A 111,952-nucleotide genomic window follows, 5' to 3' on the forward strand; every position below is an offset into this window, starting at 1 on the left:
GCGCACCGTGACGTACTTCGGTGACACCCTCAGCCAGGCGATGCCAGGGGGGTCAATCGCCTCGGTACGCATATTCGCCTTCCGCTGTGGGCTTGCCGCGTTTTCCTTGCAGTCCCGGAGCAGTATCGGCGTCGCCGTCTTCCGGCGGGATCCGGCAGAACCGCTCGACGACGAGGCCCACGACGATCATTATCAGGCCTCCGCCGGCCAAAGCCAGAGCTTGCCAGGTGATGCCCTGGCTGCTCCGCAGGTTCCAGAGCCGCAACTGGTCCAGGAAGATCCCCGCGTGCCAGCCCAGCAGCACGGTGCCCGTGTAGGCGCAGGCCTGGGCAAGGACGAGGGTCCACGCCGCCAGGATGGGGTTGAGAATGTTCTTCCTCTTGCCGTTGCGCCACCGGAGCACGCGGATGCCCAGCACCAGGGTGAGGACCACGATTACGCCCATGGTCAGCAACCCGGTGAGCGGCAGCACCGGGGTCGCCACGCTGTAGCGGCCGGTCAGCACGCTGGCGAACCAGCCCGCGCCGGCCACGGCCACGCAGATGGCCAGCAGGAGCAGGGGGTTGGTCAGCTTCACGGCCGCTCCACCGCGCCGGCGGCGCCGTTGACGTGGGAGCCGTTGACGTCCTCGAAGCCGTCGAAGGGTACGAGGTCAGCGAAGTCCGCGGCCCTGGCGGCGAGGTCGCCGACGCGTTCGCCGGCGAGCTCCGCCGCGGGGTCGATCAGCGACCACGGATACAGCACGAAGGCCCGTTCCGCGGCCCGGGGATGGGGCAGCGTGAGTTCGGGGTCGGAACTGACGATGTCCCCGTAGGTGATGATGTCCACGTCCAGGGTCCGCGGCCCCCACCGGACGTCGCGCACCCGCAGGTGCTTCTGTTCCACCGCGTGGCAGTGCCGCAGCAGCTCCAGCGGCGGCAAGCTGGTTTCCACGGCGATCACCATGTTGAGGAAGTCCGGCTGGTCCGGCGGGCCGCCCACTGCCTTCGTCTGGACGATCGGCGAGATGGCCAGGAGGCGGACCTCCGGCGGGTCGACGAGGTCCGCGACGGCGGCGGACAGGGTGTCGTTGCGCTCCCCCAGGTTGCTGCCGAGCGCAATCACGGCCCGGGTATAGACGGGGCTCATGGCCGCTCCCTGTGCACGCTGACGGAGACGTCGCCGAATTCGACCTCGATCGGAGCCTTGGGCTTGTGCACGGTGATGTCCACCGCGGCCACCGGGAACTTCCGCAGGACGTCCTCGGCGATCCGTACGGCCAGGGCCTCGATCAGGTTCAGCGGATCCCCTGTGATCCAGCCCCGGATGCACTCGGCCACTTCGCCGTAGTGCGCCGTGTCCAGGACATCGTCGGTGGCTGCGGCCTTGCTGAAGTCCAGGTGCAGCACCGCATCTACAGTGAACGGCTGGCCGTTGCGGCGTTCGAACTCGAACACCCCGTGATGGCCGACGGCGGTGACGCCGCTCAGCGTGATCTGGTCCATGGCGGCGGCCGGATCAGCTGTTGCCGGAGGCGGGCGGCTTAGTTGCCGTAGGCGCGGAGGGCGCCATGCGGGCAGCGACCTTCACGGCGTCGAGGCTGGAGCCGACGTCGTGCACGCGCACCGCCCAGGCGCCGCGGAAGGCGCTGATGGCGGTCACGGCGGCGGTGGCGGCGTCGCGTTCCTGCGGCGGGGCGGATTTGCCGGCTACCGTCAGGAGGCTGCCGAGGAAGCGCTTGCGCGAGCCGGCCACGAGGACCTTGTGGCCCATCGCCTGCAGGACGTCCAGGTGCTGCAGCAGTTCCCAGTTCTGCACATCCGTCTTCGCGAAGCCCAGGCCCGGGTCCATGATGATCTGCTCCGGGGCGACGCCCGCGGCGTAGAGCTTGTCCCGGACACCGGCGAGTTCGGCGGCGACGTCTTCGGCGACGTTCCAATAGTCGGTCAGGGAGTCCATGGTGCTCGCGTCGCCGCGGCGGTGCGTGAGGATGTACGGCGTCCTGGCGCGGGCGGCCAGCTCCGCCATCTCCGGCTCCATGGTCAGGCCGGAGACGTCGTTGATGATCGCTGCCCCGGCGTCCAGGGCCGCGGCGGCGGTGGCGGCGTGGGTGGTGTCGATGCTGACGAGGGCGCCGGCCTTCACAAGTGCCGCGACCACCGGCAGTACACGCTGCTTTTCCTCTTCGACGCTGACTTCGACCGCGCCCGGGCGGGTGGATTCACCGCCGACGTCGATGATGTCGGCGCCGGCGTAGAACATCCGCAGGCCGGCCGCGATGGCGGTGTCCGATGTCGCGTGCACGCCGCCGTCGCTGAAGGAGTCCGGTGTGACGTTCAGGATTCCCATCACGAGGGTCCGGTCCGTGGGCAGGTCCTGGAACCTCGCGGCCGGGCGCGGTTTGCGCAGTATGGGCAGGGGCGAGGTTGCGGGTCCGGTCCCAGGGGCTGCAGCTAAGGAGTCCATAGTCTGTTTTCTTACCTTCCGAGTATGAGGCTCATGGCTTCGGCACGGGTGGCCGGGTCATGCAGTTGCCCGCGTACCGCACTGGTGACGGTCTTGGCGCCGGGCTTGCGGATGCCGCGCATGGACATGCAGAGGTGTTCGCATTCGATGACGACGATCGCGCCGCGCGGCTTGAGGTGGGTGACCAGGGCCTCGACGATCTGGGTGGTCAGCCGTTCCTGGACCTGGGGCCGCTTAGCGAACATGTCCACCACCCGCGCCAGCTTGCTCAGGCCGGTGACCTTGCCGTCGTGCGACGGGATGTATCCCACGTGCGCCACCCCGTGGAACGGCACCAAGTGGTGCTCGCAGGTGGAGTAGAACGGGATGTCCTTGACCAGCACCAGCTCCTCGTGGTCGAGGTCGAAGGTGGTGGCCAGGATCTCCGCTGGATCGTGGTGCAGGCCGGCAAACATCTCCGTGTAGGCCTTGGCTACCCGCTTGGGGGTGTCCAGCAGGCCGCCGCGGTCCGGGTCCTCGCCGATGGCCAGCAGGATCTCGCGCACTGCGGCCTCGATCCGTGGACGGTCCACCTTGGGGTGGTCCACCTTGGAGTGCGGGTGCTGGGCTGCCTCGTCCGCCGCCGAAGCGGCGGCGGTGGCGGTGGCGGGAACGTCGTCGTCGAAATTAGAAGTCACAGATGAAGCCTAGCCGGGATGGCCGTCAGGCCCGATTTCCGTAACACCGCCGTGGAAGGACTCCTGTCCGGGGACGCCCTGGGCGTGCGGAGGCCGGGCATCCAGCGGTTCTTCCAGTCGGGCCTCCTTGGCTTCTTCCTGCGCCTCGCGTTCGGCCTTCTCCCGGCGGGACTCCACCGGTCCAGCCGACTGGATCGGGCGGGTCTCCTTGGACAGCCAGATCTCGCGGAAATCGCGCTTGCGGATGTGGGTGAAGACCTGCGCGATTTCGGCCTGGTTGAGGGTTTCGCGTTCCAGCAGTTCAAGGGCCAGCTGGTCCAGGACGTCACGGTTCTCGGTAAGGATGGCGTAGGCCTCGTCATGCGCACCGTCGATCAGGCGTCGCACTTCCTCATCCACGATGTAGGCGATCTGGTCCGAGTAGTTGCGCTCGTGCCCGGCGTCGCGGCCCAGGAACGGCTCGCCGCCGCCCTGGCCGAGGCGGACGGAGCCGACGCGCTCACTCATGCCGAACTCGGTGACCATCTTGCGGGCGATCCCGGTGGCCTTCTCGATGTCGTTGGACGCGCCGGTGGACGGATCGTGGAAGACGAGTTCTTCCGCGACGCGGCCGCCCATGGCGTAGGCCATCTGGTCCAGCAGCTCGTTGCGGGTTATGGAGTACTTGTCGTTCTCCGGAACCACCATGGTGTAGCCGAGGGCGCGGCCGCGGGGCAGGATGGTGATCTTGGTGACCGGCGCCGAGTTCCGCAGCGCCGCAGCGACCAGGGCGTGCCCGCCCTCGTGGTAGGCGGTGACCTTGCGCTCGTGTTCCTTCATGACGCGGCTGCGCTTCTGCGGGCCGGCCATGACACGGTCAATGGCCTCGTCGAGGGCGCGGTCGTCGATCAGGTTGGCGTTGGACCGGGCGGTCAGCAGGGCGGCCTCGTTGAGCACGTTGGCCAGGTCCGCGCCCGTGTAGCCGGGGGTCTTCTTCGCCACGGCCCTGAGGTCGACGCCGGGAGCCATCGGCTTGCCCTTCGCATGGACCGTCAGGATCTGGTCGCGACCAATCAGATCGGGGGCCTCGACGGAAATCTGGCGGTCGAAGCGGCCCGGACGCAGCAGGGCCGGGTCGAGCACGTCGGGGCGGTTGGTGGCCGCGATCAGGATGACGTTGGTCTTGACGTCGAAGCCGTCCATTTCAACCAGGAGCTGGTTGAGGGTCTGCTCGCGTTCGTCGTTGCCGCCGCCGATGCCGGCGCCGCGGTGACGCCCGACGGCGTCGATCTCGTCCACGAAGATGATGGCCGGCGCGTTGGACTTGGCCTGCTCGAAGAGGTCGCGGACACGGGAGGCGCCGACACCGACGAACATTTCAACGAAGTCGGAGCCGGAGATGGAGAAGAAGGGCACGCCGGCCTCGCCGGCAACGGCGCGGGCCAGGAGGGTCTTGCCGGTGCCGGGAGGGCCGTAGAGCAGCACGCCCTTGGGGATCTTGGCGCCGACGGCCTGGAACTTTGCCGGCTCCTGGAGGAATTCCTTGATCTCTTCGAGTTCCTCGACGGCCTCGTCGGCGCCCGCGACGTCACTGAAGGTGACTTGGGGCATGTCCTTGTTCACGAGCTTCGCCTTGGACTTGCCGAACTGCATGACCTTGGAGCCGCCGCCCTGCATCCGGGAGAGCAGGAACCAGAAGAGCACGCCCAGCAGCAGCACGGGGACCAGGAGGGATACCAGACCGGAGAACCAGTTGTTTTCGAGAGGCTGGTCGGTGAAGCCGCTCGGCGGCTTGGAGTCCGTGACGGCCTTGACGACGTCCTGGGCGCGGGCGTTGACGAAGTAGAACTGGACGTTCTTGCCCTTGTCCTGCCCGTCGACCTGCAGGTTATCCTTCAGCACCAGGTCCACGCGGTTCTCGGCGTCGAAGATCTTGGCCTGTTCAACTTTGCCGCCCGAGGTCAGCAGCGCGAGGCCCTTGTCGGTGTCGACCCGGCTCGAGCCGCCCGGCGCCAGGGTGGCAAAGGCCAGCAGGAGCATGGCGACTACGACGACAATCCAGATGCCCGGGCCCTTGAAGAAACTCTTAGCTTTCATCTGTTCGGGGCTGGCCCCGTCCCTCCTGGTAGTGCTGCACGGCGACCGATCTGCGCGCGTGTGGTGCTGCATCAGGTTCTAGCTATACACCGTCGCAGTAACTCACGCACGGTGAAGTCCAAAAGTTCCCTGTAGGCGTAGCGGGCCGGACGTGCGGGGCGCAGGAAGGAGTCGTCTACTGGTGCTTCGTCTACTCGTAGACGTGCGGCGCCAGGGTGCCCACGAAGTCCAGGTTGCGGTACTTCTCGGCATAGTCCAGGCCGTAGCCCACGACGAACTCATTGGGGATGTCGTAGCCGACGTACTTGACATCGATCTTGACCTTGGCGGCCGTGGGCTTGCGGAAGGCGGTGCAGATTTCCACCGACGCCGTGCCGCGTGATTCCAGGTTTGTCTTGAGCCAGGACAGGGTGAGGCCTGAGTCGATGATGTCCTCGACGATCAGGACGTCCTTGCCCATGAGGTCGGTGTCGAGGTCCTTGAGGATGCGGACCACGCCGGAGGACTGCGTACCGGAGCCGTACGAGGAGACGGCCATCCAGTCCATGGAGACGTGGCTGTGCAGTGCGCGGGCCAGGTCTGCCATGACCATGACGGCGCCCTTGAGCACGCCGACGATCAGCAGATCGCGGCCTTCGTAGTCTTTGTCGATCTGCGCCGCGAGTTCGGTGATCCGTTCCTGGATCTGTTCCTTGGTGTAGAGAACGTGCTTGAGGTCTGCCTGGACGTCGTTTGAATCCACCGATGGCTCCTGTGTAGATGCGGGGTGCGACTATTTTCGGGGCGGTTTTTGAGGCCGGAATACAAGCTTCCCACAGCGGGCGCCTTCGGGGGGAACGCCGGAGGTGGCGGACTGCCCCCCGGCGAGCAGCTGCGCGAGCGAGAGACGGTAGACGCTGACTCCGCCGGGGAGCTCCACCGGGCCGGCCGATCCCTGCCGGCGCAGCAGTGCTTCCGCCGCGAGCAGGCGCTGGTAACTGGGCTGCTGACCGCCGACGGCGGCGGCGGCCTTGGCGATGACCCGGAACCTCACGGCCGGTGGAAGGTCCCGCAGGGCCGCCTCGGGGAGGCTGATTTCGGTCCCGGACTGCTCCCGGAGCCGGGCAAAGGTGTCGTTCGCCACGTCCGCCAGGTAGTCGGCGTCGAGCTGCAGGATCGCGGCGGTCCGGGCCAGTGATTCGGCGACGCCCGGGCCGAGCTTTTCCTCAAGCAGGGGCAGCACCTCGACGCGGGTCCGGGACCGCGCATAGGCGGGGTCGGCGTTGCTAGGGTCGTGCCAGGGATCCAGGCCCTCCACCTCGCAGATCTCCAGGGTGTCGCCCCGCCGCAGGCCGAGGAAGGGCCGCAGCAGGCGCCCGCGGGACGGCCGCATCCCGGCGAGGGACCGTGTGCCGGAGCCCCGCGCCAGCCCCAGCAGGACCTGTTCGGCCTGGTCATCGAGGGTGTGGCCCAGCAGGATCACGCCGGCGCCGGTTTCATCAGCCACGGCTTCGAGCGCGGCGTGGCGGGCGTCCCGGGCGGCCGCCTCGGGGCCCATGCCGGTGGAGGCGACGTCGACCTTCCTCACCTCGACGGGCGAGAGTCCGAGATCCCGGAGCACCCGGTCCGTGGCGGCGGCCACCCCGCCCGAGCCCGGCTGCAGCTGGTGGTCCACGACGACGGCGCCCACGGAGACGGGATGGCCGTCCACGTGCCCCCGGCGGGCGAAGTAGGCTGCGACGGCGGCGAGGGCCAGCGAGTCAGGGCCGCCGCTGCAGGCGACCAGCACCCGCTCGGGGTAGCCCGCCCCCGCCAGGGCGTCCCGGAGCATTTTCCGTGCCGTGCCGACGACGGGTACCAGGCGGCCGGGCCGGCGTCGTCCGCTGGAAACGGAAGGAGTATCGGCGGAGCGGGGATCAGCGCCGGCGGGATTGCTGCCGGGCACGGAAACTAGAGCCCCATCCGCTCGAGCCAAAGCTTCGAATCGTGGATCTCGGGTTCGGTGGGGAGCTGGCCGGCGGACTCCCAGACCTTGTTGAAGCCTTCCATGCCCGCCGCGGCCACCACTTCGCGGACGAACTTCGAGCCGTCGCTGTACTGGCGCATCTTGGCATCGAGGCCCAGCAGGCTGCGGATGAACTTCTCGATCACGCCGCGGTCGTTGCCGCGGGCGTTGAAACGCTGCCGGATGGTCTTCACCGAGGGAACGATGCCGGCGTCGACGGCGTCCATCACCACATTGGCGTGGCCTTCGAGCAGGCTCATCAGGGCCGTCAGACGGGAGAGGGCAGCCTTTTCCTCCGGGTTCTGCAGCAGGTCCAGGATGGCGCCGCGGCCGGGGCCCGCGCCGGACGCCGGCCGGTCCTTCAGCGACTTCGCGGCGGCGGCGGCCCGTTCCATGAGGGAATCGACGTTGCCCAGCAGCAGGCCACTGAGATTTTCGATCTCATCCAGCATGTGGTGCCGGAGCCAGGGCGCAGCGGCGAACTGCACCCGGTGGGTCTGTTCGTGGAGGCAGACCCAGAGCCTGAAATCCGCGGGCTCGACGTTGAGTTCGCGCTCCACGGTGATGATATTCGGCGCCACGAGCAGCAGGCGCCCGGCGGCGGGAGCCGTGGAGTTCTCGGCCAGCGCTGAGAAGGGATCGTACTGGCCGAGGACCTTGCTGGAGAGGAACGCCAGGATCGCGCCCAGCTGGCTGCCGGTGATGGCGCCGCTGACGCTGGCCGCACCTGGGCTGATGGTTCCGCGGCGGCCCTCGAGCATCTTTTCCATGGCGGGCTTGAGCATGACGGCGAAGCTCTGCGTGTTGGCCTTGGCCCAGGATGCCCGGTCCACCACGAGGACCGCGGAATCACGCAGGTCCCGGGCCGCGTCGAGGCCGGTGATGTCGTGGACGTGCGGCACGGAAATCTCCGCCATGAGGCGCAGGTTTTCCACAGCGGCGCCGATCTCGGCGGAACCCAGGGTTGGGCCGGCCGGAGTCAGTCGGGCGGCCGTGGACGCGGCAAGCTCCCAGTTGATGAGCGTGTGGGCTTGGGCTGATGTCTCGCTTGCAGAGGACTCCATAGGCTCCATCAGATCACAGGGGCCTGACGATCCGCCTTAAGTTTCGCCGACCGGGGAACCAGCCGGCCGGTCAGCGGCAGCCGCAGCGGGCCAGGACGGAGGCGGCGCGGTCCAGCGCCGCCTTGTTGGCGGCACCCGGGGTCAGGCCGTTGCCGATAAACGAAAAGACCAGCAGCCGGCCGTCGGCGTCGACGACGTAGCCGCTGAGGGCGATCACCGTGTTCAGCGTGCCCGTCTTGGCGCGCACCAGCCCCGCGCCGCCGGCCGTGGACGCGTCCGTGTACCGGTCGCCCAGTGTTCCGGTGAGTCCTGCCACCGGGAACCCGGCGAGGGCGGCGCGCAGACGCGTGTCCTTGCCGGAGGTCATGGCCCGGACTACGTCCGTGAGCTGCCGGGCGGAGACCTGGTTGGCCAGGGCCAGGCCGGAGACGTCCTCGGCGCGGAGCGTGTCCGTGGGGATGTCCATGTCTTTCAGCTGCTGCAGCACGGCGGCGATAGCGCCGTCGTTGCTGCCGGGCCGGCCGCCGGCCAGGGCAGTCATCCGGCCCATCACCTCGGCCAGATAGTTGTCCGAGGTCCGCAGCAGCAGGTCCACCTGCTGACCGACGGTGGCGGACTGGACCTCGGCCAGGACGCGCACGTCGCCCTTGCCCGGCCTTGACTTGTCCGGCCCCGACTTTTCCGGCCCCGATCCGGCCCCGGCGGGAGCCCGCACGACACCGGGCGCCACTGACAGCCCCGCGGCCGCGGCGGCCGCCGTCAGCTGGGCCGTGAACGCCTCGGCGGCCGCCATGGCGGCGTCCTGTGGGCGGGGTCCCGTGGTCTTGGCCGGGTCGAACCTGGCCGAGTTCGTTGCCAGGGGGTACAGCGGGGCCATCTCTCCGGCGGCCACATCATCAGGGCTCCAGGCCGGGTTGAGCGGGGGGCCGCTAAAGAGGGAGTCATCCAGCAGCACCGTCACGGTGCCGGAGACGCCGTCGTTCTGGAGGGCGCGGACGGTGGCCTGTGCGAGCGTGGCGAGTCCGGCATGGCCCACGACGGCGCCCGGGGCCGATTCTCCCGCGCCCAGGAGCACGTCTCCCCCGCCGGTCAGCACCACCGAGCCGGGCGCGGATCCCGCCACGACCTTCGTGCTGAAGCGGCGGTCCGGGCCCAGGACGCGCAGCGCCGCGCTGGCCGTGAAGAGTTTCATATTCGACGCCGGAACGCGCGCCTCATCCCCCGAGCGGTCGAAGAGCAACTGCCCGGTGGCCGCGTCCTGCACCGCGCCCGTGATCGTCCCGGCGCCGTCGGTCTTCAGGGAGTCGTTGAGCTGGGCCGCGAGCGGGCCGGCATCAGGAGCGGCCGCCGAAGCGCTGAGGGGTCCGATGCCGCCGGTGCCGCGGGGAGAGCTCAGGCGGGTGGGGGCCTGCTGCCAGGGTGGGGCGGGCTTTGCGGCGTCCGCGGAGCGGTCTGGACCGAGGAAGGCCGGTGCGATCGCGATGCCGGCCGGGACGGCGAGAGCCACGACGAGGAGGGTCAGGAGCAGCATCGGGATGATCCCCCGCAGCGGGGCGGGCACCGGGTCCGTGCCTGCGCGGCTCGTTCTGCGTTTCATGCTGCTGCTGGTCCTTTAGTCCTGAAATGTCCCCACTAGTTCCTGAAACCAGCGCCTCTCGCTATATCCTCAATAGTAGTCGGCGGCACCGGCAGCCTTTTTGTGTGCCGCGCACCCCTGAAATCGTCAAGGAGCATTCCATGAAGCATGACGTGACCATCGAGATCCCCAAGGGATCACGCGTCAAGTACGAAGTCGACCACGAGACCGGCCGTATCCGTCTGGACCGTGTCCTGTTCACCTCCATGCAGTACCCCACCCACTACGGTTTCTTCGAGAACACCCTGGGCGAGGACGGCGACCCGCTGGACGCGCTGGTGCTCCTGCAGGACTTCGACCTTCACCCCGGCGTGATCGTGGAGTCCCGTCCCATCGGCGTGTTCAACATGACCGACGACGGCGGCGGAGACGCCAAGGTCCTGTGCGTCCCGGCCGACGCCCGCTTTGACCACATCAACGAGATCAGCGATGTCAGCGAGTTCCTGATCAAGGAGATCGAGCACTTCTTCACCCGCTACAAGGACCTGGAGCCGGGCAAGTGGGTCAAGGCCGAGGGCTGGGGCGACCGCGCCGCCGCCGAAGCCGAGCTCGAGGCTTCCATCAAGCGCTACGTACCGGCAGCGCACTAGTTCGTTTCCTCCAACGCGGGGTCACTTGCGGCCCATCCGGGTGACCGGGATGGGCCGTGGGTGGCCCCGCGTTGCTGTGTTCCGGGGCGGGCTGCTGAACCGGGCGGGCGGGGCGCAACCCCCGGGCGGTGAGGCCCGGAGGACGCTTGCCTACGAAGGACCACCGGGTAGTGTTTGATCCAGAATGTTCACGCTGACCATCAATCAAACCGACAGCCGGCGCGACGGCGACTGTGTGCCGCAGCTCCTGAAGGACCTGCGGCATATTCCGGCGCGCCTCGACTTCGACCGTTCCGTGGAGGACGAGGTCCAGGGCATTCTGGACTGTCCGCACCAGGCCGTCGAAGCGGCCATGATTGCCCTGCGCAGCGGCAGCTGGTACGTCGGAATCGGCGTCGGCCCGGTGAATGAACCCCTGCCCAACCAGATCAAGGACGCCTCCGGCCACGGACTGATCTATGCCCGGCGCGCCGTTGACAGGCTTCGCAACGGCAAGGACCGCGTTCCGGTGGCTGTGGAGGGGCCGCTGGCGGATCTGGCGGCGGAGTCAGAGGCCGTCCTGCGGCTGCTGGGCCATATTGTGCATGACCGGAGTCAGGCGGAATGGCGGGTGCTGGATCTGCTGACCCCTGGCGTGCGCGGGCAGCAGAAAGCCGTCGCGGAGGAACTCGGGATCACCACCCAGGCGGTGAGCAAGGCCGTGGCCCGGGCACAGTGGAATGAGGAGTACGCGGCGCGGCCCGCCGCGGCCCGTCTCCTGGGCCTCATCCTCGACGTCCGTTAGCCCACCGGGCACAGCCCCTAGCTCGGGCACAGCCCCTAAAGGAGGCTGCGCAGCACGTGCGCGGCGCCGTCGTCGTAGACCGACTTCGTGACCTCGTCCGCGGCGGCGATCACTTCCACCGGCGCCTGTCCCATAGCCACGCCGCGGCGCGCCCAGGTGAGCATCTCAATGTCATTGCGGCCGTCGCCGACGGCGATCGTGCGGTGGGCCTCGATGCTCAGCCGGTCCCGGAGGTGCTCCAGCGCGCTGGCCTTCGTGACCCCGGCGGCGGCAATATCCAGCCACGCCGTCCAGCCCACCGAATAGGTCACGCCAGCGAGGCCGATGTGACGGATCGCGGCGTTGAACTCTTCGGGGGTGTTCTCGGCGCTGAAGACCACCACGCGGACGGCGGTTGCCTCCAGCATCGTCTGGAAATCGACACCGACTGCCACGACGCCGAAGCTGGCATCCTGGAATCGTTCGGTGGAGAGGAAGTTGCCGGCCTCATCCTCGAGGGCGTACTTGGCCGTGGGCAGCCGCTTGCGCAGGGCCCGGAGAACAGGTCCGGGGTCAAACGTGGCCTTGTGCAGGACTTCGTAGCCATCAGGAAGTCCGGAGTCGAGGCGCAGGGTCACTCCGCCGTTGGAGCACACGGCGTAGCCGTTGTCGATGCCGATGTGCTCGATGATGGGCAGGGTGGCGTTGAGCGAGCGCCCCGTGGCGATCATGACGTGGTGGCCGGCGGCCACCACGGCCTGGGCGGCTTCGCGGACGGGAACCGACATGTGCCCGTCGTGGTCCACGAGGGTGCCGTCGACATCAAGGGCGATCATCATTTTTTCGCCGGTGGTGTTCTGGTTCGTGTTGTTCTGGTTTGTCTTGCGCTGGTCGTCGTTGCCAGCGACTGAGGTTTCAGTCAATGTAGTCATCTCACAAGTAGAGCAGACACCCCCGACAGCCGCTAGGATCCACGCCACAGCAGGGCATGAACTTGTGGTAAACACCCGCGGGTTATCCACGTTGTGGATTTTTACCGGGCAGGGTGTTTACCGGGCAGCCGTCGGGGAGGTCAGGCGCGAATCATCGGAAGGAAGCAGCGGAGGAATCAGAGGACCGGGAAGACTGTCATGCCGCCGAGGTACTTCTGCAGTGCGGCGGGGACGTTGACGGAGCCGTCCGGGTTCTGGTGGTGCTCCAGGATGGCCACGATCCAGCGGGTGGTGGCCAAGGTGCCGTTGAGGGTGGCCACGGCCCGGGTTCCCTTGGGGGCACCGTCCTCGTTGAGCACGCGTTCGCGGATGTTCAGCCGGCGCGCCTGGAACGTGGTGCAGTTGGACGTGGAGGTCAGCTCCCGGTAGGCGCCCTGGGTGGGGACCCAGGCCTCGCAGTCGAACTTGCGCGCCGCGGAATTGCCCAGATCGCCCGCGGCGGTGTCAATCACGCGGTAAGGCAGCTCGCACTTGGCGAGCATTTCCTCTTCCCAGGCGAGCAGGCGGGCGTGTTCGCCTGCTGCCTCCTCCAGCGTGGTGTAGATGAACATCTCGACCTTGTTGAACTGGTGCACACGGATGATGCCGCGGGTGTCCTTGCCGTGCGAGCCGGCCTCGCGCCGGTAGCACGAGCTCTGCCCCGCGTAGCGGATGGGGCCCGCGGAGAGGTCCAGGATCTCGTCGGCGTGGTAGCCGGCGAGTGCCACTTCCGAGGTGCCCACGAGGTAGAGGTCGTCTTCGGCGAGACGGTAGATCTCGGCGTCGTGCTTGACGTCAAAGCCGGTGCCCTGCATGGTTTCGGGGCGGACCAGGGTGGGCGTGATCATGGGCACGAACCCGGCGTCAATGGCCTGGTCCATGGCCATCTGCAGCAGTGCCATTTCCAGCCGGGCGCCGACCCCGCGCAGGAAGTAGAACCGTGATCCGGAGACCTTGGCGCCGCGTTCCATGTCGATGGCGCCGATCAGCTCGCCGATCTCCAGATGGTCCTTGGGCTCGAAGTGGGGGAAGTCGCGGGGCGTGCCGACGGTCTTGACCACGATGTAGTCGTCCTCGCCGCCCGCGGGGACGCCGTCCTCGATGAGGTTGGGGATCGCGCGGAGCAGTTCCTCCTGTGCGGCCTGGGCGACGTCGGCCTCGGCGGAGGCGGCCTTGACCGAGGCGGCGAGGACCTTGAGCTCTGCGAGCAGGGCCTGCTTTTCCTCGCCCTTGGCCTGCGCTACCTTCTTGCCGTACACATTCTGTTCGGCCCGCAGGTTCTCGAAGCGGATCAGCGCTGTGCGCCGGGCCGAATCCGCGGCGATGATCGCGTCCACCACGGAGTCATCGGCGCCGCGGGCGCGCTGGCTGGCACGGAACTTGTCCGGATTTTCGCTGAGGTCTTTTACGTCGATCACCAGACAAGAGTATCCAATCCGGTAACCATTCCTTGGCAATCCGGGCACGGGGCACCGGCGGGATACTGTTGGAACACAATGCGCGACTGGTTGCTCTACCTCGTCATCGCTGGAGTCCTGGCCTTTGCCGTCTCCAGCTGGTGGGGAGTGCGCCGGTTGAAAGCCAAGCACACCCGCAGCGCCGTCTGGGAGGAAACCCACAGTCCCGGACTGGGACAGCAAAGGGTTGCCGTGGTCATGAACCCGGTCAAGGCCAAATCGGCCGAGGCCCGGGTCCTCATTGAGGCTGCGTGCCTGGCGGCCGGCTGGGAGCCGCCGCGCTTCTTTGACACTACCGCCGAGGACCCCGGATTCTCGCAGGCGCGGGCAGCGGTGGAGCACGGGGCCGACGTCGTCCTGGCGTGCGGCGGGGACGGCACCGTGCGCGTGGTGGCCGAGATTCTTGCCGGCACGGACACCGCCATGGGCCTGATTCCGCTCGGCACCGGCAACCTCCTGGCCCGCAACGTCCACCTGGATGTGAGCGATCTGCCCGGCAACGTGCAGACGGCTCTGTTCGGACACCAGCGTTTCATCGATACGGCGCGCATGAGGGTGGAGAACTCCCGGACCGGGGCGTCCGCGGAACATACCTTCCTCGTGATCGCGGGCATCGGCATGGACGCGGAGGTGGTCGGCGACACCAATGACGGGCTGAAGAAGGCTGTCGGCTGGCTTGCCTACACGGAGGCCGGCGTCCGGCACCTTCCCGGGCGGCGCAAGAAGGTGTCGATCGCCCTGGACGACCAGGCTGAACAGAGCCGGAAGATCCGCAGTGTGCTGTTCGCGAACTGCGGCCTGATACCCGGCGGAATCGACTTCATCCCGCAGGCCATGATCGATGACGGCATGCTGGATGTGGTGGTGATGAGCCCGCGCAGCGCGATCGGCTGGCTGGCGATGTATACAAAAATCGTGCTGAAGCACAAGAGAAATCTGCCGGTGATGACGTATTATCGCTCCGGCAAGGTCACCATCCGGTGCCCGGAACCCCTGCCCACCCAGGTCGACGGCGATCCCTCGGGCGAGGCTACGAAGGTCACGGTGCAGGTGGCTCCGGGCTCACTGCTGGTCCGGGTGAAGGACGGCACCGAAGAAGACTAGGCGCTGGCTTCCTTCTTTGCGGCTTCCTTGTTCGCGTCGGCGGACTTCTTCGCGTCAGCGGCCGCTTTGGCGGCGCGGGCTTCGGACTGCTCACGGATCATGGCCTGCTCCTCCTCGAAGCGCAGGCGGTCCGCGCGGTCGGCGTCGTCGCCGTCCCAGTCCTGGTTGTCAGCAGTCGGTTTGGGATTCACGATCATTCCCTGGCCGTCATTTTCTGTGCTGGTGCCTGACATGACCCGCTCCCTCCGGTAGAGGATTTCCCCAATCTGGATCAGGCAAGCATACGCACAGTTGCTGAGGGGCGGAAGTGCCTGATGTGGCATTTGTCTACGCTCTGGGCGAAGCCTCCGGCGTATATTCCGGGACCACTGATGCCCCTGCAAGTATGTTTTTCACCCATGCATGTGCGGACCGGAATGCCTGATCCGAGGTGTGCGGGGCCACGTCCGTCCTGTGGCCGTCCGCACGGCTGTAGGAACCGAGGAAGCGGGTGGCCGGGCTGATCCGGTGCAGGCCCGCAAGCGCGTCGGCCACCCGCGCATCGGCAACGTGGCCATCGGCGTCGATGCTGAAGAAGTAGTGGCCCAGATACTGGCCGGTGGGCCTTGATTCGATGCGGCTCAGGTTCACGCCGCGCGTGGCGAACTGGTCCAGGATCTCCATCAGGGCGCCGGGTCGGTCCTCGGGCAGCGGCACCACGACGGTGGTCTTGTCGGCACCGGTGCGCTCGGGCAGTTCTCCGGGGCGGCCCACCAGCACGAAGCGGGTGACGGCGCCGGGGTTGTCGCCGATGTTTTCGGCCAGCACGGTCAGGCCCGGCTGCTCGGTGGCCACAATCGGGGCGCAGATCGCGGCGTCGTAGTGCGCGGCGTCGTCGTCCAGGAGGCCCATGGCGGCCGCGGCCGTGGAGGAACCGGGGATATATTCTACGTCCGGAATATGCGCATCCACCCAGAGCCTGCACTGGGCCCAGGCATGGCCGTGGGTGGAGATGCGGTGGATGTCCTCGATCCGGACTCCCGGCCTGGCCACCAGCACGAAGCTGATCGGCACGAGGGCTTCGCGGAGGATCCGCAGTTCCTGGCCCGTGGCAATGGCGTCGAGGGTCGCGGTGACGCCGCCTTCCACGGAGTTTTCGATCGGCACCATGGCCGCATCCGCCGAGCCGTCCCGCACCTTGTCCAGCGCCGTGTTCACATTCGACGACGGGATCCGGATGGCGTTCGCCGCGTCCGGAACCTGCATCAGGGCCGCCTCGGTAAAGGTGCCTTCGGGGCCGAGAAATGTGTAGGTGACGGTTGATGCGGGCATCGGCTCTTCCTTCTTCGGTTACAGAATGACGGGCTTGAGTCCGTTGTCGGACACCAGCGGCATTCCGGTTTCAAGCCATTGGTCCATGCCGCCGGCCACGTTCATTGCGGAATACCCCTGGCCCACGAGCCACTGCGTGGCGCGTAAGGATCGGCCGCCGGTGCGGCAGGTGACGTAGACGTCCTCGTCCGGATCCAGTTCCTCCAGCCTGGCCGGAAGCTGGTCCATGGGAATGTGCAGGGCGCGTTCGGCGTGGCCTGCGACCCATTCGTAGTCTTCGCGGACGTCCAGGATCTTGGCCCCTTCGGGGATGCCAGACACGGTGACGGTATGGAAGTCGCTCATGTTCGTCCTTTCCGCAGAATTCAAGGTCTGTCACCAGCGTATCGCCCGCCGCTGCCGGTGCACCGAAACAGGAGGCACGTTACGCTTCTGGAGAGCGTAGAGGAGACTCATGGCAGCCCAACGGCCCACGATTCCGGCAACCTCCGGTGATGCCAAGGCTGGACACACGGAGGGCACCCAGAGGGACATGTCCAGCGGCCAGCCCGGGACATGCCCTCCCCTGGCCGCGAGGACCGGGCATGATGCCACCATGTCCACCCGCCGATCCCAGGACTGGGCATGTCCCCCTGAGGCGCCGGCCGCAGCGCTCGGGGAACGGCCGGAGCCGCGTGTCCTTGGCTGACATCCACGAACTCTCCGCCGTCCAACTGCGCGACGCCCTGCGATCCGGCGAGCTCTCCTCCCGGGAGGCGGCCGGGCATTTCCTAGACCGCATCGGGGAAGAGAACCGGCATCTCGGGGCGTTTATCACCGTCACCGCGGAGCAGGCCCTGAAGGATGCGGCCGCAGCGGACGCCTTCCACTCCCGCCATGCCGGCAAGGACGACGGCGCCCTGCCGCCCCTGCACGGCATGCCGGTCGCCTTCAAGGACCTGACGGACGTTGCCGGCGTCATCACCACCCACGGCAGCGCCGCCCTTGAGCACAAACCTGCGCTGGCCGACGGCGCCCTGGCCGCCGCGCTCAAGGGTGCCGGGGCCATTTCGCTCGGCAAGACGCAGGTCCCGGAGTTCGGGCTGACGGCGTACAGCGAGAACAGGATCGCACCGCCGTCGCGCAACCCGCATGCGCTCAGCCGCAGCTCGGGCGGTTCCTCGGGCGGCAGCGCCGCGGCGGTCGCCGCGGCGCTGGTGCCTTTCGCCCCGGGGTCCGACGGCGGCGGCTCCGTCCGCATTCCGGCCGCGGCGTGCGGACTGGTGGGCCTGAAACCCGGCCGGGGGCTGGTGCCCGCCGGGGAAAGTTCCGGCGATCCCGCCGGGCTGGTGGTTGCCGGCCCGCTGGCACGCTCCGCCGCCGACGCCGCCCTGATGCTGGACGCGCTCGTGCCCGGGGCGGACGGTCCGGTCGCGGACGGGCCCGGTGCGGACCGGCCCGGCACCGCGAGCTACCTCGAGCTGGCGTCCCAGGAGCCACCCCGGTTGCGGATCGGCGTGAGCCTGGACAGCCCGTGGCAGACGATTTTCCCTTTCACCCCGGACCGCGAGGCGCTCGACGCCCTGGCCGAAGGCATCAGGCGGCTCGAGGCGGCCGGACACGAAACCACGGAAGCCGCGATCCGCTATGACAACCGCTATCCGGGCGCGTTCACCACGGCCTGGACCGCCGCCGTCGGAAGCGCCCGCATCGCACCCCAGCGCGAGGCGCTCCTGACCCCGCTCACCCGGACGTTCCGGCGGCGCGCCCAGCAGCGCAGCCCGGCCAAACTCAATGAATCACTCGGGTTCCTGCGGCAGTTCCAGCGGGATACGATCGCCCAGTACGCCGGCTGGGACCTCATGCTGATGCCGGCACTGGCGCAGACGCCGCGCCCGGTGGGCTGGTTCACCGGGGCGGGCCACGGCGACGGCTACTGGCCGGCGGCCGAGTGGGCGGGGGACGCCGACGGCGATTACCGCAGACAGTGCGAATTTGCGCCGTGGTCATCGATGGTGAACGTGTGCGGGCTGCCCGCCATCAGCGTCCCGGTGCACTGGACCGGCGGCGCACAGGGCGCAGGGCTGCCGATGGGCATCCAGCTGATCGGGCGAATGGGTTCCGAGGCACTGCTGCTGCAGGTGGCGACGCAGCTGGGCTGCTAGCCGTCAGGTCATCATGTTCGACGTCGAAGGCGACGACACGCCCCGGGAATGACTTGCCCCGGACCCGCGCGAATGTGACAATTCCGCGTCACAGTGTCAGCATTAAGTAAATGAGCACAACTCATTTATCCAGTCCCCCCGCTACAACGCCGGGCGATACCTCGTTTTTTGGCCACCCAAAGATGCTGGCCAGCCTCTTCTCCGTAGAGATGTGGGAGCGCTTCTCCTTCTACGGAATGCAGGGCATCCTTCTCTACTACATGTACTTCTCGGCCGCCAAGGGCGGCTTGGAGATTGAGCAGGGCTTGGCCGCCGGCCTCGTCGGCGCGTACGGCGGCGGCGTCTACCTCTCCACCATCCTCGGCGCCTGGCTCGCGGACCGGCTCTTCGGTTCGGAGCGGGTGCTGTTCGGCTCCGCCATCATGATCATGGCAGGCCACATCGCCCTGGCGCTCGTGCCCGGCATCCCCGGCCTGATCGCCGGCCTGGTGCTCGTGGGCGTCGGCTCCGGCGGCCTGAAGGCCAACGCCACCGCCCTCGTGGGCAGCCTGTACGGCGAGAAGGACGAACGCCGCGACGCCGGATTCTCCATCTTCTACATGGGCATCAACGCCGGCGCGCTGATCGGCCCGCTGGTCACCGGCTGGCTGCAGGAAAGCCAGGGGTTCCACTGGGGCTTCGGTGCTGCCGCCGTCGGCATGGCCCTGGGCCTGGTCATCTACTCGCTGGGCCGCAACAAGCTGCCCGAAGAGGCCCACCGGGTCCCGAACCCGCTTCCCGCCCCCGAGCGCACCAAGTACGGCCTGATCTTCGGCGGCATCGCCGTGATCATCGCGGCCCTGCTCATCACCGGCACCGTGAACGCCGGAAACCTGGCCATGTCCATGGCCTACGCGGCCATCGGCGCATCGGTGCTGTACTTCGGCCTGATCTTCAGCAGCAAGAAGGTCAACGCCACCGAGCGCGGACGGGTTGCCGCGTTCATCCCGCTGTACATCGCCTCGGCCGCGTTCTGGGCACTGTTCCAGCAGCAGTTCACCTTCATCGCCGTCTACTCGGAGGAGAAGCTGGACCGGAACCTGTTCGGCTGGGAAATGCCGGCCGCCTGGGTCCAGTCCATCAACCCGGTGTTCATCATCGTCTTCGCCGGCGTCATGGCCGCCCTGTGGACGCGGCTCGGCCGCAAGCAGCCGGGCTCGGCGCTGAAGTTTTCGATCGGCCTCTTCGTGATGGGCCTGGCGTTCCTGGCCTTCATCCCGCTGGCCGGCGGCGGCAAGACCCCGCTGCTGGCACTGGTCGGAATCCTGCTCCTGTTCACACTCGCGGAGCTGTTCCTGTCCCCCATCGGCCTGTCCGTGACCACCAAACTGGCGCCCAAGGCCTTCCACACCCAGATGGTGGCGCTGTTCTTCCTCTCCGTCTCCCTGGGCACCACACTGGCGGGCATCCTGTCCGGCCTGTACAACCCGAAGGACGAACTGCCGTATTTCATCGGCATCGGCGGAACCGCCATGCTGTTGGCCGTGGGCCTGACGGCCGCCTCGCCTGCGATCAGGAAGCTCATGGGCGGCGTACGCTGACCCGATGAACACCAGGCACCGCACGCCGGTTGAGTCGCGCGTCTACGGCCCCGCCCTCGGCGAGGCGTCCGACGTCGCGACTCATGCCGGCGGGCGATGTCCCCGACGGCGTGGTGCGGGTGGCGGGCGGCACTATCCGCCGCCCGCACCATCCGCCGCCCAGCCGCTGCGCCGGCTGCACGCCGGGCCGATCCTTGCTCTGCGCTGCTGGCTTGAACCTGTGGACCGCCCACCACAGCCCTGACAGGTGGAGACAGGTCAGCCCGTCGTGGCCATCCGGCGATGAATCGCATCAGGATCGGCGCCCAAAGGATGGCCGGCATGGCCTTCGACGAAAACCCGGTAGCCGAGATCATGGTCGTACCCGTGAACCTCACGGGTGTCCAGCGCTGCCATGAAGGCCAGCGTATTCTCGGTGATCACCTGCCCCGGCACCAGGATCGGGAAGCCCGGAGGATAGGGTGTCACGAACCCGGCAGATACCACTTCATGGCCCGCCGCTACTCTTCTGGCCAGCTCGTCCGGCTCAAGGTATTCCGTGGCGCCGTCCTTGTATGTCTCGAAGTACGCAGCCCTGAGGTTCCCGTCTGGAGTCATTCCGTCCTGCCGGAAGCGCTCCGCGAATCGGCTGAAATCAGGGAGCGCCGGCGGGGCACTGCACAGGGCGCTGACGCGCGCATCGCGAGCACGGAGTCCGCGGGGACCAAGGGTTCTCTGCTCCGTGTCGAAGACCTCGGCCAGCTTGACCAGGACTTCCACAAGATAGGCCACAGAGCTGCGCGAGGTGCCAATGTTCGTCATGAAGAGCACACTGTTGCGGGAGGTCTTGTTGACCTGAATCCCGTATTGATCCATCAGGTAGTCGTGCTTGAAGGTGTCGCCGTCGATCCCGGTGAGGCCGATATCCAGGGTCAGCCTGCTGGGATCCACCACAAATTCGTCCACCCGCCAGGCTTCCTCCAGCGCGGAAAGCCCTTGCCCCAGGGGCATGGAACCCCCGGTTTGCCGGTAGGCGGCCGGCACGAGTTCCCGGGCGCCAAGCACCCGGAAGTATTTTCTCAGCAGTGGATTGCGCGCCACGGCTTGAGCGATGCTGACGGCCAGGTCGGCCTGCTTCTGAACGAGCGCGAAGCCTTCCAGCTCCACTTGGCGCCGGCCGATGTCCAACGAGGCGAGGATCTGGTAGTTCGGAGAAGTCGAGGTGTGCGTCATGTAGGCTTCGCGGAATGCCTCCCCATTGAGGTGCTCGAAGTCCTGGTCGAACACATGGATCATGGAGCCCTGCCGGAGCGACGTCAGCGTTTTGTGCGTTGACTGGGTGGCATAGACGCGGAGGCGCGCTTTCGAGGGGTCCGGAATCAGCCGGGTCCGCAGCCAAATCTCGTCGTCCACGGGCTCGCCCGTCTCCGGGTCCCACAGCGTCTTAGCCTGTTCAGCATGACGAGCGGCATAGCCGGGGTCCCTGAACTCAGAATCCAGTTTCCTGGCGGCTGCCATTCCGGTCCGGCGCCGGAAGACGGGATGGAAGCTGGCGAAAGCGAACCAGGCCTCGTCCCAGAGGAACACCAGATCCGGCTTGATGGCCAGGCACTCCTCCATGACCCGTTCGACGTCGTACACCATTCCGTCAAAGGTGCAGTTGGTGAGCGTGATCATCTTGACGTCGTCCAGCCGCCCGGCGCGCCTGTAGTCCAAGAGCATCTTCTTGATGCTTGCCAGCGGCACCGCCCCGTAGAAGGAGTACTGGTTCAGCGGATAGGCGTCAAGATACGCCACCTGCGCACCGGACAGCATCAGCGCATAGTGATGGGATTTGTGGCAGTTTCGGTCAACAAGAACGACGTCGCCGGGGGCCACGATGGACTGGTGAACCACCTTGTTCGCCGTGGACGTTCCGTTGGTGACGAAGTATGTTTTGTCCGCGCCGAACGCCCGGGCGGCGAGCTCTTGGGCCTTCTTGATGGAGCCGTGCGGGTCCAGCAGGGAGTCGAGGCCGCCGGAGGTGGCCGACGTCTCCGCCAACAGCAGGTTCAGTCCGTAGAAATCCCCCATGTCCTTGATCCACGGGGAGTTGACCACCGAGCCTCCACGGGAGATCGGTAGCGCATGGAAGACACTCGCCGGCCGCCGGCTGTACTCCTGGAGGGCTGTGAAGAACGGGGTTTCGTAGCGGTCCGCGATCCCGGCCAGGAGTGACAAATGCAGATCGAGGCGATCCTCGCGACGGAAGATCCTCCTGAACCGGCGGGTCAACGATCCAGCCAGGCCTTCAATGGCTACGCCCGCCACCAGGTAGACATCCACCTCCGGCCGCAGTTCTGCCATCTTCTCGGCAAGGCGCAGTATCCGGTCAATGGGGCGCAGCTCGTCGAGGTCGTCGTCCAGGTACCGGGCAAGGAACCTCTTGAGGTCGCTGCCTACCAGGCGACCTGCGCGAGTGGTGAACCCCGGCCTGAGGATGCAGGCCTGAATGTCCGGGTTGATCAGCAACGCCACCAGAGCGTCTTCGAAGGAGGACACAACGTTGACTTCATAGCTGAAGGCGTCCGCCGGGCGACGCTGGCCGAGCATGTCGTTCTTCAGAGCCTCCGCTTCCTGTTCGGTGATGTCGTCCACTACCAGGACCTCAAACTTTGGCCGGTCTGCGGATACTTCGGACGGTTCCGGGAAACCGTCATTGTCGGCAGGCTCGTTGCGGTCATGACTGATTTGGGTCTGTTCCGTCGCTGGCGTTGCACCGCACAGACGGGTCTTCACGTTTTCCACCAGATCCAGGCCCTTGCCGTACTCACCCGCCCCGACGGTTGTTCGCAGCTGGGCAACCGCCGGCAACCCAGGAAACGCCCAGTAGAGCTCAATGGCGTCAAGCAATGCGAGTGACCGCCGGATCTGTTTTAGCAGTCCGTCATGGTTCCTGAGCGACGGACTGCCCGCAGCCAGTTGCTTCAGGGCGTATCCCAGGAAGTCCCAGGCGTCCGCGCGTGCCCGCCAGGCCCGGCTGGGCGTGCCAATCTCCGGCTCGCCTCCGTTGTTCGGGGATGCGAAGGTTTCTTTCATGTTTGTTTGTGCTCCGTGCTTTCTCATCATCTCGGTTTTGCCATCCCGAAACGAAAGGGGCTAGTTGACAAGTTCCTGTCGGGAAACCATCGCTGCGGCCGCTTCTTCCCTGCGCTTGCGCGACGCGCGCCATCCCAGGGCAAGAAGCGGGATGAGTGCCAGCGACGCCGCCAATACCCACCGGCCGGTGTCTGAGAAACCCATCGTCACCAGGACGAGGGCCAGGAAGCCCAGCGTGAGGTAGGAGGTGTAGGGCGCACCGAACAGCCGGAAGGCGGGCCGTTGCGCCCTGCCCTGTTTGACCCATTTTTGGAGTTTGATGTGGCAGAGGATGATGGTTCCCCAGCCACCGATGATGCCTACCGCTGATATCTCCAGCACGATCTCGAAGACCTGCGACGGTACCAAGGCGTTCAGTCCCACTCCTACCAGGGTGACGGCTGCGGTCAGAAGTATCCCTCCATAGGGCACTCCGCTGCGGCTCATCCTGGCAGTGAAGGCGGGAGCCGAGCCGTTGACCGCCATGGACCGCAGGATTCGCCCAGTGGAGTACAGCCCGGCGTTCAGGCTGGACAACGCCGCCGTCAGCACCACAAAGTTCATGACTGACGCCGAGACTGCCGCGGTTTCCCCCGAACCCACGTGGGAGAAGAACGTAACGAACGGTGACTCCCCGGCTTTGTACGCGGTGAAAGGCAGGAGCATGGATAGCAGCAGGACCGACCCTACATAGAAGATGGCAATCCGCGCCACCACCGTATTGACGGCCTTAGGCATCACCTTCTCCGGATTTGCTGTTTCACCGGCCGCGGTGCCTACCAGTTCAATGGCTGCGTAGGCGAACACAACGCCGCTGATTGCCAAAAGCGGAGCCACTGCACCCGTGGGGAACATGCCGCCGTGGTCCAGTATCACGCCGAACCCCGGGGTCCCGACGTCGGTCCTGCCGCCGAACACGATGAAACACACCCCGACAACCAGGAACACCACCAGCGCCGTCACTTTTGTCAGCGCGAACCAGAACTCCATCTCACCGAAAACCTTGACTGACACGAGGTTGAGTCCCAGCACCACAAGCAAAGCAAGCAACGCTATCAGCCACTGCGGAATATCGCGGATCGGCTCCCAGTACGGTGACCAGAACTTGACGTAAAGCGCCACTGCTGTCACGTCGACAATCGAAGTCATGGCCCAGTTCAAGAAGTAGAGCCACCCAGCGGTGTGGGCCATTTTTTCGCCGTAGAACTCACGGGCGTAGGAAACGAAAGACCCCGACGACGGGCGGTACAGGACCAGTTCCCCCAATGCGCGCAGAATCAGGAAGGCGAAGAATCCGCAAACGGCATAGACCAGAATCAGGGCTGGCCCCGAGCCGTTGAGCCGGCCGCCCGCCCCCATGAAGAGTCCGGTGCCGATGGCGCCTCCGATAGCGATCATCTGAATCTGCCGCGGCCGAAGGGTTTTGTGGTAGCCGGCTTCTTCACTGGAAAAGTCCTGGGCGGCCATCAACCTGTCGCCGAGCAACTCCCGATCATTTTCCAAAGCGTCTGCGGGGTCCAGCTGTGGTTCCGGACTATTGGTTTTCATGAGATTCCCAACATTGGTCGAAAGAAGGGCCCTGGGCACGCCGGCGGAACTCCGCGTGCGTGGAATGCGGCTGCACGGAATTGTCCTCGGCGGCCCGAACGTAGCGGGTCCCTTGCGGTGTGGTGGTCTCCGTCGAAGCTTGGCCTCGGGAGGTGGAGACGTTCAGCTGTGGCGGAACGCTGAACGTGCGTGCGGTACTAGGTCAGCTGAACAGCGGGCATGTACGGCAGGTGTTCACTGCGTCCCTTGCGGGCGCCAGCCGCACGGCGGCAGGCAACGAATGTGGTTCTCCGGCGATGCCGGGGTCAGCGAGCTTGTCACTACTGGGGTCTCCTTTGACTCCTGTACCGCGCTCAGCGGTTGAAAAATTGTGAAAGGTTCGTGCCGCTACCGTCGCAGCGATTCTGCGGGAGGGGCGGTATCCAACTCTAGATCCCGGGCGATAAATTTAACTTGGCAAGGCCGACAAATTCACAAATACGGAATTGTGCGGCATACCAAATTTGCAGACCGGCAGGGCGAGTAATGTACATGGCTGTGGCAACAGGCCATCAAGCACATCAAGCATCGGGAAGGGTCTGAACGCCGCGGTGAGACCTGACGAACTCGACGGCGACACCACGCGCGTCGCCCTCAGCGACATTCTCGAGGACATCGGCGTGGACAACGCCCAGTTGCTGCTGGCTCCCTCTGCCCAGAATGAGAACGTCGGGGAGACGCTCATCGTCGACTCCGAAGACCTGGATTCCGTCCGGACTGGAGCTTTGGTCCTTCTCGTGGGTGCACGAGGCAGGGCCGCACTGCCGAAGGTACGCGCGTTGCTCGCCGATCACCCAGTGGCAATCGCGGTCAAGGGCACGGCCTCCGACCTCGCGGCAGTACAGGAAGTCCTGCACGGAAGCGGAGTGGGCCTCATTGCGGTATCTCCGTCAGCGCGGTGGGACCGGATCGAGGGCGTTGTCCTAGACCGGATCCGTGAATCCCTGCCATCCGGGGACACCTCCACGTTCATGCAGCGCGATCTGTTCGGTATCGCACAGACCACGGCGACTCTTACACACGGTCACGTGGTCATAGAAGACTCAGCCAATAGGGTGCTGGCGTACTCCCCCGCCTCGAATGACGTTGATGAACTCCGCCGGCTGTCGATCCTCGCCAGGAGGGGGCCGGAGCGGTACCAGAAACTCCTCAAGGAATCAGGCGTATACAAGCGACTCCAAGCCGGTGAGGCGCCGATCCACATGCCGGCCAATCCCGAAGAGGGCCTTCGCGAACGGGTAGCGATCGCCATTCACGCGGGCCGGAGGGTTTTGGGTTACATCTGGCTGCAGGAGGGAACCGAAGGCCTCGCGGCCAACACTGACCGGATCATGGTGGGCTCTGCCCGCCACGCTGCCATCGAGCTGGTGCGGCACCGCAATGAACAATCGCAGTCCATGCGCAGGGACCGCGTCTCGAGCCTTCTGAGCGGCACCGCCCAGATCCATTCGCAGGCCCAGTCCGCGGGCCTTGACCCGTCGAAGCCTGCGGCCCTGGTGCTCATTTCTTCCGGTGACCTGAATCAGGCCGCCCCGGGGCTGCAGCTTCAACGGGGAGAACTGGCCAACCTGATCTCAATCCATGCGGCGGCGTACAGGCCCGGCGCTGTGGTGGGCGCGCTGGGGCTCGAGACGGCAATCATCCTGCCGGACCTGGACCCGGTGAAGTCTCCGGCGGCCATCAGCAGGCTGGTCAACGTCATCGTCAAGGACGCCGGTAGGCACCTCAATCTCCAGGTCCAGGCTGCCATCGGGCCAGTGGTTGACCGGTTGGATGGTCTGCACGCCTCACTGGAGCACGTGCGCGATGTCCTGAAAGTCCTCAGGAACACGCCAACTATGCGGGTGGCCTCCTTCAGCGATGTGGAGACGACCGTGCTGGTCAACGAACTGCTTGATTTGATCAGGTCCAGGGACCGCCTCCGCCACAAGGGCATCACCCTCCTCTGCGAGCGCTACCCTGAGTTCGCCGCGACCCTCTTGGCGTATCTGGAGTCTTTCGGTGACGTGAACCGGTGCGCAGAGCAGCTCATGATCCACCGGAATACCGTCCACTACCGGCTCCGCCGATCCTGCGAAGTCGCTGGCTTGGATCTGCAGGATCCGGGCCAGCGACTCCTGGCCCACCTTCAGATACGGCTGTGGACGGAATCTCCAAGAAGCTGAAGTCCGCTGCTTGGGCGGCGGCACAAGGCCGTCGCCGGACATTGGCTCGGCCGCACAATTTTCGGAAGACGGACAGGCCCTAGTCTGGGAGCAGGCCGAGACTAGCCCGGCAGATCATAATTACGGGTACCAGTGGTCAGCGTTGATCGCATGGTCATTCCTTGAACCAGAAGGTTGAGACATTCCCATGGATATCCAGAACCTCCTCGATGACATCGTCGGCACGATCAAGCCCCAGCTGGGGCAAGGGGAAACGGCTCGCTACATCCCCCAGCTGGGGGATGTAGCCGCCGATCAATTCGGGATATCTGTGGCAACAGGTGACGGCGAGGTGTACGCGTCAGGGGACTCGGAGGTGCCCTTTTCCATCCAGAGCATCTCCAAGGTGTTCGCGCTCGCGCTCGTGCTGGCCGGCGACGGAGATGGGATCTGGAAGCGCGTTTTCCGTGAGCCGTCCGGCAATCCTTTCAACTCCCTGGTCCAGCTGGAACACGAAGACGGAATTCCGCGCAACCCCTTCATTAACGCTGGGGCTCTCGTGGTCACCGACCGGCTCGTCAGCATCACCCAAGATGCCGCGGGTGCCGTTCTCGACCTTCTCCGGACGGAAAGTGGCAACAACTCGGTCCAGATCGACTCCGCGGTAGCCCAATCCGAGGCCCGCCACAGCCACCGGAACGCCTCTCTGGCCCATTTCCTCGCAAGCTGCGGAAACCTGGAGAATCCGGTCCAAGATGTGCTGGACGCCTACATAAATCAGTGTTCGCTGGCCATGAGCTGCACGGATCTGGCCTTGGCCAGCAGATTCCTGGCGAGCAACGGAATATGCGTGGACGGCACGCCGCTCCTTTCTTCACCGCAAACCAAGCGAATCAATGCAGTGATGCTGACCTGCGGCACCTACGACGCAGCAGGTGAGTTCGCGTACCGGGTCGGCCTTCCAGGGAAGAGTGGAGTGGGCGGCGGAATCATCGCGGTGGTGCCCAACAACTGCACAATCTCCGTCTGGAGTCCGGGCCTCGGAAGGTCCGGGAATTCCATTGCCGGGGTGGCAGCCCTGGACGAATTCACCACCCGAACCGGCCTCTCCATCTTCTGACCAGCGAGTCGGGCCGCGACGAGTTGCCGGTCATGCGCGCGGAGTTAGCAGCGAGCGAAGAACGGAAACCCACATACGCGGCGATGCCGGCTAGACACCGTACCCGCGGTAAGGTGCGCTGCCGAGGGCCAGCAAGACAATCAGGATCACGACTGCGGTCAGCGCGATTCCCACGTATCCCATCGCCAGGCCGGCAATCGCCATGCCCCGGCCGCTCGGTTCCCGCTTGAGGGCCAGGTGCCCGAGGATGACGGCGGCGACCTGCGGCAGGAGAAAGAACCCGAGCCCCACGAAGACTGCGATGCCGCAGCACATGCTGGCGATGCTCAGGCCATTGGGCTCGGCCGGCACGCCGTAGTACGCCGGCTGGCCGTAGGCGTTGTACGGGCTGCCCGGCTGAGGGTATTGCTGTCCGGGCGCACCATACTGTTGGCCCGGCGCTCCCGGCGCGGTCCCGTACGGGGTGGTGCCGTACGGGGCGCCATAAGTGCCCGCCGGCTGGCCGAAGTCCGGTGCGCCCTGGCCATATTGCTGACCCTGGTCATGCTTCTGACCGTACTGGCTGTAGTCCGGTTCCTGGACGTGCGGCGGTGCCTGCGGCACCGGAGGAGCAGGCGCCTCTGACCCGTGCGGCGGAACGTGCGACGGCGGCAGCTCGCCCTTCGGCTCCTCGTCGTTGCCCGGTGTCGGCTGATCAGTCATGGAGTTCCCCTCTAAAGTCCGTGCCTCAAGACTAACGCCGGCAGGATCCGCCGATCAGGACATTCTTGCGTCACAGGGGCCGGATTCGCGCCGAACCGTGTTGCGGTCCGCCGTCGTCTGGCATGCTGGTGCAATGGCTAGCCGCGCGGGCACAATTGCCCAACCCCAAGACCTTGTTGACCTCACTGCGCTCCTGGATGCGTACTACGACGTTTCGCCGGACCTTGGTGACCCAGGCCAGCGGGTAGCCTTCGGCACCTCCGGGCACCGTGGCTCGAGCCTGAAGGCCTCCTTCAATGAGCCCCACATCCTGGCCATCACCCAGGCGATCGTGGAATACCGAGCGGGCCAGGGCATCACCGGCCCCCTGTATCTCGCCAAGGACACCCATGGGCTGAGCGAACCGGCCCAGAATTCGGCCCTTGAGGTACTCGCCGCCAACGGCGTGAATGTGCTGATCGACGCCCGCCACGGCTACACCCCCACCCCGGCCCTGAGCCACGCCATCCTGACGCACAACCGGAACTCCCCGGCCGGCGCGCCCCAGGCCGACGGCATCGTGGTCACTCCCAGCCACAACCCGCCCGGTGACGGCGGCTTCAAGTACAACCCGCCGCACGGCGGCCCCGCGGACACGGACGCCACCGGCTGGATCGCCAACCGCGCCAACGAGTTCCTGGAAAACGGACTCCGCGGCGTCAAGCGCATCCCCGTGGCGGATGCCCTCGCCGCCGACACCACCGGGAAGTTCGACTTCCTCAGCAGCTACGTGGACGACCTCCCCTCGGTACTGGACCTGAACGCCATCCGCGAGGCCGGAGTCCGGATCGGCGCCGACCCCATGGGCGGGGCATCCGTGGACTACTGGGGCGAGATCGGCGAACGCCACCACCTCAACCTCACCGTGGTGAACCCCACCGTTGATCCGCAGTGGGCCTTCATGACCCTCGACTGGGACGAGAAGATCCGGATGGACTGCTCCTCGCCGTCGGCGATGGCATCGCTGATCAACCGGATGTCCGCCGCCGGTACCGGCAAAACGGCGTTCGATATCGCCACCGGCAACGACGCCGACGCGGACCGCCACGGAATCGTCACAGTCGGTCCAGAGGGACGGGGCCAGCTGATGAACCCGAACCACTACCTCGCCGTCGCGATCGACTACCTCTACCGCCACCGGACCGGCTGGAACCCGCAGTCCGTGATCGGCAAGACCCTGGTCTCCTCCTCGATCATCGACCGCGTGGCCGAAAGCCTGGGCCGCAAGCTCGTTGAGGTCCCGGTCGGCTTCAAGTGGTTCGTTCCCGGGCTGCTCTCCGGCGAAGGGGCCTTCGGCGGCGAGGAATCCGCCGGCGCCTCGTTCAATAAGATGGACGGCAGCGTCTGGACCACGGACAAGGACGGCATCCTGCTCGCGTTGCTGGCCTCGGAGATCACCGCCGTCACGGGCAAGTCTCCTTCGCAGCTCTACAAGGGCCTCACGGACCAGTTCGGGGACCCCGTCTACGCCCGGATCGACGCCGCAGCCACCCGGGAGCAAAAGGCCGCCCTCGGCAAGCTGTCGCCGTCGGATGTCACCGCCACGGAACTCGCCGGGGAAACCATCACGGCCAAGCTGACCGAAGCACCGGGCAACGGCGCGTCCATCGGCGGCCTCAAGGTGGTCACCGAGAACGCCTGGTTCGCGGCACGGCCCTCGGGCACCGAGGACGTCTACAAGATCTACGCCGAGTCCTTTAGGGGCGCTGGCCACCTGAAGCAGGTCCAGGCCGAGGCGAAGGCGCTCGTCGACGGAGTTATTTCCTAGGACAAGGCTGCGGAAGCGCCCCAGCAGGGGCGGGTCCGGCCGGCAAGGGCAGATCAAGGCGGATAGGGGCCCGGTATCCGCCCTGATCTGCCCCGACCTGATCTGCCCGGACCTGATCTGCCCGGAAGAGGGCGCGCTCAGGCAGTTTTTTCCTCGAGCGGGCTCGCGGCCAGCACCGAGCGGTCCCGGCCCAGCGTTTTTGCCCGGTAGAGGGCCGCGTCGGCCGAGGCGACCAGCGCCTCAAAATCCACGCGCCCGGCAGCGGCGGATGCGATGCCGTAGCTTACGGTGGGCAGGCGAGGGATCGCGCCCGGCTCCGCGGCCTGGAGTAAGCGGCTGATGTCCGCGGCGATTTCCTTGGCCAGTTCGGGCGTGACTCCCGGCAACAGGAGCATGAATTCCTCCCCGCCGTACCGGCCCACGAGGTCCGTGGAACGTACCGTGGACACGCAGGCATTCGCGAACGCCTGCAGCGCGGTGTCCCCGGCTGAGTGTCCGAACTCGTCGTTGATCGCCTTGAAATGATCGAGGTCGGCCAGGATCAGCGATGCGGTGGTCCTGGTCCGGCTCAGGCGGCGCAGTTCGTTCTCGGCCAGGTCCTTGAACGCAGTGCGGTTGAGCAGCCCTGTCAGCCCGTCCACCGAGGCGCGGGCCCGAAGATCCTGGATCTGCTGCTCGTAGCTCAGCTCGGCCATGGTGAAGGACGCAACCACCAGGATCACCGCTGAAAGGGCAGCCGTCGTCGCCGATCCGAAGACGGAGAGGAAGACCGGCCCCTCCCGCCCCTCGAAAACAAAGGCGGCCAAGCGGCCGAAATAGAACACGGCGAGGATCCCCGAGCCCACGGCGAGCGTGCGGTGCACGCGCGAAAAGTTGCGGTCAAGCAGAAACAGCTCCCGGCAGCCCAGTCCGATCAGCGCACTCATGAAAGCCAGGTACGCCGGCCCGCCCGCCCAGATGTTCGTGGCCGGCTGGTCTAGCACTGACGCCACGGCCGTGATGCCGGGACCTGCGGCGAGCTGCCACGCTGGGGGAACTGCGGTCCTCAGCGAACGGGCGCCTGCCCAGATGCTGACCGCGCCCGACACCAGCAACACGTTTCCCGAGGGGTTGGCCCACACCTGGTGGATCGTTCCGTCCAGCAGATACGCCGCATTGCCGGCCAGGAACAACAGCAACGCCAGGCACCACCAGCCGCTGTACGCGGAACGGGTCCGGCGGTAGGTGATGAAGTAGAAGAGCAGGAGCAGGGTCAGGTCGACCAGCGCCAAATCGACACGCAGGGTTGCGGTGTCAAGCATCATGTCGTGGCCCCCGGTCCGCATGTAATTGCCCGAAGTGCGTCGTTTCGGCGTCGCAGTTGACCCAGTATGGCACCCCGCAGCCGGAAATCATGGCGCGCATTCACCATGTGACTTTCGGGGCCAGCACCTGGGGCAGTTCCAGCACTCAGGCCGGAGCGTCAGTCCAGAGCCTGAGGATCCGCCGCGTGGCGTGGCCGCCGTCGGGCGCCATGTCCACCAGCGCGATCCGGTCCAGGACGACGACGTCGCCCGGGTTGAGCCGCCTCTCCCCGTGGTGGGACACGTGCGGGCGGTAGCCTTCCAGGGTATAGCCGGGCGTGGGGATCCGGCCCGGCAGTTCCGCCACCATCCGGACCAGGGCGTCGTGCAGGCCCTGCAGCCGTTCGCTGGGTTCAATCAGGCTGACCGGGATCGACCCGGCCCGGCCGAACCCCGCCTCGCCGCGCACGGCAACGCTGCTGCCCAGGGCCGCGGCGACCGGTGCCGCCATGAGCGCGGCAATTCTGTCGGCGAGGGGGTCGTCCGGGGCGGGTTCTGCGGCTTCCGGGGCGACGACATCGAACTTCACGAGGGTGATGTGCAGCGGCCAGTCATCCCGGGGGAACTCGAGGCCCTCGGTGACAGGCTCCACGAAGGCCACCGCAATCAGGTTCCGCATGGGGCAAGTCTGCCATGGGACCGGGGATGAGACCGAAGCATGAGACTGGCACGACGACGGCGCGAATCGCACTGTGGCGGCGGCCCCAATGCGGACTAAAATGGGAAGTGGCCCCGGATGCAGGCCGTGCGCTGAACCGCATAATTGTGTCCCGCGTGCCTCCGGCCTGTCCCCCATGGTGCCGGAGGCACCTCCGCGTGAAGACCGTGCCGCTAAGCCCGCAGCCGTCAGACCGTGCGGACGACGTCCTCGTATGCGAACTTCGGCTTGGCTTCGCCCCACGCGTCCACGCCGGGCAGGCCGATGTTGACCACCAGGAAGCTCTTCTGGCTTCCGTCGGGGAAGAACGCGGCATCAATGGCGGAGAAATCCGCGCCCGTCATGGGCCCGGCGGCGAATCCGAGGGACCGGACCGCGAGGATGAAGTAGCCGGCCTGCAGGTGGGCGTTGTTGTTGCCCGTGGTGGCCGCCAGGTCCGGCGCGGCGTCGTAAATGGCCTTGGGGGCGTTGTAGCCGGGGAGGAAGCTGTCCCACTGCTCCTGCCAGGACGTGTCGTAGCTGAGGATGGCGACGAGGGGTGCGGACGCCGTCTTGGCCCGGTTGCCGGCGGAGAGGGCGTCCACGAGCGTGGTCCGGGCTTCCTCGGAGCGCACATAGGTGACGCGAAGCGGCTGCGAATTGAAAGCGGTGGGGCCAAATTTCGTCAGCTCGTAGATGGCGCGTGCCTGATCCTCCGTGACCTCGCCGGTGAAGGCGTTGGCGGTGCGGGCGTCGGCAAAAATGGCGTCGACGGCCGCTGCATCGATTACTGCTTCGTCATGGGCGATTGTCATTCGCGTCCCTTTCGCTGTGCCTGCTCACCGTCCGGCGGCGGGCTTTTCTGCTGTCCATAGTTGCAACTTCAAGCGGCGCCGGCAGCTTCCCATGCCGCGGGTGACGTTTGACACAGTGGCGTGCGGCTGGGAAGGCGGGCTACGAAACCAGCCGGCAAACCCCGCGCGGTAAAGTTGCTCCGGAAGATTCCTTCCCCGCCCCGCCACACATTCTCTGAAAGGCTCCCGGCAATGAGCATGCTCGGTACCAAATGGAAGCTCCACGGCAACGGCAAGTCCATCCGCCCCGGTGAGGTCGTCAAGCCGGACGAGCGCCTCGCCTGGCCGCTGACCATCGGCGTCGGAATGCAGCACGTTGTCGCCATGTTCGGCGCCACCTTCCTCGTCCCGATCATCACGGGCATGCCGCCGGCCACCACGCTGTTCTTCTCGGGCATCGGCACCCTGCTGTTCCTGGTCATCACCCAGGGCCGCGTGCCCAGCTACCTCGGCTCCAGCTTCGCGTTCATCGCGCCGATCATGGCGTCGCAGCAGCAGTACGGGATCGCCGGTGCGCTCGGCGGCGTGGTGCTGGCCGGCGTCGGGCTGGCCCTAATCGGCGCCGTGGTGCAGAAGTTCGGTGCGGGCTGGATCAACCGGCTGATGCCGCCGATCGTCACCGGCGCCATCGTGGGACTCATCGGACTGAACCTGGCCCCGGCCGCGAAGAACAACTTCGACAAGGCCCCGGTCACCGCCCTCATCACCCTGGTTGTCATTATCCTGGTCAGCGTGCTCTTCCGCGGCATCCTGGGCCGCCTGAGCATCCTGGTCGGCGTCGTGGCCGGCTACATCGTGGCGATGATGCGCGGCGAGGTGAACTTCGAGAAGATGGACGGCGCCGCGTGGATCGGGCTGCCGCACTTCCAGACTCCGGAATTCCACCCCGGCGTGATCGGCCTGTTCGTTCCGGTTGTGCTGGTGCTGGTCGCCGAGAACATCGGCCACGTGAAGTCCGTGTCCGCCATGACCGGCCAGAACCTCGACGGCGTCTCCGGGCGGGCGCTGATGGCCGACGGTGCGGCGACCGTGCTTGCCGGCCTGGGCGGCGGCTCCGGCACCACCACCTACGCGGAAAACATCGGCGTCATGGCCGCCACCAAGGTCTATTCGACGGCGGCCTACTGGGTGGCCGGCGTCTTTGCCGTGGTCCTGAGCTTCTCGCCGAAGTTCGGTGAACTCATCGCCACCGTCCCGGCCGGCGTGCTGGGCGGTGCGGCCACCATGCTCTACGGCATGATCGGCGTCCTGGGCGTGAAGATCTGGGTCCAGAACAAGGTGAACTTCTCCAACCCCATCAACCTGACCACGGCCGCCGTCGCACTGATTGTGGGCATCGCGGACTACACCTGGACCCTCGGCGACTTGAAGTTCACGGGGATCGCGCTGGGCTCGGCCGCCGCCCTGGTGATTTACCACGGCATGAAGGCCATCGCCAAGGCGCGCGGCACGGTGGCGGAGCCGGAGACGGAATACGCAGCCCCCGTGGCAGCGGTGAAGGCAGCCGTCAATGCGGCCGCCAAGCGCGCCCCGAAGAAGCGGCGCTAGACGCTTACGGCGTCCAGCCGAAAGGCTGGCATCCCTGCTCCTGTTCGGGCGTGAATGTCAGCTCGACGACGCTGCGGCGCTCGTACGCATCCGTGCCGAGACCGACCGCACGCCGGCAGACATCGGCAGGCAGGTTTTAGCCGGCGTCGAACGGTTCCTCATCGTCGCTGCGGTCTTTCGGCGATTTACTGTCCGGCAGATCCGTGCCTGAGCCGTCGGGCAGTCCTGACGGCTCCTGACCGGGCTCCGATGAGAAGGGGCGCCCGGCGTCGGGCTTCTCCGTGTTGGACTCATCCATCTCGGCCTCCGCGGACGGCACCTCGGCGTCGAACCCGGGCTCTGCACTGGCTTGTTCCGAACTCATTTGTTCCTCCGTTCCTCCGAAGCGTCCTGCTCCGGGTTCTCCTGCGCTGTCTTGGTCTTCACTGCCGAAATGGCTCAGGTCAGGCGCCCCGGCGGGGAAAGTCTCGCCGTCCGGGCTGTCCTGGCTCAGGCCAGCGGCCCCGAACGCCTCTTCCTCCCGGGGCTGGGCGAACTTCTTCGTGTCCCCGCCGGGCGATTCCTGCTCGGCCGTCGGCGTTCCGTAGCCGCCGGCTTCCTCGACGGGATCCTGCTGCTTGTCTGAATCACTCATAGTCCACCTACCAATGTGTCGGTTTTCTAGGGGTTCTTTCCCGGGCGCCGGCGAGAACCGGCCCTTCGAAACTATCCCAGCGGCGTAAACAGTTCCACCCTACGCGGGAAATAGTCAGCACCCTTAGTACGGCCTTGAATTTAGCAAGTCTCAAGCCTAGGTTGAGTGTGTGCCGCACTCAGCGGCGCCTTCCGCGATGCCCAAGGAGCCCGATGCCAGTTCCAGACGAGTCCAGCGGCGACGGAAGGGATGAGACCGTCGAACAGCGGCTGGACCGCAACTGGATGGAGCTGTTACAGGAACTGCGCGTCCTTCAGACCGGGGTGCAGATTCTGGCGGGTTTCCTGCTGACGTTGCCGTTCCAGGCCAGGTTCGAGACGCTGGACGGCTTCTAGAGGGGCCTCTACCTCACCAACGTTTTCCTGGCCGCGCTCACCACCGCGACGATCCTCCTGCCGGTCAGCGTGCACCGCCGGCTGTTCCGGAAACGGCTGAAGGCCACCCTGGTTTCCAGCGCCGACATCATCGCTAAAGTGTCGCTGGCCGGCGTCGCCCTACTGAGCGTCGGGACCTCCTGCCTGGTCTTCGATGTCACCGCGGGCCGCACCGCCGGCCTGACCGCGGGCGGAGTGTTGCTGGCCGTGCTGTTGGTCATGCTGGTCTATGTTCCGGTACGGCTCAACCACGTAGCGGCCAAGGGCACGGGCCGCGAGGAGACAGCACTATGACCAGATTCACCATCCACCCTAGCCACAGAGAAACAGGTGCAACCATGCGTAAATGGGTCAAGGAACACGGGCTGCTGCTCGCCAATGCCGGGCTATTTCTCACGTTCTTCGGCGGGATGATCCTCAGCGGGGCCAGCAGCTACAGTGAGGATCAGGTGGCGCACGGCCAGCCCGCCGTGACCGTCCTGGAGTACCTTTCCACCGGCGATTTTGTCGAGGCCACTTTCGAGAACTGGGAATCCGAATTCCTGCAGATGGGCATGTACGTCATCCTGACGGTGTTCCTGTTCCAGAAGGGTTCCTCTGAGTCGAAGCCGATGGACCAGGCTTCCCCTCAGGACCAGGATCCGCGGGCCGCCAAGCCCAAGCCAGCCACCCCCTGGCCGGTGCGGCGCGGCGGGTGGGTGCTGAAACTCTATGAACACTCACTCTCGATCATGTTCCTCCTGCTCTTCCTGATGTCATTTGCCCTCCACGCCGCGGGCGGCAGCACGGCGTACAACGATGAGCAGCAGAGCCATGGCCAGCCAACGGTGACAGTGCTCGGCTACCTCGCGACGAGCCGCTTCTGGTTCGAGTCGTTCCAGAACTGGCAGAGCGAATTCCTGGCCGTGGCGGTCCTGGTGGGCGCCTCGGTCTACCTCCGGGAGAAAGGCTCCCCCGAGTCCAAACCCGTCGCCGAACCGCACTACGAGACGGGCACCTGAACCGCGGCCTCGGCCGACGCCGCCGCATCCGGCCCGGGCTCAGGCCCCTTCCAGGACCTGGCTCGTGGCCCAGGCGAGGTACTTGGCGGCGTTCGCGACGGCGTCGGCCGGGCTTCCGGCCAGGTCCAGCAGCTGCGCCGCGGCCACCACGCCATGCCGGGCAAGATCCTCCGGGGTGACCAGGATCCGGCCGGCCACCACGATCACCGGGATGCCGCGTGCCTGCGCGGCATCCGCTAGCGCAATCGGCGCCTTGCCCGTCAATGACTGCGAATCCAGCGACCCTTCCCCGGTGATGACAAGATCCGCCTCGGCGAGTTTTCCGGCGAGGCCGGTGAGTCCGGCCACCAGTTCGAAGCCGCCTTCCAGGGCGGCGTTGCTGAAGGCCAGGAACGACGCCGGGAAGCCGCCCGCCGCCCCGGCGCCGGGGACGTTGACGTCGCGGCCGGTGGACTCGCGCAGCACCGAGGCCCAGTTGCGCAGGCCGGCGTCGAGCAGCTCCACGGCGTCGTCGTCGGCGCCCTTCTGCGGGGCGAAGACATGGGCTGCGCCGTCGCTGCCGAAGAGAGGGTTCTGCACGTCCACGGCGATCCTGAACTTCACGGCGGACAGCCGCGGATCGAGTCCGCTGGTGTCCACGGACGCGACCTCCGCCAGTGACCCGCCGCCGAGGGGCACCACGTTGCCGGCGGCGTCCAGCGGCTTGAGGCCCAGGGCGCGGAGGGCGCCGCTGCCGCCGTCGCTCATGGCCGAGCCGCCCAGGCCGAGCACGATCTCGGTGGCGCCGGCGTCCAGTGCCGCGGCGATCAGCTGGCCGCAGCCGTAGCTGTGCGCGCGCAACGCGTTGGCCGGCGTCGGCTCCATGTGCGCCAGACCCGAGGCCTGCGCGGTTTCGATGACGGCGGTCGCCCCGCCGAACGCGTCCTTGCGGATGCCCCACGCGGCGCCGATCGGTGCCAGGATCGGGCCGACGACGGCGTTGAGCCGCTCCTCGTAGCCCGCCGCGACGGCCGCCTCCAGGGTTCCTTCGCCGCCGTCGGCCACCGGGAACTGGATGGCCTCGGCGTCCGGGTAGACGCGCAGGGCGCCTTCGGCGATGGCGGAGGCGGCTTCGGCGGCGGTGAGGGAGCCCTTGAACTTGTCCGGGGCGATGAGGATGCGCATGGCTCTATCCTGCCAGCCCGCCGGCTCAAACGGAGTGCGGGCGCCGGCGAAGTTAGTGCCAGGCCCCGCGCTCCCGCAGGACCTGCCTGAGCAGGTCCGCGCGGTCCGTGACGAGCCCGTCGACGCCGAGGTCCAGCAGCCGGTGCATTTCCGCGGGCTCGTTGACGGTCCAGACGTGCACCTGCAGGCCATGCCGGTGCGCGCGCCGCACGAAGCCCGGCGTCACCACGGTCAGGGCGCCGTAGCGGACCGGGACCTGCAGGGCGTGGACGCCGCGGAGCGCCCGGGCGGCCACAAGGCGCATGACCGGTGCCGGCAGCACCGGGCCGAGCAGGACGAACAAGGCATTGGACACCATGCCGGCGGAGCCTGCAGCGGGCCGGCTCAGTTGCTTGAGCACCGCACGGCGCCGGCGGTCCGAGAAACTGGCAATCAGAACGCGGTCATGCAGCCCGTAGCGTTCGATCGCCGTGGCCAGGGCATCCACCGAGTTCCAGTCCTTGACGTCCAGGTTGAGCCGGACATCCGGGAAGGCCGTGACGAGCTCCTCGAACAGCGGGATGGGTTCCGAGCCGCCGATCCTCGCCCGGGCTACGGTTTCCGCGGGAAGCTCCGAGATCCTGCCGCGCCCGTCCGTGACACGGTCCAGGGTTTCGTCGTGGAAGAGCAGCAGCACGCCGTCAGCGGTGGTGTGGACGTCCGTCTCCAGGTACCTGAACCCCAGTTCGACGGCGGCGCGGAACGCGGCCATGGAGTTCTCCAGCCCCTCCGGGGAGAAGCCGCGGTGGGCCATGGCCAGGGGCGGTGCGGCAGGCGCCCCGGCGGCCTCATCGGGGCCTCCGGCGGGGCCCCCGCCCTGGTCAAAGAAGGGGTCAAAGAAGGGGTGGGAGTTCGTCACTCCTGAAGCGTACCGGAGCACTGGAATGACCGGATCAGGACTAGATCAGAACAAGATCAGGACCCGTTCTCAGGAGTCGCGCGGGAGGATTTCCACGCCGTCGCTGCAGTGCAGCAGCGTGCGGCCGCGGCCGCCGTCGAGGTCCACCCAGACAGCGGTGTGGTCCGCCGTGACGGCGTCCACGAGGCCGCCCGTTTCATAGCCGGGCGACAGCCGGACGCTCACGCGGTCACCCGGGCGCAGGCTCCTCCAGTGCGGGCCCGGGTCCACCCGGTGCAGGGGCTGCTCGTCAGTGTTTTCAGTACGGTACCTGGCCATGATTTCCCCACAATCAATCAATCGATCCGTCGCGAATCTTCAGCGTAGGGAGCGAAGATGAACGCCAGTTGACTGCCGGCTGGTAATCCGGTGACCGGATCTGCCGCGCGGGGAAGCGGCCTCAGGAAGCCGCCTTAGGAAGCGGCCCCGGGAACCGTGGAACGGATACTCCTCAGGGAAGCCGCACGCCGTGCTCGGCGAGCTTGGCCTCGAGGATCTGGGCGACGCCGTCATCGTCGAAGTGCGGGGCCTGCTGGCCGGCGGCGCGGATGGCCTCCGGGTGGCCGCTGGCCATCGCATACCCGTCCCCCGCCCAGCGGAGCATCTCGATGTCGTTGGGCATGTCCCCGAAGGCCACCACGTCCGCGGCGTCGATGCCCAGGGAGGCGGCGTATTCGGCGAGGGTGACGGCCTTGTTGACGCCGGGCAGGGACAGTTCCAGGAGCGCGATGTTCGGCGCCGAGTGGGTGGCCGCGGCCAGATGCGCGACGGCGGGCGTCACCTCGGCCAGGAACTCATCGGCGGTGCCCTCCCGGACGATGGCCAGGAACTTCACCACGGAGTCCGCCGGGGTGAGCGTCGTGTGCAGCGGCGCGGGCGTGAACTCGGAGAGCAGCTCGCTCGAGCCATTCTCGATGAACCCCGGCTCCAGGTGGAACCCGGTGAGGGTTTCGGCGGCGAAAAGTGCGGAGGGACGCAGGCGCTTGATGATGCGGCGGGTTTCGAACACGGCGTCGAGGTCAAGGGCCCGTGCCGAGAGCATGCGGTCCGCCTCGAGGTCCCAGACGACGGCGCCGTTGGAGCAGATCACGGTTCCGGCGTGGCCCAGCTGGTCCCGCAGGGGGTGGAGCCAGCGCGGCGGGCGGCCGGTCACGAAGACCAGCTCGACGCCGGCGTCGCGGCACGCGTGGAAAGCGCGGACGGTCCGGTCACTGATTTTGCCGTCGTGGCCGAGGATCGTTCCGTCAATATCACTTGCTACCAGCCGCATAGTGCCAGTCTACGTTGGCGCGGCGGGGGGAGGTTCGGGCCAACCTCCGTCCATTTCGACGGTTCCCTGCCGGCTCGATGCATCGAAGCGTCGAGTGCGCAGGGAACCGTCGAATCGGCGGGACTCGGGAAGGCCGCGCTGGCGAGTTCGACGGGCTCAATCACCGGGCCTAGTCCGCCGACGCGCCTAGTGCCGTTCGTAGATCCCCGTGAGCGTTCCCCGGCCCAGGGTATGCCGCGACAGCTTCGACTCCAGACTGGCCGGGGACGTGCGCTCGTCCAGCCCTGACTGCGGCACATCGAGCGCGTGGACCGTGACGATGTAGCGGTGCGGGCCGTGGCCCGGCGGCGGCGCTGCACCAAGGTAGCCGTGGAAGCCGGCGTCGTTCTTCAGCTGCAGGGCGCCCGGGGGAAGGACCCGGCCGCCCTCGGCGCCCGCCCCGGCCGGCAGGGAGGTGACGTCCCCGGGGATGTCCAGCACGGCCCAGTGCCAGAAGCCGCCGTGGCCCGGAGCGTCGGGGTCGAAGACGGTGACGGCGAAGCTCCTGGTGCCGGCGGGAGCACCGGACCAGCTCAGCTGCGGGGATTCGTCCTGGCCGCCGGCCCGCATCCTGCCGCTGCGCTGGGCCGGCGGGAGGGTCTGGCCGTCGGTGAACGATTCGCTGCTGACGTGGAAGGACGGAACATCGTGGCGTGTCATGGCTGCCTTTCAGTTGCTGGTGAGGCCGGCTCGCCGAGCTCCATCCGGGTCAGCTCGGCGCGGGTGGGCGGGTTGGCTCCGGCGCGGGACACGGTGACGGCGGCCGCCAAGGCGGCGTGGGCCAGGAGATCCCGGAGGCTTCCGGCGGACAGTTCACGGAGGTCCTCGCGGTTCTGCGCCCCGTCCAGGCCCAGGTCCACGACGCCGGACAGCAGCGCGGCCATGAAGGAATCCCCGGCCCCGACCGTGTCCGCCACCGTCACCCCGGGCGCGGCAAAGTGCGCTACGCCTGCGGCGTTGACACCCCAGGGCCCTTCGGCGCCGCGGGTCACCACCACCATCGCCGGACCTTCCGAGCCGCCCAGCGACAGCCAGCGGCGCGCCGAGTCCAGCGGATCCTCGCCGGGGTACAGCCATTCGAGGTCCTCATCGGAGGCCTTGACGATGTCCGCGAGGGAGACGAACTTTTCGGCCTGCCGGCGCGCATAGTCCACGTCGGTGATGATGCTGGGGCGGCAGTTCGGATCGAAGCTGATCGTGGCCGAAGGATGGGCATGCTCGACGGCGGCCAGGACCTCGGCGGCGCCGGGCGCCAGCATGGTGGCGATCGAGCCGGTGTGCAGCAGGGTGGTGCCCTGCAGCATGAACGGCAACCGCTCCCCGAGGCCGGGCAGCTCCCAGGCGAGGTCGAACGTGTAGGTTGCGGCGCCGTCGTCGTCGATCTGGGCGGTGGCCACGCTCGTGGGCAGCGCGTCCGGTCCCTGCGGGAGGAGGACGGAGCTGGACTTCAAGTGCGCGGCCACCGATTCGCCGTAGGCGTCCCGGCCGTAGCGGCCGATGAACTGCACCGGATGGTCCAGCCGGGCCAGGCCCACCGCCACGTTGAGGGGGCTGCCGCCGACGTGGGCTTCGATTCCGGAGGAGCGCTGGACCACATCAACCAGACCCTCGCCAATAACTGTCAGCATGCTCATACTCTGCCAGAGAACGAGTGCGGGCGCGCCTGTGTTGCGGGGCCTGGTTGCTCGGCCTCGGCGTGTCTCCTACAGGAACGCCCAGGCGTCCTATGTTCCGGCTTGTGGAGGGTGGATACTCGGTGTGAGGCAGCTTGAGTGCTGGATTGTTGGTGAGTGGTGTGATGCGATTCGACCTGGCTTTGCTGGCCGCGGCCAGCCTCCTGCTGCTGTGCGCCTGCACCAACGCATCCGGGGTCAGCGTCCATTCGGGGCAGGTTACCGGCGACGTCCTGATGGCGCCGGTTTGTCCGGTAGAGCGTGTTGGGAAGGAGTGTCCGCCGCGCCCCGTAGCAGGCGCCGCGGTGGTCGCGTTGGACGGAGACGCCGTCCGGGGCTCAACGCTCACCGACACGGCAGGTGCCTTCAGCCTCACACTGCCCGACGGCCGTTACGTCATCAAGGCGACCAACGTCGGCGGCTACGCCTCGACGGCTACCGAGCGTGTGGTCGTCTCGGACAATCCTGTTCACATCACGCTGATTGTTGACAGCGGAATCCGTTGAGCCAGCGGCTCATCTCTAGACCCTGTCCGGCAGTTGCCCTATCGTTGGGGAACCGATCACAGTCGACCGGAAGCTCCGCAGCGGAGGTACATGATGGGAATCATCTCGTCCGGTTTTCATGGAAAACGGCAGACCGGCAATCCAGCGTTACCACCAGGCCAATACGAGACGGGAAGCTTTCCGGTGCTGACCGCCGGGCCTGCACCCCACATCCCCACGGAGGACTGGGAATTCTTCATCACCACTGAAGCCGGTCGACGCCATGTTTGGTCGTGGGATGCGTTCATGGACCTTCCGCAGGTTGATATCCCGACCGACATCCATTGCGTGACCAGCTGGTCCAAGCTGGGCACCTCGTGGCGGGGAGTATCCCTGGACACTTTGTTTGAGGATGTGGAAACGAGCTGCGAGTTCACGACGGCCCACTCCTATGGCGGCTACACGACCAACATCCCGCTGCCGGATCTCCTGGACGGCCGGTCGTGGGTGGCCTGGGAATTCGACGGTGAGCCATTGGAGCGCGCCCACGGCGGACCGGCCCGGCTACTCGTGCCGCACTTGTACTTTTGGAAGAGCGCAAAGTGGATCAACGGCCTTGAACTGACGCAGGACGATATCCCGGGCTTCTGGGAATCCAACGGTTACCACATCCACGGCGACCCGTGGCGTGAAGAGCGGTACTCATGAGGCAGGACCCATGAGCCGGCTGTGGCGCGTCGCCGAAGTCGTCAGCGGCGTCACCGAAACTGAAACGTCCAGAACGATCGGCCTCCGGGTTGACGGTTTGATGGGCAACCTCGCCGGACAGCACATCGATATCCGCCTCACGGCAGACGACGGTTATTCGGCCGTGCGCTCCTACTCCGTGGCGACGGCCGGCCTGGACGAAATCATAGAGATCACCGTTGACGAATTGGCCGACGGGGAGGTCTCCCCGTATCTGGTCAGGGATATTGCCATCGGCGACCAGCTGGAGATACGCGGCCCTGTAGGTGGCTGGTTCGTCTGGCGGCCGACCGACACGAACCCGGTGCAGCTGATCGCCGGCGGATCCGGCATCGTGCCGCTGATGTCCATGATCCGCGCGCATGAGGCATCGGAAAACCCGTCACAGTTCCGGCTGCTGTACTCGCTCAAGTCACCCGAGGCGGGGTTCTACCGCGAGGAGCTGCTCACCTTGAGCAGGGAATCCCCCAAGGTCACCGTCGACTACGTCTACACACGCAAAGCGCCATCGGGCTGGCAGACCGCTCCGAAACGGCTCACGCCGGAGGTCCTCCTGGCGAGTATCCTGCCGGCGGACCCTACACCCGACTCCTTCATCTGTGGTCAGACGGTATTTGTCGAAACGGTCGCAGAATGGCTGGTTCAGGCGGGCTATCCCGCCGCCTCGATCAAGACCGAACGCTTCGGCGGAACGGGAGGAACCCTGTGACTGGCAACAATGGCTCCGCTTCTCCGGGAGCTGAGGACCCGCGCCTCGAGGACCGGGACATCGCCGGAATCGCGGGCAATCCAATCCCCCATCTGGACGGAAACGCTGTGGCCGGACCGCTGTGGGAACTGTTCCGCATCGATATCATCGCAGCGATCGGACGGTGCAAGCACTGCGGCGCCGTCCGGGCCTTCGGGGAGGCAGCGGTCTATGCTGACGCCCCAGGAATCGTTGTGCGCTGCAGCTCCTGCGAGGGCGTCCTGCTGCGCCTGGTGGAGACTCCCACCCAGTTCTGGCTCGACGTAAGCGGACTCAGCTACCTGCAGATCGACCGCGAGGGCTAGGTGTACTGTCCGGGGACGTTGTTTGACCCCCCAGGCCCGTCTTCGTGGGCAGGGCTCAGTCGGGCGCCTTGCCCATGGGGATCCCGGCCGCCGCGGCGTCGCCGAACCTCGCGTCGATGTGGACCACGTCCCTGCCGGCCCGCTGGAGGAGGCTGGCGGCGATGCCGGACCGGTAGCCGGAGGCGCAGTGGACCCACAGCCTTCCGGCAGGCACGCCGTCCAGGCGCAGCAGCAGTTCATGCAGCGGGACGTTCACGGCGCCGGCCACCCGCGACGCGGCGTATTCGTCAGCGCGGCGCACGTCCAGGACGGTGTCGCCGCCGGCCCGGCCCGCCAGCACGCCGTCCCAGCCCACCCGGGGATAGGAGGCGACGGCGGCCTGCGGGGCCAGCGCGTGCGGGTCGGTTCCGACGGCGGCGTCCGGCGAGTCGATGCCGATCCGGGAGAGGTCGCGGATAGCGTTTTCGACGTCTCCGCGTGAGCCGACGAGGGTCAGCTGATCGCCCCACGGCAGCACCCAGCCCAGGTAGCTGGTGAAGCTGGAGCCGCGGCCGTACTCAAAACTGACGCTGCCCTTGAGATGGCTGCTCGCAAATGCCACGCGGCGCCGCACGTCCACCACCCACTCGCCGTCGTCCAGGCGCCGGGTAAGCTCCGCGGCGTCGAGCGATTCGGGCACGGCCAGGTCCGCGGGGCCCGGCCCCTGGATGTTGACAGGGCTCATGTGCGCGTAGTACGCCGGGTAGTCAGTGAGGTTGGCGACGAGCTGGCGGACGAAGTGGTCCTCGTCCGGGTCGGTCAGGGCATGGTTGGCGGCGAGCTGTTCGCCGATCGTGGAGGACGTGGCGCCGCTGGCAGGCCCGGAGGAGCAGAAGGAGCCGAAACCGTGGGTCGGGAACAGCGCGGCATCGCGCCCGGCTTCCGCGACGAGGCGCCGGACCGAGGCGTACTGGTCGTGGGTGAGGCCGATCGTGTCGGCCGCGGCGACGAGGTCGGTGCGGCCAACGGAGCCGTAGAGCAGGCTGCCGCCGGAGAAGACGGCTTGCTTGTCGCCGTCGTCCACGATGAAGGACAGGTGGGTGTGGGTGTGCCCGGGCGTGGCGACGGCCTTGACCGTCAGTGAACCCACCCGGACGGTCTGGCCGTCGGTGATGGGCGTGCGCTCGAACTTCACGGGATCGGCGGCGTTCACGAGGTAGCTGGCGCCGTGGGCCCGGGCCAGTACCAGTCCGCCCGTGATGTAGTCATTGTGCAGGTGGGTTTCCGCCACGTGCGTGATGGTGACCCCTGCCTCGCGGGCAGCCATTTCCACGCGGTCCGTGTCCCGCTGCGGATCGATCACCAGCGCCACCGAGCCGTCGTGGACCAGGTAGCTGCGGTCGCCCAATTGCGGGGTCTCGATAACGACGACGTCCATGGTTCGCTCCACGCGGGTCTGCTCAGCCCCGGTTGACGGGGTGGCCGTTGCGGTCCCACTCGATGATGCCGCCGGTGACGTTGACGGCGTCGTACCCCTGGTCCTCGAGGTAGACGGTGGCCTGGGCACTGCGGCCGCCGGCTGCGCACATCACGTAGACGGTGCCGCTGGCCGGAACCTCCGGCAGGGACTGCGCAAAGCGCGAGAGCGGGATGCTCCTGGCGCCGGGCACACGGATCTCGGCATATTCGTCATCCTCGCGGACATCGACGATTTCGGCGGTGTCGCCCAGTGCGGCGAGGTCCTGGACGGAAATGCTCTTCATGCTCGGGTCCTTTCGAGGGGTGCCGGGGATGTCCCGGGGGTCGCTTCTCCCATAATGATACCCCCTGGGGTATCAAATCAGGCCTTGCGGCGAACCCGGCTAGCCGCGATCCTGCTGGTATACGTCCGGGATCCCGTCGTGGTCCGAGTCGACCTTCTCGTCGTCCTCGGCCTGCCGGTACTGGCGGTTCCGGGTGCGGAGCACCGCGGCGGCCAGCAGTGCCGCGAGCAGGGACGCCGCAAGGATTCCCACCTTCGCGTGGTCATCGTGGACGCTGCCCTGGCCGAAGCTCAGTTCGGCCACGAGCAGCGACACGGTGAAGCCGATGCCGGCCAGGATCGAGACGCCGAAGACATCGATCCATTTGAACGAGCCGTCAAGCCGCGCCCGCGTCGCCTTGGTGATGAGCCAGGTGGTGCCCAGGATGCCGGCCGGCTTGCCGAGCACGAGGGCCAGGATGATACCCACGGCCACCGGATCGGTCAGCGCCGAGCCGAGTCCCTCCCAGCCGCCCACGGCCACTCCTGCGGAGAAGAAGGCGAACAGCGGGACGGCGATCCCGGCGGAAATCGGGCGGGAGCGGTGTTCGAAGATCTCGGCGAGGCCCGGTCCGGCGTCCGGGCCGCCGCTGGCCTTGGAGCGGAGCACGGGGATCGCGAAGCCGAGCAGGACTCCTGCCACCGTGGCGTGGATGCCCGAGGCGTGCACGAGGGCCCAGGTGGCGGCGCCGAGGGGAAGCAGGATCAGCCACGCGGCCACGGCGTGCCTGCCGAAGAACCGCCGGTACTTCTGCGCAAGGAAGGTGTAGAGGCCCAGCGGGAGCAGTGCCAGCAGCAGCGGCAGGGGCTGGAGTTCGCTGGTGTAGAACACCGCGATGATGCTGATGGCCAGCAGGTCATCCACCACAGCCAGGGTGAGCAGGAAGATGCGTAAGGCGCTCGGCAGATGCGAGCCGATGATCGCCAGCACCGCGACGGCGAAGGCGATGTCGGTGGCGGTGGGGATCGCCCAGCCCCGCAGCGTCTCGGTCCCGGCGAGGTTGACCGCGGCGTAGATGAGCGCGGGAACAGCCACGCCGCCCACGGCCGCGGCGACGGGAACAACGGACTTGCTCAGCTGCCGCAGGTCCCCCGCAACAAACTCGCGCTTGAGCTCGAGCCCCACCAGGAAGAAGAAAATGGCGAGCAGCCCGTCGGCCGCCCAGGCGCCGAGGCTCAGCTCAAGGTGCCAGGGCGCGTAGCCGAATTTGAAGTCCCTGAGTGCGAAGTAGCTTTCCGACGCCGGTGAGTTGGCCCAGATGAGGGCGATGACGGCTGCGGCGACCAGCAGGGCGCCGCCCACAGTTTCCTTGCGGAGGATTTCGCCGATCCGCAATGATTCCGCGTAGCTGCCGTGGCCAAAGACGCTGAGGCGCGGGGGGACGGGGGTAGGAGGCGTGGCGTTCATGGGGTCCTAAAAGTTGGGTCGACAGAACTATGCCGACCAGACTTCCCGGCGCACCTTGGTCCAGTCTACTGGCTCACAGCGTCTATTGGGTTTCGGCGCCTGTTGGCTTTCGGCCCGCTCAGCTCAGCAGTTGTTGCACCAGCTCGCGGCATTTCCGGTAGCCGGCGGCCTTCGGATCGATCAGGGCGAAGTGGTCGCCGGGGACCGTCAGGAGCTGGACGGGAGCCCCCGCCGCCTTGGCAGCCCCCGCATACGACTCGGACTGGCTCATCGGCACGGTATCGTCTTCGGTTCCGTGTACGGCAAACACCGGAACCTTCAGGGGCACTGCGCTCATCGGATCTGCATACTTATGCCGTTTGGGGTATTTTTCGGAGGAGCCGCCCAGCAGATTGCTCACCGCTCCGTTGCTGAGATTCAGCCGCTCGGCGGCGGCCAGGTTCAGCAGCCCTGACTGGCTGACGACGCCGGTGAGCTGCACCGCGCCGTCGGCGTCGTCCTTGCGCAGGAGCTGCCGGTCCGCGTCGGGGGCACCGAGCTGCCCGAGCCTGCTGCGGCCCGCCGCCCAGACGGCGAGGTGGCCGCCGGCGGAGTGCCCCAGGGCGACCACCCTGTTCAGGCCGAGTCCGTGCTCGCCGGAGATGTCGCCTAGCTTGTCGATTCCGGCCAGCACGTCGGCAAAGGTGTGGGGCCAGCCGCCGCCGTTGCCGGCACGCCGGTACTCCAGGTTCCAGGCCGCCATGCCGTGCGTGGCCAGGTCCCTGGCCAGCGGCTCGCCCAGTTCGGCACCGTACTGCGACCGCCAGTATCCGCCGTGGATGACCACCACCACGCCTTTGGATGCGGCAGCGTCCGGCAGGAAGAGCTCTCCCCACTGACTGGAGTCGTCGCCGTAGTGATACTTGTGCCGCTTCACTGTGTCCTCCTCGGGGCCCGGTGAACAGGCGGCGGAGACTGCCCCCAGTGTCACCGCCGCTGCGGCTGCGAACAGTGCCCGACGCCGCACATCAGCCATGTGTTGAGCCTACCTTGGGCGCCGCGCGGCTTGAGGCAGCGCGTTCGACGGCGACCGAGGGGGTGTCACCCCCGCGTCCGTCGTACGTGCGCCGTAAGCTGGACGCATGGCGAGCAACTGGGACCGGCTGGACGCCGGCCTGCGCGAATCCGTGCAGGAAAACGTGGAACTCTACGAGCGGGTCCGCCCTGCGCTGAAGCTGGTCACCCGGGAGGTCCTGCTCACCCTGCGGACCATGCTCAAGGGCACTGAGGTGACCCCGCTGTTCGTCACCGGCCGCACCAAGACCGTGGAGTCCTTCCGCGAGAAGATCTCCCGCACCGAGGAGCCCCTTGAACCCGGGGGCCCGCGGGTCCTGAAATTTCCGGACCCGTTCCGCACGCTCAATGACATGGTGGGCATCCGCGTCATCACGAAGCTGCCGGCGGAAAACGCCGTCGTGGCCAACATCATCAAGCGCCAGCGCCAGCTCTTCGACTGCCGCGGGGACCGCGAGAAGGACATCGGGTCCATTGAGTCCGGGACGTACGGCTATTCGAGCCGGCACCTGATCCTGCGGACCATCCAGAACGAGGCCGTCAAGGATTACCAGCACGCCTTCAACCCGGAGACCCAGCCCAACGGCAGCTACTTCTTCGAATGCCAGATCCGCACGGTGTTCGCGCACGCCTGGAGCGAGATCGAGCACGACATCCGCTTCAAGGCCGAGGACCCCCGCGCCTGGACCCCGCACTTCGACCGCCAGTTCACAGCAACGGCGGCCATGCTGGAGACCGTGGAAAGTGCGTTCTCGGACCTGCACGACCGCTACGAAGAGGTCCGCAGCTACTGGGACATGGACGGCGAAGGCGCCGCGCAGCTCACGCCCAACCGGATCCGCGACGTCTGGCGGACGCTGCTGCCGCACGTGGACCGCAAGGTCGACGACGACTGGGGCTGGGCCGCCGAGCTCATGGCCGCCCACGGCCTCAATCAGACAGTCCAGCTGGCCGGCCTGCTCAGCGCCAACCGGATCACCGAGGTCCGCAAGGCCCTGGACCACCGCTATTCCCCCGGACCGGACCGTCTGCTGGATGACCTGTTGCTCTGGCAGTACGGCACCGCCCACATCGACCTCACCGCGGAACCGGCCGACGCCGTCCCGCACCCCCGGCGGGACAGCCTCCTGCGCCGGCTCAAGCAGATCGAGCACTACCGGCTGACGCAGGTGTAGGAGGAGGGTCCGCGTGCGCGCTGATCCTCCCCCTTTGGAACCGCGACGCCGGAAATCCCCGGCGGTTCGGCCCGACACACCGGCAGCGGCGTCCAAAAGCGGGAAACTCCGACGCACGCTGATCGAGACAAAAATCTGACATATTTGTCCGACATACGGTCATGAAGTGGCCGCTTGTCGGATGGGGGTGCCACCATTATTGGATGCTTGAGGCAACCAAATCCCCAATATCCGGCCCGGACACGAGCACCGACGCGGACGTCCTGGTAAATCCCGCCCTCGCCGCCGAGGCAAAGATCGCCCGGATCGCGGTAACCATCTTCCCGATCCTCGTCGTCGTGGCCGGCGTCGCCGGATTCCTGCTGCCGGGCGCCTTCAGACCCCTCGCGCCGAGCGTGCCGTACCTGCTGGGCATCATCATGTTTTGCATGGGCCTGACGCTGACGCCGCCCGACTTCGCCTCGGTGGCCAAGCGGCCGTGGGCCGTGGTGCTCGGCATCGTGGCCCACTACGTCATCATGCCCGGCGCCGGCTGGCTGATCGCCGTGGCCCTCCACCTCGAGCCGGAGCTCGCTGTGGGCCTGATCCTCGTGGGCTGCGCGCCGTCCGGCACCGCCTCCAACGTGATGGCGTTCCTGGCCAAGGGCGATGTGGCCCTCTCCGTGGCCGTTGCCTCCGTTTCCACCCTGATTGCCCCGATCGTCGCGCCGCTGCTGGTGCTGTTCCTGGCCGGCTCCTTCCTGAACATCGACGCCGGGGGTATGGTCCTGGACATCGTCAAGACCGTCCTGCTGCCGGTGATCGCCGGGCTGGTTGCCCGGCTGTTCCTCAAGAAGCTCGTCGCGAAGGTGCTGCCGGCACTGCCGTGGGCGTCCGCTGTCGTGATTTCCCTGATCGTGGCGATCGTCGTGGCCGGAAGCGCCAGCAAGATCGTCGCGGCCGGCGGAATCGTGTTCCTCGCCGTGGTGCTGCACAACGGCTTCGGCCTGGGCCTGGGCTACCTGGCCGGCAAGCTGGGCGGCCTGGACGACAAGGCCCGCCGGGCGCTGGCGTTCGAGGTCGGCATGCAGAACTCGGGACTGGCCGCCACCCTCGCCACGGCGCACTTCACCTCGCTGGCCGCGCTGCCGTCCGCCGTGTTCTCGCTCTGGCACAACATTTCCGGCGCGATCGTCGCCGCCTGGCTCGCCCGGCGCCCGCTGAAGGACGCTTAGGGCCCGTTCCTAAACCCTTTGATGCCGGAGTTGGCCCATGGTGCGGCAGGGCGGCTCTTAACGGCTTGTCGCAGTTCTTGGAGAAATGCTTCCGCGGGATGGTGTTCATGCCGCCGTTCGGGCGGCACTTCTTAACAGGATAGGCGTCTTGTAGTTGCGGTCTTGGTGAACCCGCGGCCGGTCCGCTTGATGTTCTTTTTCGCGGTGTTGGCATCGACCTTGGCGGTTGTGGCCCCGTGCTCATCCATGGCTCGTAGCTTGTCCAGACCCTGGCGGCCGGGTCCTGGAAGAACCGCATCGACCGGTACGGGTGCGCGTCGATGCCCAGCTTCTGCGGCGATAGCAGGTCCACGTCCGGCAGTGGCAGGGAGGCGGTATCCAGGGACCGTTACACCAGCCGCCACGACACCCCGAACGCGCTTGCTGTCTCCGGGGCCGTCGGTGACGGTCAACGCGAGGCTGCGGGTACCAAGATCCATAGCACGACGGTTTCCTCGTCGGTGGTATTGGTCCAGCTGTGCGGTTCACGGCCGGGAAAGGACATCGCATCTCCCGCTGCCAGTTCGATCTGGCCGTCCGCGAGGATGAAGCTGAGCTGGCCCCGAACGATGTACAGCACCTCCACGTCACAGTCCACGACGTACAGCTCGGTCTCTCCGCTGCCGTGCGGTTTGATGACTGACTGGATGATCTGCAGGCGCCGTTCCGGACGGGCGGTCAGCAGTCGTTCCACGATGCCGTCCCCGCCCAGGGAAATCCGCGGCCCCTGACCGGACTTCGTCAGGTGGGTTTCCGGGAGAAGAAACAGGTCTCCTATGGAAACCGAAAGGACCTGGCATAGGGCCAGCAAGGACGCCACGCTCGGTGAGGTCAGGTCCCGCTCAACCCTGCTGAGGAATCCCTTCGTCAGTCGCGCAGCTTCTGCCACGTCGCCGATGGTCATCCGCTGCGCCTGACGTGCCGCACGGATCCTGGAACCGATGGCCAGGGGCATATTGCTTGGTTCTACGGGCAGTACCTTCATGGCGCCATCCTGTCTATGGTCACGCTGCCAAGCACCCTCGAACTGCCGTCTCTCGAGCCGAAAGTACCTGACGAAGGTTGAAGGGTTAGCGTGCTGCCCAGGCACGGGCAGACCACGCCGGTATTCCCAACTGCCAATGCCTGCGATCGGCCGCGAAGCAGATTTCAGTTCCGCGACGAGCCCACTGCCAGTTTGGTTGCGCCGAGGGCCAGGGCCAATCCTGGTTCACGTCAATATTTTGGGTAGAAATTTCCCCAGTGTGTTGCTTTCCGATCATCACATGTTGTTTACTAGACAACAGCGAGTGATGTAGATCACGTTACGCCGACGACGTCGGCGCATCAATACCTCGGGATGATCCGGCAGGTCCGGCGCCATTCCCCCTAACGCTGGAGAACCATGGGGACCACCCTCACTGAACAAGAAGTCACCGAAGCCGCAGGGCAGATTGTGCGGGCCTACGCCGCCATGGATGCGCAGGCCTATTTCGCCGCCTTTGATCCGAAGGCCACCTTCGTCTTCCACTCCAGTCCGTCCCGCCTGGACAGCAGGCAGGAATATGAAGAGCAGTGGCAATCCTGGGTATCCGGGGGGTGGAAAGTGGTCAGCTGCCACAGCAGCGACCCGCTCGTGCAGCTGCTCGGTACCGCCGCGGTCTTCTCCCACGCGGTGCGGACCGTCATCCAAGAGGGCGGGGCTCTGACCAGCACTGACGAACGCGAAACCATCGTCTTTTCCCGCACCGGTGACACCGGGATCACGGCCGTCCACGAACACCTTTCCCTTACTTTTGATGCAGGAGCCGAGCAATGACAACCACCGCAAAACCCGTGCCGACGCCAAAAAACGCTGCCCCGCTCATCGAGGTCCGCTCCATTGACTGGGTACCGGACAATGAACGGCACGGCAAACTCTGGCACCAGGCCCCGCTGTGGTTCCTGGGGAACTTCCAGTACTTCTCCATCCCCATCGGCTTCATCGGGCCTTCTATGGGTCTCTCGCTGGGCTGGACCATCGTGGCCAGCATCCTGGGCATCGGGGTCGGGACCATCTTCATGGCCTTCCACGCCTCCCAGGGCCCCACCATGGGCCTGCCGCAAATGATCCAGTCCAGGGCCCAATTCGGATACCGCGGCGTCGTGGTCCCGCTCATCGCAACACTGTTTACCTACCTGGCATTCAATGTGGCCGACACCGTCCTGCTCGGCGACGGGCTCATGAGCTCCTTCGGGTGGAATCCGACAGTCGTCGCGGTCGTCGCGGCGCTCGGTGCCGCAGCGCTGGCCATCTTCGGACACGACTGGGTGCACAAGGCCTTCCGCATCCTGCTGTACATTTCCTTTCCCCTGATGACGATCCTGACCATCGGCGTCCTCACCGGTAACGCCGGCGGCGGCGGCGACAGCACAATCCAGTACGGATTCAACTGGGGTGCCTTCATGGCCCAATTTGCTGCCTCGGCCGCCTACAACATCACCTACGCACCCTACGTCTCCGACTATTCGCGCTACCTGCCCTCCAAGACCAGGAGCCGCTCCGTGATCGCCGCGGTGTTCTTTGGGGCCTCTTCATCTGCCATCTGGCTGATCGCCTTGGGAGCATGGCTGGCGATCCGGCTGGGAGCCACCGACGGCCTGGCCGGCCTGCAACTGGCCGGAAACAACGTCTTCATCCACCTCGGTGACGCTGCCGCGCTCTTCTCCGCCCTCGCCCTCGCCGCCACCATGGGGATGAACGCCTACGGCGGGATGCTCACAGTGCTGACGACCGTCGACTCGATCCGGCCCATCAAACCAACCCGCAAAGCACGTGTCATCACCATCCTCGTCCTCACCGTCGTGTGGTATCTCGTCGCCAGCCTGATCAGCGCAGGGTCCGTTACCACAGTCTTCTCAGCACTGACGCTGATGCTGTACCTGCTGGTGCCATGGACCGCGACGAACCTGACCGACTACTTCTTCGTCCGCAAAGGGCACTACGCCATCACCGATCTCTTCACCACCAAAGGAATCTACGGAGCATGGTCCTGGCGCGGACTCTTGGCCTTCGCCATCGGCCTCGCAGCAGAAATACCATTCATGGTGCTGCCCCAAATCGGATCCTGGACCTACACCGGGCCCGTGGCAACCCTCCTCGGTGGAGTGGACATCGCCTGGCTGGTCGGACTGCTCGTCGCCTCCGCGGCCTACCTCCTGTTCAGCCGGTCGCTGGACATGAACATCGAACGCGACGCCCAGGCGCGAAGCGAGCACCAACTGGGCCACGACAGCGCCATCACACCCGCCCACCCCTAAAGCAGGACGACAGCGACCACGCGACATACGAAGTCGCATCACTTCCAGCAGTTCGCTAAACCCGGTGTCATCGGGCAGCCCAATCCGCGCCGTAACAAGGGCCCAGGCGCCACTGCCCAAGAGACGAAAGACACGACCATGACCATGATTGACGAAGGTATTCGTTCTGAAGCCGTCACGTTCCACCCGGAAAAAGGGCTGGCCCTCGAAACAATAACACTGGCCGCACCCGGCAAAGGCCAGGTGCGCGTAGACATCAAGGCCACCGGAGTCTGCCATTCGGATCTGCACATCCTCAACGGTGACTGGCCGGTGGACAGGCCCCTGGTCATGGGCCACGAAGCTTCAGGAACTGTCGCGGATATCGGCCCTGAGGTTCAAGGCGTCGCCGTGGGAGACCACGTCGTGCTGTCCTGGTTCGCTCCGTGCGGGCACTGCCGCAACTGCGCCGCAGGGCGGGGATGGCTCTGCACCGGAACCAAAGCCCTCGACAACACCCTGCCGGACGGAACCACCGCCTACTCCGACGCCGACGGGGCGCCCCTGTGGCCGTACCTGGGTCTGGGCACCTTCTCCAATAGCGTGATCGTCCCCGAAAGTGCTGTTGTCGTCGTTCCCAAGGAGCTGCCTTTCGACGTCGGCGCTCTTCTGGGCTGCTCCATCACCACCGGTATCGGGGCCGTCGTCAACACCGCCAAGGTACCCATGGGATCATCCACTCTCGTCGTTGGCTGCGGCGGCGTCGGCCTGTCCATCGTCATGGGACTCAAACTGATCGGGGCCAACCCGATCATCGCCGCCGACGTTTCCGAGGAAAAGCTGGCGAAGGCTGCTGAGCTGGGCGCAACGCACACGCTGCGGGCAGACACGACAGACGTCGTGTCCTGGGCGCAGGAGAACTACGGCGGGGTCGATTTTGCCTTCGAGGCCATCGGCCGGATCCAAAGCATTGAGAGCCTGCCGGGAACGCTCGCCCCGGGTGGCACTGCGGTCCTGGTGGGGATGACGGCACAGGGTCTCCGTGCTTCGATCGACCCCTTTGACCTGGCTGATCAAGGCAAGAGCATCCTGGGCTGCAACTACGGGTCCAGCGTTGCACGCGTAGATATACCCAAGCTTGCCGGGCTCTACCTTGCGGGCCAATTGCCGCTGGACCAGCTAATCGGCAGCGTCCGCCCACTGCATCAAGCGCAGGCAGCGCTTGATGATCTCCGCCGAGGAAAAGGCCTTCGGTCCGTCCTCAGACCGGCGACGGCAGCAGCAGACCTCTAACCAGAGGGTGCAACGAAGGCATCTGAATTTACCGGAAGCCCTAGCCCACTTGCGACGATGGTCTCGCCTCCGGCTGAACGGCAGTCCATGGTGAACGGGCAGGGAATTTCACCCTGCGGCGACCCGACCCCGAGGGGATCCTTCGTGATAATTTGCCGTACCCATGATGAAAGCGCCACTGAAGCCGCAGACCGGTGCTGCCGGTTCGCGTCCTTCCACTCGTCCCGGCCGCAACGTCAACGCCGGTACCCGACCGACACGACCGACGCCCAGTGGACCGTGATCGACCCAGTGGTGCCCGATCCAATGTTTCTGGCCGGCCGGGGCCGACGCCCCGAAGCGCACTGCCGCCGGGCCATTGTCGATGCGATCTTCTACGTGGTCGATAACGGCATCAAGTGGCGGGCGCCTCACCGTTCAGCCGTCCGAGCAGCACCGCGACCGCCCGCTCCGCCAGGGCCTCCGGGCTGTCCTTTCCTGGCGCCAGAACGTCGAAGCCTTCGGGCTGAAGGGTGTTCGAGATGACGAGCTGGGCCACGCCGCGCTGGACGAGCTCCGCCAGGGTCTCGACGTCGCCGCCGTCCTCTCCACGCGGCCCCAGGATCACGCCGTCGGCGCCGCCGGAGAGCATGAACTGCCGCCAGCCCTCGCCCAGCAGGATCACCGGCTGGTAGCCGTGCGGCGGCAGGAGCCGTGCCGCCGCGGTGGCCAGGGCACGGTCCCAGGGGTGTTCGAGGTCCCCAATGGCCACCGCCACCAGGTCAGTGCGGCCCCGCCGCATTCCGCGGGCCGCCCGGTTGGCGACGTAGCCGACTTCGCGGACGGCGGCGTGCACCCGGTCCTGGGTGGGCCGGCTGATCCGCGTGGTGCCGCCGGACCGGCCGGAGAGCACGTAGGAGACGGTGGTCAGGGACACCCCTGCAGTCTCCGCGACGTCGCGGATGGTGGGCTTGGATCCATGCCGCACGAATTGCTCCCAGGTACTTCTCCGCCGCGTAAGCACAACGGTCTTGAGACGATCTTCATTGAACTCTATCGCCGAACCGCCGGTAGCTCCTTGGTGAACGCCAGCGGGCCGACGGTTTCGGGATCGGCGGACAGGTCAAACTGCGCCTCGTAGCCCGTGTTCAGGTAGAGGTGTTTCGCTTCAGGCTGCCGCGGGCCGGTGGTCAGGTACACCTTCCGGTAGCCGCGCCGGGCAGCCAGCGACTCCAGCTCCGCCAGCACGAAGCGGGCCAGCCCACGGCGGCGGTGCGCGGAGTGTGTCCAGATCCGCTTGAACTCGGCGGTCTGCGGACCGTGCCGCCGGAAGGCGCCGCCAGCCACGGATTCGCCGTTCTCCTGCACGATCAGCAGGGCCCCGACCGGAGCCACAAATTCCTTGGCCGGGTAGCGGTTGAGCTCCGCCGCCGCGGCTCCCCGGCCGAAGAGGCTGCCGTACCGCGAGTCGTACTCCAGGGCCAGCTCGTCCAGCAATGGACGGACCCGGCGATCGCCCATGGGCAGGTTCAGCACCGTCAGCTCCGAAGGCCGTAGTGGCGCCGGGGCTGGAAGTGTTGGCTGAATCATGCTCGGTCCTTTCCCTGGACAATAGCTGGCAACGGCGAGGATCCCGCCGGAGGGTTGGTGCCCCGTGCCAGGGCACGAAGAATGCGCCGGGCGAGGGCGTCGTTTTCGCGGAAGGGCGCGGCGTTGGTGCCGGGCCGCGCGAAGGCGCCGGCACCCCAGCCCGAGGTCCCCGGCCCGACGCCGAACAGCCTGCGGTGCCGCTCCCCCAGCGGGCTGAGCAGCTCGTTGCGCCCGGACACCAGGAGGCGTCCCGTCGCGTGCAGGCCGTCCGCCGTCAGCAGCTGCTGCTCGGTGCCCAGCCCGGAGCTGTGCAGCTGGCGCAGCAGGGGGTTCGCGGAGCCGGCCACGGCCGGGGCCGGGAGCCTGGCCTCGATCAGGGCAGTCGCGGAGACGGTGATCCCGGACTGGGCCGAGCTGGCCACGAACCGGCCGGAGTAGTCGGCGGCGGTGATCTCCAGTCCAGGCCCGATGAACTGCAGCAGGCCGGCCCGGTGGATCGCGAGCATCTCGCGCAGCCTGCGCGGCGGAGGCCCGGAGTCCACAAAGCTGAAGAAGCCGTGCCACCAGCCGTGGACTGCGTGTTGCGAGCGGGCGTTCAACCGCTCCGGTGGCACCAGCCGGCCCAGGTCCATGTAGACCTTGAGCAGCGCGATGAAGAGGGCGAGGGTCTCGGAATGGTCCGGCCCGGTCCGCAGCCGGAGGTCGTTGTCGACGTAGGCCGCCACGGCCGTCTGGACATCCCCGTGACCGGCAAAGACGCGGCCCGCGAAGGGATGGTCCAGCTGTTCGAGGTCCAGGTGCAGGTCCGGGTCCGGGACGGATTCGGCGACGAGCCCGTGGCGTTCGGCGCTGTACCAGTCCGCGGCCGTGAAGCGGTCGGCGAACTCCTCCCAGCTAATGCGGACCCGCTCCGGGTACCCGGTGAACAGCTCGCGGTAGTAGGCATAGCCGGCGTCCTTGGCGATCAGCGGCCACAGCTGGGTGCGGAAATCCAGCTCGCCGTGGGCCTCCAGTAACGCGCCGACGGTGTCGACGGTGAAAAACCGGGGGTCCGCGGCGGGTTCGCCGCGGAGGGTGGAGGAGATCTTGGAATGGTAGGGGACCCCGCGCCGCGATCCCGCCCACAGCCGCGGCTCGGCGCCGGACGGCACATACCGCAGTCCGCCGTCGGGTTCCTCCTCGAAACGGCCCCCGCGGCCTTCCATCAGCAGGACCAGGAGATCCACGAAGGCCAGGCCCATGCCTGAGACGATCACGTCCTGGCCGGCGGCGATCGGCGAGTAGTCGACGTCGGTGGTGTAGCTGGGGGCCGCGTGGAACGCCCCGTGACGGGCGGCAAAGCCGGCCCAGGCTGCGGACTGCTCACCGGGCAGCGAGTCGGTGTGCCCCAGGGCGGACACCACGACGTCGGCGTGCAGCACAGCGCCGCCGGCAAGCCGCACGCGGTAGCTGGCCCCGCCCACCTCAGCACCGCCGTCGGCATCGGGCTCGGCATCGGGCTTATCCTCTGCTTCGATGGCGACGGCGGTGTCGCGGTGCACTGTGACAGTGACGTCCGGCCCGAGGGCGGCAACCGCGCGCCGGAAAAACCATTCCAGGTACTGGCTCTGAAGCTGCCGGGTGGGGAACGTGGCCCCGGTCAGGGACCCGATCTGCCGCCGCATATCCGGCGGCAGCTCGGGGACATCCGGAATGGACCCGTCCAGGACACCGGCGGCCCAGCCGGCCAGGCCGGGACCGTCGACGGCGGGACCATCGCACTGCACCGAGGAGTCTGTGAACATGGTGACGTCCGCCGCGGCCGAGTTCAGCATGAGGCCTGGGTGCTGCTCGTAGCGCCAGATCCGCCCGGGACCCGGAGTGTGCGGCTCGATGACGTGAACGGCCACGGGAAGCTCGAACAGTTCCGGCCGGTTGGCGGCCAGGCGCTCCAGGATCCCGGCCGTGCGGGGACCGCCGCCGATGAGGACCACGGATGGGGTGTTCGCTGGCATTGGGGTCTCCTGGTCAGGCGGCGGGCTTTAGGACGGCTCAGGGCCCTCATGCTAGGCAGCGGATCGGACGGTGGTCGAGGCGCCGTTCATGGCCGTTCACCCCGCGTAACTCCGCGTAAATCAGGGCAAGAATTCGTCTCATGACGCCGTGAGAAGCCGCGTGAACCCATGCAACCTGCCGCCTTGCCGGGCGATTCCGGCGCCCCTAGATTTGCAGCCATCCGAACCCCACACACCAACTGGAAGAAGCGAGGTGGCGCATGAGTTCAACAGCAACCACGGTGGCGCAGTCCACCCCCGAGCCGGCGTCCGCCGAACCGGAGACCGCACCCGAAACCACGCCCGACGCCGGCGGCTCAGCCCCCGCGGGCCGCCGGGCCGCGACCGACTACGCCGATTACCGCGTGGTTCCGGCCCGCCATCCGTGGCGCTGGGTCGGGACGGCCGTGGTGGCCCTCGGCGCCGCCGGGATCGCGTGGTCCCTGGCCACGAACCCGCGCTGGGAATGGGGCGTGGTGGCGCAGTGGTTCACCGCGCAGTCCATCGTGAACGGCCTGGCGGAGACACTCAAGCTGACCGCGATCTCCGGGGCACTGGGCTTTGTGCTGGGCTTCATCCTGGCGCTGATGCGGCTGTCCGCGTCCCCGCTCCTGCTCTCCGTGTCCTGGACATTCTCCTGGATCTTCCGCTCCACCCCGCTGCTGGTGCAGATGCTGCTTTGGTACAACCTGGGCTACCTGTACGAGAAGATCAGCCTGGGCATCCCCTTCACGGACGTCCGCTTCTTCGAGGTGCAGACCACCACCCTGATCAGCCAGTTCGCGGCAGCTGTGCTGGGCCTGACCCTGAACCAGGCGGCGTACTCGGCCGAGATCATCCGCGGCGGCATCCTCTCCGTGGACCAGGGCCAACTGGAGGCCGCCGCGGCGCTCGGCATCCCGGCCTGGCGCCTCTCCACGAGAATCGTGCTGCCCCAGGCCATGCGGGCCATCCTGCCCACGGCCTTCAACGAGGTGATCGGCCTGGTCAAGGGCACATCGATTGTCTATGTGCTGGCCTACTCCGAGCTCTTCTACACCGTCCAGGTCATCTACAACCGCACCCAGCAGGTCCTTCCGCTGCTGCTCGTGGCCACACTCTGGTATGTCGTGATCACCTCCGTCCTGAGCGTGTTCCAGTACTACATCGAGCGCCACTACTCCAGGGGCGCGGTCCGCACACTGCCGCTCACCCCGTTGCAGAAGGCGCGGAAATTCCTGTCCACCCACGCCGCCGCCGGCGACCTCCGAGCGAAGGGAACCCGATGAGTTCCGTTGCCACCGCACCCGTACCCGCCACACCGGGATCTGCCGCCCCTGAGGCCACCCGCGGCCTCGTCGAGATCACCAAGGTCCGGAAGTCCTTCGGGGCCACGGAAGTCCTCAAGGGCATCACACTGACCGTGGAGCCCGGCGGGGTGGCCGTCATCGTGGGCCCCTCCGGCTCCGGCAAGTCCACCCTCCTGCGTACCATCAACCACCTGGAAAAGGTCGACGGCGGGTTCATCGCCATCGACGGCACGCTGGTGGGCTACGAGATCCGCGGACACAGGCTCCACGAGCTGCGCGAAAAGGACATCCTGAAGCAGCGCACCGAAATCGGCATGGTGTTCCAGAACTTCAACCTGTTCCCGCACCTGACCGCGCTGGAAAACGTGGCCGAGGCGCCCGTCGTCGCGCACTTTCCCGGAAAGGCGCGCCGCTCCAGGGCCGAAGCCCGCGAACGCGGCCTGGAGCTGCTGGACCGGGTGGGCCTGAAGGACCGGGCCGGGGCGTATCCCCGCCAGCTCTCCGGCGGCCAGCAGCAGCGCGTCGCGATCGCCCGGGCGCTGGCGCTGGACCCCAAGATCCTGCTCTTCGACGAGCCCACCTCGGCCCTGGACCTGGAGCTGGTCAACGAGGTCCTGGACGTCATCCGCGGGCTGGCCAAGTCCGGCACCACGCTGATCATCGTCACGCACGAGATGGGCTTCGCCCGCGACGTCGCGGACACCGTGGTCTTCATGGACCGGGGCCAGATTGTCGAACAAGGCACCCCCCAGGAAATTTTCACCAACCCGCAGGAAGAACGCACCCGGAGCTTCTTCTCCAAGGTGATCGAACCCGCTTTCAACATCTAAGGACTTCCCCATGGCATCCACCACCACCCGTCCCCGCACCGGCCGGCTCGGCAAACGCGCGGCACTGCCCGCCGTCGTACTGGTTGCCCTGCTGGGCGCGGGCACCGCAGTTCTGAGCGCCTGCTCAGATCCCGGCGCGGCGGCGGCCCAGCCGGCGACGACTGCGGCGCGCAACGGCGTCGTCTACAACACCTCACCGGACCAGCAGCGCATCCGGGCGGAAAAGGACGCCGCCGTAGCCGCGAAGGTCCCCGAGCTGATCAGCAAGGACGGCAAGCCCACCGTGGCCACCACGGCCGGGGCCATCCCGCTGTCCTTCCACGCCACGGACGACAAAACGCCCATCGGCACCGAGGTGGACATCGCCCAGCTGGTCGCGGACAAGCTGGGCCTGGAGCTGGACCTCCAGGTGACGTCGTGGGAGAACTGGCCGCTGAAGACCCAGTCCGGCGACTTCGAGGCCGTGTTCTCCAATGTGGGCATCAACGCCGCCCGCGTGAAGCTCTTCGACTTCGCCAGCTACCGGGCCGCCTACATGGGCTTCGAGGCGAAGAAGGGCTCCAGCTACAACATCAAGGGCTCGGATGACATCTCGGACCTGAAGATCTCGGTGGGTTCCGGCACCAACCAGGAGAAGATCCTGCTCGCGTGGAACAAGGAGCTGGAGGCCAAGGGCAAGGCCCCGGCGGTGCTGCAGTACTACTCGTCCGACGCCGACACCATCCTGGCGCTGTCGTCGGGCCGCACGGACCTGAACCTCGCCCCCTACCCGTCCGTCACCTACCGCGAGAACACCCGCGACGACCTCAAAGTGGTGGGCAAGGTCAACGCCGGCTGGCCGTCCGAGACCCTCGTCGCGGCCACCACGCTCAAGGGCAACGGGCTGGCCCCGGCCATCACCGACGCGCTGAACGCGGTCATTAAGGACGGCTCCTACGCCAAGGTGCTGGAGCGTTGGGGACTCTCCGAGGAAGCCCTCCCCGAAGCCAAGACCGTCACCGAGGCCAACTTCGGGACCGGCAAATGAGGTTCCAGATCCTCGACATCATCCCGCACCTGAAGAACCCGGTGACCGGGGAGATCGTCTCCACCGCGGACCGGCTCAACCAGGTGGTCGAGACGGCACGGCGCGCGGAGGAACTCGGTTACGACAGCTTCTCCGTCGGGGAACGCCACGCGGGCGAGTTCATCTCCTCCTCTCCCACCACCGTGCTGGCGGCCATCGCCGCGGTCACGTCCCGGATTCGGCTGCAGAGCGGCGTGACGGTACTCTCCGTACTGGATCCCGTACGGGTCGCGGAGGACTACGCCACGATCGCCCAGCTCAGCCGCGGCCGGCTGGAACTCGTGATCGGCAAGGGCAACGAGGTGTTGCAGTGCCCGCTCTTCGGCCTGGACGTGGCCGACCAGTGGGCGCTGCTGGCCGAAAAATACGGGCTGCTCCGGCGGCTCTGGACCGAGGAGAACGTCACCTGGTCCGGGACGTTCCGCCCCGCCCTTACCGAGCCCACCACCACGCCGCGGCCGTTCGCCGGCGCGCCGCGGGTCTGGCACGGTTCCGCCACGAGCCTGACCTCGGCGGCGCTGGCGGCCAAGTGGGGCGACCCGCTGTTCACGGCCAACGCCATCCAGCCGCGGGAAAACTACCAGGTACTGATCGAGCACTACCGCGACGAGTACGAACGCCACGGCCACGACCCCCGGCACGCCTACCTGGGCTCCGGCTCCGGGGCAGGCTGCGTGTTCATCGCGAACACCACGCAGGAGGCCAAACGCCAGTTCGGCCCGGTCTACGAGGCCCTCACCACGGGCCGCAACGTCCCCGGCAACAACTCACCCTTCCGGGACATCGACCACGCCGTCGCCGAAGGTCCCGCCCTGGTGGGCAGCCCGGAACAAGTGATCGACAAGATCCTCAGCTACCACGAGCTCTACTGCCATGACCTGCAGTCCATCGCCCTTCCCACCACCCTGCCGTTCGGGCAGCAGCTGGAGATCCTGGAGCGGTTCGCGCTCGAGGTCATCCCGGCAGTCCGCGCTGCAGCGCCCACCACCCTCTGGGGCGACGCCGATCCCTACGCCGGCCGCCCGGTAGTCCACGGCGCCACCGAACCCGACGCCGCAGCCAGCGTCACCGCCGACCACCACACCCACAGGAGTTCCCATGTCCACGCCCACTGAAACCGAAGGCCGGTCCTCGGGTCTCGACAGGCTCGACCACCGGAACAAACCCGACCGCCAGTTCGCCGCCGCCTGGGCGGACTGGCACGCCGCGCATGAACGCCACCGCGCCGACCCCCACGGCTTCCTGGCGGTCACCCACCTGCACTGGCTGGATACTCAGCCGGCCCGCCTCGACGGCATGCCGGGCACCTGGAGTGTGGAGGACGACGCCGTCCGCCTGGTTTTGCGGGCAGGCGAACGCGTTCTCCGCGACGGGCAGGAGCTGAACCATGACGGCACCGGGGCCACCGTGTCCCTCGGCCCGATTCCCGACCGGGAAGGGCTGAACCTGCGCGTTCACGATCCCGCGGCCGGGGACACGGTGATCGAAGTCGCCAAGCGCGGCGGGTCGTACGTCGTGCGGCCGCGTCACCCGCTGAACCCCCTGCTGACCGGCTACCGCGGCACGCCAGCCTACTCCCCGGACCCTAAGTATTCTGTTTCCGGTATATATGCCCCCTTCCCGGAACCGCGCGCCACGACGGTGGGCGCCGCCGTCGAAGGCATCCAGCATGTCTACGAAGCCCCCGGCGAGATCCGCTTCCGGCTGGCCGGCCAGGACTTGGTCCTCACGGCCTTCAACGGCCACGTTCCGGGCACCCTCTCCGTGCTGTTCACGGACCGGACCTCCGGCCGGACCACCTACTCGGCCAACCGCTCCCTCACCGTCGCAGCACCCGGTCCGGACGGCACGGTCGCGCTCGACTTCAACCGGGCCGTGAACCTGCCGTGCGCCTACACCGACGTGGCCACCTGCCCGCTGCCGCCGGCGGAGAACCGCCTGCCGGTGGCCATCGAGGCCGGCGAGCAGATTCCCTACGAACGTCAGGACGCATCATGAGTTCTCTTCCCACCAGTGACGCTGAGCAGGGGCGCGGAATCCTGCTGTTGGAGCTCGACGGCGCCGGCGGCCACCCGGCCGCGTGGCGGGTCTCGGGGACGGACCCCGCGGCCGTGCTGACCCCGGCCCGGCTCCGCGACGTGGTCCTCGCTGCCGAAACCGCGGGCTTCCACGCCGCGACGTTTTCCGACGGCGGGCTGCCGGACGAGGGTGACCCGGACACTACGGCACGGCTCAACGCCCTGCAGAGCGCCGCCTTCGCCGGTCCCCTCACAGCATCCATTGCCCTGATCCCGGAGGTGGACACCGTCTACACGGAGCCGTTCCACGTCTCCACCCAGCTCGCCAGCCTCGACTACGTTTCGGGAGGCCGGGCCGGCTGGCTGGTGGCCGCCTCGGGCAGTACGGCGGACGCCGCCGCCGTCGGACGTCACACGGTGCGCGGGGACGGGCGGGCGCGCGAAGCCGCCGATTCCATCGAGGTCAGCCGCCGGCTCTGGGACTCCTGGGAGGACGACGCGGTGATCCGCGACGTCCCCACCGGGCGCTACCTGGACGTCGACAAGCTGCGTTACGTCGATTTTGACAGTGGGGTGGATTTTGAAAGCGCGGTCACCGAGGGCGCCAGCTACTCCGTTAAGGGGCCGTCGATCATCCCCCGCCCGCTCCAGGGCCAGCTTCCCGTGCTGGCACCGGCCGGGCTTCTCACTCGGGAAGCCGTCGCCGCCGGGGCCGTGGATGCGCTCCTCGTCTCGGCGCCGACGCCGGAACTGCTCGCCGCCGAGCTCGCGGAGACGCGGGAAGCGTTCAGCGCAACGGGCAGTGCTCCGGCGCTGATTGCGGAGCTCGATGTCGTCCTGGATGCCCGCGGGCAGGGCGCCGCGGAGAGGCTGGCGGCACTGGAGGCCCACACGCCGTGGCCGAGCAACCGGGCGCGGTTCCTTGGGAGCGCCTCCCAGCTCGCCGGACTGCTGGCCGGACTGCTCATCGTCGCCGACGGAGTCCGGCTGCATCCGGCGGTGCTGGACGTCGACGTCGAGGAACTGGCGCGGCTGGTGCTGCCCGAACTGCGCCGCCGCGGAGTCCTGGCGCCGGTGGTGCGGGACGCAACGTTCAGGGAGCAGCTGGGCCTCGCGCGGCCCGCGAGCCGCTACGCTACCGACACCGCCTCACCCAGCGCAGGAAACTAAGGAGAGCATCGTGAGCCAGAATCCGAACCAGAATCCGCGCCAGGGCCAGGCAACGGAATTCACCCCGTCCGGCCAGCTCCAACTGGGCGTCTTCTTCCAGGGCGTCAACTCGGGAACCATCTGGAAGTCGGCCGACTCCGGCTCCCAGACGGATTTCGAGTCCTTCCGCCGCATCGCCCGGACAGCTGAGCGCGGGCTGTTCGCCGCGTTCTTCCTCGGCGAGGGCCTGCGGCTGCGCGAACACCTGGGCCGCCCGCACGCGCTCGACGTCGCCGGCCGGCCTGATGCGCAGACCATGCTTGCCGCCCTCGCGTCCGTGACCTCGGACATCGGACTGGTGGCCACCCAGAACACCACGTACAACGATCCCGCGGACCTCGCCCACCGCCTCTCCACGCTGGACCTGCTCTCCGGCGGCCGTGCCGCGTGGAATGTGGTGACCACGGACAACGCGTGGACCGGGGCCAACTTCCGCCGCGGCGGCTACCTGGACCATGCCGACCGGTATGTCCACGCCGAAGCCTTCGTGGAAACCGCCAAACGGATCTGGGACGCCTGGGACGACGGCGCCATCGCCGCCTCGCCCTCCGCCCCGCAGTGGGCCGCTCCCGGCGCCGTCCGCCGGGTGCACCACGCCGGCAAGCACTACACCGTGGACGTCACGCCGCGACTGCCGCGCAGCGCCCAGTACCGGCCCGTACTGTTCCAGGCCGGGGATTCCCCGGAAGGCCGGGACTTCGCCGCCCGCCAGGCCGACGTCATCTTCTCCGCCCACCCCAAGTTCGACGACGCGCTCGAGTTCCGCCGCGACATAGTCGAGCGGACGCTCAGGGCGGGCCGGGGAGCCAACGACGTCAAGATCATGCCCGCGAGCGAGTTCATCCTGGCGGCGACCGCGCAGGAAGCCCTGGCGAAGAAGGAGTGGGTGCGGAGCCTGCAGATCGGCCCGCAGCAGGCGATCGCCTATCTGGAGCAGTTCTGGGGGCGTGAGCTGCAGGAGTTCGATCCGGACGGCCCGCTGCCGTCGATCGACCCCGTAGTGGAGGAAACCTCCGAAACCCGCGGCAGCGGCTTCCACGGCGCCAGGGCCCGGCAGTTGGCGGACCAGTGGCGCGCCGAGGCCAAGGAAAAGGACCTGTCTATCCGCCAGTTTGTCTCCGCCAGGACCAGCCGTGTGGACGCCACATTCACGGGCTCCTACTCCGCGGTGGCGGACCGCCTCGTGGACTACGCCCGGACCGGCGCCGTGGACGGCTTCAACATCTCGCCGTGGCTGATCCCGAGCGGGCTGGATGACATTGTGAACCACCTGGTCCCGGCACTGCAGGAGCGCGGCGTCTACCCGACGGAGTACGCGGGAAGCACGCTGCGGGAGAACCTGGGCCTGGCCACGCCCGAACGCTCCGCGGCCGGCGCCGGCGTCGTTGCTGCTACGTCGCGGATCTAGACGATGAGCGATACAGAACCCGGCACCGCCGTGGGACACACCGGCACCGACAGCAACACGGACAGCGGCACCGCCGGCACCATCCGGCTGCAGCTGACGGTCTGGGAACAAATCCTCTAAACCTCCATCGATTGCTCCGTAACCGCCGTTTTCAGGGTTCACAAGGGCGGTTACGGAGCAATCGGCGCACCGCGAACACAACACACCTCGAACATGAAGAATCCCCGCCGGATGATGTCCGGCGGGGATTCTTTTGTCTGATCCCGTCGATTGCTCCGCAACTGCCGTTTTCAGGCCCCAAAAGGGCCGTTGCGGAGCACTCGACGCCCGGGACCTACTTCTTCGGCAGCCCGGCCGGGTTCAGCTCGGATTTCGTCACGGCCTCGGCGCTCAGTCCCCAGCGGTCCAGGATCTTGGCGTAGCTGCCGTCCTGGATCAGGTGGTTCAGCCCCGCCTGGGCCGCGGCGGCAAAGCCGTTGTCCTTCTTGGTGGTGGCCGCGATGTTCGCCTTCAGCGGCCAGCCGCCGTCGACCAGCCCCACGAGCTTGGTCTTGGCGTCGGTTGCCGCCTTGTAGGCCCCCGTGGCGTTCGGCCCGAAGGTCAGGTCCGCCCGGCCGGACTGGAGGGCGAGCTGGGAGGCGGAGTCGTCGTCGTAGTACTGGAAGTCCACCGGCTTCAGGCCGTTCTTCTTGTTCTCTGCGTCCCAGCGCAGAAGGATGGCTTCCTGATTGGTCCCGGATCCCACGATCACGCGCTTGCCGGCGACCTCCGGCGCGGATTCCACCTTGGCTGTCGCGCTGTCAGCCTTGGCGTAGAAGCCCAGCTTGTCGTCGCGGTAGCTGGCAAAGTCGAACTTGAGCTTGCGTTCCTCGGTCACCGTGACATTCGTTAGCACGGCCTCGTACTTGCCCGAATCGATGCCCAGCGGCCAGTCGGCCCACGCCGTGGGGACAATCTCCGCCTCCAGCCCCAGTGTCTGGGCGAGTGCGACGGCGATGTCCACCTCATTCCCCACCGGCGTCTTGTTGTCGGTGGCGTAGACGACCAGCGGTGCCGAGCCCGGGCTAACCCCCACTGTCAGTTTCCCGTCCTTCTTGATGGACTCCGGGACCAGCGCGGCTGCCGCGGTGTCCACCGTGGCCGGCACCCGGTCTTGCTGCGGGGAGAGGTTGAATTGCTTGACACCGGCGGCGGCGGCCGTCGACGGCGCTGCGGTGCCGCTGGCAGCGGCCGCGCCGGGATCGGAGCACGCTGAAAGTCCCAGTATGGTGGTGGCCGCCAGCGCCACGGTGAGGCCGGATTTGAACGAAAGACTGGACATGTTTTCCCCTTGGAGGTGTCTGATTTCCTGCTGGTGCCAGCAACTATCCGGCGCCACGGAACCGCGGTCAAAGCGCCGTGAAACCAAGGGATACAGGGGGTAACCGCGCTTAATCCGGCCGGCGCGGGCGTGACCTGCGGCGGCCCCGTGTTACCGCAGATTGCCCTGCGTGACGTGGCGGGACGGAATTGTTCACCGCGGGGCGCCACTGCCCTAGCCTGCATAGAAGACCGCACAACACAGGAGGGGTGGACTTGTCAGTGACCATGCACCGGACCACGCGCCGGACCACGCACCGGCTCAGCATCGATGCCCCCGAGGACCTCATCTTCAGCATGCTGCGGGATTCCTCGCACTGGCCCTATCTGGAGGGCCTCACCGTATACTCCGAGCGCGTCAGCGGCGACGATTCGGCTCATGAGCTGAGGACTTCAGTGGTGGCCAACGGCTCGTTGAGTTCAAGCCACTGCCGGCGCGTCTTCGATGCCGCCGGCCACCGGGCCGAATTCCATCAGCTGGACCTGGAGCCGCCGCTCCTGCTGCTCGGCGGCGACTGGGACATCCGCCGGGCGGAGGGCCTGTCCGTGGTGACACTGAACCACGAGTACGAGGTCGACGACAGCGAGGTCGACGGCGGCGCCGGGGAGCTCTCCGAGCGGATCGGCCGTAGTATCGACGACTACAGCCGGCGCGAACTTGAAGCACTGAGGCTCAGTTGTGAACGCTTGGCCCTGCTGCTGCAGCACCACTCCACGCAGAACCACACCACCGCGAAGGAGGCATGATTCCATGTCGGGCTCAACCTCAGAGGACAGATTCACCACGGAACGGGACAGCTTCGGGCGCCTCCTGGCGGACCGTGAGGTCTGGCGTCAGGCCACCACCATCCCGGCGGCCGGCGAGCTGACCGCACGGTGGCTGGAAGGCCGGAGCCAGTACCAGCCGGGAGCCTTCGCTGCCGGCTTTGATGACGAGACCACGGCCATTGCCGGCGAGCTCGCCGAGCTCAACCGCAGCGGGCTCTTCACCAAGGAGTCGCAGCCGGGCGTGCTCGGCGACGGACACGCGCAGCGTGCCTACGTCACCGCCTTCTGCAGCCCGGAGACGGCGTCGGCGCTGCTGCAGCTGTCCACCCGGACCGGCCTGGTGACCGTGGCGCATGCCCCCGGGGAAGCGAGCAGTGCCTCCATTCCCGTGACCGTGCAGGCTGATGCAGTGGTGACGGTTCTGGGCACCAGCGAAAGCCCTACGGGGGCCGAGGAGCTGAGGGATTGGTCCGCAGAGGCCAACGAGACGCTGGCCCTTGTCCTGGCCGACGCCTGGTTTGTGGAAATTTTCGATCCGGTCTGGGGAAGAAACGATCTGTTGCTGCCTGCCGTCCTTGAGGTGCTGACGGCAGGCTGACGGGTCCGGGTAACCCTTAAACCTCAGCCGATACTGGCTGCCTCGTCGAGGGTATGCGGCTCGAAGTGTTCGAGCATTTCACGGATGTCCTGCACGCCCTGCTGGTATCCCGCCGAAGCCCGCCACTGCTCGATCTGCTCGAGCGATTCCCACGGCCCGGTGCTGATGAACCTGTTCGGGACGTCCCGATCGTGCATCAGCACGCCGTGTGCGTTAGGGAAGTCTTCCTTGGTTTTCCTGGCCAGGTCCCGCCAGGCCTGCACAAAATCGTTCTCCCGGCCCGGGTGGACCAACCAGATTCCAAGCGTATAAACAGACACGCCGACCGCCTCCATTCTCTGTACGGGGTTGATACGCCGATTATGTTCCTGTCCCCCGGCGTGCGGTAGGGCCGATCTGCCCTGTGATCTGCCCGATCCCGGACTGGATCTCGGTGGTGTACGACAACATCGCACTATTCCTTGGTGACGTGGACAGTCTCGTCAATCCAAAGTCTTGTAACCCGCGGGTAGTGAGACGGGGTGGGCGTGGACAGAATCACTCGTGCTACCAATTGCAAGTCCCCTGCAAAGTGCGGGTTATTGCACGCGAACTTTCAGCACGGGACCGGCTAACTCATATAACTGACAGTCGGAAGGACTAATTCGAGGAAGCTCTCCCTCTGTGGGCCAGAGCCGAAAATAGTTCGAAAGCTACTATGGCCTCGGTCGGGCCGCTGAGATCCGGAGCATGTTGGCCGAAGTGCAGGGCACGCAGCTTCGCCTCGATAGCCCCGTTACCTTCTTAGTAGCCCCGACTCCTGTGTGCAGTTCAGCTCGCTAGGAACATCTGGACTTCACGGACGAACTCTCCGAGGTACTGGAACAGGAATGCGTGCCCGGCGTCGCTGTAAAGAACCAGCTTGGCGTTGGGTAGTTCCTGCACCGCCGCATAGGAGCTGTAGGCGTCAATCATGACGTCGTGGGCGCCGCCAGCGTAGAGCACTGGGGCGTCGATGGTGGCCAGATCCCGCGCCACGTCCTCCCAGGGAGCGGAGAGTGTTGCGGTGATGGCTTGGAGCTGGCCCATGGCTGCATCCTGCGTGACCTGCGGTGCGTCTGCGGGCATCTCCGCCTGGACGCGGCCAAAGTGGTCCAGGCCCTTGGCGCGGGCCTCCGGGGTCTCAGGGTAGAAGAGGTACAGCAGGTCCTCGAGGTCTGAATCCTGCTTGGTCATGATGGTGGCCACCCGGTCCGGCATGGCCACCATGCCGGGGGCCGTGCCTGAACCGCTGCCGGCGATGACCAGCTTGCGGACCAGATCCGGGCGCTTCAGTGCCACTTTCTGGACGACGACGCCGCCGAAGGACCAGCCCAAGAGATCCACCTGCTGCAGTCCCAGGGCTTCGGCCAGCGCGATGGCACCGTCCGCGAAGCCGTTCACGGTGGTCAGCGGGGCACCTTCGGTGTAGCCGATTCCGACGTTGTCGAAGAGGATGACGTCGCGTTCTGCCGCCAGGGACTCGATGAATCGCGGGTCCCACCAGTCAATGGTGGCACGGAACCGGTGCAGCAGAAGGAGGGGTACGCCGCCTGTCGGTCCCAATCGGCGGTACGCGAAGCTCGTTCCGCCTGACTCGATGTACTGCGTGGTTGCGGTTGCTGCTGAGTAAGTGGTGCTGCCCATGATTTTCTCCTGCTCTGGTGTGTGTTGTTTCTTGGGGAGTGGGGTGGTCATGCCTGGGCGTTGGCCTTGGCGACGTATTCGCCCATGTTGTATTCGAAATCGAGGCCGACCTCGGCAACGATTGCCTGGGTAGCTGCGGCCCGCACCTGGAATCCCGGAAGCGCCAGTGACTGTACGAACTCCGAGAACGCCGTGACAAGGTCGCCCACCGGCGGCAGGGTGGCGCGGTTGACGGCGGCCTTGGCAGCGGCGAGTGAGGCCTTGTCGAAGCTGGCCAGGCGGGCCACCATGGCATCGACGAAGGCATCGAGCTCGGCGTCGGGGAGGGCGCGCGTCACCCAGCCCCACCTCTCGGCCTGCGCGGCGTCGTAGTCGCCGCTGCCGAGGATGGCTTCCAGGGCGCGGTCCCGGCCCAGGAAGCGGGGCAGGCGCTCAGTGCCGCCACCGCCGGGCAGCAGCCCCGCACCCACCTCGGGCTGTCCGAAGAAGGCCTTCTCCAGGCTGGCGTAGCGCAGGTCCAGGGCCAGTGCCAGCTCGTTTCCGCCGCCGCGGGTGCGGCCCCGGATGGAACCAACGGTGATGAAGGGGGCATTCGTCAGGCGCACCACCAGGTCCGTCCAGATGGGCAGTTCGCCGGGGTTGGGCACCGGCAGCTCGTCGACGGCGGCAAGGTCGAAGTGGTTCAGGAAGAAGTCAGGCACGTCGCTCTTGAAGAGGACCACCTGGACATCCGCGTCGTTTTCGAGATCCTCGACGATTTCGTGCAGCCGGATGGCGGTCTCGGCGGCCACCACGTTGGCCGGCGGATTGTGGAAGCTGATAGTGGCGATCTTGGGGGTGGGGCGTTCCAGGATGACGGTGCTTGCAGTGTTCATGATGATGCTCCTAACGGGCGTGCTGGATTGATTGGTGGGGCCGGGTGGATCAGTGCTTGCTGCGGCGGATGGTGGCGCCCATGAAGTGCACGACGGCGCTTCGCGGGAGGAAGCGGGCGGCGATGGCCAGGGGACGCCCGTTGGTGATGACCGAGGGGCGGTGCCTGGGCTTGTCCACGGTGTCGATGGCCGCCTTCACCACGTCTTCAGGACGCGCGCGGCGGGTTCCGTAGTCCGCTGCCTGGCTGCCGGCGGCGTCGAAGAATTCCGTGGCCATGGCACCGGGTGAGATGGCGAGGACCCGGAGGCCCGTTCCGCGGGCCTCTTCCCAGAGGGATTCGGTGAAGCTGAGCACGAAGGCCTTGGAGGCGCCGTAGACGCTGAGGTAGGGCGTGGGCATGAAGCCGAGGAGGCTGGCGACGTTGATGAGGATGCTCATCTCCTGCTTTGCGAAGATGTCGAAGTAGGCGTGGCTGAGGTCCACCAGGGCGGCCATGTTCAGGGTGATGAGCTGCTGGAGGCGTTCCGGGTCTTCCTCGCCGAACGGGTTGTGCGTTCCGAAGCCTGCGTTGTTGACCAGGCCTGTTGCGAAGATCCCCCGGGACTCGAGTTCTGCGCGGAGTGTGCGGCCGGCGTCGGGCCTGTCCAGTTCGCGGGCAATGGTGGTGACCTTGACGCCGTGCTTGGCGGTCAGTTCCTTTGCGAGGGCAACCAGCCGGTCTTCGCGGCGGGCGATCAGGACGAGGCTGGAGCCGCGGGCGGCGAGCTGGCGGGCGAATTCCGCTCCGAGGCCGGAGCTGGCGCCGGTGACGATGACGGTCTGTGTGCTGTAGTCAATAGTCTTCATGGACACACTCTATGCAGGGTTCTGCATCAAGTGCAAGTTGTTTCTAAAACTGCACCGTTGTACTATCAGTGCATGCCTACAACGCCTTCTCCCCTCCGCCTGCAGACCCGGGCTGTCGTCCGATCGCTCCTTGCCCAGACCGCGATGGCATTGTTTGCCGAGAAGGGATACAACGAAACCACCGTCGATGAGGTCGCCGCGGCGGCGGGAGTGTCCCGGCGCACTCTGTTCAACTACTTCCGCACCAAAGAGGACCTCGCGCTCAGCGGCCTGTCGGAGCAGGGGGACGTCATTGCCGAAAGGCTCAGCGGTCGCCCTGCAGATGAAAACGCCTGGGTATCTCTGCGCTACGCATTCCAGGTTCTCGACGAGATAGAGGCGACCCCGCAGCATCGGCTTGAAATCATCTCGATGCTGTTCGACAACGAAGCGCTCCGGGCCGGTCATGCTGAGAAGCAGGCGCGGTGGACCGACCTGCTGGCCCCTCTGATTGAGCCGAAGATCCCTGACTCGGGCGACAGGACTTTCGAGGCGAGGGCGATCGTGGGCACCGCCATCACCTGCCTCCAAGCCGCCACGGAGGAGTGGCTTCGGCGCGAGGGCGCAACCCCGATGTTCGACCTGTACGACACCGCAATAGCAGCGGTGCGCACCCTATGACCCACTCCGCCGCTGCCATTTCGCCAGCCGCAAGGCCATCCGTAGCTGCACTCATCCAGACCCACCTCAAGAAGGCAGACCCGTCATGACACACACTCTCCCCGCCCCTGACTTCAAAAATCTCCAGGACGCATACCGCGCAGAAACGGCTGTGATGCTCGATTTCGTGGGCGGACTGACCGATGCCCAGTGGAACGCACCCAGCAAGGCGGCCGGCTGGAGCATCGCCGACATGGTGGCGCATATCGGCTCCACTGCCCACAACATGTACATCCCCGCCGGCGTCCTCTCCTCCCGCAAGCCCAGCCTCGAAGCAGCCAACGAGGGCCCGGTGGAGGTTCGCCGGACCCGGAGCAGGGAGCGGGTCATGGCCGAGTTCACCACCTCGACCCGGACGGCGGACCGCATGCTCAGCCTGGTCCGGCGCACGCCGCTGCGGAACGTCCCCATGCAGCTCAACGAGCTGGGCAAATACCCCATGGCGCTGCTGGTGGGCGGGGCGCTCGTGTTCGATCTCCACACGCACCTTCGCCACGACATGGCTCCGGCGCTGGGGCTGCCCACTCCACCCTCTGACAGCGAACGGATGAAGGCTGTGCTCACCTGGATGACAGCGGTCCTGAGCAACCAGACGGCCATGGCTCCTGTGCCGGGCCTCGATGCAGGTCTCACCCTGACGCTGACCGGCCCGGGCGGCGGCAGCTGGTGGATCGATTCCCACGGCCTCTCGGAGCCCGGAACCAGGACTCCTGCGGCCCGCATTACGGCTCCCGCCATCTCCCTCCCGGACTGGGGAACCCAGCGCTCATCCTGGCGCGATGCAGAGGTTTCGGTGGAGGGCGACGCCGGCCTGGCCGCCCTATACCTGGACACTGTCAACATCATCTGAGTGGTCGGCAGTGGGACCTCCGGAGTATATTTGACCTGTAGGTACAAAATAGGTAGGTTTGGGTAATGGGCAGAGCCAAGCAGTTTGATCCGGAGGTAGCCATCGTTCAGGCGATGGACGTCTTCTGGCGTCAGGGCTATGCCTCGACAACACCCCAGGGGCTCGCCGATGCGCTCGGCATCGGCAAGGGAAGCCTCTACAACGCCTTCGGTGGCAAGCGGCAACTCTACGACCTGGCACTGCAGCATTACCTCGAAGCCCAGAGTGCCGTTCTTGCCTCATGGCTGGAGGCCCCCGGGCCGGTCAAGGAACGCCTCCGCAGTGCGTTGACATTCCTGGTGGAGACCGACCTTGCCGACCCCCACCAGCGGGGCTGCCTCGCCACCAACAGTGCCGTGGAATTCGGCACTGCTGACAAAGAGGTTGCCAGCCGGGTGGGCAACCTGTTCGACTACACCGAGCAGGCCTTTGCCTCGGTCATCATCGAGGGCCAGGCCACCGGCGAACTGCGCTCCGACCTGGATGCCGGCGCCGTAGCCAGCATGCTGCTGAATACGGTCACGGGACTCCATGCCCTTGCCCGCGTCGATCATGGCGACGGGCGGTTGCAGCGGGTTGTTGGCGCGACGGTCGACCTGCTTTAAGGGACTCCGGGGCTGGTCCGCATTATTTTTTCAGCTTTTTCTGTACCTGTAAGTCAAATAAATCGACATAGGAGACACTGCAATGACTGCACCACTGACCCTCGCTATCTTCACCGCACCGGCCCAGCCCGTGAACATCCCCATGCCGGCACCCGAGGGCGGGTGGACCTGGCCGTCCACCTCAGTGACCCTCGTATCGGGTGAGCGCGAAGCGATCCTGGTGGACACTGTCCCCGGCGTTGCGGACAGCCAGCGGCTTGCCGACTGGATCGAAGCTTCCGGCAAGGAACTGACCTCCATCTACATCACGCACGGGCATTTCGACCACTTCCTCGGAGCCGCAGCACTGGTGCAGCGCTTCCCCAAGGCCCGGGTACTCGCCACCCGGCCCACTGTGGATCTCATTGCCGAGGAAGCCGAAACCCGCAAGGAACTGGCGAACTACACTCCAATGTTCGTCCAGGAGATCGGCTCCGAGATTGTTGTTCCCGAAGCTGTCGTTAATGGCCGGATCGAGCTTGAGGGCCACGAGATCCTTGCCGTTCCCACCGGACAGTCTGACGTCAGCGACTCCTCCTATGTCCACATCCCGGAGCTGAAGGCTGTCATCGTCGGCGACATTGCCTACGGCGATGTGCACCCAACCCTCGTCGACAGCACCCCCGAAACGCGCCGGAACTGGATCAAGACCCTCGAGGCCATCCAGCTCCTCAAGCCCGAGACCGTCGTGCCTGCCCACCGCAGCGCCGAATCCGCCCTCGGCGGCGAGGTCCTCGACGCCACCATCGCCTACGTCCGCGACGCCAACGAACTGCTCGCCACGAACCCGACCGCTGAAGAGTTCACCACTAAGATGCTCGCTGCCCACCCGGACAGGATCAACCTGAGCACACTGCTCTTCGGCACGGCTCTCCTGGGCCTCCGCCAGGCATAGGAGGGAAGTTAGGTCCGTACTACCGGCAGCAGGATGCCAACCGGACCGGCCTCGGTGACCGGCTTAAGCTGACACCGGGGCCGGCTACCTTTTGCATTCCATAGGTCACGGGAGGCGAAAGAGATCACCCGCAGTCCTCACCATGTGTAGCCCGCCCGATGAAAATGCCCGCAGAGTGCTCTTTGTGACTCACGGGTGGCGTCTCGAAATACAAAGCTTTCTAAGGCACGAAATCGGTGGCTGGATGAGTCTGCTTGGTTGCCGGCATCCCGGGTCTGTGAATTGCAGAGCTATTTGGCGTGTTTCTCGCAGTGCTAAATGGCCGGAGGGGTGCGCCGTTTGAGGCGGCTTGCGGTCGGAGTCGAGCTACTCCTCAGGAGCAGGTTCTCAGGAAGCTCGTGGCGCCGGGGCGTTCATGGAAGGTCACCGCGTGGCCGGTGTCGTCATGGAAGACGGCCTTGGAGCCTGCCACGGTGATGGTGCCCGGCTGGTAGGGGTTGGCCCAGCCTGCAGGGGGATTGCCGTGACCGTCGTCCAGCGGCTGGTCGGCAACAAAGAATGTGTGCAGCACCTGTGTCTCGTAGATGCCGCAGTGCGTGTAGAGAGAGAAGGGGATGCTCGAGGCGGCGGTCGTTGTCGGAGTTGCCGAGGGGTCGTTTGTCGACGCCGCCGGCGGGGCGCATCCGCTCAGCACCGCCAAGGCGTCTGCCGCGGCGGCGATGCTTCGAACTGTCATGCACCAAGGTTCTCTGGCGATAACTGCGCCGGTCAAGGACCTGCGCGGCGACTTGGGAATATGGCACCCGGTTCCCATCCGTTCCATGGACGACCGTTAGTGAGACATCGGCAACTGCTGTCTTGGAATACAACAGGTTTTCGAGACACCGACGCCGCCATTGCGGCAACCAAAGAAGACCCTGTCGTCGCGAAACATCTCGTCGACTCCGCACCGTACGGATGTCGGAGTGAACAATCCGCGCGCGGTCTCGGGGAAACCTTCGCCGAGCTTCAGATACCCCTCGACTTTCTGTCACATACGGAGGATCAGCCACCCTTTGCATGACTTAGAATAAATAACGGGTTAAGTGACACATTCCGGTTCCGTCCCGATAACTGGTTGAAGCGCAGCGGAAACTAGTGCGAGCCCTGCGAGCATGCGTCTTCTCTGGTCCCAGAGGATTCCGCCCGGCCGGCCACTGTCCGGGTCTTGCCGCCGGCACCAGGTGACCGGCACGGGCCCTCGCGCTAAACGGCGGTCCGCCGCCGGCAACCACCACCCTAAGCCAGCCACCCGCGGCGGACCGCCCCCCGCGTTGCGGCTTCCTGGCGCACAGAAAAGCACCCACCTACTCGTTGAGTAAGTGGGTGCCCTTGGTTGGCTTAGTTGATTGCCGCCCGGTGTTCCCCCGCGAACAGGACGGCCACCAGCTCGTTGTGCCAGTCCAGAGCACTGACCTGCGCCAAATGCGCACCACACTCGGTTGCACCATCACCGCCGCGCCCCGCGAGCTGGGCCAATGGCCCTCCAAAATATCCCGCCTGGCACGACGACTCCTCCGCGATGACACCCTGGCCACGAACTACCGCCAATGGCTGACCGAGGAAGCAGCCAAAATTCCGGTTTGAGGCAGATTGGACCGGGCGAGTGCGAGGAGTCCGGACAGCTGCTCGTCCCAGGAGGGTGGGCGGTAGATCTCCGAGCCACGGCTGCGTCGGGGACGTACCCGGGTGTTCTATCGGGCGCTGCGGCCTTGTGCTGCGGAGGTGATGAGGTCGCTCTTGGGCAGCGGCGCGCCAGTACGCAGTGCTGTGGTCCAGGTCTCGGTGTCGGTGACGGCGGCCCAGTTTGAGTGCAGCAGCGTCATGAGGGTCTCGTGGATCTGGCGTGCGGGCGCGGTGCCAGCGTCGTTGGTGAGGTCGATTGCTCCGGTCGCGTCTGAGAGGACTTCGACGGCGAAGCCGAGGGGCTCGGCGGCCGCGGCGGAGGCGATCACGCAGTTGTTCGTCATGTAGCCAACGAGCGTGATCGTGTCGATGCCTTCTTCACGCAACCAGGCTTCGAGGTCGGTGTCGGCGAAGATGCTGGAGAACTGCTTGCTGATGCGCTTGGCAGCTACATTCTCGTGGGCGGCTACTTCGGGGTGGTTCTGCCAGGTTACTGCCCCGGATGCGAACACCGGGGCTTCTGCCGGGAGTTCGTGCTGGACGAGCACGATCGAGGTTCCGGTCTGTTTTGCGGTGTCGATCGCGGTCTGGATGCGGGCGATGGATTCATCCCGGGCTGGGTACTGGATCGGGAGCACTCCGTCGAAGTATTCCTGTTGGGCGTCAATGACGATCAGGGCTCGGCGCCGTGTGGTCATGGGGTTCTCCTTCATTCAATGGTGGTGTTGTGTATCAGTGAAAGCTGACATGTGCACTACTGCGCGGCCCGCAGTAGCGGTGCTTACAGGTGCGGGAGGTCGTAGTGATCGGCGATCAGGGTCATCCCGTGCTGGTCCAGGGTGGCCGAGTGGCCGCCGACGACCAGCATCACCTCGTCGGCGCCGGTGCGCTTATGCAGGGCTTCGAGGCGGTCGGCGACAGTAGCGGCGGTGCCGTGGAAGCTGCGGCTGGTGTAGGAGTCGAGGATTTGCCGTTCCTGCGTCGTGGCCGGGTACGCCTCGACCTCATCCGGAGGTAGGAGCAGGTAGCCCTCGCTTTTGAACATGCGCAGCATCGCCATCGCCGACGTCGCCGCCTGCCGTTTCGCCTCGGCCGGGTCGTCGCTGATCGCTACGGGCACGCTGACAAGGGTATGGGGCTCGGCGAGCACATCCGAGGGCTGGAAGCTTTCTTTGTAAAGACGCATGGCCGTGTCGATGTCAGCGTCACCGAACTGCAACGCGAACGCATATGGTCGGCCGAGCTGCCCGGCCAGCTGCGCGGAGTACGGCGAGGAACCCAGCACCCACATCTCCGGGGCGGTCGAGGGTGCAGGCACCCGATTCTCCCTTGCCTGCCATGGGCCGGGCACCGCGTGGACGTGCCGGTACGGGTGTCCGGGAGGAAACTCGTCACCCAGGAATCCGAGCAACTCGAGCACCTGCTGTGGGAATCCGTCGTTGGCATCCGCGCCTCGACGCAGCGCGGAAGCGGTCGCCCCATCGGTGCCAGGGGCGCGCCCCAGCCCGAGATCGATCCGGCCCGGAGCCAGAGCCTCCAGCATTCCGAACTGTTCGGCGATCAGCAACGGTGCGTGGTTGGGCAGCATCACCCCGCCAGCACCCAGGCGGATGTTCGTCGTCTCCGCGACGAGCCGGGCGACCATCAACGGTGGTGAAGACACAGACGTTGCCCCCATCGCGTGATGCTCGGACATCCAGAACCGGTGATACCCGCGCCGGTCCGCCGTCCGTGCCAGCGAGATCATACCCGCGAGCCCCTCCTCAGCGGTCGTTCCGACACCGGTGCCGCCGGCGGAGAGCACGGACAGCGTGAACGGGGCCGTGCCGGATGGTCGTCCGAACTGCATACAAACTCCTCATGGAAAAACGTACTTTTTGACGTGATTGGAGCGTAACAGACACCTCACGTTTAATTGAAACTGATACCATGAGGAATATGTCGGACACACTGCTAGCTGCCGCACCAGGTGCCGAGGAGCATCCCTGCCTCGCGCTGGTCAACAGCGCGAGCGGACTGCCCGCAGGCAAACGCTACGACGAATTGAGCAGCCCTGAGGCTGCGGCGGCGTGGCTACTAGCACGCGATCTCATCGCACGGGAGTCCGTGCTGCACGAGCACTGCCGGGGCAGGCTCGCAGCGCTCCGCGCAGATCTGCGCGATCTCTTAACCGCGCACACCACCGGAGACCTCCCCACGATAGAGGCAGTGCAGGCTGTTAACCGTGCGCTGACCTGCGCCCCCGGCGCACTGCTGTTACGGTTCGACCCGACGGCGGGCTTCACCCGTAGCGCCGACCATCCCGTGACACAGGTCATCGAGCACGTCATGGCAGTCATCGCCGAAGATGCTGCCTCACTCCTGAGCGGCGACCAGGCATCACTGCTAGCGTCCTGCGAAGCGGACTCGTGCCAGCGATTCTTCCTCCGCACCCACGCGCGACGGCAATGGTGCTCAACCCGGTGCGGCGACCGAGTCCGTGCCGCACGAGCCTATGCACGCAAACGTGAGGTACACAGCGTGTGAATCCATATGCATGCCGCGGTAGTCATCATGTCGTGGGGCATGAGCCGGACACAATGGAGCACCCCAAACAAGCGCACCGCGGAGGGCAAGAGCAAACGGGAAACCATGCGCTGCCTTAAACGCTACGCAGCCCGGGAAATCTAACGCCAGATCACCAACCCCCAGCCAGCCCCCAACAACACTGACCTGCGCCAAATGCGCACCACACTCGGTTGCACCATCACCATCGCAGCCCGCGAACTTGGTCCGTGGCCCTCCAAGATTTCCCTCCTGGAACGAGGCCTCCTCCGCTATGAGACACGCCCTACCGCCAATGGTTGACCGAGCGAGCAGCTAAACCTGAATCCACCGGTTGGGTTTGGGCCGGTCCGGCGTTTTAAACCGGAAATGCCCTTCTGATCAGGGAAAATAGGACTTGTCTAGAGTTCCGTTTTCGCCTTGCAGAGGAGCATTCCGTAGATGCAACTTTTCCATACCCAGTCGGCTATTTCCAGCGCTTTTGATGATCCGAATCTCGTGTCGGCCGCGGGGCTGGTCCCGGTCATGGGTCTGGCCGGGAAAACCGGGCTCGGGGAACTGGTCGATGAGCATCTGAAACTGCCGGACTATTTCGGTGCCAACGCGGGGTTGAAGATCACGGCCCTGGTCGCCGGGATGGTTGCCGGCGCCGATTCCATCGATGACATGGGACTGCTGCGCCACGGTGGGATGGGGAAACTGTTCAAGGGCACCTACGCGCCTTCGACGCTGGGATCGTTTCTGCGGACGTTCACTTTCGGCCATGTCCGCCAGCTCGACGCGGTCGCCTCCCGCTGGCTGCCCGCATTGGCCAGGGCCGCCCCGGTCACGGCCGGGATCGACGCTCTGGCACTGGTCGATATCGACGACACGGTCAAGGCGACCTACGGCTATCAGAAACAGGGCACCGGTTACGGGTACAACGGCGTCAAGGGCCTGAACGCGCTGATCGGGACCGTCACCACCAACGAGGCCGCACCGGTCATCACCGGGGCGCGGCTGCGCAAAGGCGCCACCAGTTCGGCGCGCGGGGCCGGCAAATTCGTGGCCGACACCCTCGCCAACGTGAATCGGCTGCGCCCGTCGGACGCGGACGGCATGGTGCTGCTGCGCGCGGACAGCGCGTTCTACAACCACGCGGTCGTCACCGCCGCGGCACGGGCCGGCGCGAAAGTCTCGATCACGGCCCGGATGGACCCGCACGTGAAGAAAGCCATCGCGAAGATCCCGGACTCCGCGTGGGAGAAGATCAAATACACCAATGCGATCTTCGACGAGGAATCCAACACCTGGATCTCCGATGCCGAGGTCGCCGAAATCGGGTTCACCGCGTTCATTTCCAAGAAAAAGGAAGACCGCGTTACCGGCAGGCTGGTGGTCCGCAGGGTTCCGGAACTGAACCCCAAGGCCGTCACGGGTCAGGAAACCCTGTTCGACACCCACCGGTTTCACGCGTTCTTCACCACCGTCGCCGCAGACGTCCTGGACACCGTCAAGGCGGATAAGACCCACCGCGCCCACGCGGTGATCGAGCAGGTCCATTCCGATCTGCGCGCCGGTCCGCTGGCCCACCTACCCTCAGGAAAGTTCAACGCCAACGCCGCCTGGCTCGCCGCCGCGGCCATGGCGTTCAACCTCACCCGCGCCGCGGGCACCCTCGCCGGAGGGCATTTCGCCAAAGCCACCACCGTGACGATCCGGACCAAAATCATCAACGTCGCCGCCCGGACCGCATCTTCGGCCCGGCGTATCAGACTGCATCTGCCCGAAAACTGGCCGTGGCAGGACGGTTGGGAAAAGCTCTTCGACACGATCTTCCCGCCGCCCAAACCGGCCTGAACCCTGTCAATCCAGCCGATACGACGCAACCGAAAGAAACAGTGGAACACCACCGGACAGCGAGGTCCTGCCATCCACCCTGCCCCCGGCCCGAAAACAAGACTGAATCAGAATCCGGCCATCAGCGACAGCCGACCGGTGGATTCAGGCTAAAGACAGGAGGGTCAACACCAAATCGGGATTTGACGACTATAGGAGCATCGTCGTAGACAAGACAGGGCCAGGGTCTCCGGAGCTCTGCGACGGTGCGCACTGGACCCCGACCGCCGGCCGCGCCAGCGGACGCCCGACAACCGGTTGAAGCGCAGCGGAAACCAGAGCCTTGATACGGTGGATGTGTCGGCCATTCGCGGCGCATCTCGTTCCCAAATTTGCCCTCCTGGCGCGACGTTACTCTCTGGTGGAAGGGGCACCGGCATGGGTCTTAGGCATTTGTTCCAGAGAAGCGCTAAGCCGGTCCTTATGACGCCGGCCGTCGGCGGGCCGGAGGTCAATAGCCCCTTGACCGCGAATCAGGTGGCAGAGCTGCAAGAGGCATGGGTTGAACTTGCCCATGCCGCCCAAGGGTCCGGTGTGAGCAATCTTCATGCCTGCACCCGCAACGGCAAATCCTGGGAAGAAGATCCGGGCGCGGTCAGAGCCATGGCCGCCCTGCTCAGGGCCATCGCACGGACGACGCACCGGAGGGTGCCGATGAACGAGATCAGTAAAGCAAGCGTCCTGGCGATTCTCGAGACCGAGAACCTTGGCCACTACAACTGGTTTGAGGACCGCTACCCTCACGCGCACGAGGCCGGCGTCCAGGTGGTTGACTCTGGGTAGCGGGTCTATGGGATCGACGAACGGGCGGCTGCGCTCTTCGGCAAGGTGCACGCAGTCCAGGGAGATGCCCTCTCCAAATTTCTGGAGCTGGCAGGCATAACCATCGTCGCCATTGGGACGAAGCCTACAAACGCTACGAACAGCAACTTCTTAAGAATTTCTGGGACCAACAAGCGGAGCACAGAGGCAACCAAAGCACCTGAACGGGTTGTGCCCACTGGGGGTCAGGTGGAACACTCCGCACAGCTCAAAGCTGTCCCATTGGTGTACAACCTATCGGTAGTTTGCGGAGTAGCTTTTGAACGGATCCTCTGGTCCAGGAGAACCGCCAACAGGAGGCTAGCTTCTGGACCTGACAGGATCTTTGGCTCCACACCAATTGTCCAAAGCGCTCTGGACAATTGGGGGAGCCTGCAGTCCGGCCGGTCTGGCTAGCCCCCTGAATAGTCCAAAGTTCTTTGGCTCTCCTGACTCTTCCGTGGGTTAGTTCCGGCCTGGGAGCACCGGTTTGTGACCGCCGAGGCTGAGCATTGCCAGGGCGATGAGTGCTTCGGGTGATTTGAAGCCGAAGGCGATGCGGGTGATCAGTCTGATCTTCGTGTTCATCGATTCGACACGCCCGTTGGAGAGCCCATGCTCGATCGCGGCGAGGATCGCTGCGCGGTGGTTGACGATGCTGCGCTGGAGCTTCACGAACGCGGGGATCCGGCACCGGCGCGCCCAGGCAACCCATTTATCGAGGGCTTCGGCGGCTTCGTCGTGGGGCAGTTTGAAAATGACCCGGAGACCTTCCTTGAGGTAGTAGGCCAGGCCGAGGGCGGGGTCGGTCTGCACGATCCAGGCGAGCTTGACCTGCTGCTTCTCGGTCAGGTTCTCCGGGTTCTTCCAGAGCGCGTACCGGGAGTTCTTCACACCGGCTGCGCGGACACTGTCCGGGCGGGCCGGCGCGTCTTTCGCGGGCCGGCCGCGCCTGGCCTCGGTGGCCCGGGCTGCCTTTCGGGCGTCGTTCCACGCGGCCCGTCGCACCTCGTCGAGGGCTTCGGTGGCCCATTTTACGACGTGGAACGGGTCGGCGCAGCGGACCGCACCCGGGCAGCGCTGGGCCACGACAACGGCGATCCAGGCGGCCCCATCCGCGGAAACATGCGTGATCCGGGCGCAGCGTTCCACCCCGAGGGCGTCGAAGAACATACCCAGGGTGGCCTTGTCCTGCCCGGGGGCCGCCCAGACCAGCCGGCCGCAGTCGTGGTCGACGACGACCGTCAGATACTTGTGGCCGCGCTTGTAAGAGATCTCGTCAATACCGATCCGGACCAGTCCGGCGAACTGGTCATGGAGCTTCTCCGTGTCGGCCCAGACCCGGGTGATGATCGCCCCGACCGTGCGCCACGCGATCCGCATCAACACCGTGATCGCCGTCTTGGACGTTTGCGTGGCCAGCCAGGCAACCTGCGCGTCGAAATGGTGGGTGTGACCGGCCTGGTGCCGGGCCCACGGCACGGCGGCCACGGTCACACCGTGGACCCGGCAGGACACCCTCGGGGCGTAGGCTTCCAACTCGACCCGGATCGCCCCGGCGTCAAGAGCCCGCCAGCGCCGTCGCCCCTGGCCCTGGTCGTATTTCGGGCAACGGCGGAGGCAGATCCCGCACCGGTTGCGCATCGAGCCGGTCGGCCTGACCGAGGCGACCAGAATCCCCGTTTCGTCGTCCAGATCGATGACCTCGACGACCGCTTTCTCGACACCGAGCAGGGTTCGCCATAGTCTTGCATTTCGCACGTCGTTTTCCCGTCTGAAAGTTTCTGTTCCTTTGACAGTCAGAAACCTAGACAGGAAGCGGCGTGCGGTCGTTAAGGCGCTCCGGAAACACCCACGGTTACGTCAGGAGAGCCAGTTCTTTGGACTATTCACTCGAGGCTTGGGTTGCGTCCCCAGGAGTGGTGTAGTTCTCCGCAGTTGCGCGTTGCCCGGGCAACGTAGTGAGCCATCGTGCGATGGTCAGTGAGTACCGATCAAAGTCACTCACAGAAAGACACAAACACACGATGGCTCTAGACCAGTCTGCCCTGCTCGACCTGCTTGGCCAACTGAAACTCACCGATGTCTCGGACCGGATCCGCACCGCGACGGAAACGCTGTACCAGCAGTTCATCGACGCGGAGGCAACCGCGTTCATCGGCGCCGCCCCGTTCGAGCGGACCGGGGACCGTACGGCGCAACGGAACGGCAGCCGGCCAAGGACGTTGACGCCGGGGACCTGAACCTGAAGATCCCGAAGCTGCGGGCCGGGTCGTTTTTCCCGGCCCTGCTGGAGCGGCGCCGCCGCGTTGACCAGGCCCTCTACGCGGTCGTGATGGAGGCCTACCTGCACGGGGTCTCCACCCGCAAGGTCGATGACCTGGTCAAGGCGCTCGGTGCGGACACCGGGATCTCCAAGTCCGAAGTGTCCCGCATCTGCGAGGACCTGGACCACGAAGCCGGTGCATTCCGGGACCGGGACCTGTCGGCCATGGGCTACCCGTATGTGTTCCTCGACGCCACCTACTGCAAAGCCCGCGTCGGGCACCGGGTCGTGTCCCAGGCGGTCGTGGTCGCCTTCGGTGTCGCCGCCGACGGGCGCCGGGAAGTCCTTGGCTTCGACGTCGGCGACAGCGAGAACGAGGGGTTCTGGACCGCGTTCCTGCGGTCGCTGAAGACCCGCGGACTGGACGGCGTGCAGCTGGTCATCTCCGACGCCCACACCGGACTGAAGAAAACCATCGGAACGGTCTTCCAGGGCGCGGCCTGGCAGCGCTGCCGGGTGCACTTCATGCGCAACGTGCTCTCGACAGTGGCCAAGGGATCCCAGGACATGGTCGCCTCGATCATCCGCACCGTGTTCGCCCAGCCCGATGCCGGGCACGTGAACACCCAGTTCGAGGAGGTCGCACGGATGCTGCAGAAATCCCACCCGAAGGTCGCGGCGATGCTCGATGACGCACGGGCGGACGTGCTCGCGTTCGCCGGGTTCCCCGCGAAGCACTGGCGCCAGATCTGGTCAACGAACCCCATGGAGCGGGTGAATAAAGAGATCAAAAAGACGGCTCTCCTGACGTAACCGTGGGTGTTTCCGGAGCGCCTTAACGACCGCACGCCGCTTCCTGTCTAGGTTTCTGACTGTCAAAGGAACAGAAACTTTCAGACGGGAAAACGACGTGCGAAATGCAAGACTATGGCGAACCCTGCTCGGTGTCGAGAAAACGGTCGTCGAGGCCATCGATCTGGACGACGAAACGGGGATTCTGGTCGCCTCGGTCAGGCCGACCGGCTCGATGCGCAACCGGTGCGGGATCTGCCTCCGCCGTTGCCCGAAATACGACCAGGGCCAGGGGCGACGGCGCTGGCGGGCACTGGACGCCGGGACGATCCGGGTCGAGTTGGAAGCCTACGCCCCGAGGGTGTCCTGCCGGGTCCACGGTGTGACCGTCGCCGCCGTCCCCTGGGCCCGGCACCAGACCGGCCACACCCACCATTTCGACGCTCAGATCGCCTGGCTGGCCACGCAAACGTCCAAGACCGCCATCACGGAGCTGATGCGGATCGCGTGGCGCACGGTCGGGGCGATCATCACCCGGGTCTGGAACGACACGGAGAAGCTCCACGACCAGTTCGCCGGACTGGTCCGGATCGGTATTGACGAGATCTCTTACAAACGCGGCCACAAGTATCTGACGGTCGTCGTCGACCACGACAGCGGCCGGCTGGTCTGGGCGGCCCCCGGGCAGGACAAGGCCACCCTGGGCATGTTCTTCGACGCCCTCGGGATGGAACGCTGCGCCCGGATCACGCATGTTTCCGCGGATGGGGCCGCCTGGATCGCCGTTGTCGTGGCCCAGCGCTGCCCGGGTGCGGTCCGCTGCGCCGACCCGTTCCACGTCGTCAAATGGGCCACCGAAGCCCTCGACGAGGTGCGACGGGCCGCGTGGAACGACGCCCGAAAGGCAGCCCGGGCCACCGAGGCCAGGCGCGGCCGGCCCGCGAAAGACGCGCCGGCCCGCCCGGACAGTGCCCGCGCAGCCGGTGTGAAGAACTCCCGGTACGCGCTCTGGAAGAACCCGGAGAACCTGACCGAGAAGCAGCAGGTCAAGCTCGCCTGGATCGTGCAGACCGACCCCACCCTCGGCCGGGCCTACTACCTCAAGGAAGGTCTCCGGGTCATTTTCAAACTGCCCCACGACGAAGCCGCCGAAGCCCTCGATAAATGGGTTGCCTGGGCGCGCCGGTGCCGGATCCCCGCGTTCGTGAAGCTCCAACGCAGCATCGTCAACCACCGCGCCGCGATCCTCGCCGCCATCGAACACGGACTCTCCAACGGACGCGTCGAATCGATGAACACCAAGATCAGACTCATCACCCGCATCGCTTTCGGCTTCAAATCACCCGAAGCACTCATCGCCCTGGCAATGCTCAGCCTCGGAGGCCACAAACCAGTGCTCCCAGGCCGGAACTAACCCACGGAAGAGTCAGGAGAGCCAAAAGACGGACCGATGTCGTCGGGGTCTTCCCCAACCCGGAGCCCTCCTCCGGCTCGCCGGCGCGGTCCTCGTCGAGCAACACGACGAATGGGAATCCGGGGACCGCCGCTACCTCTCCGAGACCTCCATGGCCGAACTCGCAGCCATGGACACGACCGCCGCCGAACCGCTAGAGGAGGCGATTTTGCTCCCCGAACTCACTGCAGCATAATCAGATAACTGACCTGCACGGTGTCGAGAAACTCCACCACTCAGCGGGACGTAACCGAGGCTTGCATGAGCTGGGCCGGATCAACGTGTCGCGCAATGCGAGAGTTGCAACACGGATGGGTGAAACCCAACCTCTCTGGATGCTTCAAAACCGGTACTGCCCGTTTTGCTTGTCATCAAGCACTGTTGTGAGAGAAGGCCGCTCAGCCCCAGGCCCGGCCAAGGGAGCTTTCCATGGCTGACCTCCGGTGTCTTCGGCGGGTTAGGTGAACTGAACATTCAATCGCGCATTTTCCGCTGCCGGTCCCAGACGGATCAGAGGGGCGTTTGCCAGGATCCCGGGCCGTCATTATCGCGGGGAAACTCTTCAGGTCTGCGATCCGGCCCCCGGGCATGGGACGCTGGTCGGTCGCCTGGACGTGCGGCCTAAGACGCACGGAGTGCGTCCCGGGGAGCGATGGCGTGGTACCCAGGTACCGGTTGTGCCTGTTCGGGAGTGTCCCGTGGACCGATGTACGTGTAACGGGCAATCCGTAGCGTGAAGGAGCAATGCAGGGCCCAAAAAAGGTGATGGCCCCGCAACTCCATAAGGAATCGAGACCCGCTCATGGCTTCCCGCTCTAGACGCTTTGTTCACACTGCTCTGTCGGTGGGGTTATCCCTGCTCGTTGTGGCTGCGCTGGCTTTCGCAGGCGCTTGGGTGGCGGATGCGGAAAGTCACGTCCGCCCGCCCGCTCAAGAACTTAAGAACCTGCCCACGAATCGACCGTCCTCCTCGGGAACGATAGTTGTCGCCGTCGTCCTGGGGTCGTCAGGCACCGTGGGAAGTGACGTTCTGGCTCCCTACGAGGTGTTTGCCAGCTCACCTAATTTTTCCGTCTACACCATCGCAGCGCAGTCCGCCCCTGTCGCCGTTGACGGGGGTCCGGCGATAGTGCCCACGTACACGTTCGAGGACAACCGCTCGGGCTGTCGCTGCTTAGTGAAAACTGACCCCATAGTGCCGTTTGAATCTTGACCCCTCCGGGGTTGGATTGAGGATGATCATCATGGAAGATTGGGCAGAGATCCGGCGGCTGCACCGCAGCGAGCATCTGGGGATCAAGACCATCGCGCGTCGGCTGGGTTTGGCGAGGAACACGGTCCGGGCGGCGTTGGCGGCCGCTACGCCTCCACGCTATGAACGGCCGGGCAGGGGTTCCCTGACGGACGCGGCGGAACCGCGGATCAGGGCGTTGCTCAAGGACGTGCCGACGATGCCGGCGACGGTGATCGCTGAACGCATCGGATGGGAACATTCATCAGCGATTCTGCGCGCGAAGGTCGCGTTGCTTAGGCCGGAGTACCGTGGTGTCGATCCGACTGACCGGACCGAGTACGTGGCCGGGGAACGGGTGCAGTGTGATCTGTGGTTCCCGCCGGCAGTGATTCCCCTTGGTGCGGGGCAGACAGGAACGCCACCGGTACTGGTGATGGTGCTCGGGTTCTCCCGGATGCTCGCGGCGATGATGATCCCGTCCCGGCAGACCGTTGATCTGCTCTGCGGAATGTGGGCACTGTTGAGTGTTTTCGGCGGCGTGCCCAAGGAACTTGTATGGGACAGCGAGAGCGGTATCGGACGGAGGAACAAACTCACCGAACCGGCCCGGTCCTTCGCCGGGATCCTGGGGACCAGGATCTACCAGGTCGCCGTGCGGGAGCCCGAACATAAAGGCATCGTTGAGCGCGGCAACAACTTTTACGAGACCTCGTTCATGCCCGGGCGTGTCTTTGCCTCCCCGGCGGACTTCAACACCCAGCTCGGTGCCTGGCTACCCGGGGCCAATTCCCGGCTGGTGCGCCGGACAGGGGCCAGGCCCGTTGACCGGCTGCCCGCGGACCGGTTGGCCATGGCCGTCCTGCCTCCGGTGGCACCTCATCTGGGGTTTGCCGACCGCGTGCGGCTGCCGCGGGATTACTACGTCCGGGTCCACGCCAACGATTACTCCGTTGACCCGGTGGCGGTCGGACGGATGGTCGATGTCGCCGGGACGCTGGAGCGGATCCAGGTCCGCCTCGAGGGCCGGCTGGTGGCCGATCATCCGCGGTCCTGGGCGGTGCATCAGACCATCACGGACCCGGCCCATAAGGAATCGGCGGGCAGGCTGCGCACCGAGTACTGGAAGGCGAACCACGCCCGTCCTGCCCCGCCGCCCACCGATGTCAGCGCCCGGGCACTGCCGGACTACGACGCGCTCTACGGGATAGATTTCAGCCACCGCACCGGCGCCGCTTCGAGCGTTCCGGCGCTGTCATGACGACCGCTGCCGAACTGTCCGCCCCGGCGGCCGGACAGCCGGGCCCAGGAACTGCGGGAGCCGTCAAGCCATCGGCGCAGTTGGCGTACCTGGCCAGGGCGCTGCGGGCGCCGGTGGTCGCGGAGGTCTATGAACGTCTCGCCGAACGTGCCAGGGCGGAAGGCTGGGCCTACGAGGAGTACCTGGCCGCCGTGCTGGACCGCCAGGTCAGTGCCCGGGCGGCCAACGGCACCCAGCTGCGGATCAACGCCGCGCATTTCCCCGCACGGAAGTCCCTGGAGGAGTATGACTACACCCACAACGTTGGACTGGCCAGGCAGACGATAGCCCATCTGGGCACCACGTCCTTCATCGATGCGGCGGAGAACGTGATCTTGCTAGGGCCGCCGGGAACCGGGAAAACACACCTGGCCATCGGGCTCGGCATCAAGGCCGCCCACGCCGGGCACCGGGTGCTTTTCGATACGGCCGCAGGCTGGATCAGCCGACTGCAGCAGGCTCACGCCAAGGGTGAACTCCCGACCGAACTGGCCAGGCTCGCCCGCTACCCGCTACTCATAATCGACCTATGCCGAGCCCGCAACTATGCCGAGGCAATCCAGGGGCGGTTGGTAATTTGGGTGAGGGTGCTGGGTTTTCTCGTCGGGGCGGGCGTTCGCGTGTCGGCATAGTTCCCGGGGGTGGAGCCTGATCATGGGAGCAACCGTGCTTCCGTGAAGGAGGCGAAGTGCAGTGTCGGGAACGAGAAGGAAGGCCGGTCAGCTGGGGCCGCAGGTCGAGGGCTATCGGGCTTGGTTGGCGAAGCGGGGCTACACACCGGGCACGATCGTGAACATGCTGAAGGATTTGGGCCAGGTTGGTCTGTGGCTTTCTGCCGAACGGCTGAGGACAGAGGATCTGAACGAGGAACGGTTGGCAGCGTTCCAGTCTGCCCGGCGAAGGGGTGGCCGGAGCAGGAGCCCGGGTCCCCGTGCGTTGGTGCCGCTGTTGAGCTACCTGCGGGAGACGGGCATCGCCCCTGAGGCCACGCCGTTGGTGACGCCGCTGGGTGCGCTGCTGCTTCAGTATCGAAGGTGGATGATCCAGGAGCGGGGTCTTTCGCCGACCACCGTGCTCCGTTATGAGAACACCGCACGCCGCTTCCTCAAGGAGTCCTCGGCGGGCTGGGTGTTCGCTCCGGCGGATCTGACCGGGGCGGACATCAATGCGTTCCTGCTGCGGGAATTCGCTCGGGTGTCTGCCGGGTCGGCGAAGGGCCGGGTGGCCGAGCTGCGTTCGATCCTGCGCTTTCTTTACCTGCAAGGCATCACCGGATTGAGTCTGGGGGCGTCCGTTCCTGCGGTGGGTGGATGGCGTTTCGCGACCCTTCCGCCGCCGGGGATGTCTGCGGAGGATGTACAGCTTTTGCTCGACAGCTTCGATCGCAGCACGCCGGTCGGTGTGAGGGACTTCGCGATAGTCATGCTGGTGTCGCGGTTGGGGTTACGGTCCATCGAGGTCGCCAGGATGGAACTGCGTGACGTGGACTGGCGGTCCGGCGAACTTGTGGTCCGCGGAAAGGCGCGGCGACAAGACCGGTTGCCGTTGCCAGCCGAGGTCGGCGAAGCCCTGGCAGCCTATCTGTCCTGTGAACGGAACCCTGCTGCTGCCCGTCATGTGTTCCTGACCTGCCGGGCTCCCCGCGGACCGATCCGTGCCGATTTGGTCGGTGATGTTGTCGAGCGGGCCTGTAAACGTGCAGGCGTGCCCAAGGTTGGACCGCACGGGCTGAGGCACGCGCTGGCCGGTGAACTGCTCCGCAGGGGCGCCGGCCTGGTAGCGATCAGCCAGGTCTTGCGCCATCAGGATCTGGCCACCACGGCCCTCTATGCCAAGGTTGACCTGGTAGCGCTGCGCCGGGTGGCCCAGCCGTGGCCGGGGGCCGTGCGGTGAGTGCGCTGGAGCGGGATCTCGCGGATTACCTGCAGCTGCGTCGATCGCTCGGACACGAACTGGCCGAGGCCCGCTGGCTGCTCCCAGGCTTGGTGGCTTACCTCGACGCTCACGGATCGCCAACCGTGACGATCCAAGCGGCACTGACGTGGGCGCAGCAATCCCCGACAGGCCAGGTGACGACCGTGGGACCGCGACGGATGACGGCAGCCCGGGGCTTCGCCCGGTACTTGGCCGGCATTTACCCCGGCACGGAGATCCCGCCGTCGGGTCTGATGCCACACCGGCAACGATGGCGCCAACCATTCATCTACTCCACCGCCGACATCGAGGCACTGATGAACAAGGCCCGCCGCTTGGCCAGCTCACCGCTGCGGGCCGCGACCTACGAGACACTCATCGGGCTGCTTGCCTCGGGAGGTCTGCGGATCGGCGAGGCCATCAAGCTCGACCGCAGCGATGTCGACTGGTCCGGGAACGTGCTGCTGATCCGCGAGTCCAAGTTCGGAAAATCCCGCCTCGTTCCGCTTCACAGCACCGCCATACAGGCACTGAGCGCATACGCTGCACTGCGCGATGAGCTGGATCCGCGACCGAAGGAGCCAAGCTTCTTCATGTCCCTGACACACAAACGGCTCTGCTACACCGTCGTCAGCCAGACGTTCCGGAAGCTCGTCAACAACGCCGGTATCGGGACCGGGGCACCATCGGCACCGAGACTTCACGATCTGCGCCACACTTTCGCGGTCCGCACCCTGCTCAGCTGGTACCGCACCGAGGAGGACGTGCAGGCGAAGATTCCATCGCTGTCGACCTACCTCGGACACCGCGAACCCGCATCGACCTACTGGTACCTCTCGGCCGCACCGGAGCTGCTCGCCCTGGCCGCGGCACGCCAACACACCGGCTGGACGGCAGCGCGCTCATGACGCTGATCGCACCGACACTGCAGATGTTCTTCACCGACCGGCTCGCCCAACAGCGCCAAGCCAGCCCTCGGACCATCGCGGCCTACCGCGACGCCCTGAAGCTGCTCCTGGATTTCATCCACGGGCAGACCGGCAAGTTGCCTTCACAACTGGACTGGGACGACCTGGACGCGACCACAATCTCAGGATTCCTCACCCATCTGGAGAATGAACGGCACAACAGCGTCAGGACCCGCAACGTCCGCCTCACCGCGATCCGCTCCCTGTTCTCCTACGCCGCGCTGCGTCACCCCGAACATGCGCAGCTGATCCAGCGCGTGCTCGCCATCCCGCCGAAGCGGTTCGACAAGCGCGTCGTGACATTCCTGACGGCACCCGAGATCGACGCTCTCCTGGCCGCCCCGGACCAGTCCAGATGGGAAGGCCGGCGCGACAGGGCCCTGATGCTCCTGGCCATCCAGACCGGCCTGCGGGTTTCCGAACTCACGGGCCTGAACTGCGCCGACGTCATCCTGGGCACCGGCGCGAACGTCCGCTGCGAAGGCAAAGGACGCAAACAACGCGCTGTCCCTCTCACGAACCCCGTCGAGGCTTTACTGCGGGTCTGGCTGGCCGAACGAGCCGGACTCCCGGACGACCCATTGTTCCCGACCCGCACCGGACGACGGCTCAGCCGCGACGCTGTCGCGCTGCGGGTCAGCACGCACGCGAGAACTGCAGCGCAAAACTGTCCGTCACTCGCGGGCAGGCAAATCCACCCGCACGTGTTCCGCCACAGCTGCGCCATGTCCCTGCTCCAGGCCGGCGTCGACACCTCAGTGATCGCACTCTGGCTCGGCCACGCCGGTGTCCGGTCCACCGACGCCTACGTCCATGCCGACATCACCATCAAGGAGAAAGCCCTCGCTCTCACCACACCAGCATCCGCGAGCCCCGGCCGCTACCATCCACCGGACAAGGTCCTCGCGTTCCTCGAGAGCCTGTAACTATGCCGAGCCCGCGACTGGCCGACACCCCACATAGCAGACCAACATGGCAGCAGCCTCGGCATAGTTGCGGGCTCGGCATAGATCGATCTATGCGGATATCCGCATAGATCGACGAAGTAGGTTACATCCCGTTCGACGCCGATGCCGCGAATCTGTTCTTCCAGCTTGTCTCTTCCCGCTATGAGCATGCGTCCCTGATTCTGACCTCGAATATGACGTTTTCCCGGTGGGGAGAGGTTTTCAATGACGACATCATCGCCGCCGCGATGATTGACCGCCTTGTCCATCACGCCGAGGTCGTGCCCCTGAAAGGGGACTCCTACCGGACTAAGAACCGGCGCGATCAGCTCGCCAGTACAACCATCAAGGACTAACAAAACTACAGACCCTAGCCCCGTCAAGGGGTCAATTTTAGAACAGCAAAAAGGGGTCAATTTTAGCCAAGCATTGACACGGGCAGGGCCCGGCAGCCGGACGTGGTCGTTGTTCCGGCCGTCGGGGCCCCTGAGGGCACGGAGGAAGCCGCAATGCGGGAGTGGATCGTGGAGCAATCCCGTCGCGGCGCCCGTATCCTGGGCGTCTGCAGCGGATCGATGGTCCTGGCCGGGACCGGCCTGTTGAACGGGCACAAGGCGACAAGCCATTGGTCCCGGCTGAGTTCTCTCAAGCAGAGCCATCCCGAGGTCCAATGGATGGGAGGTCTTCGATTCGTCCAAGACGGCATGATCACCACCACAGCTGGCGTAACGTCCGGCATCCCGGGCGCCTTAAAAGTCATGGAGGACCTGGCGGGGGCCGCCGAAGCCGAACGAGTCGGCCGGCTGATGAACTACCCGGACTGGTCGGTCACGGCGACAGCCCAGATACCCGTCCAGTCCTTCGCCGCCTCAGACATTCCTATCGGCCTCAACGCCCTCATCCCGTGGCTCCGGCCGACGATCGGCGTCGGGCTCTTCAACGGGGTGGGCGAAATCGACGTGGCCAGCGCGTTTGAGGTCTACAACATGTCCTTCGCAGCCCGGACGGTGGCGGTCGGCGCCACGGACACAGTCACCACCAAGCACGGGCTGATTCTCCTGACCGTCCCGGAACACCAGGCACCTCCGGTGGACAGACTCATCGCACCCGGCGCGGCCGGGGACCAGGATATTGATCCGCAATTGAGTGACTGGGCCGCGTCCCGCAACATGCCCATCGATGCCATTGCTGGGGCCGGCGGGGTGCTCGGCTTCGACGGTGCCATCGAGTATCTGGCCCGGCATACCGACCGCACCACCGCTGAATCGGCGGCCAAGATGATCGACTATCCGACGGCGCATCTGAACCTTCCGGCCGGAGGAACCCCCGTCCGCGTTCCTGTCCTGCTCGCGCTCGGCCTGCTGCTCGCCATTTTGACCGGTTCCCTGCCGGCGATCATTCGAACAGCCATCCGCCGCCGGGCCGCGGGAAAGATGACATGACGCGGCACGTGCCAATTTGCCACCTTCGCTCAATCGGTTCCTTGGCTAGGGCCGATCATGCCAAGCAACCCTCTCGATACCTCTACGTTGCCAAGCACTTCGGCCCGATGGTCGGGGTGGCCCGGGTTGGCGGTCAAAGGGGAAGGGTTGTGGCGACGGCGTCCCTTCGATCTGCCGATGTGACTGCTAGATTTGGCGCGCGTAACGCGTCCCGCGGTGAACGAGTAGCGGCAGCCTGCTGGCCGTCCCTCGAGCGATTGGCCGGGACTGGATACAAGGAAGGTATTTGATGCCGTTAGATCAGGTTTTCGCACTCCTCGCCTGTGCACTTCTGGCTGGTCTAACCACCTTCCAGGGCGCGCTTATCGGTGGAGCCCCACTCGGGAGGATGGCGTGGGGCGGCCAACACCGTGTATTGCCTGCAAAACTCAGAATCGGAAGCGGGGTCTCCATCGCGGTGTATATCCTTTTCGCCTATGCGGCGCTGGCCAAGGCCGACCTTGTCCCGCCGTTGATCAGCGAAACGTTTACTTCAATCACCATGTGGGTGATGACGGCATACTTCGCGCTCGGCGTTCTCATGAACGGGATCTCCCGCAGTAAACCCGAACGCCTCATCATGACCCCCACCACGCTGGTCCTCGCTGGCCTGTACCTGGTCCTTTCACTCCACTGATCCCCATGCGTGAGCCTCAGGACCAGAAGACGTGAGCTTCAGTCCCGGCGCCTACCGCCAACGCCATCACTTCACATCTTCCGTGAGGCCCGCAGCGGCGACGCGAATTCCTCATCTCGATGGCACACGACCTAAGGACCCTCATGAACTCCACGACCGGTAGAGTCCGGAGCATGACCGAGAAGGGGGACACTGCACGCCGGGCAGCGTTGCCGACAACGGCTTTAACGGTGCCGGTTTCGTCGTCCGAACCGCTGCGGCGAGACGGGCGCTTCCGCCCGAACGTCACAGATCTCTTGGTCGCCGCCGCCTACACAGGGCCGGCCCTGGCGTCAGCCATCATCTTCCACCTTGGCGAGACCGAAGGCTCGTGGTTCGTTCTTCCCCTGCTCGCGGTAGTGGTTTCCGGCGCGGCGCTGCTGTTCCGCCGCCGGACTCCGATGGTTTCGTTGGCTGCCACCGCCAGCATCATGCTCATCACTTTCTCGGCGCCGGCGAGCTTCGCAGCGGTGGCGACAGCCATGGCGCTGTACGCCGTCGCCGTCTACCGGTCAGCGCGCCACGCGGTCCCTGGCCTGCTCGGGACCAGCGGAATCCTCCTTCTGGCTGCGATCCTCCCGCCCCGGTCGATGGACCTTGCCCAAGCCGTCCAGGCGATTGCTGTATTTGTGATCGCCACGCTGACCGGCCTGAACGTAGGCACACGCCGCGCCTATGTGGCCGCCCTCGTCGAGCGTACCGACCGGCTGATGCGTGAACGGGAACATCTGGCCAGCATTGCAGCGGCCGCGGAGCGCAACGCGATCGCGCGGGAGATGCACGACATCGTCTCCCATGGATTGGCTGTGATGATTTCCTTGGCCCACGGTTCGGCCGAGATCGCCGCCACTGATCCTGCCCGCGCCGTCCAGGCCATGCGCCAGGTCGCCGAGACAGGCCGCGTTGCGGTATCGGACATGCGCCGGATGCTCGGGGTTCTGACCGAAGGCCGCAGCGGGCAGTTACCCGGCGCGGTGGCACCTTCTCCGGGGGTGGGGGACGTCCCTGCGCTGGTGGAGCTTTTCCGTTCCGCGGGCCTTCCGGTGGTCCTGCATTCGACCGGTGTTCCTCCTGGCGACGCCGGGATCGAACTGGTTATCTACCGGGTCATCCAGGAAGGGCTCACCAACGCGCTTAAGTACACGAAAGCAGCAACAGCGGTCACGGTTCACGCGCAGTTCAGCGCGCAGGAGATCATGGTCTCGGTGACCGACGATGGGCAACCGGACGTCGTCCCTGCCGACCACGCCGGGCGTGGCGTCGTGGGAATGCGTGAGCGCGTCGCTCTGTATGGCGGCACGCTGCGCGCGGGTTCTCTGACCAACGGCGGATGGTCCGTGACCGCCCGGTTCCCTACACAGAACGGAGCCCCATGGCAACTATAGCTGCCCCGCCCACGCGCCCGATTCGGGTGCTGCTCGTTGATGACCAGGCACTCGTCCGAATGGGATTCCGCATGGTGCTGGATGCCCAGGACGGGGTCGAAGTCGTTGGCGAAGCCGCTGACGGCGGGACTGGCATCGATATGTCTCGTACCCTGGCACCGGATGTGGTGCTGATGGATGTGCGCATGCCGGACACGGACGGCATCGCCGCGACCCGGCTCATTGTTCAGGAGTGCCCGCAGTCACGGGTCATCGTCCTCACCACGTTCGATCTCGACGAGTATGCCTTCGCGGCGCTCAGGGCCGGTGCCAGCGGCTTTCTGCTCAAGGACGTCGGACCAGCTGAGCTGCTGACGGCCATCAGAGCCGTCGCCGGGGGAGACGCCGCCATTTCCTCCAGGGTCAGCCGCCGGATGCTGGATCTCTTCAGCCAAAGGCTTCCCTCCGGTCCTCCCTCCGGCGACGGAGCCGTCGCGGCCCTGACACCCCGGGAAGCGGAAATCCTGTCGGCCATCGCCGGCGGACTTACCAATACCGAGATCGGGGAACAAATGTTTGTGGCGGAATCAACGGTGAAATCCCACGTTGGCCGCATCCTGATGAAACTCCGGCTGCGTGACCGCGTGCACGCCGTCATCTTCGCCTACGAACACGGCTTGACCGGCCATCACCGGCCGAACTGATAAAGCACGACTTGCTGCACGGCAGCGCCAAGTCCCCGGAGAACAGTTGAGCAGAACGTTTATGAAGGCACTGTCTGCGCAAACTCCCCGCTCCTGGCACGGGAGCGGTGCCGAGCATCAGCTGCGAAGCGGACCGTTAGTGCGGTCAACAGGCTACTTCGTCATCGAGCTCAAGACCGGGAAATTTCAGCCCGAATACGCCGGCAAACTCAACTTCTACGTCGCCCTGGTCGATGACAGGCTCCGCCGTGAAGCCCACGCCGACACCGTCGGGATCCTGATCTGCGGCAGCAAGAACGACCACACCGTCCGCTACAGCCTCGGCCGCGCCACCTCACCCATGGCCGTCGCCTCCTACACCTGCGACACCCTGCCCGCCGACGTCCGCCAGGACCTGCCCGACGCCGACCGGCTGACTGCCGCACTCGACTGGACCGAGGAAGCAGAGTCATGACCGGAGGACATTAGTTCCGCTTAGCGCGCGTTGGACGCCGTCCCTCGGCAGGGAACGACGTGTCCCCGGGGGGTAAAACGATCCCGGCCGTCAGCCTTCGCACTCGGTGCAGTAGGCGTGGCCGTTCTGCTCCCGGGCGACTTGGGAGCGGTGCCGGACCAGGAAGCAGGAGTAGCAGGTGAACTCGTCATCCTTTTGCGGGATCACCTGGACGATGAGTTCCTCGGCGACGAATTCGCCGCCGGGGACGTCGAGCCCGTCGAGGCCGTCGGCTTCGTCCAGCTCACGGACGACGCTGCGGGCGTCGGGGGCGTTGGCCGACTGCAGCGCTTCCAGAGAGTTGTTCTGGGATTCCTTAACGTCGGAGCGTAGTTCGTCGTAATCGGTTGCCACTTAGGTGGTTCTCTTTTCTCGTGTGTTGGCTGTCGGCAATGCAACGTACACCATGTCACCGCTATTCCACAGCCATGGGGCACAATGAATCGCATGTGCGGCCGATACGTGATGTCCAGGGCAACCGGTGACCTCCTGAGCTACTTCGATGCCAGGGAGGCGGAGGGCTCCGCCCCGCCGCCGAGCTGGAACGTGGCACCGACCGATGACGTCGCGATCATTGCCGAAAGGCCGACCCAGGATGGCCCGGAGCGCCGGCTGCTGATCGCCCGCTGGGGTCTCGTGCCGTCCTGGTCCAAGGACATCAAGATCGGCTCGAAGCTGATCAACGCCCGCAGCGAAACGATCCTGGGCAAGCCCGCGTTCCGGAAAGCAGCCGTCAAGCGCCGCGCCCTGGTCCCGGCGGAGGGGTACTACGAGTGGGAGAAGACCGAGGACGGAAAGAAGATCCCGCACTTCCTCTACTCGGAGACGGACGAACTGCTGGCCTTTGCCGGGCTGTATGAGTTCTGGCCCGACCCTTCCCTGCCTGAGGATGACCCGCACCGGTGGCTGCTCAGCTGCACCGTCCTGACCACCACCGCGCACGATTCCCTCGGCCACGTCCACGACCGTGCCCCTGTCATCGTCCCGCGGGAGATGTACGCTGACTGGCTGGACCCGGGAACCACAGCCAAAGAGGACGTGCAGAATCTGCTCGAGACCATCCCGGAACCCGTTCTGACACCCCGGGAGGTCACCGACCGGGTCAACTCGGTCCGCAACAACGGTCCAGAGCTCATCGAGCCGGCCTGATGGGCCGGGTGTTTGGGAGATCCGTGGCGTTCCCGGACGCCCTCATGTATCTGCGGTCCGAAAACGCCGCGGAGGTACCGGACATCGACGGGGTGGCTGACTTCTGGCGCACTGACAGCGTATTGCCCAGGCCGTGCTGCATGACTCCGAAGGTGAAGTGCGGCTCCGCGTCGGAACTACGGCCGACGGGGACCCGAACATGCTGTTGCTCTTTGAGGGCATCCTGCAGTCCAGCCGCGGATGGGTGGAGATCGGGAACGTTTACAACGAGCTAACCTTCGGTTTCAGAACAACCACCGACGAAGTCAGGATCTCCATCTGGGGTGATGATCCCCGCCAGTCGGAGAGGATCCTGGTGCAGTGCCCTGACATGGTCGATCTGACCGGCATTGAAAGCCGAAGAGAGGACGCTGAAGTGACAGACGTATCCGAGCCGAGGCGGGCCGCGCAACGCATGGAAGAGGCCGCCAGACAATTGGCGCATTCCGTCAGGGACCTGGACAGTCCTTCGGACAGCCACCCGATCCTGGGCAGCCTGCTGGACGCCCAGCGCTCCATCGAGCAGATACTGCGGCAGCTGGCCGACTGGCACCGCTCGACCTCAGCCGGCACGCACTTCTCCGAAGGCCACGATGAGAGCACGCTGGGCATCATGACTGCGGTGACCGAGCTGGACCTGGCGGTCCAGCAGGCGGACGGGCTCCAGGAGACCATCGCCAGGGCATACGGCGGCAACGGCGTCGTCAGGTGGTTCGACAACACTGACACTGAAGAGGACTAAGGGCGCGGCCATGAGAACCGCCAAGTCAAGGCGACGCAAGCTCACCCACGCGTATGCATTCGATGTCTTTGTCTCATTTGAACCGAAAGCAACCCCGGACTATCAAGGATGAGTGCCTACGGTCCGGTGCGACATGACACGAGCACAGCCATGTGGGTTGAGAGGATAGCTGTATTGAAGAGCCTGTGGCCAAGATTGTGGACGGATCGGAGTGGATCTTGAGGGTTCGCGTGCAGTTGGTCGACAGCGTGCCCGGCATATGGCGCCTGCTGGAGCTGGCGGGCTCCTTGTCGTTGGGACGGGTACACGAGATCCTTCAGACGGCCTTCGGATGGCAGGACGCGCATCTGCACCGTTCCACCGCCGGCGATCCCTTCGAACCGCTGCGGCCGATCGATGGTGAGATACCGGAGGCGCTGCAGTGGGTTCCCGCAGAGTTCCGTGAGGAACCGACGGACTTGTCCGAAGACGAATGCTCGCTCGATGAACTTCTCGCGACGGGAGCGGGGGCCGCGTTCTACGAGTACGACTTCGGCGACAGCTGGCTGCACCGGCTCGAGCTGGTCACCCGTCGGCGTGCTGAGGCAACCGAGCCGCCAGCACAGCTGCTCGACGGCGCCCGACGTGGCCCGCTAGAAGATTCCGGAGGCTTTCCGGGGTTCGAGGAGATGTTGGACGTGCTGGCTGACCCCATCTCACGACGATCACGTCGAGGTTTCGGCGTGGGTAGCCGGCGTGACCGGCACCGACGAGCCTTTCGATCCCGGGTTTCTGGACGTTGCGGCGACTTATCGCGCCCTCTCCAGCGGTTTCCAGGCTATCTGAGGTCCACATCAGGGTATTTGAACAGCATGGCCGGTAAACCGCCGTGGCCGCCTCAGAGCTCGGTGGAACCAGGCCTGTGAGGCCACGGCAAATCACCGTGAAGCGCAAGATAAACGGCGACGGATAACGACGTCAGCCGGGGCCCGTCGTTCCCGCTCCATTCAATGAAGTTTCTGACAGGCATGTCCACCGTCGGCGGCGGGTGCAGGGCGTTTGTTCCTAGTGCTGGTAGATATCCCGCCGGTGGCCGACGGCTACAACTAGCACAATCAGTCGGGCGTCCTGGATCTCGTAGATGATCCTGTAGTCGCCGGTTCGGACACGCCAGTCGCCGCTGCTGCCGGAGAGCTTCTTGGCACCCGGGGGGCGCGGCGTTTCGGCCAGCAGTTCGATAGCGGCCTGGATTCGTCGGCGCGGGTCAGGTGAGAGTTTGCGCAGCTGCCGTACCGCGGCGGGCGCGACCTGGACGGCATAGCTCACGCCAGGCCCAGCTCGGCCTTGACTTCCTCCCACGGCACCGGGCTTTCGCCGCTGTCGACCATCTCGGTCCGCGCGGCGTCCGCCGCCCGAAGGTCATCCAGATCCTCGGCGGCCTCAATCAGCCTGGCGAGATCCCGGGCGTCGATCAGCGCCGCAACGCGGCGGCCGCGACGCAGCAGGTACACCGGCTCATGGTTTACCCGCGCCGTATCGACCGCCTCGGACAGCCGGCTCCGCGCGTCAGTCACCGTCATCTCACTCATGGCCCAATTCTAGCCGGATAAGTACGAAATGTACATAAGCGCGTAAAGAGCGAAAACGCAGATAGTGCGTATCCGGTTAGCTCAGGTTGTGTCAGCGACACTCAAAAGAGAGCCCCAAACAGACCTGTTCGTCGCCGAACCCTTCCTGGTACTCCAAAATAGTCCGCGATTAGCTCAAGTCCGAGCGTGCACCCAGCCAACCTGAGCAGACCGGATACCCACTACGCAGATAATGATGATTATGACCAGTAGTAGTCTGCGTATCTCATCAGATGAATCACCTTCGGGTCGGCCTTCGCCTGTCCCCTGGGTCGCCGAGGCAGGCTCCTGACCAGCGGAGATGCCTGATCTTCGTGACGCCGGTCGGGCTTTGATCGCATCACCTGCGGCTGAGTATTCAGCAGGTCGTCGACGGCAACGTATGGCCTGACCTGCACCGTTGCCGAGATGATTCAACTGATGAATCATTGATTCAGATGGAGATACCGGTTTGAGGAGGCTCGCATGGCGGTTGACGAGGCCGGCCGGGTGCATCTCGTGGGTGCGGTGCCGCTCCTCCACCCGGAACAGCGCTGGCACGCTCCTCCTGCTCTACGCCCAACCCCTGGTGAAGGTCGCGGCGCTTCCCGCCTCGGCAGTGACGATCACGGAGCACGCCGTGACCATAACCCGCGGGAAGCACCCAGCGCCGGTGCCAGACCCATTCGCCGGACTCCTCCGCGAGCACGCCGCGCGACGCCCGAACCTGCGGACCGGCTCCGGCACCAGCCCATGGCTGTTCCCCAGCACACGCGCCGGCCAGCACCTGCATCCCAACACGATGATGATTCGGCTGCGCGAAACTCGGCGTGAACCTCCTCGGCGCGCGAAATCGGGCACTCTCTGACCTCGTGACCGAGGTCCCTCCCCCGGTGGTCGCCGATGCGCTCGGCTACAGCCACCAGGTCACCGTCAAGCACGCCGACGCTGCCGCTGGATCCTGGACCCGTTACGTCGGCCACCGGACATGACCACGATCCGTCATGCCGAGTTGGGTGCGGAACCTCGCGCGTTGATCAACAGAGAATTGGACGCGCCATGGCCCGCCGCGGCCTCTCTTGATCATCGACAGCTGGACTCATTTCGCAGCGTCCGACCATGCCGCCGTCGGCGCGCCCGACCAATGCCCTGTCGGTTCACCCGACCATGCCGTGTCGGCGCAGGTTATCGGGGTCGTCGATGTGGAGCGCCGGACAACTAGGTCGAACGCGGGCAGCTGGGTCCGCGCTCGAGGCGTGGACGGATCTTGGGCGTCTTGCGCGCCGCGATGTCGGGTCGGCGCAGCTAGTGGTGTGTCTCAGTTTTGTTTGACGGCTTCGAGTGCGACGCGGCCGCGGGCGACTTTTTCGAGGATTGAGTCCGCGGTCGCGGTCCAGACCAAGGGCTTGGGCTCGTTGTTGTGGGAGGCGAGGTAGTCCTCGATCGCTGCGATCAGATCCGGTACGGAGTGGAAGGCGCCGCGCCGCAGGGCCTTGTCGGTCAGCTCGCGGAACCACCGCTCGACCAGGTTCAACCAGGACGAGGAGGTCGGGGTGAAATGCAGGTGAAACCGGGGATGTTTGTCCAGCCAGGCTCTGACGTTGGCGTGTTTGTGGGTGGCGTAGTTGTCCAGGATCAGGTGCACGTCCAGTTCTGCCGGCACGTTCTTCTCAACCGTTTTGAGGAACGCCAGGAACTCGCCGTGCCGGTGTTTGGGCAGGCAGGATCCGATCACCTTGCCGGTGGCAACGTCCAGGGCGGCGAACAGGGTCGTGGTGCCGTTGCGCTTGTAGTCGTGGGTCATCGTTTCCCCGCGGCCCTTCTTCATCGGCAGCGAGGGCTGGGTCCGGTCCAGCGCCTGGATGGAGGACTTCTCGTCCATGCACAACACGATCGCCTGCTCGGGCGGATTCAGATACAGGCCCACCACATCGATGAGTTTCTCCTCAAACCTCGGGTCCGTGGAGAGCTTGAACGCCTCAACCCGGTGCGGCTTCAGCCCCCGGGCCGCCCAGATCCGCTGCACCTGCGCCGGGGAAACCCCGGACCTGGCGGCCATGGTCCGCACCGACCAGTGCGTCTGCCCGTCCGGCTTCGAGTTCCGCGTCAGCTCGACGATCTCGTCGATCTTGGACTGCGGGATCACCGGCTTCCGGCCCCGTCCGGCACGGACCCTGCCCAGCTTCGCCAGCCCCTCCTCCTCGAACCGGGCCCGCCACGCGCGCACCGTCCCCGGGGTCACACCGGCAACCTTCGCGATCCACTCGTTCGCCAGCCCGTCCGCGGACATCAGCAGCACCTGGGCCCGCTGCACCTCGCGATGGGAGGCCGTCTGCGACTTCGACAACACCTCCAACGCGGCACGCTGACCATCTGAGACCGAAAGGGCGGGAGCAGGATTCGTCATGCCATCAGATTAACAGACCACCCATTATCTATTTTGGAGACACACCACTAGAACACGTGTTCGGGGTCGACAGTGGACGTTGCGTACTCCGGACGCCCGAGAGGCCGATAAGTCTGGATGGTGATGCCCCGGGACGTGGTCCGCGAGTTGACCAGGTCGAGCGCGATGTCCGGACCGGAATCGGGGAACAGCCGTGTGCCCTGGCCAACGACGACGGGATAGATGACCAGGTCGAGCTGGTCGACCAGGTCGTTGGCGAGCAGCCATCGGACGAGGGCACCACTGCCCGGCACCAGCAGTTCGCCATCGTGATGCGCCTTCAGATCACCGACGGCCGTGGCGACGTCGCCGTGCAGGACAGTCGTGCCCGCCCACTGCGGGTCGGCGAGGCTGGTCGACGCCACGTACTTGGGCCGGCTGTTCAGCGCGGCGGCAATCGGGTTCGTGCTCGGATCGGCCATCGCTCCCCAGTAGCCGGCGAAGATCTCGTACGTCCGCCGGCCAAAGAGGAACGCGGCCGCGCCGCCGTAGACCTGGTTGAGATAGTCCCCGGCTTCGGTGTCGAGAAGCGGTATGGCCCATCCGCCGCGGTCGAAGCCGCCGCTGCGATCCTCGTCAGGTCCGCCCAACCCCTGCATCACGCCGTCCACCGAGACGTTGGTCGTGGTCGTCAACCTCATGTCGTGTCACCTCGTCGAACAACGGCCGCGGACCCCTTCTGGATCCGCGCTACTTGCTACAGACAAGCACACTTGCGGGAGCCACGCGAGGGCGAGATCGTCACCGACGCCTCGCTGGTGGGTTCCCTGCGCGTCGCCGGCCAAGGGGGCACGCCGCCGCGTCGCCGCCCGGTGACGTACAAGGTCAGGGTCGGCTCGGCCGTCGCGCACGCCATCGTCGCCCGCGGCGAGATCAGCGTCGCGGCCGGCCCGGACCCTACACCCGACCTGGTCGTGAACGCCGGACCCGGATTTCGCGACGTCCTCGCCGGCCTTCTCGACCCGGACGCGGCCCTCGCCACCGGCGCTGTCGAACTCATCGGCGACGAGTCCCTGTTCGCTGACTTCGTAGCCACGTTCACCGTTCCCTACAGCGCCGCTCTCGCGCCCTGAGCATCCGTCGCCCGGGTGACGCGTCCCGACTACGTCCGACCATGCCGCTGTCGGAGCGCTATTTCAAGCCACCAATACGCCGAGTCTTGATACGCAGCTCTGCCAGTAATCCTAGGAGATGCCCGAGTGCCTCAAAAAATGGTCATCGACTTCGTCTTGGGCAGCCAGCGATCCGTTCGGCATCTGCGCGCGCTGGAAGCCTTCCGCTGGCGCTAGCACTGGCTCTTGACCGCGCTGGTGGGGTGGGTAGCGTTGGCCCATGGGACTCATCTACGACAACCCGGACCTGGCAGCCCTGACGCTGACGCGGCTCGCCGCGGAAGAATCCGAAGGCCCCGGCGCACTCGAGGGGCGCATGCTCGACTATCTGGACGGCCTGGAACAACGCAACGGCATCGCCTACCTCGAGCTGGTGGCCATCACCCTCGCCCGGGTCCACTTCAAATCCCTTGACGACCTAGCCCGGGCCACCGGCGACGATTCGGCAGCATTGCTGGAAGCCGCCGAGGTAGAGGCGCTGGAAGGCCTCGATGGCGGTAGCTAGACCGCCGTCCGGGTCCGGACTGCCGGCGGGCCTTGTCCCGCCGCTGAAGGTGGCCGTCGGCTTCTTTCAGATTTTCGACCAGCCGCCGCGCGTATGCGGCGATGCTGTCGTCCGGGGACTCCCGGCGCCAAGGAGTTCAGCGGCCTGGTGGCCCCACGGCGTCCCCACGGTTATCCCCGCTGCGGTTCCGCGGCGCAGGCTAGGGCAAACGCTGCGGCGGGAGCGATGTACGACGTCGGCACCGGGCTTGCCACCGGCGCACTGGACATCTACGACCGTTACTTCCGCGAAGCGATTCATCCGCGCTGGCAAGGAAGGGAGCGACGCCGTCACCAACCGCCGCGCGTTGGCGTATGTCCCTTTCGGGCATCGTCGGACATTGCCATTTCGGCCCGCAGGCCTAGGAGTCGGATCGGACGGCCCGCTTCGATTCCGGCTGCGAGGTCCAAGACCCGCGCGAGGATTTCGTTCCGGTCGAATGTCTCGGGAATCTTCCTCGCGTGCGTCTTGGTGAAGAACGGCGCGTACCGAACCTTGAGGGTCAGCCCAACCACGGGCCGTCCTTCGGCCACAACATCCTCAAGGACACGCGCTGTCAGCTCCCTCACGGCGTCGTCCACCTGGGCGGGCTCGGTCAGGTTGCGCTGGAAGGTGGTCTCCCGGCTATGCCCGCGGGCAACCCACGGGGTGTTGTCCACAACGCTGGCGCCGTCCCCGCGTCCGAGCTCCGCGTACCAAGGACCCATCTTGGGGCCGAACTCCGGGACCAGGTCTTGGGGGTCGGACGCGGCGAGCTCGGCGACTGTGTTGATGCCGAGTTTGGCCAGCCGGCCCGACACTTTGGTTCCGACACCCCACAGGTCCTTGGTGGGCCGACTGCCCATGACTTCGAGCCAGTTCCCGGAAGTGAGACGGAAGACGCCGGCCGGCTTGCCGAAACCGGTGGCGACCTTGGCTCGGACCAGGGTGTCGCCGATGCCCACGCTGCAATGCAGCTGCGTTCGCTCCAGGACAGCGGCCTGCACCTGCCGGGCGTAGGCTTCCGGATTCTCTGTCTCAGTGCCTATAAAGGCTTCATCCCAACCCAGCACCTGCACGGTGGCGCCGGGCTGCGCGCGCAGGGTAGCCATCACCGTTTCAGACGCCGCGAGGTAAGCCTCCTGATCGACGGGCAGGATTACAGCGTCGGGCACTTTCCGGGCCGCAATGCGTAAGGGCATTCCGGAACCCACGCCGAACGCCCTGGCTTCGTAGGATGCGGTCGACACCACAGCTCGTTCCGTGGGGTCGCCCCGACCGCCGACAATGATCGGCTTGCCCGCAAGCTCCGGCCGCCGGAGCACTTCGACCGCCGCGATGAACTGGTCGAGATCGACGTGCAGCACCCACCGGATTCCGCTCACGCCACCAGTCTGCCCTAAACATCCCTGGCAAGCATCGGCTCTCCACCGAGCTGGGCCGCGGAGCCTGGGGCCTCCTGACCTTGCCGGGGCCAAAATCGTACCGCTCAGGGTTCCGCAAACGAGACGGCCAAACGCCAGTCCTATGTGAATCGCGGCGGTAATTGGCGTTGTTCTGTCAGCGCTATGTGGCGGTTCCAGCTCAGTGCTCAGTGCTTTTCCATGGCCGCGGCCATCGCCATCGCGGGTGTCCGGCAAGAGTGCCCCGCAGAAACGTAAATCGCGGGCCACGCGCCCATTCCAGCCGTCCGTGGCGTCGCCTTCGGTCCCCTTCAGACCAGTTCGTTGCTTTCCATGCTCAGGTAGCGGTACACGGTGGCGCGGCTGGCCACGATGATCTTCCCGATGTCGGCCGCCGTGAGCCCCTGGGCCTTCAGGTCGCGGGCGCGCTTGACCTTCGCATGGGCGGCGGTGACTTCCCGCCGTCCGGCCTTCCGCCCGTGTTCGGCGGCCGCGGCCATGCCTGCCCTGGTCCGCTCGGCCAGCTGGTCGCGCTCGAGCTGGGCGAACGCAGACATCACGGTGAGCATGGCCCTGCCCATCGGCCCCGTCGTGCTGATTCCTTCCGTGACGCTGCGGAAGTGCACGCCCCGGTGTTCCAGGTCATCGATGAGAGCCAGCAGATTGCGGGTGTTGCGCCCCAGCCGGTCCAGCTTCCAGACCACTACCTCGTCACCGTCCCGCAGGTGATCAAGCATCTTGTCCAGTTCCGGCCGGCTGGCCCTCGTTCCGCTCACACCGTGGTCGGTGAAGATCCGGTTGCAGCCCGCGGCACTCAACGCCGCATGCTGCAGGTCCGCGTTCTGGTCCACGGTGCTGACCCTGGCATATCCGATACTCCCCATGTCCACTTGTCATTTTCCGAAGTCGTCTGCACAAGCTGCCCCGAAAGTACGGGAGTTGTGCAGTCGGGTATGGACATCTGGTGTCCGAAGTCCCCTGCACAAAGCGTCACTTTGGTCGGGAGTCGCCTGCACGTAACGTCAGGGGACTGAGGCTCGCCTAGGCCTTGTCCGGGGTCCCGGCTGTCAGCGTCTCGGGAGGCCTTGAATGAGGGTGTCGGTGCAGGTCTTGGTAGTAGCGGCGCGAAATTGAGCGCCCATGCGGTGCCGAACCGATGTTCACGATGCGCCGGCTCGCTGGCGGGAGAAGGTCACGTGGCCGGCGCGGCGCGCTGGATGGCCCGGTAGACGGTGGAGCGGGCGACGCCGAAGAGTTCGGCGATCTCCGTTGTGGTGTGTGTGCCGTCCCGGTGGAGGCTCACGAGGTGTGCTTCCTGCTTTTTGGAGAGTTTGGGCTGTCGACCTCGAAGCTTGCCTTTGGACTTCGCCACCGCCATGCCTTCGCGGGTCCGGGCGCGGATGAGGTCGGATTCGAATTCGGCGACCATGCCCAGGACGTTGAACAGCAGCTTTCCAACCGGGTCATGGGGGTTGTAGATGCTGCCGCCGATGTTGAGGGTCACGCCCTTGCGTGTGAGCTCGTCGGCGATATCCCTCGCATCCGGCAGGGACCGTGCGAGCCGGTCAAGTTTGGTCACCATGAAGGTGTCGCCGCCGCGGCACGCGGCGAGGGCCTTTTCTAGCCCGGGTCGGTCGCGTTTGGTGCCGGTGAATCCGTGGTCGACGTGGACCATCTCGGCGTCGACGCCGAGGGCGTGGAGGGCATGGTGTGTGACCTTCGGCGGTAAATGGCGGTCTTTTTGCGGCGCTATTTGGCGCCGGATGCGGCCCGCAAGGGGATCCCTCACCGGACGCTGAGGAGGGGTCGCCGTAGTTCGCGACTGGCGGCAGTCTTCGACCTGCGCGGGTGGCCGCCATCGAGCACGGCCAGCTACGACCGCTCCAGGGGTCACCCGTCGAGCAGCTTCGCCTTCTGTTGCTCGAATTGGCTCTGCGTCAGCATCCCCTGATCACGGAGCTGGGCCAGGTGCGCGAGTTCGGCAGCGACCCCCTGCACACGTGCTGCTGGGACATCATGTGCGGTCGCGGGTATCACGGCGATCCGGCGGGCGCGATTCCACAGGACGAACCCGAGGCAGAACACCACGACGCCGAGAGCGATCACGGCCCACCACAGCACCGACCACTGCGCGGCGGACGCCTTGCACACGGACTCGTAGTCTGTCTCGGGGAGGATGCTGTAGGCCTGATGCAGGTCCACCTTCATCGCATTGCTGTAGGCCCGATCCAGGTCCACCTTCTTCGCAGAATGTTGGGTCTGCGAGAACGCGCTCTCGCAATATGCACCGACGGGTACGCTTAACCCGCATATGATCCCCGCGACCGCGATGAGGATACCGAGGATGAACGGCGACAACGGTCCCCGGAGCTTCTCTGGTGTTTCCATGGTGTGTCCCCCAATTTCTGCGTTCGCCAGTCTATTTGTGAGCAGCCGTTTCGGCGCGCGAAGCTGCGCGATGTGCGGCTCATCCTATAGCTGCATCTTAAAAGTTGAATTGGATCTTTCATCAAGTTTTGCTCAGGGTTCGACATGCCCGTTAGACGGTCCTCCACCGGTCGAGCCCGAAGACTATCTACGGGCGCTTCCAATGCCGGCGATCCTCTGTCTTCCTGATTCCCGTAAGACCCGCCCGCAAAACTGCCCGGTGAAGGTGCTCATAACGCACCACTCCAGATCGGTTCGAAACCCATGCGATTCGGGACACATGGGTTATGAGACACTGCGTCCTCAGTCGCAGCCAGCCCCGTTCGAGAACTTCGAGGGATCCTTGAGCACTTGGTTGAGGGTCTCAACCGGCACGGCAACGTACTGGCCGCCACCACCGGCGTAGGCCACGCCCACAAGCTTCCCCGATGAGTCGACCAGCGGGCTGCCCGAGCTGCCGTGCTCGATGGGCGCGCTGTTGTACATCATCTGCACCGGGGACGAAGCCAGGGGGTCGCGGCCGTACCGCAACACCTTCCCGCTCGTGGTTGTGAGTTCGCCGCCCAGCGGGTACCCGACCGCCGTCACCTCCGCGCCGGCGGGGGGGGGGTCGACAGCGCGAGCTGGAGCGTGGCCGGTAGTGATTCCTTAGTCCAGACCAGAGCCAGGTCGGCGACAATGACGGCGCCCACGGCGTTGACCGTGATGTCCCTGCCGTCGTATGTGCTCACTTGCAGGAGCGCCGCCCCGCCGACGACGTGGCGGTTCGTGACGAACACATGATCTGCAATGGCGAAACCGGACCCGCTCGAGACCCCGCCGCAGCCGATGTTACGCACCCGCAGCGCAGCCCGCTCATAGGCGCTGAACCCGGACAGGGTGATGATCGGTGCCGGAGCAGTCGGAGCCGCTATCGGCGACGCCGGGGCGTGTGTCTGTGCCGCGTTCGTTACGGGCGGCGGTGGCACAGGGGCGACTCCGCAGCCGGACAGCGCCAGCAGGCAGAGGACGCCTGCGAACGCGACGCGTAGGCGCCCGAAGATCACTTCAGCCCCTGAATCTTCTGCGTGAGGCTGTCGCTGTCTGCCCGTGCGGTGTTGCACTCCGAGTTGACGCCCTGCACGAACTTGATCAGCGTTGCCTGATCGTAGGCGGCGTAGTTCACCAGATAAGTCTGCATTTTCTGAAGGTCACGGATGCACGTAGACATCTCCGTGCTGACGTTCTGGGACTTGGTGACCAGCTCCGCCAGAAACGCAGTGTCATCCCCGAGCTGGGCCTTCTCGTTCGCTAGTGTTCCGTGTTAATGGTTTGTTTGCGTTTCATCTTGCCCAGGAGATAGTCCGCTGACTTGGTCCAGGTGAATGGTTTGGCGTCCTGGTTGTAGTTCGCGATGTAGCGTTCCATGGTTTCTTCCAGCTCTTTCACGGAGCTGAATGTCCCGCGTTTGAGGCACTGGCGGGTGATGATCCCGAAGAAGATCTCCACCATGTTCAGCCAGGAACAGCTGGTCGGAGTGAAATGCAGGCTCACGCGCGGGTTTTCGGCCAGCCAGTCCTTGACGTTCTGGTGCTTATGGGTCGCGTAGTTGTCGCAGATTACATGCAGCTCAACCCCGGGGTGGGCGACGGCGACTTGGCCGAGGAAATCGACGAATTCAGTGTTGGTGTGCTTTGGGTAGAAGGCGTTCGCGCTGAGTTTGCCGGTGAGGACCTCCAGGGCGGCGAACAAGGTGGTGGTGCCGTTGCGCTTGTAGTCGTGGGTCTGCTGCAGCGGGTGCGTCGGGGACAGCGGCTGGTCCGGGCCGGTGCGGGACAGGGCCTGGATCTGGGTTTTCTCATCGATGCTCACGACCACCGCGTTTTCCGGCGGGGACATGTACAGGCCCACCACGTCCCGGAGCTTGAACTCCAGGGCGGGGTCGGTGGAGAACTTGAACGTCTCGATCCGGTGCGGCTGGATTTTCCAACGGCGCCAGATCCGGGCCACAGAGGAGAATGAGATGCCGTGGCGTTCGGCCATGATGCGGGCGGACCAGTGCGAGATCCCCAGCTCGGCCGGCGGCTTCCCGTCGTTGGTCAAGGTGTCGG

The 111,952-nt window shown here is 66.0% G+C and carries 111 protein-coding genes and 5 pseudogenes (2 of these 116 running past the window's edge); 57 read left to right on the forward strand and 59 right to left on the reverse strand.

The window, feature by feature from the left end:
- The 11 genes from ACQCSY_RS08275 to dacB form a co-directional block, all read right to left on the reverse strand.
- Positions 1-72 carry the 5' portion of a PH domain-containing protein gene (locus ACQCSY_RS08275; RefSeq protein ID WP_427134755.1) on the reverse strand. Its footprint begins 441 nt before the window's first position, so the window shows 72 of its 513 coding nt (coding positions 1-72); it begins with the start codon at positions 70-72; its stop codon lies off the left edge, out of view.
- Positions 53-577 (reverse strand): DUF3180 domain-containing protein, encoded by a 525-nt coding sequence (locus ACQCSY_RS08280; protein WP_427134757.1) that lies wholly within the window; start codon positions 575-577, stop codon positions 53-55. Before ACQCSY_RS08280 ends, ACQCSY_RS08275 begins: the two co-directional genes overlap by 20 nt.
- Complete coding sequence (gene folK, locus ACQCSY_RS08285) at positions 574-1,128, reverse strand: 2-amino-4-hydroxy-6-hydroxymethyldihydropteridine diphosphokinase (protein ID WP_427134759.1); 555 nt, start codon at positions 1,126-1,128, stop codon at positions 574-576. Before folK ends, ACQCSY_RS08280 begins: the two co-directional genes overlap by 4 nt.
- On the reverse strand, positions 1,125-1,484 hold the full coding sequence (gene folB / locus ACQCSY_RS08290) for a dihydroneopterin aldolase (RefSeq protein WP_427134761.1): 360 nt from the start codon (positions 1,482-1,484) through the stop codon (positions 1,125-1,127). The genes folK and folB overlap by 4 nt, the downstream gene beginning before the upstream one ends.
- A 13-nt stretch (positions 1,485-1,497) precedes the next feature.
- Positions 1,498-2,445 carry a dihydropteroate synthase gene (gene folP / locus ACQCSY_RS08295; protein WP_427134763.1) on the reverse strand — a complete coding sequence of 316 codons (948 nt, stop codon included), beginning with the start codon at positions 2,443-2,445 and terminating at the stop codon, positions 1,498-1,500.
- Positions 2,446-2,456: 11 nt separating this feature from the next.
- Positions 2,457-3,122 carry a GTP cyclohydrolase I FolE gene (gene folE / locus ACQCSY_RS08300; RefSeq protein ID WP_427134765.1) on the reverse strand — a complete coding sequence of 222 codons (666 nt, stop codon included), beginning with the start codon at positions 3,120-3,122 and terminating at the stop codon, positions 2,457-2,459.
- A 9-nt stretch (positions 3,123-3,131) separates the two neighbouring features.
- Positions 3,132-5,198, reverse strand: coding sequence for an ATP-dependent zinc metalloprotease FtsH (ftsH, locus tag ACQCSY_RS08305; protein WP_427134767.1), 2,067 nt, complete (start codon positions 5,196-5,198; stop codon positions 3,132-3,134).
- A gap of 190 nt (positions 5,199-5,388) precedes the next feature.
- A complete protein-coding gene (hpt, locus tag ACQCSY_RS08310; RefSeq protein WP_090957105.1) occupies positions 5,389-5,940 on the reverse strand; it encodes a hypoxanthine phosphoribosyltransferase in 552 nt (183 codons plus the stop codon).
- 30 nt (positions 5,941-5,970) lie between these two features.
- Positions 5,971-7,008 carry a tRNA lysidine(34) synthetase TilS gene (gene tilS / locus ACQCSY_RS08315; protein WP_427135744.1) on the reverse strand — a complete coding sequence of 346 codons (1,038 nt, stop codon included), beginning with the start codon at positions 7,006-7,008 and terminating at the stop codon, positions 5,971-5,973.
- A gap of 119 nt (positions 7,009-7,127) precedes the next feature.
- The gene (locus ACQCSY_RS08320) at positions 7,128-8,246 is read right to left on the reverse strand and encodes a zinc-dependent metalloprotease (protein ID WP_427134769.1); all 1,119 of its coding nucleotides are present in this window, start codon (positions 8,244-8,246) and stop codon (positions 7,128-7,130) included.
- A 70-nt stretch (positions 8,247-8,316) separates the two neighbouring features.
- Entirely contained in the window at positions 8,317-9,843 is a 1,527-nt protein-coding gene (gene dacB, locus ACQCSY_RS08325; protein WP_427134771.1) for a D-alanyl-D-alanine carboxypeptidase/D-alanyl-D-alanine endopeptidase, read from the reverse strand.
- Positions 9,844-9,983: 140 nt separating this feature from the next.
- On the opposite strand from dacB, the gene ACQCSY_RS08330 reads away from it, so the two are divergent.
- A complete protein-coding gene (locus tag ACQCSY_RS08330; protein WP_427134773.1) occupies positions 9,984-10,472 on the forward strand; it encodes an inorganic diphosphatase in 489 nt (162 codons plus the stop codon).
- Between the two features lie 184 nt (positions 10,473-10,656).
- Complete coding sequence (locus ACQCSY_RS08335) at positions 10,657-11,256, forward strand: hypothetical protein (RefSeq protein WP_427134775.1); 600 nt, start codon at positions 10,657-10,659, stop codon at positions 11,254-11,256.
- A 35-nt stretch (positions 11,257-11,291) separates the two neighbouring features.
- Here ACQCSY_RS08335 and ACQCSY_RS08340 read toward each other — a convergent pair whose 3' ends face one another.
- Together ACQCSY_RS08340 and serS are read right to left on the reverse strand one after the other, a co-directional pair.
- Positions 11,292-12,167, reverse strand: coding sequence for an HAD family hydrolase (locus ACQCSY_RS08340; RefSeq protein ID WP_427134777.1), 876 nt, complete (start codon positions 12,165-12,167; stop codon positions 11,292-11,294).
- Between the two features lie 176 nt (positions 12,168-12,343).
- The gene (gene serS, locus ACQCSY_RS08345; protein ID WP_427134779.1) at positions 12,344-13,624 is read right to left on the reverse strand and encodes a serine--tRNA ligase; all 1,281 of its coding nucleotides are present in this window, start codon (positions 13,622-13,624) and stop codon (positions 12,344-12,346) included.
- A 78-nt stretch (positions 13,625-13,702) separates the two neighbouring features.
- On the opposite strand from serS, the gene ACQCSY_RS08350 reads away from it, so the two are divergent.
- Positions 13,703-14,767 carry a diacylglycerol/lipid kinase family protein gene (locus ACQCSY_RS08350; protein ID WP_427134781.1) on the forward strand — a complete coding sequence of 355 codons (1,065 nt, stop codon included), beginning with the start codon at positions 13,703-13,705 and terminating at the stop codon, positions 14,765-14,767.
- Here ACQCSY_RS08350 and ACQCSY_RS08355 read toward each other — a convergent pair.
- From ACQCSY_RS08355 to ACQCSY_RS08365, 3 genes are all read right to left on the reverse strand, one after another.
- A complete protein-coding gene (locus ACQCSY_RS08355; RefSeq protein WP_427134783.1) occupies positions 14,764-15,000 on the reverse strand; it encodes a hypothetical protein in 237 nt (78 codons plus the stop codon). The genes ACQCSY_RS08350 and ACQCSY_RS08355 overlap by 4 nt on opposite strands.
- Before the next feature lie 94 nt (positions 15,001-15,094).
- Positions 15,095-16,078, reverse strand: a complete 984-nt coding sequence (gene pheA, locus ACQCSY_RS08360; protein ID WP_427134785.1) for a prephenate dehydratase — start codon at positions 16,076-16,078, stop codon at positions 15,095-15,097.
- An 18-nt stretch (positions 16,079-16,096) separates the two neighbouring features.
- Entirely contained in the window at positions 16,097-16,423 is a 327-nt protein-coding gene (locus tag ACQCSY_RS08365) for a rhodanese-like domain-containing protein (protein WP_427134787.1), read from the reverse strand.
- A 335-nt stretch (positions 16,424-16,758) separates the two neighbouring features.
- On the opposite strand from ACQCSY_RS08365, the gene ACQCSY_RS08370 reads away from it, so the two are divergent.
- Both ACQCSY_RS08370 and ACQCSY_RS08375 read left to right on the forward strand, forming a co-directional pair.
- Entirely contained in the window at positions 16,759-18,222 is a 1,464-nt protein-coding gene (locus tag ACQCSY_RS08370) for an amidase (protein WP_427134788.1), read from the forward strand.
- A gap of 182 nt (positions 18,223-18,404) precedes the next feature.
- Positions 18,405-19,802, forward strand: coding sequence for a peptide MFS transporter (locus ACQCSY_RS08375; RefSeq protein ID WP_427134790.1), 1,398 nt, complete (start codon positions 18,405-18,407; stop codon positions 19,800-19,802).
- A 258-nt stretch (positions 19,803-20,060) separates the two neighbouring features.
- Here the strand turns inward: ACQCSY_RS08375 and ACQCSY_RS08380 are convergent, their stop codons facing one another.
- Together ACQCSY_RS08380 and ACQCSY_RS08385 are read right to left on the reverse strand one after the other, a co-directional pair.
- The gene (locus ACQCSY_RS08380) at positions 20,061-22,859 is read right to left on the reverse strand and encodes an aminotransferase class I/II-fold pyridoxal phosphate-dependent enzyme (protein ID WP_427134792.1); all 2,799 of its coding nucleotides are present in this window, start codon (positions 22,857-22,859) and stop codon (positions 20,061-20,063) included.
- A 60-nt stretch (positions 22,860-22,919) separates the two neighbouring features.
- Positions 22,920-24,446: an amino acid permease gene (locus tag ACQCSY_RS08385; protein WP_427134793.1), complete on the reverse strand. Its 1,527-nt coding sequence runs from the start codon at positions 24,444-24,446 to the stop codon at positions 22,920-22,922.
- Positions 24,447-25,036: 590 nt separating this feature from the next.
- On the opposite strand from ACQCSY_RS08385, the gene ACQCSY_RS08390 reads away from it, so the two are divergent.
- Complete coding sequence (locus tag ACQCSY_RS08390) at positions 25,037-26,650, forward strand: PucR family transcriptional regulator (protein ID WP_427134795.1); 1,614 nt, start codon at positions 25,037-25,039, stop codon at positions 26,648-26,650.
- A gap of 187 nt (positions 26,651-26,837) precedes the next feature.
- Positions 26,838-27,749 (forward strand): glutaminase, encoded by a 912-nt coding sequence (locus tag ACQCSY_RS08395; RefSeq protein WP_427134797.1) that lies wholly within the window; start codon positions 26,838-26,840, stop codon positions 27,747-27,749.
- Positions 27,750-27,839: 90 nt separating this feature from the next.
- Here ACQCSY_RS08395 and ACQCSY_RS08400 read toward each other — a convergent pair whose 3' ends face one another.
- Entirely contained in the window at positions 27,840-28,451 is a 612-nt protein-coding gene (locus ACQCSY_RS08400; protein ID WP_427134799.1) for a DUF4190 domain-containing protein, read from the reverse strand.
- 133 nt (positions 28,452-28,584) lie between these two features.
- Here ACQCSY_RS08400 and pgm point away from each other — a divergent pair, with 133 nt between their 5' ends.
- Positions 28,585-30,258 carry a phosphoglucomutase (alpha-D-glucose-1,6-bisphosphate-dependent) gene (gene pgm, locus ACQCSY_RS08405; RefSeq protein WP_427134801.1) on the forward strand — a complete coding sequence of 558 codons (1,674 nt, stop codon included), beginning with the start codon at positions 28,585-28,587 and terminating at the stop codon, positions 30,256-30,258.
- A 137-nt stretch (positions 30,259-30,395) separates the two neighbouring features.
- Here the strand turns inward: pgm and ACQCSY_RS08410 are convergent, their stop codons facing one another.
- From ACQCSY_RS08410 to ACQCSY_RS08420, 3 genes are all read right to left on the reverse strand, one after another.
- Entirely contained in the window at positions 30,396-31,562 is a 1,167-nt protein-coding gene (locus ACQCSY_RS08410; protein ID WP_427134803.1) for a GGDEF domain-containing protein, read from the reverse strand.
- Positions 31,563-31,707: 145 nt separating this feature from the next.
- Entirely contained in the window at positions 31,708-32,220 is a 513-nt protein-coding gene (locus ACQCSY_RS08415) for a 2'-5' RNA ligase family protein (RefSeq protein ID WP_427134804.1), read from the reverse strand.
- Between the two features lie 227 nt (positions 32,221-32,447).
- Positions 32,448-33,053: a malonic semialdehyde reductase gene (locus tag ACQCSY_RS08420; protein ID WP_427134806.1), complete on the reverse strand. Its 606-nt coding sequence runs from the start codon at positions 33,051-33,053 to the stop codon at positions 32,448-32,450.
- A 231-nt stretch (positions 33,054-33,284) separates the two neighbouring features.
- Between ACQCSY_RS08420 and ACQCSY_RS08425 the strand changes: the two genes are divergently transcribed.
- Positions 33,285-34,640, forward strand: a complete 1,356-nt coding sequence (locus ACQCSY_RS08425; protein ID WP_427134808.1) for a uracil-xanthine permease family protein — start codon at positions 33,285-33,287, stop codon at positions 34,638-34,640.
- Positions 34,641-34,776: 136 nt separating this feature from the next.
- Here ACQCSY_RS08425 and ACQCSY_RS08430 read toward each other — a convergent pair whose 3' ends face one another.
- Positions 34,777-35,274, reverse strand: coding sequence for a hypothetical protein (locus ACQCSY_RS08430; RefSeq protein ID WP_427134810.1), 498 nt, complete (start codon positions 35,272-35,274; stop codon positions 34,777-34,779).
- 212 nt (positions 35,275-35,486) lie between these two features.
- Between ACQCSY_RS08430 and ACQCSY_RS08435 the strand changes: the two are divergent.
- Both ACQCSY_RS08435 and ACQCSY_RS08440 read left to right on the forward strand, forming a co-directional pair.
- A pseudogene (locus ACQCSY_RS08435) lies at positions 35,487-36,002 on the forward strand (DUF6328 family protein).
- 44 nt (positions 36,003-36,046) lie between these two features.
- Positions 36,047-36,709, forward strand: a complete 663-nt coding sequence (locus ACQCSY_RS08440) for a DUF6766 family protein (protein WP_427134812.1) — start codon at positions 36,047-36,049, stop codon at positions 36,707-36,709.
- Between the two features lie 39 nt (positions 36,710-36,748).
- Here the strand turns inward: ACQCSY_RS08440 and ACQCSY_RS08445 are convergent, their stop codons facing one another.
- The 6 genes from ACQCSY_RS08445 to ACQCSY_RS08470 all read right to left on the reverse strand — a co-directional run bounded on the left by ACQCSY_RS08445 (position 36,749) and on the right by ACQCSY_RS08470 (position 41,747).
- A complete protein-coding gene (locus ACQCSY_RS08445; RefSeq protein WP_427134814.1) occupies positions 36,749-37,873 on the reverse strand; it encodes a glycerate kinase in 1,125 nt (374 codons plus the stop codon).
- Between the two features lie 52 nt (positions 37,874-37,925).
- The gene (locus ACQCSY_RS08450; protein ID WP_427134816.1) at positions 37,926-38,771 is read right to left on the reverse strand and encodes a glycerophosphodiester phosphodiesterase; all 846 of its coding nucleotides are present in this window, start codon (positions 38,769-38,771) and stop codon (positions 37,926-37,928) included.
- Positions 38,772-38,840: 69 nt separating this feature from the next.
- Positions 38,841-39,089: a hypothetical protein gene (locus ACQCSY_RS08455; protein WP_427134818.1), complete on the reverse strand. Its 249-nt coding sequence runs from the start codon at positions 39,087-39,089 to the stop codon at positions 38,841-38,843.
- A gap of 172 nt (positions 39,090-39,261) precedes the next feature.
- A complete protein-coding gene (locus tag ACQCSY_RS08460; RefSeq protein WP_427134819.1) occupies positions 39,262-40,080 on the reverse strand; it encodes an HAD family hydrolase in 819 nt (272 codons plus the stop codon).
- Positions 40,081-40,266: 186 nt separating this feature from the next.
- The gene (locus tag ACQCSY_RS08465; RefSeq protein WP_427134821.1) at positions 40,267-40,779 is read right to left on the reverse strand and encodes a YbhB/YbcL family Raf kinase inhibitor-like protein; all 513 of its coding nucleotides are present in this window, start codon (positions 40,777-40,779) and stop codon (positions 40,267-40,269) included.
- Positions 40,776-41,747 carry a carbohydrate kinase family protein gene (locus tag ACQCSY_RS08470; RefSeq protein ID WP_427134822.1) on the reverse strand — a complete coding sequence of 324 codons (972 nt, stop codon included), beginning with the start codon at positions 41,745-41,747 and terminating at the stop codon, positions 40,776-40,778. Before ACQCSY_RS08470 ends, ACQCSY_RS08465 begins: the two co-directional genes overlap by 4 nt.
- Before the next feature lie 170 nt (positions 41,748-41,917).
- On the opposite strand from ACQCSY_RS08470, the gene ACQCSY_RS08475 reads away from it, so the two are divergent.
- The 4 genes from ACQCSY_RS08475 (at position 41,918) to ACQCSY_RS08490 (ending at position 44,077) form a co-directional block, all read left to right on the forward strand.
- On the forward strand, positions 41,918-42,298 hold the full coding sequence (locus ACQCSY_RS08475; protein WP_427135746.1) for a carboxypeptidase-like regulatory domain-containing protein: 381 nt from the start codon (positions 41,918-41,920) through the stop codon (positions 42,296-42,298).
- 93 nt (positions 42,299-42,391) lie between these two features.
- Positions 42,392-42,985, forward strand: a complete 594-nt coding sequence (locus tag ACQCSY_RS08480) for a sulfite oxidase-like oxidoreductase (RefSeq protein ID WP_427135748.1) — start codon at positions 42,392-42,394, stop codon at positions 42,983-42,985.
- A 10-nt stretch (positions 42,986-42,995) separates the two neighbouring features.
- Positions 42,996-43,733 (forward strand): ferredoxin reductase, encoded by a 738-nt coding sequence (locus tag ACQCSY_RS08485; RefSeq protein WP_427134824.1) that lies wholly within the window; start codon positions 42,996-42,998, stop codon positions 43,731-43,733.
- Positions 43,730-44,077: a DUF6510 family protein gene (locus ACQCSY_RS08490; protein ID WP_427134826.1), complete on the forward strand. Its 348-nt coding sequence runs from the start codon at positions 43,730-43,732 to the stop codon at positions 44,075-44,077. Before ACQCSY_RS08485 ends, ACQCSY_RS08490 begins: the two co-directional genes overlap by 4 nt.
- A gap of 55 nt (positions 44,078-44,132) precedes the next feature.
- Here ACQCSY_RS08490 and ACQCSY_RS08495 read toward each other — a convergent pair whose 3' ends face one another.
- The 4 genes from ACQCSY_RS08495 to ACQCSY_RS08510 form a co-directional block, all read right to left on the reverse strand.
- Positions 44,133-45,494 (reverse strand): MBL fold metallo-hydrolase, encoded by a 1,362-nt coding sequence (locus ACQCSY_RS08495; protein ID WP_427134828.1) that lies wholly within the window; start codon positions 45,492-45,494, stop codon positions 44,133-44,135.
- A gap of 22 nt (positions 45,495-45,516) precedes the next feature.
- Positions 45,517-45,819 carry a rhodanese-like domain-containing protein gene (locus ACQCSY_RS08500; RefSeq protein WP_427134830.1) on the reverse strand — a complete coding sequence of 101 codons (303 nt, stop codon included), beginning with the start codon at positions 45,817-45,819 and terminating at the stop codon, positions 45,517-45,519.
- A gap of 99 nt (positions 45,820-45,918) precedes the next feature.
- Positions 45,919-47,265 carry a Na+/H+ antiporter NhaA gene (gene nhaA, locus ACQCSY_RS08505; protein ID WP_427134832.1) on the reverse strand — a complete coding sequence of 449 codons (1,347 nt, stop codon included), beginning with the start codon at positions 47,263-47,265 and terminating at the stop codon, positions 45,919-45,921.
- A gap of 118 nt (positions 47,266-47,383) precedes the next feature.
- Positions 47,384-48,181 carry an alpha/beta hydrolase gene (locus tag ACQCSY_RS08510; RefSeq protein WP_427135750.1) on the reverse strand — a complete coding sequence of 266 codons (798 nt, stop codon included), beginning with the start codon at positions 48,179-48,181 and terminating at the stop codon, positions 47,384-47,386.
- A 205-nt stretch (positions 48,182-48,386) separates the two neighbouring features.
- Between ACQCSY_RS08510 and ACQCSY_RS08515 the strand changes: the two genes are divergently transcribed.
- On the forward strand, positions 48,387-49,493 hold the full coding sequence (locus ACQCSY_RS08515; RefSeq protein WP_427134834.1) for a GTP pyrophosphokinase: 1,107 nt from the start codon (positions 48,387-48,389) through the stop codon (positions 49,491-49,493).
- A 203-nt stretch (positions 49,494-49,696) separates the two neighbouring features.
- Complete coding sequence (locus tag ACQCSY_RS08520; RefSeq protein WP_427134836.1) at positions 49,697-50,707, forward strand: bile acid:sodium symporter family protein; 1,011 nt, start codon at positions 49,697-49,699, stop codon at positions 50,705-50,707.
- 448 nt (positions 50,708-51,155) lie between these two features.
- On the opposite strand, the gene ACQCSY_RS08525 is transcribed toward ACQCSY_RS08520, so the two are convergent.
- Positions 51,156-51,731 (reverse strand): helix-turn-helix domain-containing protein, encoded by a 576-nt coding sequence (locus tag ACQCSY_RS08525; RefSeq protein ID WP_427134838.1) that lies wholly within the window; start codon positions 51,729-51,731, stop codon positions 51,156-51,158.
- Between the two features lie 399 nt (positions 51,732-52,130).
- Here ACQCSY_RS08525 and ACQCSY_RS08530 point away from each other — a divergent pair, with 399 nt between their 5' ends.
- The 4 genes and pseudogenes from ACQCSY_RS08530 to ACQCSY_RS08545 form a co-directional block, all read left to right on the forward strand.
- Complete coding sequence (locus tag ACQCSY_RS08530) at positions 52,131-52,544, forward strand: YybH family protein (protein ID WP_427134840.1); 414 nt, start codon at positions 52,131-52,133, stop codon at positions 52,542-52,544.
- Positions 52,541-54,025 (forward strand): purine-cytosine permease family protein, encoded by a 1,485-nt coding sequence (locus ACQCSY_RS08535; protein ID WP_427134842.1) that lies wholly within the window; start codon positions 52,541-52,543, stop codon positions 54,023-54,025. Before ACQCSY_RS08530 ends, ACQCSY_RS08535 begins: the two co-directional genes overlap by 4 nt.
- Positions 54,026-54,163: 138 nt before the next feature.
- Positions 54,164-55,297 (forward strand): alcohol dehydrogenase catalytic domain-containing protein, encoded by a 1,134-nt coding sequence (locus ACQCSY_RS08540; protein ID WP_427134844.1) that lies wholly within the window; start codon positions 54,164-54,166, stop codon positions 55,295-55,297.
- Positions 55,298-55,603: 306 nt separating this feature from the next.
- Positions 55,604-55,648 (forward strand): annotated as a pseudogene (locus ACQCSY_RS08545) (hypothetical protein); the annotation flags it as partial.
- A 43-nt stretch (positions 55,649-55,691) separates the two neighbouring features.
- Here the strand turns inward: ACQCSY_RS08545 and ACQCSY_RS08550 are convergent.
- The 3 genes from ACQCSY_RS08550 to ACQCSY_RS08560 all read right to left on the reverse strand — a co-directional run bounded on the left by ACQCSY_RS08550 (position 55,692) and on the right by ACQCSY_RS08560 (position 58,860).
- On the reverse strand, positions 55,692-56,264 hold the full coding sequence (locus ACQCSY_RS08550; protein ID WP_427134846.1) for a LacI family DNA-binding transcriptional regulator: 573 nt from the start codon (positions 56,262-56,264) through the stop codon (positions 55,692-55,694).
- A gap of 65 nt (positions 56,265-56,329) precedes the next feature.
- On the reverse strand, positions 56,330-56,866 hold the full coding sequence (locus ACQCSY_RS08555) for a GNAT family N-acetyltransferase (RefSeq protein ID WP_427134848.1): 537 nt from the start codon (positions 56,864-56,866) through the stop codon (positions 56,330-56,332).
- A complete protein-coding gene (locus ACQCSY_RS08560; protein ID WP_427134850.1) occupies positions 56,863-58,860 on the reverse strand; it encodes an FAD/NAD(P)-binding protein in 1,998 nt (665 codons plus the stop codon). Before ACQCSY_RS08560 ends, ACQCSY_RS08555 begins: the two co-directional genes overlap by 4 nt.
- A gap of 260 nt (positions 58,861-59,120) precedes the next feature.
- Here ACQCSY_RS08560 and ACQCSY_RS08565 point away from each other — a divergent pair, with 260 nt between their 5' ends.
- Genes ACQCSY_RS08565 through ACQCSY_RS08595 form a run of 7 tightly spaced genes read left to right on the forward strand, consistent with a single transcriptional unit; the run spans position 59,121 to position 66,719 of the window.
- Positions 59,121-60,167: an amino acid ABC transporter permease gene (locus ACQCSY_RS08565; RefSeq protein ID WP_427134852.1), complete on the forward strand. Its 1,047-nt coding sequence runs from the start codon at positions 59,121-59,123 to the stop codon at positions 60,165-60,167.
- Entirely contained in the window at positions 60,164-61,018 is an 855-nt protein-coding gene (locus ACQCSY_RS08570) for an amino acid ABC transporter ATP-binding protein (protein ID WP_427134854.1), read from the forward strand. Before ACQCSY_RS08565 ends, ACQCSY_RS08570 begins: the two co-directional genes overlap by 4 nt.
- Positions 61,019-61,028: 10 nt before the next feature.
- Entirely contained in the window at positions 61,029-62,045 is a 1,017-nt protein-coding gene (locus tag ACQCSY_RS08575; RefSeq protein WP_427134856.1) for an ABC transporter substrate-binding protein, read from the forward strand.
- The gene (locus ACQCSY_RS08580) at positions 62,042-63,199 is read left to right on the forward strand and encodes an LLM class flavin-dependent oxidoreductase (RefSeq protein WP_427134858.1); all 1,158 of its coding nucleotides are present in this window, start codon (positions 62,042-62,044) and stop codon (positions 63,197-63,199) included. The genes ACQCSY_RS08575 and ACQCSY_RS08580 overlap by 4 nt, the downstream gene beginning before the upstream one ends.
- Positions 63,183-64,082, forward strand: coding sequence for a DUF1684 domain-containing protein (locus ACQCSY_RS08585; RefSeq protein ID WP_427134860.1), 900 nt, complete (start codon positions 63,183-63,185; stop codon positions 64,080-64,082). The genes ACQCSY_RS08580 and ACQCSY_RS08585 overlap by 17 nt, the downstream gene beginning before the upstream one ends.
- On the forward strand, positions 64,079-65,272 hold the full coding sequence (locus ACQCSY_RS08590) for an LLM class flavin-dependent oxidoreductase (protein WP_427134861.1): 1,194 nt from the start codon (positions 64,079-64,081) through the stop codon (positions 65,270-65,272). The genes ACQCSY_RS08585 and ACQCSY_RS08590 overlap by 4 nt, the downstream gene beginning before the upstream one ends.
- A 10-nt stretch (positions 65,273-65,282) precedes the next feature.
- Complete coding sequence (locus ACQCSY_RS08595) at positions 65,283-66,719, forward strand: NtaA/DmoA family FMN-dependent monooxygenase (RefSeq protein WP_427134863.1); 1,437 nt, start codon at positions 65,283-65,285, stop codon at positions 66,717-66,719.
- Between the two features lie 334 nt (positions 66,720-67,053).
- Here ACQCSY_RS08595 and ACQCSY_RS08600 read toward each other — a convergent pair whose 3' ends face one another.
- Complete coding sequence (locus ACQCSY_RS08600) at positions 67,054-68,040, reverse strand: ABC transporter substrate-binding protein (RefSeq protein WP_427134864.1); 987 nt, start codon at positions 68,038-68,040, stop codon at positions 67,054-67,056.
- 266 nt (positions 68,041-68,306) lie between these two features.
- Here ACQCSY_RS08600 and ACQCSY_RS08605 point away from each other — a divergent pair, with 266 nt between their 5' ends.
- Together ACQCSY_RS08605 and ACQCSY_RS08610 are read left to right on the forward strand one after the other, a co-directional pair.
- Entirely contained in the window at positions 68,307-68,825 is a 519-nt protein-coding gene (locus tag ACQCSY_RS08605) for an SRPBCC family protein (protein ID WP_427135751.1), read from the forward strand.
- A gap of 4 nt (positions 68,826-68,829) precedes the next feature.
- Positions 68,830-69,444, forward strand: coding sequence for a DUF6919 domain-containing protein (locus ACQCSY_RS08610; RefSeq protein WP_427134866.1), 615 nt, complete (start codon positions 68,830-68,832; stop codon positions 69,442-69,444).
- Between the two features lie 23 nt (positions 69,445-69,467).
- Here ACQCSY_RS08610 and ACQCSY_RS08615 read toward each other — a convergent pair whose 3' ends face one another.
- The 4 genes from ACQCSY_RS08615 to ACQCSY_RS08630 all read right to left on the reverse strand — a co-directional run bounded on the left by ACQCSY_RS08615 (position 69,468) and on the right by ACQCSY_RS08630 (position 72,831).
- Positions 69,468-69,764, reverse strand: a complete 297-nt coding sequence (locus tag ACQCSY_RS08615) for an antibiotic biosynthesis monooxygenase family protein (RefSeq protein WP_427134868.1) — start codon at positions 69,762-69,764, stop codon at positions 69,468-69,470.
- A 490-nt stretch (positions 69,765-70,254) separates the two neighbouring features.
- A complete protein-coding gene (locus ACQCSY_RS08620) occupies positions 70,255-71,109 on the reverse strand; it encodes an alpha/beta hydrolase (protein WP_354251104.1) in 855 nt (284 codons plus the stop codon).
- Positions 71,110-71,156: 47 nt separating this feature from the next.
- Positions 71,157-71,984, reverse strand: coding sequence for an enoyl-CoA hydratase/isomerase family protein (locus tag ACQCSY_RS08625; protein ID WP_427134870.1), 828 nt, complete (start codon positions 71,982-71,984; stop codon positions 71,157-71,159).
- Between the two features lie 49 nt (positions 71,985-72,033).
- Positions 72,034-72,831, reverse strand: coding sequence for an SDR family NAD(P)-dependent oxidoreductase (locus ACQCSY_RS08630; protein WP_427134872.1), 798 nt, complete (start codon positions 72,829-72,831; stop codon positions 72,034-72,036).
- Positions 72,832-72,903: 72 nt separating this feature from the next.
- On the opposite strand from ACQCSY_RS08630, the gene ACQCSY_RS08635 reads away from it, so the two are divergent.
- The 4 genes from ACQCSY_RS08635 (at position 72,904) to ACQCSY_RS08650 (ending at position 75,958) form a co-directional block, all read left to right on the forward strand.
- Entirely contained in the window at positions 72,904-73,491 is a 588-nt protein-coding gene (locus ACQCSY_RS08635; RefSeq protein ID WP_427134874.1) for a TetR/AcrR family transcriptional regulator, read from the forward strand.
- An 85-nt stretch (positions 73,492-73,576) separates the two neighbouring features.
- A complete protein-coding gene (locus tag ACQCSY_RS08640) occupies positions 73,577-74,380 on the forward strand; it encodes a maleylpyruvate isomerase family mycothiol-dependent enzyme (RefSeq protein WP_427134876.1) in 804 nt (267 codons plus the stop codon).
- A 65-nt stretch (positions 74,381-74,445) separates the two neighbouring features.
- Entirely contained in the window at positions 74,446-75,024 is a 579-nt protein-coding gene (locus ACQCSY_RS08645) for a TetR/AcrR family transcriptional regulator (RefSeq protein WP_427134878.1), read from the forward strand.
- A gap of 82 nt (positions 75,025-75,106) precedes the next feature.
- Entirely contained in the window at positions 75,107-75,958 is an 852-nt protein-coding gene (locus tag ACQCSY_RS08650) for an MBL fold metallo-hydrolase (protein WP_427134880.1), read from the forward strand.
- Positions 75,959-76,331: 373 nt separating this feature from the next.
- On the opposite strand, the gene ACQCSY_RS08655 is transcribed toward ACQCSY_RS08650, so the two are convergent.
- On the reverse strand, positions 76,332-76,694 hold the full coding sequence (locus ACQCSY_RS08655) for a hypothetical protein (RefSeq protein ID WP_427134882.1): 363 nt from the start codon (positions 76,692-76,694) through the stop codon (positions 76,332-76,334).
- A gap of 728 nt (positions 76,695-77,422) precedes the next feature.
- Here ACQCSY_RS08655 and ACQCSY_RS08660 point away from each other — a divergent pair.
- The gene (locus ACQCSY_RS08660; RefSeq protein ID WP_427134884.1) at positions 77,423-77,584 is read left to right on the forward strand and encodes a hypothetical protein; all 162 of its coding nucleotides are present in this window, start codon (positions 77,423-77,425) and stop codon (positions 77,582-77,584) included.
- A gap of 107 nt (positions 77,585-77,691) precedes the next feature.
- On the opposite strand, the gene ACQCSY_RS08665 is transcribed toward ACQCSY_RS08660, so the two are convergent.
- Both ACQCSY_RS08665 and ACQCSY_RS08670 read right to left on the reverse strand, forming a co-directional pair.
- Entirely contained in the window at positions 77,692-78,321 is a 630-nt protein-coding gene (locus ACQCSY_RS08665) for a cysteine hydrolase family protein (protein ID WP_427134886.1), read from the reverse strand.
- Positions 78,322-78,404: 83 nt separating this feature from the next.
- Positions 78,405-79,472, reverse strand: coding sequence for an LLM class flavin-dependent oxidoreductase (locus ACQCSY_RS08670; RefSeq protein WP_427134888.1), 1,068 nt, complete (start codon positions 79,470-79,472; stop codon positions 78,405-78,407).
- Positions 79,473-79,552: 80 nt separating this feature from the next.
- Here ACQCSY_RS08670 and ACQCSY_RS08675 point away from each other — a divergent pair, with 80 nt between their 5' ends.
- The 3 genes from ACQCSY_RS08675 to ACQCSY_RS08685 all read left to right on the forward strand — a co-directional run bounded on the left by ACQCSY_RS08675 (position 79,553) and on the right by ACQCSY_RS08685 (position 82,828).
- Entirely contained in the window at positions 79,553-80,149 is a 597-nt protein-coding gene (locus ACQCSY_RS08675) for a CGNR zinc finger domain-containing protein (RefSeq protein WP_427134890.1), read from the forward strand.
- A 459-nt stretch (positions 80,150-80,608) separates the two neighbouring features.
- Positions 80,609-82,006 (forward strand): IS1380 family transposase, encoded by a 1,398-nt coding sequence (locus ACQCSY_RS08680; protein ID WP_427130625.1) that lies wholly within the window; start codon positions 80,609-80,611, stop codon positions 82,004-82,006.
- A 573-nt stretch (positions 82,007-82,579) separates the two neighbouring features.
- The gene (locus ACQCSY_RS08685) at positions 82,580-82,828 is read left to right on the forward strand and encodes a hypothetical protein (protein WP_427134892.1); all 249 of its coding nucleotides are present in this window, start codon (positions 82,580-82,582) and stop codon (positions 82,826-82,828) included.
- A gap of 483 nt (positions 82,829-83,311) precedes the next feature.
- Here the strand turns inward: ACQCSY_RS08685 and ACQCSY_RS08690 are convergent, their stop codons facing one another.
- Positions 83,312-84,607, reverse strand: coding sequence for an ISL3 family transposase (locus ACQCSY_RS08690; RefSeq protein WP_427134893.1), 1,296 nt, complete (start codon positions 84,605-84,607; stop codon positions 83,312-83,314).
- 266 nt (positions 84,608-84,873) lie between these two features.
- Between ACQCSY_RS08690 and ACQCSY_RS08695 the strand changes: the two are divergent.
- The 14 genes and pseudogenes from ACQCSY_RS08695 to ACQCSY_RS08760 all read left to right on the forward strand — a co-directional run.
- Positions 84,874-85,907: pseudogene (locus tag ACQCSY_RS08695) on the forward strand (IS256 family transposase); the annotation flags it as partial.
- A 115-nt stretch (positions 85,908-86,022) separates the two neighbouring features.
- Complete coding sequence (locus ACQCSY_RS08700) at positions 86,023-87,318, forward strand: ISL3 family transposase (protein WP_427134895.1); 1,296 nt, start codon at positions 86,023-86,025, stop codon at positions 87,316-87,318.
- 14 nt (positions 87,319-87,332) lie between these two features.
- A pseudogene (locus ACQCSY_RS08705) lies at positions 87,333-87,553 on the forward strand (transposase); the annotation flags it as partial.
- A 1,039-nt stretch (positions 87,554-88,592) separates the two neighbouring features.
- Complete coding sequence (gene istA / locus ACQCSY_RS08710; protein WP_427134897.1) at positions 88,593-89,849, forward strand: IS21 family transposase; 1,257 nt, start codon at positions 88,593-88,595, stop codon at positions 89,847-89,849.
- Positions 89,846-90,520 (forward strand): ATP-binding protein, encoded by a 675-nt coding sequence (locus ACQCSY_RS08715; RefSeq protein WP_427134899.1) that lies wholly within the window; start codon positions 89,846-89,848, stop codon positions 90,518-90,520. Before istA ends, ACQCSY_RS08715 begins: the two co-directional genes overlap by 4 nt.
- 61 nt (positions 90,521-90,581) lie before the next feature.
- A complete protein-coding gene (locus ACQCSY_RS08720; protein WP_427134901.1) occupies positions 90,582-91,781 on the forward strand; it encodes a tyrosine-type recombinase/integrase in 1,200 nt (399 codons plus the stop codon).
- On the forward strand, positions 91,778-92,710 hold the full coding sequence (locus ACQCSY_RS08725; RefSeq protein WP_427134903.1) for a tyrosine-type recombinase/integrase: 933 nt from the start codon (positions 91,778-91,780) through the stop codon (positions 92,708-92,710). Before ACQCSY_RS08720 ends, ACQCSY_RS08725 begins: the two co-directional genes overlap by 4 nt.
- Entirely contained in the window at positions 92,707-93,696 is a 990-nt protein-coding gene (locus ACQCSY_RS08730; RefSeq protein WP_427134905.1) for a tyrosine-type recombinase/integrase, read from the forward strand. Before ACQCSY_RS08725 ends, ACQCSY_RS08730 begins: the two co-directional genes overlap by 4 nt.
- Positions 93,697-93,806: 110 nt before the next feature.
- Positions 93,807-94,073, forward strand: a pseudogene (locus ACQCSY_RS08735) (ATP-binding protein); the annotation flags it as partial.
- A gap of 72 nt (positions 94,074-94,145) precedes the next feature.
- Entirely contained in the window at positions 94,146-95,159 is a 1,014-nt protein-coding gene (locus ACQCSY_RS08740) for a DJ-1/PfpI family protein (RefSeq protein WP_427135753.1), read from the forward strand.
- Positions 95,160-95,574: 415 nt separating this feature from the next.
- Positions 95,575-95,835 carry a hypothetical protein gene (locus ACQCSY_RS08745; protein WP_427134907.1) on the forward strand — a complete coding sequence of 87 codons (261 nt, stop codon included), beginning with the start codon at positions 95,575-95,577 and terminating at the stop codon, positions 95,833-95,835.
- Positions 95,836-96,008: 173 nt separating this feature from the next.
- Positions 96,009-97,259 carry a sensor histidine kinase gene (locus tag ACQCSY_RS08750; RefSeq protein ID WP_427134909.1) on the forward strand — a complete coding sequence of 417 codons (1,251 nt, stop codon included), beginning with the start codon at positions 96,009-96,011 and terminating at the stop codon, positions 97,257-97,259.
- Entirely contained in the window at positions 97,247-97,942 is a 696-nt protein-coding gene (locus ACQCSY_RS08755) for a response regulator (RefSeq protein WP_427134911.1), read from the forward strand. Before ACQCSY_RS08750 ends, ACQCSY_RS08755 begins: the two co-directional genes overlap by 13 nt.
- A gap of 139 nt (positions 97,943-98,081) precedes the next feature.
- Positions 98,082-98,396, forward strand: a complete 315-nt coding sequence (locus ACQCSY_RS08760; protein WP_427134913.1) for a PDDEXK nuclease domain-containing protein — start codon at positions 98,082-98,084, stop codon at positions 98,394-98,396.
- A gap of 90 nt (positions 98,397-98,486) precedes the next feature.
- Here the strand turns inward: ACQCSY_RS08760 and ACQCSY_RS08765 are convergent, their stop codons facing one another.
- The gene (locus ACQCSY_RS08765; protein ID WP_427134915.1) at positions 98,487-98,789 is read right to left on the reverse strand and encodes a DUF4193 domain-containing protein; all 303 of its coding nucleotides are present in this window, start codon (positions 98,787-98,789) and stop codon (positions 98,487-98,489) included.
- A gap of 93 nt (positions 98,790-98,882) precedes the next feature.
- Here ACQCSY_RS08765 and ACQCSY_RS08770 point away from each other — a divergent pair, with 93 nt between their 5' ends.
- The 3 genes from ACQCSY_RS08770 to ACQCSY_RS08780 all read left to right on the forward strand — a co-directional run bounded on the left by ACQCSY_RS08770 (position 98,883) and on the right by ACQCSY_RS08780 (position 101,270).
- Positions 98,883-99,584, forward strand: a complete 702-nt coding sequence (locus ACQCSY_RS08770) for an SOS response-associated peptidase (RefSeq protein ID WP_427134917.1) — start codon at positions 98,883-98,885, stop codon at positions 99,582-99,584.
- A 133-nt stretch (positions 99,585-99,717) separates the two neighbouring features.
- Positions 99,718-100,365 carry a hypothetical protein gene (locus ACQCSY_RS08775; RefSeq protein WP_427134919.1) on the forward strand — a complete coding sequence of 216 codons (648 nt, stop codon included), beginning with the start codon at positions 99,718-99,720 and terminating at the stop codon, positions 100,363-100,365.
- Positions 100,366-100,550: 185 nt separating this feature from the next.
- Positions 100,551-101,270, forward strand: a complete 720-nt coding sequence (locus ACQCSY_RS08780) for a plasmid pRiA4b ORF-3 family protein (protein WP_427134920.1) — start codon at positions 100,551-100,553, stop codon at positions 101,268-101,270.
- 139 nt (positions 101,271-101,409) lie between these two features.
- Here ACQCSY_RS08780 and ACQCSY_RS08785 read toward each other — a convergent pair whose 3' ends face one another.
- From ACQCSY_RS08785 to ACQCSY_RS08800, 4 genes are all read right to left on the reverse strand, one after another.
- Complete coding sequence (locus ACQCSY_RS08785; RefSeq protein ID WP_427134922.1) at positions 101,410-101,670, reverse strand: type II toxin-antitoxin system RelE family toxin; 261 nt, start codon at positions 101,668-101,670, stop codon at positions 101,410-101,412.
- A complete protein-coding gene (locus ACQCSY_RS08790) occupies positions 101,667-101,933 on the reverse strand; it encodes a type II toxin-antitoxin system Phd/YefM family antitoxin (protein ID WP_427134924.1) in 267 nt (88 codons plus the stop codon). Before ACQCSY_RS08790 ends, ACQCSY_RS08785 begins: the two co-directional genes overlap by 4 nt.
- A gap of 1,336 nt (positions 101,934-103,269) precedes the next feature.
- On the reverse strand, positions 103,270-104,358 hold the full coding sequence (locus ACQCSY_RS08795) for an IS630 family transposase (protein ID WP_427134925.1): 1,089 nt from the start codon (positions 104,356-104,358) through the stop codon (positions 103,270-103,272).
- Between the two features lie 47 nt (positions 104,359-104,405).
- Complete coding sequence (locus ACQCSY_RS08800) at positions 104,406-105,038, reverse strand: dihydrofolate reductase family protein (RefSeq protein WP_427134926.1); 633 nt, start codon at positions 105,036-105,038, stop codon at positions 104,406-104,408.
- Between the two features lie 72 nt (positions 105,039-105,110).
- On the opposite strand from ACQCSY_RS08800, the gene ACQCSY_RS08805 reads away from it, so the two are divergent.
- Positions 105,111-105,470, forward strand: coding sequence for a hypothetical protein (locus tag ACQCSY_RS08805; RefSeq protein WP_427134928.1), 360 nt, complete (start codon positions 105,111-105,113; stop codon positions 105,468-105,470).
- 259 nt (positions 105,471-105,729) lie between these two features.
- Entirely contained in the window at positions 105,730-106,014 is a 285-nt protein-coding gene (locus tag ACQCSY_RS08810; RefSeq protein WP_427134930.1) for a hypothetical protein, read from the forward strand.
- Between the two features lie 329 nt (positions 106,015-106,343).
- On the opposite strand, the gene ACQCSY_RS08815 is transcribed toward ACQCSY_RS08810, so the two are convergent.
- The 8 genes from ACQCSY_RS08815 to ACQCSY_RS08850 all read right to left on the reverse strand — a co-directional run.
- A complete protein-coding gene (locus ACQCSY_RS08815) occupies positions 106,344-107,399 on the reverse strand; it encodes a DNA polymerase IV (protein ID WP_427135754.1) in 1,056 nt (351 codons plus the stop codon).
- Between the two features lie 347 nt (positions 107,400-107,746).
- Positions 107,747-108,319 carry a recombinase family protein gene (locus ACQCSY_RS08820; protein ID WP_427134932.1) on the reverse strand — a complete coding sequence of 191 codons (573 nt, stop codon included), beginning with the start codon at positions 108,317-108,319 and terminating at the stop codon, positions 107,747-107,749.
- A gap of 308 nt (positions 108,320-108,627) precedes the next feature.
- Entirely contained in the window at positions 108,628-109,188 is a 561-nt protein-coding gene (locus tag ACQCSY_RS08825; RefSeq protein WP_427135756.1) for a recombinase family protein, read from the reverse strand.
- A gap of 137 nt (positions 109,189-109,325) precedes the next feature.
- Positions 109,326-109,823: an SHOCT domain-containing protein gene (locus ACQCSY_RS08830; RefSeq protein WP_427134934.1), complete on the reverse strand. Its 498-nt coding sequence runs from the start codon at positions 109,821-109,823 to the stop codon at positions 109,326-109,328.
- 342 nt (positions 109,824-110,165) lie between these two features.
- The gene (locus tag ACQCSY_RS08835) at positions 110,166-110,450 is read right to left on the reverse strand and encodes a S1 family peptidase (protein WP_427134936.1); all 285 of its coding nucleotides are present in this window, start codon (positions 110,448-110,450) and stop codon (positions 110,166-110,168) included.
- Positions 110,447-110,908 (reverse strand): trypsin-like peptidase domain-containing protein, encoded by a 462-nt coding sequence (locus ACQCSY_RS08840; protein ID WP_427134937.1) that lies wholly within the window; start codon positions 110,906-110,908, stop codon positions 110,447-110,449. The genes ACQCSY_RS08835 and ACQCSY_RS08840 overlap by 4 nt, the downstream gene beginning before the upstream one ends.
- Positions 110,905-111,042 carry a hypothetical protein gene (locus ACQCSY_RS08845; protein WP_427134939.1) on the reverse strand — a complete coding sequence of 46 codons (138 nt, stop codon included), beginning with the start codon at positions 111,040-111,042 and terminating at the stop codon, positions 110,905-110,907. Before ACQCSY_RS08845 ends, ACQCSY_RS08840 begins: the two co-directional genes overlap by 4 nt.
- A 110-nt stretch (positions 111,043-111,152) precedes the next feature.
- Positions 111,153-111,952: the 3' portion of an IS630 family transposase gene (locus ACQCSY_RS08850; RefSeq protein ID WP_427134940.1), read on the reverse strand. Its footprint extends 283 nt past the window's final position; 800 of the gene's 1,083 nt are visible here — the last part of the coding sequence; its start codon lies off the right edge, out of view — the gene reads right to left on this strand; the stop codon is at positions 111,153-111,155.

It is taken from the genome of Pseudarthrobacter sp. S9 (assembly GCF_050156545.1).
In the GTDB taxonomy this organism is placed as follows: domain Bacteria; phylum Actinomycetota; class Actinomycetes; order Actinomycetales; family Micrococcaceae; genus Arthrobacter.

Bases quoted from the DNA above. Each gene is read 5' to 3' on its own strand.
- istA (WP_427134897.1), top strand. From the start codon at position 88,593: ATGATCATCATGGAAGATTGGGCAGAGATCCGGCGGCTGCACCGCAGC.
- ACQCSY_RS08750 (WP_427134909.1), top strand. From the start codon at position 96,009: ATGACCGAGAAGGGGGACACTGCACGCCGGGCAGCGTTGCCGACAACG.
- ACQCSY_RS08480 (WP_427135748.1), top strand. From the start codon at position 42,392: ATGGGAATCATCTCGTCCGGTTTTCATGGAAAACGGCAGACCGGCAAT.
- ACQCSY_RS08455 (WP_427134818.1), bottom strand. From the start codon at position 39,089: ATGGCCAGGTACCGTACTGAAAACACTGACGAGCAGCCCCTGCACCGG.
- ACQCSY_RS08530 (WP_427134840.1), top strand. From the start codon at position 52,131: ATGGGGACCACCCTCACTGAACAAGAAGTCACCGAAGCCGCAGGGCAG.
- ACQCSY_RS08665 (WP_427134886.1), bottom strand. From the start codon at position 78,321: ATGACCACACGGCGCCGAGCCCTGATCGTCATTGACGCCCAACAGGAA.
- ACQCSY_RS08445 (WP_427134814.1), bottom strand. From the start codon at position 37,873: ATGCGCATCCTCATCGCCCCGGACAAGTTCAAGGGCTCCCTCACCGCC.
- ACQCSY_RS08540 (WP_427134844.1), top strand. From the start codon at position 54,164: ATGACCATGATTGACGAAGGTATTCGTTCTGAAGCCGTCACGTTCCAC.
- ACQCSY_RS08380 (WP_427134792.1), bottom strand. From the start codon at position 22,859: ATGAAAGAAACCTTCGCATCCCCGAACAACGGAGGCGAGCCGGAGATT.
- tilS (WP_427135744.1), bottom strand. From the start codon at position 7,008: ATGCTCCGGGACGCCCTGGCGGGGGCGGGCTACCCCGAGCGGGTGCTG.
- pgm (WP_427134801.1), top strand. From the start codon at position 28,585: ATGGCTAGCCGCGCGGGCACAATTGCCCAACCCCAAGACCTTGTTGAC.
- ACQCSY_RS08715 (WP_427134899.1), top strand. From the start codon at position 89,846: ATGACGACCGCTGCCGAACTGTCCGCCCCGGCGGCCGGACAGCCGGGC.
- ACQCSY_RS08400 (WP_427134799.1), bottom strand. From the start codon at position 28,451: ATGACTGATCAGCCGACACCGGGCAACGACGAGGAGCCGAAGGGCGAG.
- ACQCSY_RS08645 (WP_427134878.1), top strand. From the start codon at position 74,446: ATGGGCAGAGCCAAGCAGTTTGATCCGGAGGTAGCCATCGTTCAGGCG.
- ACQCSY_RS08800 (WP_427134926.1), bottom strand. From the start codon at position 105,038: ATGAGGTTGACGACCACGACCAACGTCTCGGTGGACGGCGTGATGCAG.
- ACQCSY_RS08415 (WP_427134804.1), bottom strand. From the start codon at position 32,220: ATGCGGAACCTGATTGCGGTGGCCTTCGTGGAGCCTGTCACCGAGGGC.
- ACQCSY_RS08375 (WP_427134790.1), top strand. From the start codon at position 18,405: ATGCTGGCCAGCCTCTTCTCCGTAGAGATGTGGGAGCGCTTCTCCTTC.
- ACQCSY_RS08430 (WP_427134810.1), bottom strand. From the start codon at position 35,274: ATGAGTGATTCAGACAAGCAGCAGGATCCCGTCGAGGAAGCCGGCGGC.
- ACQCSY_RS08440 (WP_427134812.1), top strand. From the start codon at position 36,047: ATGCGTAAATGGGTCAAGGAACACGGGCTGCTGCTCGCCAATGCCGGG.
- ACQCSY_RS08355 (WP_427134783.1), bottom strand. From the start codon at position 15,000: ATGTCAGGCACCAGCACAGAAAATGACGGCCAGGGAATGATCGTGAAT.
- ACQCSY_RS08385 (WP_427134793.1), bottom strand. From the start codon at position 24,446: ATGAAAACCAATAGTCCGGAACCACAGCTGGACCCCGCAGACGCTTTG.
- ACQCSY_RS08660 (WP_427134884.1), top strand. From the start codon at position 77,423: ATGCGCACCACACTCGGTTGCACCATCACCGCCGCGCCCCGCGAGCTG.
- ACQCSY_RS08475 (WP_427135746.1), top strand. From the start codon at position 41,918: ATGCGATTCGACCTGGCTTTGCTGGCCGCGGCCAGCCTCCTGCTGCTG.
- ACQCSY_RS08580 (WP_427134858.1), top strand. From the start codon at position 62,042: ATGAGGTTCCAGATCCTCGACATCATCCCGCACCTGAAGAACCCGGTG.
- ACQCSY_RS08655 (WP_427134882.1), bottom strand. From the start codon at position 76,694: ATGACAGTTCGAAGCATCGCCGCCGCGGCAGACGCCTTGGCGGTGCTG.
- ACQCSY_RS08810 (WP_427134930.1), top strand. From the start codon at position 105,730: ATGGGACTCATCTACGACAACCCGGACCTGGCAGCCCTGACGCTGACG.
- ACQCSY_RS08465 (WP_427134821.1), bottom strand. From the start codon at position 40,779: ATGACACGCCACGATGTTCCGTCCTTCCACGTCAGCAGCGAATCGTTC.
- ACQCSY_RS08620 (WP_354251104.1), bottom strand. From the start codon at position 71,109: ATGGGCAGCACCACTTACTCAGCAGCAACCGCAACCACGCAGTACATC.
- ACQCSY_RS08330 (WP_427134773.1), top strand. From the start codon at position 9,984: ATGAAGCATGACGTGACCATCGAGATCCCCAAGGGATCACGCGTCAAG.
- ACQCSY_RS08485 (WP_427134824.1), top strand. From the start codon at position 42,996: ATGAGCCGGCTGTGGCGCGTCGCCGAAGTCGTCAGCGGCGTCACCGAA.
- ACQCSY_RS08515 (WP_427134834.1), top strand. From the start codon at position 48,387: ATGGCGAGCAACTGGGACCGGCTGGACGCCGGCCTGCGCGAATCCGTG.
- ACQCSY_RS08560 (WP_427134850.1), bottom strand. From the start codon at position 58,860: ATGCCAGCGAACACCCCATCCGTGGTCCTCATCGGCGGCGGTCCCCGC.
- ACQCSY_RS08845 (WP_427134939.1), bottom strand. From the start codon at position 111,042: ATGCAGACTTATCTGGTGAACTACGCCGCCTACGATCAGGCAACGCTG.
- ACQCSY_RS08520 (WP_427134836.1), top strand. From the start codon at position 49,697: ATGCTTGAGGCAACCAAATCCCCAATATCCGGCCCGGACACGAGCACC.
- ACQCSY_RS08675 (WP_427134890.1), top strand. From the start codon at position 79,553: ATGAGGAATATGTCGGACACACTGCTAGCTGCCGCACCAGGTGCCGAG.
- ACQCSY_RS08555 (WP_427134848.1), bottom strand. From the start codon at position 56,866: ATGATTCAGCCAACACTTCCAGCCCCGGCGCCACTACGGCCTTCGGAG.
- ACQCSY_RS08410 (WP_427134803.1), bottom strand. From the start codon at position 31,562: ATGATGCTTGACACCGCAACCCTGCGTGTCGATTTGGCGCTGGTCGAC.
- ACQCSY_RS08365 (WP_427134787.1), bottom strand. From the start codon at position 16,423: ATGAGCGACTTCCATACCGTCACCGTGTCTGGCATCCCCGAAGGGGCC.
- ACQCSY_RS08795 (WP_427134925.1), bottom strand. From the start codon at position 104,358: ATGACGAATCCTGCTCCCGCCCTTTCGGTCTCAGATGGTCAGCGTGCC.
- ACQCSY_RS08470 (WP_427134822.1), bottom strand. From the start codon at position 41,747: ATGCTGACAGTTATTGGCGAGGGTCTGGTTGATGTGGTCCAGCGCTCC.
- ACQCSY_RS08770 (WP_427134917.1), top strand. From the start codon at position 98,883: ATGTGCGGCCGATACGTGATGTCCAGGGCAACCGGTGACCTCCTGAGC.
- ACQCSY_RS08605 (WP_427135751.1), top strand. From the start codon at position 68,307: ATGCACCGGACCACGCGCCGGACCACGCACCGGCTCAGCATCGATGCC.
- ACQCSY_RS08640 (WP_427134876.1), top strand. From the start codon at position 73,577: ATGACACACACTCTCCCCGCCCCTGACTTCAAAAATCTCCAGGACGCA.
- ACQCSY_RS08500 (WP_427134830.1), bottom strand. From the start codon at position 45,819: ATGAAGAGCATTTCCGTCCAGGACCTCGCCGCACTGGGCGACACCGCC.
- ACQCSY_RS08680 (WP_427130625.1), top strand. From the start codon at position 80,609: ATGCAACTTTTCCATACCCAGTCGGCTATTTCCAGCGCTTTTGATGAT.
- ACQCSY_RS08730 (WP_427134905.1), top strand. From the start codon at position 92,707: ATGACGCTGATCGCACCGACACTGCAGATGTTCTTCACCGACCGGCTC.
- ACQCSY_RS08820 (WP_427134932.1), bottom strand. From the start codon at position 108,319: ATGGGGAGTATCGGATATGCCAGGGTCAGCACCGTGGACCAGAACGCG.
- folB (WP_427134761.1), bottom strand. From the start codon at position 1,484: ATGGACCAGATCACGCTGAGCGGCGTCACCGCCGTCGGCCATCACGGG.
- ACQCSY_RS08340 (WP_427134777.1), bottom strand. From the start codon at position 12,167: ATGACTACATTGACTGAAACCTCAGTCGCTGGCAACGACGACCAGCGC.
- folP (WP_427134763.1), bottom strand. From the start codon at position 2,445: ATGGACTCCTTAGCTGCAGCCCCTGGGACCGGACCCGCAACCTCGCCC.
- ACQCSY_RS08460 (WP_427134819.1), bottom strand. From the start codon at position 40,080: ATGCGGCTGGTAGCAAGTGATATTGACGGAACGATCCTCGGCCACGAC.
- dacB (WP_427134771.1), bottom strand. From the start codon at position 9,843: ATGAAACGCAGAACGAGCCGCGCAGGCACGGACCCGGTGCCCGCCCCG.
- ACQCSY_RS08755 (WP_427134911.1), top strand. From the start codon at position 97,247: ATGGCAACTATAGCTGCCCCGCCCACGCGCCCGATTCGGGTGCTGCTC.
- ACQCSY_RS08650 (WP_427134880.1), top strand. From the start codon at position 75,107: ATGACTGCACCACTGACCCTCGCTATCTTCACCGCACCGGCCCAGCCC.
- ACQCSY_RS08565 (WP_427134852.1), top strand. From the start codon at position 59,121: ATGAGTTCAACAGCAACCACGGTGGCGCAGTCCACCCCCGAGCCGGCG.
- ACQCSY_RS08585 (WP_427134860.1), top strand. From the start codon at position 63,183: ATGTCCACGCCCACTGAAACCGAAGGCCGGTCCTCGGGTCTCGACAGG.
- ACQCSY_RS08625 (WP_427134870.1), bottom strand. From the start codon at position 71,984: ATGAACACTGCAAGCACCGTCATCCTGGAACGCCCCACCCCCAAGATC.
- ACQCSY_RS08350 (WP_427134781.1), top strand. From the start codon at position 13,703: ATGCGCGACTGGTTGCTCTACCTCGTCATCGCTGGAGTCCTGGCCTTT.
- ACQCSY_RS08420 (WP_427134806.1), bottom strand. From the start codon at position 33,053: ATGACAATCGCCCATGACGAAGCAGTAATCGATGCAGCGGCCGTCGAC.
- ACQCSY_RS08630 (WP_427134872.1), bottom strand. From the start codon at position 72,831: ATGAAGACTATTGACTACAGCACACAGACCGTCATCGTCACCGGCGCC.
- ACQCSY_RS08320 (WP_427134769.1), bottom strand. From the start codon at position 8,246: ATGGAGTCCTCTGCAAGCGAGACATCAGCCCAAGCCCACACGCTCATC.
- ACQCSY_RS08830 (WP_427134934.1), bottom strand. From the start codon at position 109,823: ATGGAAACACCAGAGAAGCTCCGGGGACCGTTGTCGCCGTTCATCCTC.
- ACQCSY_RS08600 (WP_427134864.1), bottom strand. From the start codon at position 68,040: ATGTCCAGTCTTTCGTTCAAATCCGGCCTCACCGTGGCGCTGGCGGCC.
- ACQCSY_RS08610 (WP_427134866.1), top strand. From the start codon at position 68,830: ATGTCGGGCTCAACCTCAGAGGACAGATTCACCACGGAACGGGACAGC.
- ACQCSY_RS08635 (WP_427134874.1), top strand. From the start codon at position 72,904: ATGCCTACAACGCCTTCTCCCCTCCGCCTGCAGACCCGGGCTGTCGTC.
- folK (WP_427134759.1), bottom strand. From the start codon at position 1,128: ATGAGCCCCGTCTATACCCGGGCCGTGATTGCGCTCGGCAGCAACCTG.
- ACQCSY_RS08335 (WP_427134775.1), top strand. From the start codon at position 10,657: ATGTTCACGCTGACCATCAATCAAACCGACAGCCGGCGCGACGGCGAC.
- ftsH (WP_427134767.1), bottom strand. From the start codon at position 5,198: ATGAAAGCTAAGAGTTTCTTCAAGGGCCCGGGCATCTGGATTGTCGTC.
- pheA (WP_427134785.1), bottom strand. From the start codon at position 16,078: ATGCCCGCATCAACCGTCACCTACACATTTCTCGGCCCCGAAGGCACC.
- ACQCSY_RS08425 (WP_427134808.1), top strand. From the start codon at position 33,285: ATGAGCATGCTCGGTACCAAATGGAAGCTCCACGGCAACGGCAAGTCC.
- ACQCSY_RS08790 (WP_427134924.1), bottom strand. From the start codon at position 101,933: ATGAGTGAGATGACGGTGACTGACGCGCGGAGCCGGCTGTCCGAGGCG.
- ACQCSY_RS08575 (WP_427134856.1), top strand. From the start codon at position 61,029: ATGGCATCCACCACCACCCGTCCCCGCACCGGCCGGCTCGGCAAACGC.
- ACQCSY_RS08525 (WP_427134838.1), bottom strand. From the start codon at position 51,731: ATGAAGGTACTGCCCGTAGAACCAAGCAATATGCCCCTGGCCATCGGT.
- ACQCSY_RS08570 (WP_427134854.1), top strand. From the start codon at position 60,164: ATGAGTTCCGTTGCCACCGCACCCGTACCCGCCACACCGGGATCTGCC.
- ACQCSY_RS08535 (WP_427134842.1), top strand. From the start codon at position 52,541: ATGACAACCACCGCAAAACCCGTGCCGACGCCAAAAAACGCTGCCCCG.
- nhaA (WP_427134832.1), bottom strand. From the start codon at position 47,265: ATGAACGCCACGCCTCCTACCCCCGTCCCCCCGCGCCTCAGCGTCTTT.
- ACQCSY_RS08495 (WP_427134828.1), bottom strand. From the start codon at position 45,494: ATGGACGTCGTCGTTATCGAGACCCCGCAATTGGGCGACCGCAGCTAC.
- ACQCSY_RS08670 (WP_427134888.1), bottom strand. From the start codon at position 79,472: ATGCAGTTCGGACGACCATCCGGCACGGCCCCGTTCACGCTGTCCGTG.
- ACQCSY_RS08590 (WP_427134861.1), top strand. From the start codon at position 64,079: ATGAGTTCTCTTCCCACCAGTGACGCTGAGCAGGGGCGCGGAATCCTG.
- ACQCSY_RS08395 (WP_427134797.1), top strand. From the start codon at position 26,838: ATGGATATCCAGAACCTCCTCGATGACATCGTCGGCACGATCAAGCCC.